This window comes from Pseudomonas sp. 09C 129, from assembly GCF_002843625.1.
GTDB classification, from domain to species: domain Bacteria; phylum Pseudomonadota; class Gammaproteobacteria; order Pseudomonadales; family Pseudomonadaceae; genus Aquipseudomonas; species Aquipseudomonas chlororaphis.
Genome location: NZ_CP025261.1, coordinates 6,609,857 through 6,725,199, shown reverse-complemented (window position 1 = coordinate 6,725,199; position 115,343 = coordinate 6,609,857). Strand labels below are relative to the sequence as shown.

The following is a 115,343-nucleotide window of genomic DNA, read 5'->3' as shown; positions in this document are numbered from 1 at the left end:
CCCGCAAGGGCCACAAGTAGTGGTCGACGGCCAGCCGTTGCTGGCGTTCTGCAACAACGATTACCTGGGCCTGGCCAATCACCCGCAAGTGATCGAAGCCTGGCGCGCCGGTGCGTCCCGCTGGGGCGTGGGCGGTGGCGCCTCGCACCTGGTGATTGGCCACAGCACGCCCCACCATCAATTGGAAGAAGCCCTGGCCGAGTTCACCGGCCGCCCGCGGGCATTGCTGTTCACCACCGGTTACATGGCCAATCTCGGCGCGGTCACCGCGCTGGTGGGGCAGGGCGACACGGTGCTGGAAGACCGCCTCAACCACGCGTCATTGCTGGATGCCGGCCTGCTGTCCGGTGCGCGCTTCAACCGTTACCTGCACAACGATGCCGAGAGCCTGGCCAAGCGCCTGGAGAAAGCCACCGGCAATACCCTGGTGGTCACCGATGGTGTGTTCAGCATGGACGGCGACCTGGCCGACCTGCCGGCGCTGGCTCGCGAAACCCGGGCCAAGGGCGCCTGGCTGATGGTCGACGACGCCCATGGCTTCGGGCCGCTGGGGGCCAACGGCGCAGGGATCGTCGAGCACTTCGGCTTGAGCCAGGAAGAGGTGCCGGTCTTGGTGGGCACCCTCGGCAAGGCGTTCGGCACCGCTGGCGCCTTTGTCGCGGGCAGCGAGGAACTGATCGAAAGCCTGATCCAGTTCGCCCGTCCCTACATCTATACCACCAGCCAGCCGCCGGCCCTGGCCTGCGCCACCCTGAAAAGCCTGGAGTTGCTGCGCAGCGAGCACTGGCGGCGTGAACACCTGAATACCCTGATCCGCCAGTTCCGCCAGGGCGCCGAGCATATCGGGCTGACCCTGATGGACAGCTTTACGCCGATCCAGCCGATCCTGATCGGCGACAGTGCGCGGGCGATTCGCCTGTCGCAGATGCTGCGCGAGCGCGGCCTGATGGTCACCGCGATTCGTCCGCCTACCGTGCCCACGGGGAGCGCCCGCTTGCGGGTGACCCTGTCCGCCGCCCATAGTGAGGCTCAGGTCCAGCTATTGTTGAATGCACTGGCGGATTGTTTTAGCGAACCGGGACCGGAGCCAAGCCATGCGTGATCGACTGATTCTGCTGCCTGGTTGGGGCCTTGGCGTATCGCCGCTGGAGCCCTTGGCGGCGGCTCTGCAGGGGCTGGACGAACACCTGCGGGTCGAGATCGAGCCGTTGCCGGAGCTGGAGTCCAGCGACCTGAATGAGTGGCTCGACGAACTGGACGCCAGTGTGCCGGACAACGCCTGGCTCGGTGGCTGGTCGCTGGGCGGCATGCTGGCTTCCGAGCTGGCGGCGCGTCGTGGCGAGCGCTGCTGCGGTCTGCTGACCCTGGCCAGCAACCCCAGTTTCGTGGCGCATGCCGAGTGGGCAAGCGCAATGCCGGGGGAGACCTTCGACGGGTTTCTGGCCGGCTGTAACGCCGACCCACGCACCACCCTCAAGCGCTTCAGCCTGTTGTGTGCCCAGGGCGCCGAAGATCCGCGCGGCCTGTCGCGCTTGCTGTCGGGCGGTGCGCCGCATACCTCGGGTGCGGTGTTGATGGCCGGCCTGGAGTTGCTGGCGCAGCTGGATACCCGCCATGCCTTGCAGGCGTTTCGTGGACCGCAGTTGCATCTGTTCGCCGGGCTCGACGGCCTGGTGCCGGCTGAAGCCGCGGGCGAGCTGCTGGCGTTGTTGCCCGATGTCGAAGTTGGTCTGATTGAGCAGGCCAGCCACGCGTTTCTTCTGGAGGATCCCCACGGTGTGGCGGGGGCGATCCAGGCTTTTTTGCATGAGTCCGGTGATGACTGATCTGTCCCTTCCCAAGCCCCCCGGCAGCTTGCCCGACAAGCGCCAGGTGGCGGCTTCCTTTTCCCGCGCGGCGTCCAGTTACGACAGCGTGGCGCAACTGCAGCGCGACGTCGGTAACGAGTTGCTGGGCCGTCTGCCGCAAGACCGCGAGCCTGGCCGCTGGCTGGACATGGGCTGTGGCACCGGTTATTTCAGCCGCCTGTTGGGCGAGCGTTTCCAGGCCAGCGAAGGGCTGGCGCTGGACATCGCCGAAGGCATGCTCGAGCACGCCCGGCCGCTGGGCGGGGCGCAGTATTTCATTGCTGGCGATGCCGAGCGTTTGCCGTTGCAGGGGCAGAGCTGCGAACTGATTTTCTCCAGCCTGGCGGTGCAGTGGTGCGCGGATTTCCGTTCGGTTCTCAGCGAGGCGCATCGGGTGCTGAAGCCGGGCGGCGTGCTGGCCTTTGCCAGCCTGTGCGTCGGTACGCTGTACGAATTGCGCAACAGTTGGCGTCAGGTCGACGGCATGGTGCATGTCAATCGCTTTCGTGAGTTCAGCACGTATCAACAGCTGTGTGCGGCGAGCGGCTTGCGGGTGCTGAGCCTGGAAACCCGTCCGCATGTGCTGCACTACCCGGATGTGCGCAGTCTGACCCATGAGTTGAAGGCCCTGGGGGCGCACAACCTCAACCCTGGACGGCCCGGCGGGCTGACAGGGCGGGCGCGGATCAAGGGCCTGATCGACGCCTACGAACAGTTCCGTCAAGCGCAGGGATTGCCCGCGACCTACCAGGTGGTCTACGCCGTATTGGAGAAGCCGCTATGAGCCGAGCCTATTTCGTTACCGGAACAGACACCGATGTTGGCAAGACCACCGTCGCCGCTGGCTTGCTGCATGCCGCGCGGCTCTCGGGACTGAGCACCGCGGCCGGGAAACCTGTAGCTTCGGGCTGCGAGCTGACCCCCGCGGGGTTGCGTAACGCCGATGCCTTGGCTCTGTTGGCTGAATGTTCATTGCCGCTGACCTACGACGAGGTCAATCCACTGGCTTTCGAACCAGCCATCGCTCCCCATCTGGCGGCCCGCGAGGCTGGCATGGCGCTGACTGTTCAGGCCTTGCTGGCGCCCATGCGCCAGGTGCTGGCCAAGGGCGCGGATTTCACCCTGATCGAAGGAGCCGGCGGCTGGCGTGTGCCGCTGGCCGATCAGGACAACCTGTCCGACCTGGCCATGGCCCTGGATCTGCCGGTGATCCTGGTGGTGGGCGTGCGCCTGGGCTGTATCAACCATGCGCTGCTGACGGCCGAGGCGATTGCCCAGGACGGATTACAGCTGGCCGGTTGGGTGGCCAATATCATCGAGCCGAAGACTTCGCGGCTCGAGGAGAACCTCGCCGCGCTGGCGGAGCGCCTGCCCGCACCTTGTCTGGGGCGGGTCCCAAGATTGAAGGCGATCAGCGCCGAAGCGGTGGCCGAGTATCTGCAACTGGACCTGCTTGACTAGATTTTGCCTATGGTGAGGCACTGTGCCATTAGTGTTTTTGACGGGTCTTTTTCTGACGCGTCTGGTTCAATAGCCGCTGTTCATTCCTTGCAGGGTCGAATTCTCCCATGGAAATTTCCGGGAATACCGCTTTCTACGCCGGCCTGAGTACCGTGCAGACCGGGCAGAATCGTGTCGATCAGGCGGCCAGCCAGATCGCCAATACGACCATCGAACGTTCTGTCGCCAGCCAATCCTCTGAGGTACAAGTCGAGCGCCTGCGATCTGTCGATCGCAGCCAGCAATCGGACCTGGCCAGCAACATGGTCGAGATGGCCATGGGCAAGGTTCAGGCGGAGCTGGGTGTGAAAGTCGCCAAGGCCGCCGATGAAGTGCTCGGTACGCTGATCGACACCTACGCTTGACCCTCCTTCGGTAGCCCTGCCCATTTTTGCGGGCAGGGTGACCCGCGCAAGAACTCTCTGCAAAGCCCCATCTTCCGTCTTGCTGGCCTGCCAGCTCCTACACTCTATTCAGCTTCCGAATATTTCACGGCATTCGCTGTGGGCCTTTGCGTGCAAGGCCTGCAGAGGATCGATGACGAACGGTGTTTGCGTGGCGCTTGACAAGGTTTGGGCGTAAACGTATGTTTCAAACAACTGTTTGACCGCCACAATAAATCAACGCGGTCGTTCATTCCCGGTTACATCAGCAGAGGTTTATCGCTATGCCTGACTACAAGGCCCCCTTGCGTGATATTCGCTTCGTTCGTGACGAGCTGCTCGGCTATGAAGCGCACTATCAGAGCCTGCCGGCTTGCCAGGACGCTACTCCAGACATGGTTGACGCCATCCTCGAGGAAGGTGCGAAGTTTTGTGAGCAGGTACTGGCCCCTCTGAACCGTGTGGGTGACCTGGAAGGCTGCACCTGGAGCGAGTCCGGCGTTAAGACCCCGACTGGCTTCAAAGAGGCCTACAAGCAATTCGTCGAAGGCGGCTGGCCAAGCCTGGCTCATGATGTCGAGCATGGCGGTCAAGGCCTGCCGGAGTCCCTGGGCCTGGCTGTCAGCGAAATGGTCGGCGAAGCCAACTGGTCGTGGGGCATGTACCCAGGCCTGTCCCATGGCGCGATGAACACCATTTCCGAACACGGCACGCCTGAGCAGCAAGAGGCTTACCTGACCAAGCTGGTATCCGGCGAGTGGACCGGCACCATGTGCCTGACCGAACCGCACTGCGGCACCGACCTGGGCATGCTGCGCACCAAGGCCGAACCTCAGGCCGACGGCTCCTACAAAGTCACCGGCACCAAGATCTTCATCTCGGCCGGTGAACACGACATGGCCGACAACATCGTCCATATCGTTCTGGCCCGCCTGCCGGATGCACCGGCTGGCACCAAAGGCATCTCGCTGTTCATCGTGCCGAAGTTCCTGCCGAACGCCGATGGCACTGTTGGCCAGCGCAATGCCGTGAGCTGCGGTTCCCTGGAACACAAGATGGGGATCCACGGTAACGCCACTTGCGTGATGAACTTCGACGCGGCCACCGGTTTCCTGATCGGCCCGGCGAACAAAGGCCTGAACTGCATGTTCACCTTCATGAACACCGCTCGCCTGGGTACCGCGCTGCAAGGCCTGGCCCACGCCGAGATCGGTTTCCAGGGCGGCCTGAAATACGCTCGCGATCGTCTGCAAATGCGTTCCCTGACTGGCCCGAAAGCGCCGGACAAGGCCGCCGACCCGATCATCGTGCACCCTGACGTACGTCGCATGCTGTTGACCATGAAGGCTTTCGCCGAAGGCAACCGGGCCATGGTCTACTTCACTGCCAAGCAGGTCGACATCGTCAAGTACGGCGTGGACGAAGAGGAGAAGAAGAAAGCCGACGCACTGCTGGCCTTCATGACTCCGATCGCCAAGGCCTTCATGACCGAAGTCGGTTTCGAATCCGCCAACCACGGCGTGCAGATCTACGGTGGCCACGGTTTCATCGCCGAGTGGGGCATGGAGCAGAACGTTCGCGACAGCCGCATTTCCATGCTGTACGAAGGCACCACCGGCATCCAGGCGCTGGACTTGCTGGGCCGTAAAGTGCTGATGACTCAAGGCGAGGCTCTGAAAGGTTTCACCAAGATCGTCCACAAGTTCTGCCAGAGCAACGAAGGCAACGAGTCGGTCAAAGAGTTCGTCGCACCGCTGGCTGCACTGAACAAGGAATGGGGTGAGCTGACCATGAAGGTCGGTATGGCGGCCATGAAAGACCGTGAAGAAGTCGGTGCTGCGTCCGTGGATTACCTGATGTATTCCGGTTATGCCTGCCTGGCTTACTTCTGGGCCGACATGGCACGCCTGGCTGCCGAGAAGCTGGCTGCCGGCACCACCGAAGAGGCGTTCTACACCGCCAAGCTGCAGACCGCGCGCTTCTACTTCCAGCGCATCCTGCCGCGCACCCGCACTCACGTGGCGGCCATGCTGTCGGGCGCCAACAACCTGATGGACATGAAAGAGGAAGATTTCGGCCTGGCTTACTAAGCCCTACCGGCATCTCTTCAGAGGCCGCTTCTCCTTCGGGAGAAGCGGCTTTTTTGTGCGCGGGATGAATCTGAAAATAATCCGACTAAAACGTTAAGAAGAAGCCGATCCCTGCCGTTACAGAAGTGGCAATGTGACATGCATCACATTTGTGCTGTTTAACCATACCAGGTGAAGGCATAGTGCCATCTACTGTTTAACCGCGTCGGAGCTTTACCTTGCCGCGTTCTTCTGCTGTACGTTTCAGCCATTTTCTACCGTCATTGTTACTCTTGCTTGCGGGGCTCGCGGCTGCCTACGTCAAGGATCTCAACGTTTTCTTCACCTCGCTGTTCAATGTCTTGCCGACCCTGGTGCTGCTGCTCGGCGGCGCTTATTGCGCGGTGTACCGGCGCCAGCGTGAACTGTTCCTGATGGTCACGGTGTACATCGCCTATTTCCTGCTCGATACCCAGACCGACTATTACCGCGACAACGGCAAGGTGCGCGAAGATGCGGCCGTGGTGTTCCACTTGGTCTGCTTGCTGCTGCCGCTGCTGTTCGGCCTGTTTGCGGCCTGGCAGGAGCGTACCCACCTGTTCCAGGACATGGTGGCGCGGTTTGCCGTATTGCTCGCCTTTGGCAGCGTGGCGCTGGGCCTGGAGCAGAGCTATCCCCAGGCGCTGCTGGCCTGGCTGGCGGAAATCCGTTGGCCGGCCCTGCACGGCGCCTGGATGAGCCTGATCCAGTTGTCGTACCCGGTGTTTATCGCCGCCTTCCTGTTGCTGGCGATCCAGTACTGGCGCAATCCACGCCCGCTGCATGCGGCGCAGCTGGTGGGGCTGCTGGGGCTGTTCTGGATGCTGCCCAAGACCTTCATCCTGCCGTTCACCCTGAACATCATGTGCAGCCAGGTGATGCTGATGATCGCCGCGGCCGTTGCCCATGAGGCGTACCAGATGGCTTTCCGCGACGAGCTGACCGGCTTGCCGGGGCGCCGCGCCTTGAACGAGCGCATGCAGCGCCTGGGGCGCAACTATGTGCTGGCGATGAGTGACGTCGACCACTTCAAGAAATTCAACGACACCCACGGCCACGATGTGGGCGACCAGGTGCTGCGCCTGGTGGCCAGCAAACTGTCGAAAGTCAGTGGCGGCGGTCGTGCCTACCGTTATGGCGGCGAGGAGTTTGCGGTGGTGTTCGCCGGCAAGACCCTCGAGGAATGCATGCCGCACCTGGAGGTCATTCGCGAGACCATCGCCAACTACAACATCCAGTTGCGCAATCAGGAGAACCGCCCCCAGGACGACCAGCAGGGTCGCCAGCGCCGGGGTGCGGCCGCGGCATCCAGCGTATCGGTGACCGTCAGTATTGGCGTCGCCGAGCGGCAGATGGAGCACCGTTCGCCCGAGGAGGTGCTCAAGTCTGCCGACCAGGCGCTGTACAGCGCCAAGGGCGCGGGGCGTAACTGCGTCATGGCCTTCGGTCAGAACCGCCGTGGCGCGGTGCGCATGGACACCGCTGCGGGTTGAGTGATAGCGGCGCATTCAGCGTCTGGACTGTGATTGGCAGGTCGGATGAGCGGCAGTAGGTTGGATCGATCTGCTGCCGGAGAAACGACCATGCCCGAGTACAAAGCTCCCCTGCGCGACATGCGCTTTTTGATCGATCACGTCTTCGACTTTCACACCAGCTATGCCGCCCTGGGGGCCATCGATGCCAGCCCGGACATGGTGGCCGCGATCCTAGAAGAAGGGGCGAAATTCTGTGAAAACGTGCTGGCGCCGTTGAACCGCCCGGGCGATGAAGAGGGCTGCCATTTCGACAATGGCGTGGTTACTACGCCAAAAGGCTTCAAGCAGGCTTTCGCCCAGTATGTAGAAGGCGGCTGGCACGGCCTGGCGGCGGATCCGAACTACGGAGGCCAGGGCCTGCCGCATTCGCTGGGGCTGGTGATCAGCGAAATGGTTGGCTCCAGCAACACTTCCTGGGGCATGTACCCGGGCCTGACCCACGGCGGCATGTCGGCGATTCACGCCCACGGCAGCGAAGAGCAGAAACAGACCTACCTGAGCAAGCTCACCGCCGGCCAATGGACTGGCACCATGTGCCTGACCGAAGCCCATTGCGGCACCGACCTGGGCATCATCAAGACCCGCGCCGTGCCCCAGGCCGACGGCAGCTATGCGGTCTCCGGCAGCAAGATTTTCATCTCGGCCGGCGAGCACGACATGAGTGAAAACATCATCCACCTGGTGCTGGCCAAGCTGCCGGATGCGCCGGCCGGTACCAAGGGCATTTCGCTGTTTATCGTGCCCAAGTTTTTGCCCAACGCCGATGGCGAGGCGGGTGAGCGCAATGGTGTGAGCTGCGGTTCCATCGAACACAAGATGGGCATCAAGGCTTCGGCCACCTGCGTGCTCAACTTCGATGGCGCCAAGGGATTCCTGATCGGTGAGGCCAACAAGGGTCTGAACTGCATGTTCACCATGATGAACCACGCGCGCCTCGGTACCGGGATGCAGGGGCTGTGCCTGGGCGAGGCAAGCTTCCAGGGCGCAATCAAGTACGCCAACGACCGTCTGCAGATGCGCTCCCTGACCGGGCCGAAGGCGCCGGACAAGGCCGCCGACCCGATCATTGTCCACCCCGATGTGCGGCGCATGCTGCTGACCATGAAGGCCTTCAACGAAGGTAATCGCGCCCTGGCCTATTTCACCGCGCAGTTGCTGGATGTGGCGCACCTGGCCGCCGACGAGACCCAGCGCCAGGATGCCGAGAACCTGTTGGCTTTCCTGACGCCGATCTGCAAGGCCTTCATGACTGAAACCGGGCTGGAGGTGACCAACCACGGTATGCAGGTGTTTGGCGGGCATGGCTTCATTCGCGAATGGGGCATGGAGCAACTGGTGCGCGACTGCCGCATCGCCCCGATCTATGAGGGCACCAACGGCATCCAGGCCCTGGACCTGCTGGGACGCAAGGTGCTCGGCAGTCAGGGCAAGTTGCTGATGGGCTTCACCAAGATCGTCCACAAATTCTGCGCGGCCAATGCCGAGCATCCACAACTCAAGGGTTATGTGACGCAACTCGACGGGCTCAACCGGCAGTGGGGCGCGCTGACCACCAAGGTCGGGATGGCGGCGATGAAGAACCCCGACGAAGTCGGCGCCGCGGCGCTGGATTACCTGATGTACAGCGGTTACATCATTCTCGCCTACCTGTGGCTGCGCATGGCGCTGGTGGCCCAGGCCCGGCTCGACGCCGGTGAAGAGGATGCCGATTATTGCCAGGCCAAGCTGGCGACCTGCGAGTTCTACTTCAAGCGCTTGCTGCCGCGTACCGCGGCCCATCTGGCGGCGATCGAGGCGGGCAGTGACTGCCTGATGACGTTGCCGGCGGAGCTGTTTGCGCTCTAGGTTTTCATGTAATCGTCCATTGCGGGCAAGCCTGCTCCTGCAGATATTTGCAGGAGTGAGTTTGCTCGCGATCTTTGGTGACTAAAAATTACATTAAAGTCATGAGTTGACCCTATGTGTCGCAAAAGTTGTTCGGGTACACTCGAGCTTTCGTAACTGGGGCCGTTCGGGTCCACTTGTTTAGATCTTGCGAGGTTTGCCATGGCTGACTACAAAGCGCCCCTGCGCGATATGCGCTTCGTCCTCAATGAAGTTTTCGAGGTCGCCAAACTCTGGGCCGAACTGCCTGCTCTGGCCGACACCGTCGACGCTGAAACCGTCGAAGCGATTCTTGAGGAAGCCGGCAAAGTCACCGGCAAAAGTATCGCCCCGCTGAGCCGCGGCGCCGATGAAGAGGGCTGTCATTGGAGCGACGGCGCGGTGACTACGCCAGCAGGTTTTCCACAGGCCTATCAGACTTACGCCGAAGGCGGCTGGGTCGGCGTCGGCGGCGATCCAGCCTACGGCGGCATGGGCATGCCCAAGGCGGTATCGGCCCAGGTCGAGGAAATGGTCAACTCGGCCAGCCTGTCGTTTGGTCTGTACCCGATGCTGACCGCAGGCGCCTGCCTGTCGATCAATGCCCACGCCAGCGAAGAATTGAAGGCGGCCTACCTGCCGAACATGTATGCAGGCGTCTGGGCCGGCTCCATGTGCCTCACCGAGCCGCATGCCGGTACCGACCTGGGCATCATTCGCACCAAGGCCGAGCCGCAGGCCGACGGCTCCTACAAGGTCAGCGGCACCAAGATCTTCATTACCGGCGGTGAGCACGACCTGACCGAGAACATCATCCACCTGGTGCTGGCCAAGCTGCCGGACGCACCGGCGGGGCCGAAGGGCATTTCGTTGTTCCTGGTGCCGAAGTTCCTGGTCAACGCCGACGGCAGCCTGGGGGCGCGCAACCCGGCCAACTGCGGTTCGATCGAACACAAGATGGGCATCCAGGCCTCGGCGACCTGCGTGATGAACTTCGACGAAGCCGTCGGTTACATCGTCGGCGAGCCGAACAAGGGCCTGGCGGCAATGTTCACCATGATGAACTACGAGCGTCTGGGCGTCGGTATCCAAGGCCTGGCCTCGGGCGAGCGTTCCTATCAGAACGCCGTGGAATACGCCCGCGATCGCCTGCAAAGCCGTTCGCCGACTGGCCCGCAAGCCAAGGACAAGGTCGCTGACCCGATCATCGTGCACCCGGATGTGCGTCGCATGCTGTTGACCATGAAAGCCGCGAACGAAGGCGGCCGCGCGTTCTCCACCTATGTGGCGATGCAACTGGATACCGCGAAGTTCAGCGAAGATGCGCTGGTGCGTAAGCGCGCGGAAGATCTGGTGGCCCTGCTGACGCCGGTGGCCAAGGCCTTCCTCACCGACCTGGGGTTGGAAACCACGATTCACGGCCAGCAGGTTTTCGGCGGCCACGGCTACATCCGTGAATGGGGCCAGGAGCAGCTGGTGCGCGATGTGCGCATTACGCAGATTTATGAAGGCACCAATGGCATCCAGGCGCTGGACCTGGTCGGGCGTAAGATCGTCGGCAGCGGCGGGGCGTTCTACAAGCTGTTCGCTGACGAGATTCGCCATTTCACCGCGACCGCCAGCGCCGATCTGGCCGAGTTCACCAAGCCGTTGAACGACGCACTGGATAACCTGGACGAACTGACTGCCTGGCTGCTGGACCGGGCCAAGACCAATCCGAACGAAATCGGCGCGGCCTCGGTCGAATACCTGCAAGCATTCGGATACACGGCGTACGCCTACATGTGGGCGTTGATGGCAAAAGCGGCCCAGGGCAAGGAGTCGCAAGACGATTTCTACGCCAGCAAGCTGGGTACCGCGCGCTTCTACTTCGCCCGTCTGCTGCCGCGTATCCACTCGCTGAGCGCATCGGTGAAGGCAGGTAGCGAATCACTGTTCCTGCTGGATGCGGCGCAGTTCTGAGCATGGGCATGTCATGTAAGCATTCTCTTACATGACGTGCTGCTAATCACCCATATCGGCAGATTGGATCCAGAGCTAATCTATTTCACATGGACGTCGCGCAGGAAGCGCAAAGCAATAACACGGACACGTAGGATTCCGCCAGGATGGTGGAGTGAAAAGGATGTCAGGGAAACAGTCTGCAAAGCCCCGCTTCGGCGGGGTTTTCTTTTGCCCGCGTTTTTTATCTGCGCTGCTTCAACCCAGCCCTTCCAGCGTCACCGGGCCTGTCATCCGTCCTTCCGGACCGCTCATCTCTTCTTCCAGCAAGGTTCGCAGCAATTCCAGGGTTGCCTGCTGACGCTGCACATCACGACATACCAGCCCCACTTTCAACGGCACCCTCGGTTCGCTCAGCGGTTTCCATAACAGGTCCGTATGGCTGTGGGTCTGCCGCGAGCGCCCCGGCAGGACCGTCGCCAGGCGGGTGTTGGGCAAGCTGTCGAGAATCCCCGCCATATTGTTCAGCTCCGCCTGTACCTGCGGCCGGCGTCCGAGGTTGGCCAGTTGCGCCTGCCAGATCTGGCGTATCTGGAACTCCTCGCCCAACAACAGCATGGGCAGCTCCGCGGCCTGGCTCATGGAGACCTTCTTGAATTCGCGCAGGGGATGTTCGGCAGGAATCACCAGGGTCAACTCGTCTTCGTAGAGCTGTACGCCATGCAACCCTGGCTGGCGCGGCGGCAGATAACTGATGCCGATATCCAATGAGCCATTGAGCAGGCGCCGTTCGATTTCCAGGCCGGTCAGTTCGTAGATCTGCACCACCAGATGCGGCTGGGCCTTGCGCACCCGCTCAAGCATTTGCGGCACCAGGCTGCTGTGCACGGTTTGCAGTACGCCGATCGCCAGCGTGCGCAGGGCGTGGCCCTTGAAGTTGCCCAGGGCTTCACGAGCCCGTTGCATGCCGTCGAGCAAGGGCAGGGCATGGTTGTACAGGGTATGGGCCGCCAGCGTCGGCAACAGGCGCTTGCTGCTGCGCTCGAACAGGCTGACATCGAGGTTCTGTTCCAGCTGACGGATCTGTTGCGAGAGCGCGGGTTGGGAGATCGACAGGCGTTCGGCGGCTCGTCCCACGTGACCTTCTTCATACACCGCGACGAAATAACGCAGTTGTTTAAAATCCATAAGTTCTGCTTATCGAAAAAGCTGGAAAATCGAAATGGCCCGATAGGCCGCAGAAGCCTAGTCTAACCCCTATTCACAGGGCTTACAGGGCCAGAAGGCGAGATGAATACCGTTTACGTGGATGGTGTTTACATAGGCAAGGCAAAAAACCTCGGACAGGGTTTGATCAGTGATACGGACAAACGTCCGGTTGCAAACCGACTCTGGTTATGGCCGCAGGGCCTGGGCAGCGACGAACACGGCGACCCGCGCTTTCATACCGGCCCGGAGCGGGCGCTGCACCATTACCCCGCCGAACACTACAGCTACTGGCGCAAGCGTTATCCACAGATCGACTGGTGTGCCCCGGCCTTTGGCGAAAACCTGTCTACCCACGGCCTGACCGAGGAACAGGTCTGCCTCGGCGATATGTTCCGCTGGGGCGGCGCGCTGCTGCAGGTCAGCCAGCCGCGTTCGCCCTGTTATCGCCTGAGCCACCGCTGGGGCATCCCCGACCTGCCGCAACAGGCGCAAAGCAATGGTCGCTGCGGCTGGTTCTACCGGGTGCTCAAACCCGGTTTCGTCAGTGCCGATCAGCCCTTCGAGCTGATCCAGCGCAGTTACCCGGGGTTGACCGTGGCCTGGGCCCTGCGTTGTTTTTATCGAGAACCTCTGGAGCATGCGGGCTTGAAGAAACTGGTGGACTGTCCGGCACTGGCGTCGCGTTGGCGCGACATCGCGATCAAGCGCATGCGCACCGGCCTGATCGAGGATTGGTCCGCGCGCCTGCTGGGCCTGCCGCTGGAGGGGTTGAGCGCATGAACCTGTTCAGCCTGCGCCGCCCTCAGCCGAGCCTTGATGATCTGGCGGTCGAGCCCTGCCTGTCGCCGATGAGCCACAACCTTTCCAGTGAGTGCCTGATGCCCAGCGTCCAGCGACCCCACCCAGTGTTTGTACGTGGCCAGGGCTCATGGCTGTGGGACAGCGATGACCGCGCCTACCTCGACTTCGTCCAGGGCAACGCCGCCAACAGCCTTGGCCATAGTCCCTCGGCGCTGGTCAAGGCACTGACGGCCCAAGCCCAGTCACTGATCAACCCCGGCTCGGGCTTTTACAACCGCGGCATGCTCAACCTCAGCGAGCGCTTGTGCCGCAGCACCGGCAGCGACCAGGCCTATCTGCTGAGCAGTGGCAGCGAAGCCTGCGAAGCGGCGATCAAGCTGGCCCGCAAATGGGGCCAGCTGCACCGCGGTGGGGCCGCGAAGATCATCACTGCCAGCGGCAGCTGTCATGGTCGCAGCTTCGCGGCAATGTCGGCGTCGGCAAGCACCCATATCGCCAATCGCTTCGAGCCACAGCTGTCGGGTTTCAGTCATGTTCCCTTCAATGACCTGCCAGCCTTGCATGCCGCGGTGGATGCGCAGACCGTGGCGATCATGCTCGAGCCGATCCAGGGCGAGGCCGGGGTGATTCCGGCGACCGAGCATTACCTCAAGGGGGTCGAACGCCTGTGCCGCGAGCTGGGCATCCTGCTGATCCTGGATGAAGTGCAAACCGGCATCGGCCGCTGCGGCACCTTGCTGGCCGAACAAGTCTATGGCGTGCGCGCCGACATCGTGGCCCTGGGCAAAGGCCTCGGTGGTGGCGTGCCCTTGGCGGCCTTGCTGGCGCGTGGCAAGGCCTGTTGCTTCGAGGTGGGTGAGCTGAACGGCACCCATCACGGTAATGCGCTGATGACCGCCGCGGGCCTGACGGTGCTCGATAGCGTACTGGACAACAGCTTTCTCGAGCATGTGCGGGACAACGGTCAGTACTTGCGCGAAGGGCTGGCCCGCCTGGCGAATCGTTATGCCCAGGGAGAACTGCGTGGGCAGGGATTGTTCTGGGGGCTGAGCCTGGCCGACGACTCGGCCGAGGCCGTGGTCAAGGCGGCCCGTTACGAAGGTCTGTTGCTGGCCGCAACCCAACCGGACTGCCTGCGCTTTACCCCGGCGTTGACGGTGAGCAAGGCCAACATCGACGAAATGCTGCTGCGCCTGGCGCGGGCCTTTTCGCGAGTACGCACCGCGCAGCTGCAATGCCGCAAGGGGCTGGTGGTTTGAGGCCTGGCTTGGTCCCGCCACACCCGATCTTGCACTGACAGAAATTCCCGAACCGTCTCGCGGTATAACGCATCGCCCCGTGTCCGATCTTTCGCACGGGGCGTTTTTTTGTCTCGGGCTTTTGCAAAACCGCCATCAGGCCTTGAAGGCCATCATCCAGGCAAGGTTCCTTAGGCTCATCCACCAGGACGGTGGGGCTGCTGGGGCGCAAGACCACCGGGCAGCTTGGGTTGAATACATATACCACTGGGTGGTATGTTTTTGGGAAGGGAAGCCATGACAATCAGGTTGTTCAAAACCAAAGGTTTTGCTGTTGCGGCTAAAAAAGCCTTGATCCATGACGACCAGTTGCTGGCCGCATTCAGTGAGTTATACAAAGGCCAGGCTGATGACTTGGGTGGCGGGGTCTGGAAAAAACGCCTGAACGCCAACCGCCATCGTTCGATCGTCCTGGCCAGGGGCCGGCGTTACTGGGTGTTCCAGTTCCTGTTCGCCAAGCAGGACCAGAGCAATATCAGCCACCAGGAACTGCAGGCATTCCGCGCGCTGGCCAAGGCCTACGAAGGGCTGGATGGCTGGCAGGTCCAACAGCTACTCGAGATGAAAGCGTTTGTGGAGATCAGACATGAGCAAGCCATTCAAGACTGAAGCCCTTGAATCGATACACGAGTCGGCCAGTGCCCTGCACGCCATCGGTGCCATTGGCAAAACCACCATGCGCCAGTTCGATGAGGCGTGTATCGCGCCAGTACCGGCGAATATTCCCGCGGAGCAGATCAAGCTGCTGCGCGAGCGTAGTAACGTCAGCCAGCCGGTCTTTGCCCGCTACCTGAACACCAGCGCGTCCACGGTGAAGCAGTGGGAATCTGGCGAGAAGCACCCGAGCGGCATGGCGTTGAAACTGCTGAGCATCGTGCAGAAGCACGGCCTTGAAATACTGGCGTGAGCCGGCACTGAAACACCGCCCGGCCTGGGGATAAAAACTGGCCCTTGGCCAGAATCGATTGAACCCTGCCGAACGCCATGGGTCGATTAGCGGTGAGGCTCGTACGAGTCGATTACTATCTGGAGCTGCCCCATGGACTTTATCCGCATCATCATCGCCATTCTGTTGCCGCCATTGGGCGTGTTCCTGCAAGTGGGGTTCGGCGGCGCGTTCTGGCTGAATATCCTGCTGACCCTGTGCGGCTACATCCCGGGCATCGTGCATGCGGTGTACATCATCGCCAAGCGCTGAGCCTGGCGCCCGCTCCGCAGAGGAGCGGGCTGGTTCCCCTTGGACGGCGATTATTCCGGTGCGTCCGTCTGTTCCATTACCTGCCGATAAAACAGCCATTCCTGTTCCAGGGCGTGAGCCTGATTGGCGGCCTTGCGAAAACCGTGGCGCTCGTCCGGGTAATAGTGCGCTTCGGCCGCAATGCCGTTGTCTTGTAACGCCTTGAGCATGTCCCGGGTCTGCTGGGGCACTACCACGGCATCGAGTTCACCCTGGAAGAAAACCACCGGCACGCGGATATTGCCGGCATGCAACAGCGGGGTGCGGGCCTTATAGCGTTCGGCATCCTGTTCGGGGTCGCCGATCAGCCAGTCCAGGTAGTCGCCTTCGAACTTGTGGGTGTCTCGCGCCAGGGCCACGGGGTCACTGACGCCATACAGGCTGGCGCCGGCACGGAACACATCGGCGAAGGCCAGGGCGCAAAGGGTGGTGTAGCCGCCGGCGCTGCCACCGCGGATGAACGCCCGGCCGCCATCGATCAGGCCTTGTCGGGCCAGATACACGACCACCGCACAGGCGTCCTCCACATCCACTTCGCCCCAGCCCAGGTGCAGGGCTTGCCGGTACTCGCGACCATAGCCGGTGCTGCCGCGATAGTTCAGGTCGGCCACGGCGAACCCCCGTTGCGCCCAGTACTGGATACGCGGGTCGAGTATCGGATAACAGGCCGACGTGGGGCCGCCGTGGATGAACACCACCAGCGGAGGCCGGTCGTCATCGCTCATGGCCGGGTAGAAAAAGCCGTGGGCCTCGCCCTGGCCGCTGGGGTAACGCAGGGTTTGCGGACGGCTGATCTGCTCGGGCAGCAAGGGCGCCACGCCGCCAGCCAGGACCTTGACCTGCTGCGATTGGCGGTCAATGGCGATCACCGCGGACGGACTCACAGGTGACGCCGTGATGCAGTAGATAAACCGTTCATCCAGCGCCAGGTTGCGGAAGCGGCTGTAGTCGCCGCTGAAGTCCTGTTGCTCACCCTCGGCCAGGCGCAGCCCCAAACGGCCAAAACCGGCTTGCGTCCAGGTACCCAGCCAGCTGTCGCCGCCCAGCGGCAGCCAGGTGCAGCAGCCCAATTGCCAGGGCGCCGGGGCGTGATCGGCGGCGGCGCAGGGCAGCGCCTGCAGGCCGTTAGGGGTTTCACCCCAGGGTTGCCAGAAGCCGGCGCGGTCGGTCAGGCAATACAGGCGGCCGCTGTCATCGAAGCGCGGCTGTTGCAGTGACTCTTCCGCGCGATCACCAGCCAGGCACCGAGGGTCATCCCAGCGGCCGTTGGCCAGGCGCTCGGCGACCATCAGGCGGGTCGAGGTCCAGGGCTGATGCGGTCGATCCCATTCGATCCATGCCAGGCGCTGGCCGTCCGGGCTCAAGGTGGGAGCCGCGTAGAAGTCCGCCCCTTCGGCCAGCAGCTGGCGTTTTCCGCTACCGGAGTCGATGGTCACCAGGCAATGCCGGTTGTTGTGCTCTTCCACTGCCAGCACCTGGCCGGCGGCGAACTGCAGGTCGCCATAACGGCACTCGCCGCAGGTCAGGGCTACCGGCGCTTCGCCTTGCAGGGATTGTCGGTAGAGCTGCTGGTCCGCCTCGTTGACGAACACCAGCCCGTCATCGCTCAGGCAAAAGGCGCCACCGCCGTATTCATAGACCCGGCTGCGCACGCTGAAGCCTTGTGGCGTCAGGCAGCGGGCCTGGTTGTCGCGCCAGTGCCAGATCCGGCAGGCGGCGTCTTCGGGACGGTATTCGTTCCAGAACAGGCCGTTGGCGCCGAGCCGCAGCTCGGCGAAATCGATGCCGGCGGCGACGGCTTGGGCGGCGCTGAAGGATTCAGCCTTTGGCGATGAGGCGTGAGTTTCGTTCATTACGGAAGGCCAGTTGTTCGATGGTCTGAGTGGCGTGCTCGGCTTCTTTGCGGGCCTTGAGGATCACGCCGTGATGGGGCGACTTGCTGCACACCGGGTCGGCATTGCTGGCATCGCCCGTGAGCATGAAGGCCTGGCAGCGGCAGCCACCGAAGTCCTTTTCCTTTTCATCGCAGGAGCGGCAGGGCTCGGGCATCCAGTCATAACCACGGAAGCGGTTGAAGCCGAAGGAGTCATACCAGATGTGCTGCATGCTGTGGTCGCACACATTGGGGAATTGCACGGGCAGTTGCCGGGCGCCGTGGCAGGGCAGGGCGGTGCCGTCCGGCGTGACCGTGAGGAAGATGCTGCCCCAGCCGTTCATACAGGCTTTCGGGCGTTCCTCGTAGTAGTCCGGGGTGACGAAAATCAGTTTGCACGGATGCCCTTCGGCTTCCAGCCTGGCGCGGTATTCGTTGGTGATGCGTTCGGCGCGCACCAGTTGTTCCTTGGTCGGCAGCAGGCCGACGCGGTTGAGCTGGGCCCAGCCGTAGAACTGGCAGGTGGCGAGCTCGACGAAGTCGGCTTCCAGGGCGATGCACAGTTCGATGATGCGGTCGATTCGATCGATGTTGTGCCGATGGGTGACGAAGTTCAGCACCATCGGGTAGCCGTGGGCTTTCACCGCCCGGGCCATTTCCAGCTTCTGGGCGAAGGCTTTTTTCGAGCCGGCCAGGAGGTTGTTCACCTGCTCGTCGCTGGCCTGGAAACTGATCTGGATATGGTCGAGCCCGGCCTTCTTGAAGTCGCTGATCTTCTGCTCGGTCAGGCCGATGCCGGAGGTGATCAGGTTGGTGTAGAAACCCAGCTTGCGCGCCTCGCCGATCAGCTCGGCAAGGTCTTGGCGCACCAGCGGTTCGCCACCGGAAAAGCCCAGCTGCGCGGCGCCCATCTCCCGGGCTTCGCGAAATACCTTGAGCCACTGCTCGGTGCTCAGCTCCTTGCCCTGCTCGGCGAAATCCAGCGGGTTGGAGCAGTACGGGCATTGCAGCGGGCAGCGGTAGGTCAGCTCGGCCAGCAGCCACAGCGGCAGGCCGACTTCCGGCTTGGGCGGTATCGGCGCTGGCGAATCAGCCAAGTTCGATCCAGTGCTGTGCACGGGCGACCTCCATGAATTGCTCGATGTCGTCACCGAGTTCGGGCACGTCGGGGAACTGGACTTGCAGCGTCTGGATGATCGCCGCGACATCCCGTTCGCCGTCGATCAACCCGCCGATCAGCGCGGCGCTCTCGTTGAGCTTGATCATGCCTTCAGGGTAGAGCAGTACATGGCCCTTCTGCGCCGGTTCGTACTGGAAGCGGTAGCCGGGACGCCAGGTCGGGGTCTTGCTGCGATCGAAGCTCATAGGGTGATTCCTTTATGCCAGACCCGTTCTGTGGTGACGCTGTGATACGGCGGACGATTGAGTTCATAGGCCATGCTCATGGCGTCGAGCATGCTCCAAAGGATGTCCAGTTTGAACTGGAGAATTTCCAGCATGCGCTCCTGGCCGGCGCGGGTAGTGTAGTGCTGCAGAGTGATTGCCAGCCCGTGCTCGACATCGCGCCGCGCCTGGCCCAGGCGGGTGCGGAAGTATTCATAGCCGGCCGGGTCGATCCACGGGTAATGCTGGGGCCAGCTGTCGAGACGCGACTGGTGGATCTGCGGTGCGAACAGCTCGGTCAGCGAGCTGCTGGCGGCCTCCTGCCAGCTGGCGCGGCGGGCAAAGTTGACGTAGGCATCGACGGCGAAACGCACGCCCGGCAGCACCAGCTCTTGCGAGCGCAGCTGGTCCGGGTCGAGACCGACCGCTTGCCCCAGGCGCAACCAGGCCTCGATGCCACCGTCTTCGCCGGGGGCGCCGTCGTGGTCCAGCAGGCGCTGAATCCACTCGCGACGAATTTCCCGATCCGGGCAGTTGGCGAGAATCGCCGCGTCCTTGAGCGGGATGTTCACCTGGTAGTAGAAGCGGTTGGCGACCCAGCCCTGGATCTGCTCGCGGGTCGCCCGGCCCTGGTACATCGCCACATGATATGGGTGGTGGATGTGGTAATAGGCGCCCTTGGCCCGCAGGGCTTGCTCGAATTCGGCGGGGGACATTGCTGTGTCAGTCATTGCGGTTCTCCGGGGAACAACCGTGGATAGTGTTGCCTCATCGGGCCTCATCGCGGGCAAGCCTCGCTCCTACAGGTAGCGCTGTCCGTAGGGGCGAGGCTTGCCCGCGATAGCTCCTGTGGTTACAGCTCGATACTCATGCCGTCGTAAGCCACTTCAACGTTACGCCGCGCCAGCTCCGCGCGTTCGGCGGAATCCTCGTCGAGGATCGGGTTGGTGTTGTTGATGTGGATAAGAATCTTGCGCTGCTCTGGCAACTGTTCCAGCACTTCCAGCATGCCGCCGGGGCCGTTCTGCGCCAGGTGGCCCATTTCCCGCCCGGTCCGGGTGCCGACGCCGCGACGCTGCATCTCGTCGTCTTCCCACAGGGTGCCATCCACCAGCAGGCAGTCGCTGCCGCTCATGATTTCCAGCAGCGCCGCGTCGACCTTGCCCAGTCCAGGGGCGTAGAACAGCTTGCCGCCGGTGCGCAGGTCTTCGACGATCAGGCCGATGTTATCGCCCGGGTGCGGATCGAAGCGATGGGGCGAATAGGGCGGCGCGGCGCTGCGCAGCGGCAGCGGGCTGAAGCGCAGGTTCGGGCAGGCCGGGATGGTGAAGCTCCGGTCGAGTTCGATGCGGTTCCAGTCCAGCCCACCGTTCCAGTGGGTGAGCATGGTGAACAGCGGGAAACCGCTGCTGAGGTCTTCATGGACCATGTCGGTGCACCAGACCTGATGCGGGCAGCCTTCGCGCAGGCTGAGCAGGCCGGTGGTGTGGTCGATCTGGCTGTCCATCAGGATGATTGCGCTGATCCCGGTGTCGCGCAGGGCGCGGCCCGGTTGCATCGGGGCGAAGCCCTGGAGCTGGGCGCGGATGTCCGGCGAGGCGTTGCACAGGACCCAGTTCACGCCGTCATCGGAAATGGCGATCGACGATTGGGTGCGAGCCTTTGCCCGCAGGCTGCCGTCGCGAAAGCCCGCGCAGTTCGCGCAGTTGCAGTTCCACTGCGGAAAACCGCCACCGGCGGCGGAACCTAGAATCTGGACAAACATGGCCGCTCCATCAGGTTAAGGCTGAAAATAAAAACGCCCCGGCGAGCCGAGGCGTTGCACTGCGCGAGCAATCAACGGCTGGCGAAGTACATGGTGACTTCAAAGCCGATACGCAGGTCGGTGTAAGTTGGTTTGGACCAGGACATAGAGGTGCTCCTTCAGGTGGGTGGGACGGTTGAGATCTATACATATAGTCCACCTCCAACCGGAGATGTTCAGATGCTTAGGGGGCTATCTTACTAAATTCCCCCCGGGGAATGACTGCAATTGTTGAAGAAAGCTCGTTGCAGCCAGGGTAACGATCATTTTCCCGCTTGCCAGGGTTCGCCCGGGCAGGCACCGCTGGCCAGGCAGCGCCAGCCGCCTTGCGCCTGCTGCAACTGTTCGGCCGCGAGCAACAGCTGTGACCGGGGCGCCGCCATGATTTCCTGTTGCAATTGCTCCAGGTAATCCGACGGATGGCCGGCCAGTCGGCCCTGCCAGAGCAGCTCGGCCAGTTGTGCCACGGGCAATGCACGGGCATCGAACTGGGCGGCCAGGTTAGCTTTCAAGTCGTCCAGGGAGGCGTCATCCAGTGCCGCGATCAACTCGGGCAACTGCGCCAGAAACGCCCGGATATGCTCGAGGATCTCGCTCAGTGGGGCACTGGGCGACTGCACGCCGAACAGCAGGCCGGTCTGGCCATTGATCTGTCGCACACCGCTGAACACCGCATAGCCCAGTTGCAACTCGACCCGCAGGCGCTGATAGAACGGCATCTGGCCAAGCTGCCCCAGCAGCCGCCAGCTGGCTTCCTGCTGAAGGGTGGTGTCCGCTGCCGGGCAAAACAGCAGCAGGGCCTGCTCGCCGGAGCCGGTTGCGAGCTCATGCCAGTGCTGCTGCGCGGCTATCGAGGGTGGCGCAGAAAGCTGGCTGTCGGCGGTGCCTGGGGCTTTGCTCAATGCTGCGCCGATTGCGCTTTGGGCATGGGCCAGGCCGATGGCCAGGCCATCCCAGTGGGCGCCTTCCCACAGCGTTTGCCAGCCTTGTTCATCCAGTGGATGCGGTTCCTCGCAGGCGGGTATGTCCAGGCAGCGCTCGGGCAGTTCCTGGAGCAATTGGCGGATCGGCAACAGCGGCGTGGGAGTCGCCGGGGGCATCTGCCAGAATGCCGCGCCGGGTTCGCTCAGTTCCAGCAGAGCCTGCTGGAGCATGGCCGGAATCGGTTCGGGAAGACCCTTCAGCGTCAGCAAACACTGGTTACCCGAGACACCGAGGGACAGCTCGACGCCCGCCTGAAGTCCGTCGTCCCGCAGGTTGCGCAGGTGGTTTTGCAAGCGGCTGCGCAGTTCCTGCGGCAACACGCTTTGCAGACGCCAGCGCAAGTACAGAGCCGCCTCGCCAGCGTCGTCGGCGATGGCTTGGCTGAAGGTCACCGCCGAGGATTCGCGACGCTGCCGCAAGCGGTCTTGGGCGAAGGTGCGCAAGCCGCGGTGGGCGCTGGTTTGCCCGCGAATCAGGCCGGCCCGGGCGGTTGGCGCCGAGCTGCGCAGGAACGGATTGGGCGCAGGCAGTTGCCAGCCGATGCCGCTGGCTGCCGACGGGGCTTGAAGTTGCGACAGCAGGGCCTTGAGGGCCGTGGCGCCGCGGTCGGACAGCTGCGGTTCCAACTGCTCGTTATTCAGTCTTGCCAACGCCAGTGCGCTGGCGACCTGGCGTTGGCGCTGTTGCAGCAGGGCGTATTCATCACGCAATGCCGGCCAATCGTCCTGGCTGCTGAAAAACGCCAGCCAATCGAAGAACAACTCACTCACTTGCTCCGGCTGTTGGGCGCCTTGCTCGGTCAAGTCGAACTGGATATGCAGCAGCGCCTGGCCGGCAAACTGATACAGCGGCGCGGCCTTCAACCCTTCGACCAGCTTGCGCTCCTTGAGCATGGCCAGCAGCCCGCCGGATTTGCCGCAGGCCAGCCAGGTGCAGAGAAAATCCAGCGCTTCACGGGCGGCCGTGGGCAGTTGCTCGCAGGCGAACAGCAGGTTCAGGTGGCGCCCGTCGAGCTGCTGATAATGCTGCTGTGCAGATGTCAGCAAGGGCACCGGGGCTGCTTGCGGTTGCGCTTTACCGACGGCGAGGACGGCGCCAAAACCCTGGGCCAGGGCTTTCAGTTCTTCCAGGGATTGGGGGCCGGCCAGGCTCAGGGACATTTGTCCGCTGTGGTAGTGAGCCTGATAGAAGGCCTGCAACGCCTGTTGAAACGCCGGGCGCGGCACGTTGAGGCTGTAGCGATTGCCGGCGTGGAACGCCCGCAGGGGATGCTCCGCGGACAGGCCGTCGAGCAAGGCCAATTGCCGTTGCGCCGCGGCATCCCGCGACCAGGCGATGAACTCCGCGTGCAGCACCTCGCGCTCGCGCAACTGGTCTTCCTGGCTCATGCGCGGGTGGGTGAGCATGTCGGCCAGGCGCTCCAGCCCGCCGACGAAATCCGCGGGGGGCAGTTCGAAGAAGAAGTCGGTGTGGCGTTCGCCGGTGCTGGCGTTCACCTGGCCGCCGTGGCGTTGCACATAGGCCATCAGGCCCTGTTGCGCGGGAAAACGCTCGGTGCCGAGAAACAGCAGGTGTTCGAGAAAGTGCGCCAGCCCGGGCCAGGCCAGCGGTACGTCGTGACTGCCGGCCGAGACCCGCAGGGTCGCCGCGCAGCGTTTCAATCGAGGGACGTGGTGCAGTGAAACCCGCAGGCCGTTGGCCAGGGTTTCCCGATGAGGCAGAGGGTGGTTCAGCGCGGGCATGAGCACTTCCAGAACAGTGAAGCGCCCATGCTAGCGGATAACCCCGGATCAGCGCTTGTTCAGGTCGTCGTAAAGCTCCGGGCGACGGTCATGGAAGTAGCGGTTGGCGGCGCGGGAATCGAGCATCAACTGACGGTCCAGCGTGCCGGTTATCAGGGCTTCGTCCAGCCCGGCGAGGGCAATCCGCTGGCCGTCGGGGGCGGCGATGCTGCTCTGGCCACAGTAGTGGATCTCGTCTTCGTAGCCGCAGTAGTTGGCGTAGGCCACATAACATTGGTTTTCGAAGGCGCGCGAACGCACGGTGACATCGGCGATGAAGTCGTAAGGCAGCATGTTGGCGGTGGGCACCAGAATCAGCTCGGCCCCGGCCAGCGCCAGGCGCCTGGCGTTCTCCGGGAACTCGATGTCGTAGCAGATCAGGAAACCGAGCTTCCAGCCGTTGAGTTCCACCAGGGGGAAATCGTCTGGACCTGCGCTGAACATCGAGCGGTCGAGATCGCCGAACAGGTGGGTCTTGCGGTAATTGCACAGGCGTTGGCCGTTGCGGTCGATCAGTTGCACGGCGTTGTAGATCTGGCCATCGTCGGCGCGCTCCGGGTAGCCATACAGAATCGCGATGCCCGCCGACTGGGCGACATTGGCGATGTATTGCGCCGACGGACCATCCTGGGCCTCGGCCAGGGCGCCCACCGCCTCGACACCGATGTTGTAGCCGCTCAAGAACATCTCCGGCAGCACCAGCAGGTCGGCGCCGGAAGCTTCCACGGCGACTTTCTGCAGGCGTTGCAGGTTGCCGGCGACATCCAGCGGTTGTGGGGCACATTGATAAAGCGCTACACGCATGGCGATGACTCCTCTGTGCGCTGGACTGTCACTGTAGCCGTTGCCGCGGGCTGCTCAAAGACCACGAGCGTTGCGCTCGATCGCAGCCTGCGGCAGCGGCTACAGGTTCAGTCGGCCAGGGCGATGGGGCCGATTTCGTGGAACACGTCGCCCGGTCCCGGGTTCTCGGCGTGGGTCTGCCCGCCGAAGTGCTTCATGATGCCCCAGACCGCGTTGAGCGAGGTCTGTACCGCGCCCTCGACCCAGGCCGGAGTCCAGGACACATCGTCGCCGGCAATGAAGATCCCGCGCTGCTCGGCGGGCAGGTCGTCCTGCATGAAGTGCGCGTACATGCGCTGGTTATAGCGGTAGTGGCCGGGCAGCGCGCCCTTGAACGCGCCGAGGAAGTGTGGATCGGCCTCCCAGGACACAGTGATCGGATCGCCGATGATGCGCCCGGCGATATCGACTTTCGGGTAGATCTTCTTCAGGGCGTCGAGGGCCAGCTTGACCCGTTTTTCCACCGGGTGCGGCAGCATCTTCAGGGCGTCGCTCATCCACGAATAGGACAGGCAGATGACCCCCGGCTTGTCGTCGCCGTTATCGAACAGGTAGGTGCCGCGAGTCAGGCGATCGGTGAGGGTCATGCTCATCAGGTCGCGACCGGTTTCCGGATCCTTGTCCTTCCAGAACGGCCGGTCGACCATGACGAAGGTCTTCGACGATTGCATGTAGCGGGTGCGGTCCAGGGCCATCCACATCTTCTGCGAGAACAGCGATTCTTCGCATTCGATCTGGGTGGTCAGCAGCCAGCTCTGGCAGGTGGTCAGCACTGCTGCGTATTCGCGGGTATCGCCCCAGTTGTCGGTGACGCTGAAGCGGCCATCGGCGGCCCGGGCGATACGTTTCACCCCGGGACGCGGCGCGCCATGGTGCAGCGAGCTGAGGCTGGTGCCTTGCGGCCAGTGGGCGCAGCGCTCCGGCACATGGCGCCAGATGCCCAGCGGCACCTGCTCGACACCGCCGACCACCAGGTGCTGGTGATCGTCGCAGTTGGTCATCACCACACGGAAGATTTCCAGCATCGAATTGGGGAAGTCCGAATCCCAGCCGCCGGTGCCGAAACCGACCTGGCCGAACACTTCGCGGTGATGGAACGACAGCTTGGCGAAGGCCTTCGAGGTGGCGACGAAGTCATAGAAGGTGCGGTCGTCCCACAGCGGCACCAGGGTGTTCCACAGTTCCTTGAGGCGCGGCACATCGCGGTCGCGAATGGCCTGCTGGATTTCGCCGAAGCGCGAACCGTCTTCCAGGGCATCGGCCCAGGCGTCGGCCACTTCCTGGAACAGCGCCGGCAGGTCGGCGAGCTTCTGCGCGTAGTGAGTCTGGCCTTCGAGGTCGATCACCGTGCTGCCGGAAGCCGGGGTCAGCGGGTTGGGAAAGGGCTTGGTCTCCAGACCCAGCTTGTCGACGTAGTGATAGAAGGCCGTGGAGGACACCGGAAAGCGCATGCCACCCAGTTCGGCAATGATCCCTTCGGCGCCTTCGAATGCCTGGGAGCGCAGCCGGCCGCCCATTTTCGAGGCTTCGTACACCACGGGCTTGAGGCCCAGCTTCATCAGCTCGTAGGCCGCCACCAGCCCGGCGATACCGGCACCGACAATCGCCACTTCGGCGCCATGGTTGGCTTCGGGAATGCTGCCCAGGCCGGCGGGGTGCTCGATCCAGTCGTCGAAGGCGAACGGGAAGTCCGGGCCGAAAATGGTGATGGGTTTCTTACCGTCTGCAGGATGGCGATTGTTCTTGTTCATGGCTGACCTTGCTGGCGACTCGAGCAGAGCGCTGAGTATAGGAAAAGATGGCAGCCATTCTAGGGAGCGTTGCGCACGTTAATAAGACGCAAAGTGTCGTCGTTTTGGATGATCTTATTTCAATCTGACGATATTTTTTAACTAACTGACGAAAGATTCTCTGTAGCCGCTGCCGAAGGCTGCAATCGAGCGCGAAGCGCTCGCAAAACAGTGGGTTACCGTGCCTGGAAAAACCTTCAGACGGGCTGCCCACGGTCGATCTTGCTGCTGAGAATGATCGAGGTGGTGGTCTTTTCCACACCGTCGACGCTGCCGATCTGGTCGAGCAACTGGTCCAGCTGTTCCGGCGAATCGGTGCGCAGCCAGGCGACATAGTCGAATTCCCCACTGACCGCGCAGAGCTGCTGGACCTGGGCCATGGCGCTCAGGCGCCGCAGGACCTCCTTGCCGGAGCGCGGCTGCACCTTGATCCCGACGTAGGCCTGCAAGCCGCCATCGATGACCCGCTGACCCAGGCGCACGCCATAACCGGTAATCACCCGCGCCTTTTCCAGCCGCGCCAGGCGCGAGGTCACGGTGGTACGGGCGATCCCCAGTTGCCTGGCGAGCATGGCCACGCTTTCGCGGGCATTGATCTGCAGGGCCGCGATCAGTTGGCGGTCGATTTCGTCGAGGACGGGAGGGCGGCTGTCAGACAAGGTGAACTCCGGCGCGGGCAACGGTGGCCGAGCATGTTACAGGCTCGCTCCAGGCGATGCTTGCGGCATGGCGTCAGTTGTATTGGCTGCCGGCCCTGTTGTGACGGCCAGGCTCAACAGCGCGGGTGACATTTTTTGCCACGAATTGCCTGCGACAAGTTGTCATAAGTAACTGGTTAGTACATTCTTGCGCCACGTAAAGAATGGGAGAAATTTCCGACATGAATAATTCTGGGGCTGCCACCGGCAGCAAATGGCTGCTGGGGGCGCTGGGTTTGCTGATCGCATTGATCGGCCTGGGGCTGGCCGGCGGGGGCGGGTACCTGGTCAGTCTGGGCGGCAGCTGGTTCTTCCTGCTGATGGGCCTGGCGATGATCGTTTCCGGGCTGCTGATCGCCCGGCGTAACCCGCGTGGTGCCTGGCTGTATGGGGTGGCGCTGGTGCTGACGGCGATCTGGGCGGTCTGGGATGCCGGGCTGGAGTACTGGCCGCTGGTTTCGCGGGTGCTGACCTTCGCCGTTATCGGCCTGGTGGTGGCGCTGATCTACCCGACCCTGGTGCGGGCTTCGGGCGCGACCGCCGGGCGTGGCGCTTATGGCCTGGCCGGCGTGCTGGGCATTGGTGTCGTGGCGACCCTGGCCTACATGTTTGTGCCGACCCACGTGGTCAAGGCCAGCAGCGAGCCGGCGATCAAGCCTGTGGCTCCAGGTACCGAGCAGAAAGACTGGGCCCATTGGGGCAACACCACCGCCGGCAATCGTTTTGCCGCGCTGGACCAGATCAACAAGGGCAACATCGACCAGTTGCAGGTGGCCTGGACTTTCCGCACTGGCGACATTCCGCAAAGCACCGGCGCGGGCGCCGAAGACCAGAACACACCGCTGCAGATCGGTGACACGGTCTATACCTGCACCGCCTACGGCAAGGTGTTCGCCCTGGACGCCGACACCGGCGCCGAACGCTGGAAGTTCGATCCGCAAGGCTCGGCGCCTAACTGGCAGCGGTGCCGCGGCCTGGGTTACTTCGATGCTTCCGCCGAGCCTGGCGCCGAGGCAGCGGCCGCTCCGGCCGCCTGCACCAAGCGTTTGTTCCTGCCGACCGGCGATGCGCGCCTGATCGCGATCAACGCGCAAACCGGCAAGCCGTGCGAAGACTTCGGCGACAAAGGCACGGTCGACCTGAAAACCGACATGGGCGAAGTGAAGCCTGGCTACTACCAGCAGACCTCGACCCCGCTGGTGGCCGGCAATGTGGTCATAGTCGGCGGCCGGGTGGCGGACAACTATTCCATCGGCGAGCCGCCGGGCGTGGTCCGCGCCTTCGACGTGCGCAGCGGCGAACTGGTCTGGGCCTGGGATCCGGGCAACCCGAACACCACCAAGCGTCCACCGGCGGGCGAGACCTACACCCGCGGTACGCCGAACGTCTGGTCGGCCATGTCCTATGACGCCAAGCTCGGCCTGGTCTACCTGCCGACCGGCAACGCCACGCCAGACTTCTTCGCTGGCCAGCGCACGGAGTTCGACGACAAGTGGAGTTCGTCCATCGTCGCCCTGGATGTGAAGACCGGTCAGGTACGCTGGCACTTCCAGACCACTCACCACGACCTGTGGGACTTCGACCTGCCGGCGCAGCCGCTGCTGTACGACGTGCCGGACGACAAGGGCGGGGTGCAGCCGGCGCTGGCGCAGGTCACCAAGCAGGGTGAGATCTTCCTGCTCAACCGCGAAACCGGCGTGCCTATCGCCCGGGTGGAAGAGCGTCCGGTGCCACAGGGCAATATGCCGGGCGAACGCTACTCGCCAACCCAGCCGTTCTCGGTGGAGATGCCGTCGATCGGCAACCAGACCCTGACCGAGTCGGACATGTGGGGCGCCACGCCATTTGACCAGTTGATGTGCCGTATCCAGTTCAAGGGCATGCGCCATGAAGGTGTCTACACCCCGCCGGGCCTGGATCATGCCTTGCAGTTCCCGGGCTCCCTGGGCGGCATGAACTGGGGCAGCGTGTCGGTGGACCCGAACAGCAACTATATGTTCGTCAACGACATGCGCCTGGGCCTGGCCAACTACATGATCCCGCGGGCGCAGATCGCGGCCGGGGCCAGCGGTATCGAAATGGGCGTAGTACCCCAGGACGGCACGCCGTTTGGGGCGATGCGCCAGCGTTACCTCTCGCCTGCCGGTATTCCGTGCCAGAAGCCACCGTTCGGCACCCTGTCGGCCATCGACCTGAAAACCAGGAAGCTGGTGTGGCAGGTGCCGGTCGGTACCGTGCAGGACACCGGTCCCCTGGGTATTCGCATGCACATGCCAATCCCGATCGGCATGCCGACCCTGGGGGCGTCCCTGGCAACCCAGTCCGGCCTGTTGTTCTTCGCTGGCACCCAGGATTTCTACCTGCGCGCCTTCGATACCGGCAACGGCAACGAAATCTGGAAAGCCCGCCTGCCGGTGGGCAGCCAGTCGGGGCCGATGACCTACGTTTCGCCCAAGACCGGCCGGCAGTACATCCTGCTGACCGCAGGCGGCGCGCGTCAGTCGCCGGACCGTGGGGACTATGTGATCGCTTATGCATTGCCCGAATAACGGCTGATCCTGGCCTTACAGAAAAACCGCGCAAGGCGCGGTTTTTTTGTGGGCGAACACAATCCGTCCGAGCATGGAGTGCTCAGCGATTAACCAGCTTGTCGAGTTCGTCGAGACTGATTTTGGGAATGATCGAAGTAGGGATGCTCGACGTGGGGGACAGGTTGTAGACCGAAAAATCCTTGCCCATGACCTTGTCCGACATCAGCTTCAAGGATGGCAGGATCCGCGATTGCAGGTGCTGGTCCAAGCCGCAGGGTGACTTGAAGGTATCTGGCGTTTCATAAAAACGCCCCTGGGCAGGATTCAGGTCGACGCCCACCAGGATCGCCGTATTGAAGCCGGCGTGATAGGCGAGTTGCAGCGCCAGATAAGCCACCGTGCGGGCGTCGAAGAAACCCAGTTCAAGGTTCTTGCTGAAACCGATGGTCCGGCTCCTGTTGCCCCAGAGCAGGGGAGGGCGAACCAGGTCGCGGTTGCTCCTGAGCAATCGCTGCGTCCAGGTCTGTCGTGGCGCCTTCTTCAGCAGAAACAGCTCGCCGCGAGGCTGGATCGGAATCGTGCGGGCATGTTCTTCCCAGAGCGCCACACGCTGACTGACAGCCATTGCCTGGGTGAAGAGCTCGGGTTGCTGGAGGGAGAAGCTGGTGTCGGTGCAGGCATAAAAAAAGGGCTGTATGCCGGTGCCGCGGAACATCGAGATGGCCCCGTTCATGGTGATCATCGGGATGTTCGAGAAGGCTTCGATAGGGAAGTCCTTTGCCGAACTACCGGATGCAATGATGAAAACAGGGCCTTGCTGAATATTTCGGCAACGTGCAAAACCCGTTGCCCGGCCAGGCGAAGGCGCCGTAGATACTACTTCCATGTGTTGTGTCCGAATCATCAGGCCACTCTGATTATTATGGGGTGGCTTAAGTGGTGCATCACGCCGGGGAAAGGACAGGCTCTCCCCCATTGATAGAAGTGCAGTCTAGGACCAAACAAAGGCCATGCACGACTTCCGAACGGTTATGACCGTCGCGGTTTTTAATAGTTGTGCGGTAGGGCTGATTTCTTGGAAAAAACGATCGGGCGTTTTGCCGGCCTGGCGGCCGAATGGAGGGATTTGCAGCGCGTTGAATACGCGAAAGCCGCGCAATGCGCGGCTTTCAAAGATGGTGGGCCCACACGGACTCGAACCGTGGACCAAAGGATTATGAGTCCTCTGCTCTAACCGACTGAGCTATAGGCCCTCAGTAGGCCGCGGATTATAGCGACGGTTTCTCGGCTGTGCTATCCGAAAAATCCGAAACGGGAAGGCGTAGAAAGGTCGCAGCGAATTCGTCGGCGCTCAGCGGCAGGCTGATGACGTAGCCCTGGATCTGTTCGCAGCCTTCGTTTCCGAGGAATACCTGCTGGTCATGGGTTTCCACGCCTTCGGCGATCACGGTGAATTGCATGCTGCGGCCCAGGGCGATGATGGCCCGCACGATCGCCACATCGTGGGGGTCGTCGGGCAGGCCGCGGACGAAAGATTGATCGATTTTCAGGAAATCCAGCGGCAGGCGCTTGAGGTAGCTCAGGGACGAGTAGCCGGTACCGAAATCGTCGATGGCCAGCTGGACGCCCAGGCGCTTGAGCTGGTGCAGGACCGCCAGGGCTTCCTCGGCCTGGCTCATGATGAAGTTCTCGGTAATTTCCAGTTGCAGGAAGCCGGGTTTGAGGCGGTTGTCTTTCAGCAGTTGTTCAATCCGCCCCAGCAGGTTCGGCTGGCGCAACTGGGCGCCGGCGAGGTTGACCGAGAGCGGGCCGAAGCTGTCGTAGCGCTCGTTCCACTTGCGCAGCTGTTGGCAGGCGTGTTCCAGCACCCAGTCGCCGATCTGCAGGATCATGCCGTTCTCTTCGGCCAGGGGGATGAAGTGTTCGGGCGGGACATCGCCGAAGGTCGGGTGATGCCAGCGAATCAGGGCTTCGGCGCCCACCAGCTCCTGGTCGCCCAGCCTGATCTTGGGTTGGTAGTAGAGATACAGCTCGTTGCGTTCGATGGCCCGCCGCAATTCATGTTCCAGGGCCACGCGCTCGCTGGCCTGGGCGGTCAGGTCGCGGGTATAGCTTTCGACCCGGTTGCGGCCCTTGGCCTTGGAGCGGTACATGGCGGCGTCGGCATTCTTGACCAGGGTGGCCACGTCGCAACCGTCCTTGGGGTAGAGGCTGGTACCGATGCTGGCACTGATGAAAAACTCGTGCTCGCCGGCCTGGAACGGCGCGGTGAAGCAGTTCAGCAGCTTGTTGGCGATGTGGTCGGCATCGCTGGGCTGCTGCAGCCCAGGTAGCAGGATGATGAACTCGTCGCCACCCAGGCGGGCCACGGTGTCGATATCCCGCAGTTGTTCTTTCAGGCGCACGGCAATGCCCCTGAGCAGCAGGTCGCCGACCGGGTGACCGAGGCTGTCGTTGATGTGCTTGAAGCGATCCAGGTCGAGAAACAGCACGGCGCCCTGGCCACCATTCTCCTGCTGGTTGTTGAGGGCAGTCAGCAGGCGGCTTTCGAACAGGGTACGGTTCGGCAGGCCGGTCAGCGGATCATGGTGCGCCTGGTAATCGAGCTTGGCCTGGGCGTGCTTGAGGCTGGAGATATCGGCGAATACCGCGACGAAGTGGGTGATGAACCGGTCTTTGTTACGCACCGCGCTGATGGTCAGCCAGCTGGGGTACAGCTCGCCATTTTTGCGCCGATTGCAGATTTCCCCTTGCCAATGACCTTCGGCGGTCAGTTGGTGCCACATGGCGGCGTAAAAGGCGCTGTCATGCAGGCCGGAAGCCAGCAGGCGCGGAGTGTGGCCCAGGGCCTCGGTTTCGCTGTAGCCGGTGATTTCGGTGAATGCCCGATTGACCGCGCTGATGTGCTGCTGGGTATCGGTGATCAGTACGCCTTCAGCGGTGCTCTCGAACACGGTGGCGGCCTGTTGCAGCTTCTCCTGCATCAGGTGGCGCTCGGTGATGTCGCGGGCGATGGTCAGCATGCAGTCTTCGTCGCCGATCGGCAGCGGCCGGCTCGAGAGCTCGCAGAGGCGGATCTGACCGTCATTGCGGCGAATATGGCAGCTGAAATCGCGCACGAAGCCATCCCGCTGCATCAGGTCGAGCATCTGCCGGCGCTCGTTGAGGTTGACCCAGATGCCCAGCTCCAGCGTGGAACGGTCGACGGACATGGCGCTATTGAAGCCGGTGATACGACTGAAACCTTCGTTGACCTCTATCAGCAAGCCGTCGCGCTGGCGGCTTAGCAGCAGGCCGTCCGGCGAGGCGTGAAAAGCCTTGGCGAACTTCTCTTCTGAGGTTTGCAGCTGCTGTTGGGTTTCCTTCAACTGGCTGATGTCGCGAACCACCACGACCAGGGCGGGCGTAGTGTCGAGGTCGAAGGGTTCGGCGGAGATCAGCCCGGTGAACAGCTGGCCGTTGCTGCGCCGAAAGGGCATTTCCAGGTTACGGATACTGCCGGCCTGCAAGCGTTGCAGCAGCCCCGGGCCGACGCCCTGAATACCCCAGATATTCAGCTCGGTGGCCGTCTGGCCCACGACTTGCGAGGCACTCAGGCCGATCTGTTCTTCGAACGCCTCGTTGACCTCCAGCAGGCAGCCATCCGACAGGCGGGCAATGACCAGGATGTCCGGGCACTGTTGGAAGACCGAGGCGAATTTCTGTTCCGAGAGCTGCAGGGCCTCTTCGGTGCGTTTTGTCTCGCTGATGTCGATCATCAGGCCGCGCATGATCGGTTCATGCCCATGCTCGATCAGGCTGACGATGTCGCGAACCCACAGGCAGCGGCCATCGGCGGTGATCACTCGGTAATCCAGGCTGTGATCGCGCCCGGCCAGGACTTCGTGATCGCAGAAGTGCTGGGCGCGCGTCAGGTCGGCGGGGTGGATGATGTTTCTCCAGAACCCGGGAATCAGCCAGTGCGAAAGGGGATAGCCCAGCAATTGTTCGGCATGGGGCGACACGTAGCTGTAGGTGAAGTCGCTGATGCGCGCTTCCCAGGCGATTGCCGACAGGCTTTCGACCAGGCCGCGGTAATGGTATTCGCTGCTGCGCAGCTCCTGTTCCAGGGCCACGCGCCTTGCGATCTCGGAGCTCAGCCGGCGATTGATGCGGATCACTGCCGCCAGAATGGCAAACAGCAGGAGCAGCCCTGGCAGGCCATAAAACAGCAGGTCCGACCAGAACGAACGGTGGTCGAGCACATTGCCCACCCAGCGCTGCTGGATCTCGTTGACCTCCGCCGGGCTTATGTCAGCCAGCACCTTGTCGAGAATGCCTACCAGTATCTTGCTGTCGCGGGGGACGCCCATGGCCAGCTGATAGCGGTAGGGCGTCTCGCCGCTGACATAGAGCCCGTCGAGCTTCAACTGCCGCAGGCTCCAGACACTGGAAGCCAGGTCGCCGACCACGGCATCGACCTGATTGAGGGCCAGCGCCTGCAAGGCCGAACTCACATTGGGCAGGGCGACCAGGTTCAGGTCGGGATGGTGGGTGCGCAGCAGTTCATGGGGGGCGTAATTCTCCACGACGGCGATCTTCAGGCCGTACAGGTCCTGGAGCTTGCGAGGTTGCGCGCCGCCTTTATGGGCCAGGATCACGATGGGGAAATCGAGGTACGGGCGGGTGAAAGCCAGATAGTTTTGCCGTTCCGGGGTCGACATGATGCCCGGCAGCAGGTCCAGCTTGCCCTTTTTCGCGGCTTCGAGCACTTCGCTCCAGCTGGCGGGTTCTATCGGCTTGAGCGTGATCGCCAGGCGATCCTGGATCAGATGGATATAGTCCGCCGCAAGGCCCTGGTAGCGCCCTTCCTCATCGCGATATTCGAAGGGCGGCCACGAAGCGTCGACGCCCAGGCGCAATTCCGGATGGGCGGAAAGCCAGCCACGTTCTTCATCGGTGAGCGTCAGTGCGCCAGCCGTTGCGGTCCAGGCGAGCAGCGACAGCACCAGCACGGTCGGCAGTCTGGGCATAACGGTCTCGTTATGACACGGGGAATGTTTCGAGTGTAGACGGGCAATCCGGAGGGAGTGAGGCGCGGGGAGTTTTAAACTGCACAAAACAAGACCCCCAGCAGGGCTGGGGGTCTTGGTATTACTCGTCGAGGAAGGAGCGCAGGTGCTCGCTTCTCGTCGGGTGGCGCAGCTTGCGTAGCGCCTTGGCTTCGATCTGGCGAATCCGCTCACGGGTAACGTCGAACTGCTTACCGACTTCCTCGAGGGTGTGGTCGGTATTCATGTCGATGCCGAAGCGCATGCGCAGTACCTTGGCTTCACGGGCAGTGAGGCCGGAGAGTACTTCGCGAGTCGCTTCCTTGAGGCTCTCAACGGTGGCGACATCGATTGGCGACTGCATGGTCGAGTCTTCGATGAAGTCACCCAGATGGGAGTCTTCGTCATCACCGATCGGGGTTTCCATGGAGATCGGCTCTTTAGCGATCTTCAATACCTTGCGGATCTTGTCCTCAGGCATTTCCATGCGTTCGCCCAGCTCTTCCGGGGTCGGTTCGCGACCCATTTCCTGCAGCATCTGCCGGGAAATACGGTTGAGCTTGTTGATCGTCTCGATCATGTGCACCGGAATACGGATGGTGCGGGCCTGGTCGGCGATCGAGCGAGTGATCGCCTGACGGATCCACCAGGTGGCATAAGTCGAGAACTTGTAGCCGCGACGGTATTCGAACTTGTCTACCGCTTTCATCAAGCCGATGTTGCCTTCCTGGATCAGGTCGAGGAACTGCAGGCCACGGTTGGTGTACTTCTTGGCGATGGAGATCACCAGACGCAAGTTGGCTTCGACCATCTCTTTCTTCGCGCGACGGGCCTTGGCCTCGCCGATCGACATGCGACGGTTGATGTCCTTGATCTCGGCGATCGTCAGGCCGGTCTCGGTCTCGAGCGCGGTCAGCTTCTGCTGGCAACGGATGATGTCCGGTTGCAGGCGACCGATGGCTTCGGCGTACTTGGCCTTGCCTTTGGCCAGTGCGTCGGACCAGCTTTCGTCCACTTCATTGCCAGGGAACTGGCGCAGGAAGTCGGCGCGTGGCATGCGAGCATCACGAACACAGAGTTGCATGATCGCGCGCTCTTGCTGACGCAGGCGATCCAGGGCGCTACGAACGCGTTCAACCAGGCCTTCGAATTGCTTCGGAACCAGTTTGATCGGCATGAACAGTTCAGCCAGGGCCAGCATTTCAGCCAGGGCTTGCTTGTGTTCACGACCGTGCTTTTTCAGCGCCTTGCGGGTGATTTCCATCTGGTCGGCAACGGCGCCAAAGCGCTGGGCTGCGATGACCGGATCCGGACCGCTTTCGGCTTCTTCTTCGTCGTCACTGGCTTCGGTGTCATCGTCGTCGGTGTCGTCGTCCGCTTTCGCGGCCTTGGCATCGACAGGCGGTGGTACTTCGGCGGCAGGCGGCGCGATGCCGTCGTCCGGGTCGATGTAACCGCTCAGGACGTCGGACAGGCGACCACCTTCGGTGGTGACGCGAGTGTATTCGGAGAGGATGTGCTCAACCGTGCCAGGGAAGTGCGCGATCGCGCCCATCACTTCACGGATGCCCTCTTCGATACGCTTGGCGATTTCGATTTCGCCTTCACGTGTGAGCAGCTCTACCGTACCCATTTCGCGCATGTACATACGCACTGGGTCGGTAGTGCGACCAATGTCGGTTTCCACTGCCGCCAACGCTGCGGCGGCTTCTTCAGCTGCTGCTTCGTCGGTATCGGCTTCGGCCAACAAAAGGGCATCCGCATCCGGAGCACTCTCGAATACGTTGATCCCCATGTCGTTGATCATGCGGATGATGTCTTCCACCTGTTCCGGATCTGAAATATCCTCCGGCAGGTGGTCGTTGACCTCCGCGTAAGTCAGGTAACCCTGCTCACGACCACGGCTGATCAACTCTTTGAGGCGAGACTGCTGTTGCGCTTTTCCGGACATAACACCCTATCCACTGAAGGTCTTGGCGGGCAAAAAACAAGCCGAGGATTATACCCGAGCTATGACCTCACGCGCCAGTTGAGGTCGGGTTTGATGCGGGAACATTGCGTTTTAAAAGCTCAAGTAGCTGAATTTTTTCTTCGCCACTCAATTCGCTTTGACGCGATTTCCTGAGAAGTTGTTCCAAAGCACGCTCACTTTGGCGAGCGGACAAGCTTTTAATGGTGTCGAAAAACTGTTGTTCAAGGTTATCGCCCTCAATCAACCATTCCTTTTCTGCCAGCGCCTTGATCAGGCGGCCCTGTTCGGTGCCGTGCCAACGCGCCATCAGTTGATGAATAGAGCGTAGCTTAGGATTTTTCTGCACGGCTTCGATCAGGGCGACCAGCAACTGGGTATTGGTGTTGTCGTCGGCGGCGAAATGCCCGGCGTCTTCAACTTTCTCGGCCAGTTGCGGGTGATGCAGCAATGTTCGAAGAGCTGACAGTGTAGGAGGTTCGACGGCGGCCGGAACGCGCGGGGCACGTGGTTGATCGCGATCGCCATTGCGCTTGCCCTTTTTGTCCCACGGCTTGTTCTCCCACTTCTTGCCGCCGGCACCGCTTTTCTTCGGCGTCCATTCCTGCTGCGGCACATAGGCTTCTTGCGGCTCGTGGTAGTCGGCATAGTCCGGCATGGCGTCGTAATCGATGCCGGCGTCGTACGCCGGCGGCGCTTCTTGTGGGGCGCTGTGCACCAACTGGTTGACGGTCTCGTTGTTGAGCCCGGTAATTTCACTGAGGCGCTGGCGCATCAGGGTCCGCAGGTTGGCTCCTGGGACCTTGTCGATCAACGGTGCAGCCAGAGTGGCCAGGTGGGCCTTGCCCTCGAGCGAACGTGGATCGGCTTCGTCCGTCAGTTGCTGGAAGAAGTAATCGGCCAGCGGTTGAGCGTGTTGATTGATGCGTGCGCGAAAGGCGTCGGTGCCTTCGGAGCGGACCAGGGTATCCGGATCTTCCCCTTCGGGAAGAAACAGAAAACGCGCCCGGCGACCGTCCTGCAGGCTGGACAGGGTTGCCTCCAGCGCGCGCCAGGCGGCCTTGCGCCCGGCCTGGTCGCCGTCGAAACAGAACAGGACGCTGGGCACGATGCGGAACAGGCGCTTGAGGTGTTCTTCGCTGGTGGCGGTACCCAGGGTCGCAACGGCGTTACGCAGGCCTTGTTGGGCGAGGGCAATCACGTCCATGTAGCCTTCGACGACGATGATTTCGTCGAGGTTGCGGTTGTTCTTGCGGGCTTCAAACAGGCCGTAAAGCTCCTGTCCCTTGTGAAAAACCGGCGTTTCCGGCGAGTTCAGGTACTTCGGTTTGTCGTCGCCCAGTACCCGGCCACCAAAGGCGATGATCCGGCCGCGGCTGTCGCGGATCGGAAACATCACCCGGTCGCGAAAGCGATCGTAGCGTTTGCCGGTTTCGGCATTTTCGATCAGCAGGCCGGCGTCGATCATGGCTTTCTGCTGCAGGGTGTCGCTGCTCAGGTGCTTGAACAGGTTGTCCCAGCCGGGCGGTGCAAAGCCGAGGCCGAAGTCGCGGGCGATTTCGCCGGTCAGGCCGCGCCCCTTGAGGTAGTCGACCGCGGCCTTGCGGGCCGGATGGCTTTTCAGGGCTTGGCGATAGTAATCGGCGGCGGCGGTCAGCAGCGGATAGAGCGGCGAGTCGGTTGGCTGCCGGGGCTTGTGCGGGCGGCCGCTTTCCTCGCGCGGGATCTCCATGCCGGCGGCTTTGGCCAGTTCCTCGACTGCCTGGGGGAAGTCCAGGTTGTCGTGGTCCATGATGAAGCCGAGGGCGTTGCCGCCCGCGCCACAGCCGAAGCAGTAGTAGAACTGCTTGTCAGGGCTGACGCTGAAGGAGGGGGTCTTTTCCTTGTGGAACGGGCAGCAGGCGGTGTAGTTCTTGCCGGCCTTTTTCATCTGCAGGCGCGAGCTGACAACATCGACGATGTCGGTGCGGTTCAGAAGGTCGTCAATAAAGCTCTGGGGAATCAGCCCGGCCATGGCGTTCTCGTCATCACTGCGCGAAAGAATTGGACCAATGCGAAGGCTTCGAAAGTGGGCTGCTCGAGACGCAACGGCTGCGCGTTCGACCATCTGTCGTCGGCTTGATCGCTATCGGGAAGTGTATCTGCCGAAAGTCCACTGACGTTAGTTTCAATCAGTCTTCGACTATTTGAAGATATTGCTCTGAGTCCGACAGGTCTCGGATGGCTCATAAGCGGGCGCTGGAGAAGGGCGCCTTGGGCTGAGTCTGTTGAGGAATCAGAATAAAAATGTGCTCGTCAGTAGCCTTGGAAGGCTCGTCAGAAGAGACGTGCACCGCTGGCAGGAAGCCAGGTCTGACGTGGTGAAGCGGATTGTCTCGGTCGCATGCGCGGCGTTGACGGTGAAGCATCAAGCGTTGTCCGCAAATGCCATTAGCCCGGCTGAGGGCCGGGCTTGGCAGAAGCTTGCAGCGAACGTCTGTGTATTAGTACAGACGTACGGCGCGGCGCTGTTCGCGCTGAACTTTCTTGGCGTGACGCTTAACAGCAGCAGCTGCTTTGCGCTTACGCTCGGAAGTCGGCTTCTCGTAAAATTCGCGGCTACGAACTTCAGCCAGAACACCGGCTTTTTCGCAGGAGCGCTTGAAACGACGCAGAGCTACGTCGAAGGGTTCGTTCTCTTTAACTTTGACGGCTGGCATCCAGAGCTACCTTCATTCATTACCGGGGTCAACGTTCTCGTCGCAAAAATCGCGGCTGAGGTCGTCGGTTTTTAAGGGTTGCGGATGTTAACCCCTCATCGCTCGGAATGCAAAGCCTCTGATCGAAAACCGCTGGTCGGCTGAGGGAGTGGCGACTATTATGCGCGCCTTCGAATTTAGCCTCTACAAGGCGCAAACCCATGCTAGTACTGGGATTAGAAACTTCCTGCGACGAAACCGGCGTCGCGCTTTACGACAGCGAGCGGGGCCTGCTGGCCGATGCGCTGTTCAGTCAGATCGACCTGCATCGGGCCTATGGTGGCGTGGTGCCGGAGCTGGCCTCTCGCGACCATGTCAAGCGCATGCTGCCGCTGATTCGCCAAGTTCTGGCCGAGGCGGACTGTGTGCCGACCGAAATCGACGCCATTGCCTATACCGCTGGCCCGGGCCTGGTCGGAGCCCTTCTGGTGGGCGCTTCCTGTGCCCAGGCGCTGGCCTTCGCCTGGGGTATCCCGGCGCTGGGTGTGCACCATATGGAAGGCCACCTGCTGGCCCCGATGCTGGAAGAACAACCGCCGGAATTTCCGTTCGTCGCTTTGTTGGTTTCCGGTGGTCATACGCAGCTGGTGCGGGTCGATGGCATCGGCCAATACGAACTGATGGGCGAAACCCTGGATGATGCTGCCGGTGAAGCCTTCGACAAGACGGCGAAGATGATCGGCCTGAATTATCCGGGCGGTCCGGAAATCGCTCGCCTGGCCGCCCAAGGCGTGGCCGGGCGCTTTGTTTTCCCGCGGCCGATGACCGATCGTCCAGGGCTGGATTTCAGTTTCAGTGGCTTGAAAACCTTCGCCCTGAATACCTGGCAGCAATGTGTCAGCGCTGGGGACGACGGCGAACAAACCCGTTGCGACATCTCGCTCGCCTTCCAGCAGGCGGTGGTGGAAACTCTGACCATCAAATGCAAGCGAGCCTTGAAGCAGGCCGGACTCAAGCGTCTGGTAATTGCTGGTGGCGTGAGCGCCAACAAGGCGCTGCGCGCGTCGCTGGAAAAAATGCTCGGCGAGATGAAGGGGAATGTGTTTTACGCCCGTCCTGAGTTCTGCACCGATAACGGCGCGATGATCGCGTTTGCCGGTTGCCAGCGTTTGCAGGCCGGTCAGCAGGAGAGCCTGGCGATCAGTGTGCAGGCGCGTTGGCCAATGGAGCAGTTGTCGCCGTTGTGAGTCGGTAATTTCCCGACCTGAGCCCGGTTCATCTTCAGGATTCAGAAATGCCGTTCGCGCCCGGCAAACAGGTCGCGTAGATTGCCGCGGTGGCGCCAGACGATGAGCAGTGTGAGGACGCTCATCGGCAGTAGCGCCGCCGGCGCCTGCCAGGCCAGCAATGGCAGGGTCAGGGGCGTGGCGATCAAGGCCGCCAGCGAGCTGGTGCGGGTCAGGTAGAAGGTCAGGAGCCAGGCGGCAATGGCCAGGAGCGCCGCTGGCGGATAAAGCCCCAGCAGCATCCCGGCGGCGGTGGCGACACCCTTGCCGCCGCGAAAGCGAAAGTACACGGGGAACAGATGGCCCAGTACGGCGTAGAGCCCGATCCAGGCCTGTTGTTGGAGCGAAAGGCCTGCGAGACTGGCGATCAGCACAGGCAACAGCCCTTTGAGCAGATCGCCGAGCAAGGTCAGTACCGCAAGTTTCTTGCCGGCCAGGCGCAACATGTTGGTGGCGCCGGCATTGCCCGAGCCACTCATTCGCGGATCGGGTTTACCGGTCAGGCGGCTGAGCAAGATGGCGAAGGACAGCGAGCCGAGCAGGTAGGCGAAGATCGCCAGTAACCAAAACATGCTAACTATTCCGGGCGAGGACGCCCTGATTCTAACGGCGCATTGCGCCCTTGTCGTGCTGCGGAGAAGAGTGCTTGGACAGAGTGTTTATCGAGGGTCTGGAAGTCGACACGGTGATCGGTGCCTACGACTGGGAGCGAGGCATCCGACAGTGCCTGCGCCTTGACCTGAGCTTCGCCTGGGACAACCGCCCGGCCGCGGCTGGTGACGACCTGACCCTGGCGCTCGACTACGCCAGCGTGTCTTCGCGGATCCAGGCGTTTGCCGAGCAAGCACAATTCCAGTTGGTGGAAACCTTTGCCGAGCGTCTGGCTGAAGTCCTGATGAGTGAGTTTCATATTCCCTGGTTGCACCTCAAGCTGACCAAACCCGGTGCTGTTGCGGCCGCCAAAGGTGTGGGCGTGGAGATCGAGCGCGGATGTCGCTAACTCAGGTATTTCTTGGGCTCGGCAGCAATATCGAGCGCGAAACCCATCTGCTGGCCGGGCTCGATGCCCTGGCGGGCTTCCTGCAGGACATGCGCTGCTCGGCAGTGTTCGAAAGCCAGCCGGTCGGGATCAAGAGCGGGCCTTTCTTCAATCTGGTGGTTTCGGCCTTTACCGATCTGCCGCTGATGGAACTGGACCGCCGGTTGAAGTTCATCGAAGCGGATAACGGTCGTTATGCCCCGGACCGCAAGGGCCTGCCGCTGGATATCGATGTGCTGCTGTTCGGCGATCTGGTGGGCAATTTCGACGGCTTGATCCTGCCGCGCGCCGAGATTCTGAAGAATGCCTTTGTGCTCTGGCCCTTGTCGCTGATGGCACCGGAAAGGGTTCATCCGCTGGCCGGACAGGACTTCGCCACCCTCTGGCGCGAAGCCCAAATCGACCAGGTGCTGGCGCCCGTGGCCTTTGAGTGGCGGGGCAGGCAGCTGACGCCACCGGAGCTGGGATAGCTTTGGCTGATTGCTATCGGCTTGCGAGCAAGCTAGCTCGTGATGTTTCTTACTGCGGGTGCTGTTCCTTGTAGGCCTTCAGCGCCTTCAGTCGCTCCCGTTTCAGCGCCTCTCCCAACTCCGGCCCCTTGAATCCCTGCTCCAGCAGCGGCTGTACCGCTACCGTTCGTGCTGCGGTGGCCGCGCCGCGCAAATAGTCCGCCTGGGGATAGGCGCGCTCTTCCAGTCCGAGACGACCGCGAGCATCCATTTCACAGGCGGCGATAAACTCCTCGAACCGCTGCGGCCGACGGTACACGTCAAAGCTTTGCAGCAGCTGCGCCAGTGTCGAAGGTTTCAGTTCGAGGGCGCGATGGCCATGGGTGTGGTACTGACCCACCAGCAGCGCCAGTTCCTGGCAGTCGCGCGGCGCCTTGAAGCGTTCGTTGACGCACTTGATCAGCTTCAGGCCCTTGTGCTCGTGTGCGATGTGCTGTGGCCATTCACTTTGCGGTGTCAGGCCCTTGCCCAGGTCGTGCAACAGGCACGCCCAGCGCACGCTCAATGGCTGCTTGTACAGTGCCGCCTGCTCGAGAACGCTCAGTGTGTGCACACCGCTGTCGATTTCCGGGTGATGGGCGGTGGGTTGCGGAACGCCAAACAGCGCCTCCACTTCGGGCAGCAGGACCTTGAGCGCTCCACAGTCACGCAGCACCTGGATGAACACCTGGGGGTGATCTTCCATCAGTGCGCGGGAGATTTCCTTCCAGCTGCGCTCCGGCGTCAGGGCTTCTAGTTCGCCTGATTCGCTGAGCTGGCGCATCAATTCGAGGGTGTCAGGCGCTACCCGGAAACCGAGCCCAGCGTAGCGAGCAGCAAAGCGGGCAACGCGCAGGACACGCAGCGGATCTTCGGCGAATGCGGGGGAAACGTGGCGAAGCAGGCGGTTTTCCAGGTCCTGCTGGCCGTGATATGGATCCGTCAGCACGCCATGGTCGTCTTCCGCCATGGCGTTGATTGTCAGGTCGCGGCGGATCAGGTCTTCTTCGAGGGTGACCTCGGGGCTGGCGTGAAAGGTGAAGCCGCCATAACCACGACCGCTTTTGCGTTCGGTGCGGGCCAGGGCGTATTCCTCGCCGCTCTTGGGGTGAAGAAAGACCGGAAAGTCCGAGCCTACCGGCCGAAAGCCATTGGCGAGCATTTCTTCGGCTGTGGCACCGACTACCACCCAGTCGATGTCGGTTACCGGTTTGCCCAGCAGGCGATCGCGTACCGCACCGCCGACCTTGTAAATCTGCATAAAAAACCTCCGTTAGCCCGACAGAATAACCCTTGCGCCGCGCTTTCGGAGGTTTGTCATGCGTTCAGAGGTGGATGACAGCCAGGTCCAGGCGGCCGTAGTCCCCTTCGTTGTGATCGCTTCTTGGCGGTACGTGATGGGTTTTCATCACCTGGTCGCCCTGCAGGGTTTCCAGGTGGATGTCGAACCCCCATAGCCGGTGCAGGTGCTTGAGGACTTCGTCGGTGGAGTCACCCAATGGTTTGCGGTCGTGCTGTTGGTGGCGCAGGGTCAGCGAGCGGTCGCCCCGTCTATCGATGCTCCAGATCTGCACGTTGGGCTCGCGGTTACCCAGGTTGTACTGGGCCGCAAGGGTTTCGCGGATGACTCGATAGCCGCTTTCGTCATGAATGGCCGGTACCAGCAAGTCGTCTTTCTGGTCGTCGTCCAGGATGCTGAACAGCTTGAGATCGCGGATCACCTTGGGCGACAGGTACTGCAGGATGAAACTCTCGTCCTTGAAGCTGCTCATGGCGAACTTGATGCTGGAAAGCCAGTCGGTCCCGGCCAGTTCCGGGAACCAGCGACGGTCTTCCTCGGTCGGCTCTTCGCAGATGCGCCGGATATCGCGGTACATGGCGAAACCCAGGGTGTAGGGGTTGATGCCGTTGTAGTAAGGGCTGTCGAAGCCAGGCTGGAAGACCACGCTGGTGTGGGAGGCGAGGAATTCCATCATGAAACCGTCGGTCACCAGGCCTTCGTCATACAGGTCGTTCATCAGGGTGTAGTGCCAGAATGTTGCCCAGCCTTCGTTCATCACCTGGGTCTGGCGTTGCGGGTAGAAATACTGGGCGATCTTGCGCACGATCCGCACGATTTCCCGCTGCCACGGTTCCAGCAGCGGCGCGTGTTTCTCGATGAAGTACAGGATGTTTTCCTGCGGCTCGGCGGGGAAGCGCGCGTTGTCCTTGTCGCTGAACTTGTCCGTGCCTTTGGGAATGGTGCGCCACAGGTCGTTGATCTGTTTCTGCAGGTGTTCTTCCCGGTCCTTTTGCCGACGTCGCTCTTCTTCCGCGGAAATCGGATAAGGACGTTTGTAGCGGTCCACCCCGTAGTTCATTAGGGCATGGCAGGAGTCCAGCAGGTCCTCCACGGCATCGATGCCGTGGCGCTCTTCGCACTGCATGATGTACTGCTTGGCGAATACCAGGTAATCGATGATCGAACTGGCATCCGTCCAGGTGCGGAACAGATAGTTGCCCTTGAAGAAGCTGTTATGGCCATAGCAGGCATGGGCCACCACCAGTGCCTGCATGCAGATGGTGTTTTCTTCCATCAGGTAGGCAATGCACGGGTCCGAGTTGATCACGATCTCGTAGGCCAGCCCCATCTGGCCACGGCTGTAGGACTTTTCGGTGCTAAGGAAGTGCTTGCCATAGGACCAATGGTGATAACCCAGGGGCATACCGACAGAGGCGTAGGCGTCCATCATCTGTTCGGCGGTGATCACTTCGATCTGGTTGGGATAGGTATCCAGGGCGTAACGCGCCGCGATACGGCTGATTTCGCGGTCGTAGGCCTGGATCAGCTCGAACGTCCATTCCGAACCGGTGGAAATAGGCTGGCGTTTCTGCTCTCTGGCGGTCATGTCACTAACCTGCGCTGGAAGAGTTCACGGAAGACCGGATAGATATCTCCGGCCGAGACCAGTTGCTGCTGGGCGAAAGTATCGGAAAAGGCTTCGGCGATGCGCTCGTATTCGAACCACAGGGCCTGATGTTCGCGCGGGGTAATCTCCACGTAAGTGTAGTACTGCACGAAGGGCATGATCTGGTTGATCAGGATGTCGCGGCAGATCGGCGAGTCGTCGTTCCAGTTGTCGCCGTCGGAAGCCTGGGCGGCGTAGATGTTCCACTCGTTGCTCGGATAACGCTCGGCCATGATCTCCTGCATCAGTTTCAAGGCGCTGGAGACGATGGTGCCGCCGGTTTCCCGGGAGTAGAAGAACTCTTCCTCATCCACTTCACGCGCACTGGTGTGGTGGCGAATGAACACTACGTCGATCTTGTCGTAGTTACGCTTGAGAAACAGGTACAGAAGGATGAAGAAGCGCTTGGCGATGTCCTTGGTGGCCTGGGTCATGGAGCCGGAAACGTCCATCAGGCAAAACATCACGGCCTTGGAGCTGGGGTTGGGCTGTTTGACCAGCAGGTTGTACTTGAGGTCGAAGGTGTCGAGGAACGGCACCCGATGGATACGGGCGCTGAGACGCTCGATTTCCGCTTCCATTTCCTGAATATCGCCGAAGTTGTCCGGTTCTTCGCGTTTCAGGCGTTCAAGTTCCTCTTTGACTTCGCGCAGTTTTGCCCGGCTGCTGCCGGACAGGGCGATGCGCCGGGCATGGGCCGAGCGCAGGGTCCGAATGATGTTGATGCGCGAGGGATTGCCTTCGTTGCTGATCCCGGCCCGGACGGTCTTGAAGGTGTCGGTCCCGCTCAGGTTGCGTTTGACCAGGTTCGGCAACTCCAGGTCTTCGAACATGAACTCGAGGAATTCTTCCTGGGTAATCTGGAAAACGAACTCGTCCATGCCTTCGCCGGAATTGCCGGCCTTGCCCCGGCCACCTCCGCCACCACCGCCTTGAGGGCGTGCGATGTGCTCGCCGGCCGTGAACTCCTTGTTTCCCGGGTGCACCACGGTCTGTTTGCCGCCGCGCCCATGATGGAGCACCGGTTCATCGATATCCCGGCCTGGAATGCTGATTTGTTCGCCATGCTCCATGTCAGTGATGGAACGGCGGCTGACCGCCTCTTCGACGGCCTTCTTGATGTGGTCACGATAACGCCGCAGAAACCGCTGACGGTTTACCGTGCTTTTGTTCTTGCCATTGAGACGTCGGTCGATCACATAACTCATGACTGCTCCTTAGAAGCGGTCTTGAAGCTCGCAAGCGGCCCGGGCGGGGGGAGGGGGCGACAAGGTGTCCTGCCGCCGGTCCTCTGCCCGAGCCTCGCTGCGAACGTTCAAACGCGCTTCCTGAAGCCTGTGTAGCAGAAATCGCTAAGACAGGCTCCTGGCTAACGACAACCGGTGCAACCGGCGGGTTACTGCGATTTTCTGACCCGCAGATACCACTCGGACAGCAGTCGTACCTGTTTGTCGGTGTAGCCGCGCTCGACCATTCGGGTAACAAAGTCGTTGTGTTTCTGTTGATCCTCTTTGCTGGCCTTGGCATTGAAGCTGATGACCGGGAGCAGGTCCTCTGTGTTGGAGAACATTTTCTTCTCGATGACCACCCGCAGTTTTTCGTAGCTGAGCCAGGTCGGGTTCTTGCCGTTGTTGTTGGCTCGGGCCCGCAATACGAAATTGACGATTTCGTTGCGGAAGTCCTTCGGATTGCTGATGCCGGCCGGTTTCTCGATTTTCTCCAGCTCTTCGTTGAGCGCGACCCGATTGAGGATCTCGCCGGTTTCCGGATCGCGGTATTCCTGATCCTGAATCCAGAAGTCCGCATACAGCACATAGCGGTCGAAGATGTTCTGACCGTATTCGCTGTAGGACTCCAGGTACGCCGTCTGGATTTCCTTGCCAATGAACTCGATGTACCGCGGAGCCAGGTATTCCTTCAGGAAGCGCAGGTAGCGTTCGCGGGTTTCCGCCTGGAATTGCTCCTGTTCGATCTGTTGTTCGAGCACATAAAGCAGGTGCACCGGGTTCGCCGCGATCTCGTGGGGATCGAAGTTGAAGACTTTCGACAGGATCTTGAAGGCGAAGCGGGTCGACAGACCGTTCATGCCTTCATCCACGCCGGCGGCGTCGCGGTATTCCTGGATCGACTTGGCTTTCGGATCGGTGTCCTTGAGGTTCTCGCCGTCGTAGACGCGCATTTTCGAGTAGATGTTCGAGTTCTCCGGCTCCTTGAGGCGCGAGAGAACGGTGAACTGAGCGAGCATTTTCAGGGTGTCGGGAGCGCAATGCGCCTTGGACAGGGAGCTGTTGAACAGCAGCTTGTCGTAGATTTTGACTTCGTCGCTGACCCGCAGGCAGTACGGGACTTTGACGATATAGATCCGGTCGATGAAGGCTTCGTTGTTCTTGTTGTTACGGAAGGTGTGCCATTCCGATTCGTTGGAGTGAGCCAGCAGGATGCCGGTGAAGGGGATCGCGCCCAGACCCTCGGTACTGTTGTAGTTGCCTTCCTGGGTGGCCGTCAGCAATGGGTGCAGCACCTTGATCGGTGCCTTGAACATTTCGACGAACTCCATCAGGCCCTGGTTGGCCCGGCACAGTGCGCCCGAATAGCTATAGGCATCGGCGTCGTTCTGCGGGAACTCTTCCAGCTTGCGAATATCGACCTTGCCCACCAGTGCGGAAATGTCCTGGTTGTTCTCGTCTCCAGGTTCAGTCTTGGCGACGGCGATCTGATTGAGGATCGAAGGATAGAGCTTGACCACCCGGAACTGGCTGATGTCGCCACCGAACTCGGACAGGCGCTTGGTGGCCCAGGGCGACATGATGGTGTTCAGGTAGCGCCGTGGGATACCGAAGTCTTCTTCGAGGATCGCGCCATCTTCCGTGGCGTTGAACAACCCAAGAGGCGACTCGAATACCGGAGAGCCCTTGATGGCGTAGAAGGGCACCTTCTCGATCAGTTGTTTGAGTTTCTCGGCCAGGGATGATTTGCCGCCACCGACGGGGCCGAGGAGGTAGAGGATCTGTTTCTTCTCTTCCAGGCCCTGAGCGGCATGGCGGAAGTAGGAGACGATCTGGTCGATGCATTCTTCCATTCCATGGAAGTCTTCAAAGGCCGGATAGCGACGGATCACTTTGTTGGAGAAGATCCGTGACAGTCTCGAATTGGTCGACGTGTCCAGCAGCTCCGGTTCGCCGATAGCCAGAAGCAGGCGTTCAGCGGCCGATGCGTAGGCGCTACGGTCCTTTTTGCAGAGCTCCAGGTACTCCTGTAGCGAGAACTCTTCCTGGCGTGTGGATTCGAAGCGTTGTTGGAAGTGGCTAAAAATACTCATGACGTCACCTCGCTCGATACGTGGAGCCGACGCCGGATCAGTCAGTCAAGTGCTGGCATGCAGCCGGGAATCCGGCTGATGTTTACCCCCCAGAACACTTTCAAAGCTATCGACCTTGAAAGCTAGTACCGATGACCCGCACGCCGGTGTACCGGCTCTCCCCTGATTGGATGGCCTGAGGCTAAGGATAGTTCGGAATCGGGGAGATAAAGGTGGAATACGTAATTTGTTCAAATGACCGTTCGTCGGTCGCGGCGCCAGCCCGCGAATGACGCGGGCTGGAGCACAGAAAAAATTATTCGGCGTTGCCTTGGGCAATTTCCGCAGGGTAGGTGGTCCGCCACAGTTCGAAACCACCGTCCAGGCTGTAGACGTCGGAGAAGCCCTGGCTGATCAGGTAGGCCGCCGCGCTTTGGCTGGAGTTGCCGTGATAGCAGACGACCACCAGTGGGGCGTCGAGATCGGCGTTGCGGATGAAGTCGGAGATGGAGTGGTTATCCAGGTGCAGGGAGCCGCTGATGTGGTTCAGGGCAAAGGTCTGCGGGTCGCGGATATCGACCACCACGGCGCCTTGCTCGCGCAGTGCCTGGGCCTGTTCTGGGGGGATGCGTTTGAATTCGCTCATGGCGGGCTCCTGGGCCTGGTGGCAAGCGCCGTCTAGCGCTTGGCGGTGATTGGTGTGGGTTCAGGGGAGGGTTGATTGGCCTGGGGCTTGATGTGACCGTGGGCGTCGCACTCACACTTGAGGCGTTGGCCGGTGTCGACGTTCAGCAAGGTCAGGGCGCCGCCCCAGACGCAGCCAGTGTCCAGGGCGACGACGCCGGGCTGGTTGCAGTTGCCTTCGAGGGCGGCCCAGTGACCGAAGATGATTTTCACGTCCCGGGTCTTGCGTTCCTTGTGCTCGAACCATGGGGCGTACCCCGGTGGGGCGGTGTCTGGCCCTTCCTTACCCTTGAGGTCGAGCTTGCCATCGCTGGTGCAGAAACGCATGCGAGTGAAATAGTTGGTGATCACCCGCAGACGGGTCACGCCTTTGAGTTCGCTGTCCCATTTTGTCGGGTCGTTGCCGTACATACCGTCCAGATAGGGCTCGAAGCGGTTGTCGTCCCGCAGTGCTTCTTCGACTTCGGTGGCGCACTTGAGGGCTTTTTTCAGCGACCACTGTGGCGGTATCCCCGCGTGCACCAGGGCGACGTTGCGCTGTTCGTCATAGTGCATCAGTTTTTGCTGGCGCAGCCACTGGAGCAACTCCTCGCAATCCGGCGCGTTGAGGATCTCGCGCAGGGTGTCGGCTTTCTTCAGGCGCTCGATATTGCGCCAGACGGCCAGCAGGTGCAGGTCGTGATTGCCCAGCACGCACACTAGGGAGTCGCGCATGGCATAAAGAAAGCGCAGGGTTTCCAGCGACTGCGGGCCGCGGTTGACCAGGTCGCCGACCAGCCACAGGCGATCCTTGGTCGGGTCGAAAGCGACCTTTTCAAGCAGGCGCTGCAAAGGTCCCAGGCAGCCTTGCAGGTCACCGACGGCGTAAGTCGTCATCAGTGCAGGGCTCCGGGCACGGCCAGACGGAAGGGGGCGATGATGGCGTCGAAGTGTTTGCCGTCTTCGGCGAGCATCTGATAGCTGCCCTGCATATTGCCGACCCGTGTGGTCATGACCGTGCCGCTGCTGTAGGTGTGGCTTTTGCCCACGGCGATCAGCGGCTGCTGGCCGACGACGCCGGCACCGCGAACTTCCTCGACGTGCCCGTCGCCATCGGTGATCACCCAGTGCCGGGAGAGCAGTTTGGCGGGCAGCAGACCATTGTTCTGTACGGTGATGGTGTAGGCGAAGGCAAAGCGGTTCTGCTCGGGTTGTGACTGTTCTGCGAGAAAGCGGGTGACGACGCTGACGTCGATCTGATAACGGGGATCGGACATGCAAGGGGCCTTAAAACGAAGCGGGACGCGGGACAAAGCTGATGGAGGTCAGTCTAGGCCAAGTATCGGGTAGTAAACCAGACATGGAGCCTGGCGTCTTACCCGATAACGCTGGTGGCGTGTCAGCTGGCGCTGGCGGTGTCCGCGGCTTGTTCGCTGAGCTTGTCGGCCAGGCGAACGAAGGCTGCCAGGTCCAGTTGCTCCGGACGCAGGCTGCCATCGACACCGGCGGCTTCGATCTCGGCGCTGGAAAGCAGGGCTTTGAGGGTATTGCGCAGGGTCTTGCGACGTTGGTTAAAGGCTTCGCGGACGATGCGCTCCAACAGGCGATGATCCTTGGCCGGATGCGGCAGCACGGCGTGTGGCACCAGGCGGACGATTGCCGAGTCGACTTTCGGTGGCGGATTGAATGCGCCAGGGCCAACGTTGAACAGATGCTCCACGCGGCAGTGGTACTGGACCATGATCGACAGACGGCCCCAGTCACCACCGCCCGGGCCTGCGGCGAGGCGCTCGACCACTTCTTTCTGCAACATGAAGTGCATGTCGCGGATCAGGCTGGCGTTTTGCAGCAGGTGAAAGATCAGCGGGGTGGAGATGTTGTAGGGCAGGTTGCCAACCACCCGCAGGCTGCCGGGCGCGGCATTCAGGCTGTTGAAGTCGAACTTCAGGGCATCGCCCTGGTGCAGGCTGAAATTGTCCCGGCCAGCAAACTGCTGGTTGAGGATCGGCACCAGGTCCTTGTCCAGCTCGACCACATCCAGCTGGGCGCCGCTGTTGAGCAGGCCCTCGGTCAGGGCGCCCTGGCCCGGGCCGATTTCCAGCATGCGGTCGCCGGATTTGGCATTGATGGAGCGCAGGATGCGGTCGATCACGCCGGCGTCATGCAGGAAGTTCTGGCCGAAGCGCTTGCGCGCCCGGTGTTGGTATTGCTCGGTCATAAACGGGTCTCGGCCATCTGGTAGGCGGTTTCCAGGGCGACTTTCAGGCTGCCGGTATCGATCTTGCCGCTGCCGGCCAGATCCAGGGCGGTGCCGTGGTCGACCGAGGTGCGGATGATCGGCAAGCCCAGCGTCACGTTGACCGCGGCGCCGAAGCCTTTGTACTTCAGCACGGGCAGCCCCTGGTCATGGTACATCGCCAGCACTGCGTCGCAGTGCTCCAGATATTTGGGGGTAAACAGAGTGTCGGCGGGCAGGGGGCCGCGCAGGTCCATGCCTTCGTTGCGCAGACGCTCCAGGGTGGGTTCGATGATATCGATTTCTTCATGGCCCAGATGTCCGCCTTCGCCGGCATGCGGGTTGAGCCCGCAGACCAGGATGCGTGGCTGGGCGATGCCGAATTTGTTGCGCAGGTCCGCATGCAGAATGCGCGTAACCCGCTCCAGGCGCTCCGGGGTAATGGCGTCGGCGATGTCCCGCAGGGGCAGGTGAGTGGTCACCAGTGCCACGCGCAGGCCATGGGTGGCCAGCATCATCACCACTTGTTCGGTGTGCGTCAGGTCGGCGAGAAACTCGGTATGGCCGGAAAAGGCGATGCCGGATTCGTTGATCACACCCTTGTGCACCGGGGCGGTAATCATTCCGTCGAAATGCCCGTCCAGGCAGCCTTGGCCGGCCCGGGTCAGGGTTTCCAGAACGAACGCGGCGTTGGCCTTGTCCAGCTGACCAGTAACGACCTTGGCCGACAGCGGGGTATCCCAGACATAGAGGCTACCAGCGGCGGCCGGCTGGCTTGGCCAATTGTCGGGGCCGACCGCAATCAGGCTGACGGCCACACCCAACTGCGCGGCCCGCTCGATAAGCAGGTCGCGGCTGGTGATGGCAATCAGGGGATGTGGCTGTTGTTGCGAGGCGAGCAGCAGGCACAGGTCGGGACCTATGCCGGCTGGCTCGCCGGGGGTGAGCGCGAAACGCTTGGGTTTCACTGTGCCGCCTGGTCAGCGCCAGGAAGTTTGATCTCGACGTAGGCTTCGTCGCGAATCTGGCGCAGCCAGGTTTGCAGCTCTTCGTCGTATTTACGGTTGCGCAGCACGGTCATCGCTTGCTGTTCGCGGGCCTGGCTGGTGCTGTCAGTGGCGCGGCGGCCAAGGACTTCCAGTACGTGCCAGCCATATGGGCTCTGGAACGGCTTGGACAGCTGGCCTTGCGGGGTCTTGGCCATCACCTCGCGGAACTCGGGAACCAGGGCGTTCGGGTCGATCCAGCTGAGGTCGCCACCGTTGAGGGCGGAACCCGGATCTTCCGAGTAGCTTTTCGCCAGTTCGGCAAAGTCTTCGCCGGCTTCGATGCGCTCGTAGAGCTTCTGGGCCAGGCGTTTGGTTTCTTCTTCGCTGCGAATTTCACTTGGCTTGATCAGGATGTGACGGACATGCACTTCGTCACGCATCTGATTGCCGCCGCCGCGTTTTTCCAACAGCTTCAGGATGATAAAGCCGCCTGGAGTACGAGCTGGCTGGGTGATATCGCCCACTGCCATGGCGCTCAGTTCGCGGTCGAACGGAGGGGGCAGTTGAGCGGCTTTACGCCAGCCCATGTCACCACCTTCCAGGGCGTTGTCGCTGCCTGAGCGGGCGATGGCCAGCTGAGCGAAGTCGGCGCCTTGCTTGAGTTGCTGGTAGATGTCCATGGCCTGGCGCGCGGCGCTCTGAATCGCTTCGGAGTTGGCGCTTTCCGGGGTTGGAATCAGGATATTGGCCAGGTGCAGCTCTTCGGACAGTTGCATCTTGCCCAGGTCGGAGGCGAGGAAGTTCTTCACTTCCTGCTCGGAGACCTGAATGCGTTCGGCAACACGGCGCTGACGCACGCGACTGATGACCATCTCGCGGCGAATCTGCTCACGGGCGTCCTGATAGGACAGGCCATCACGAGCCAGGGCGGCGCGGAATTGATCAGGCGTCATGTTGTTGCGCTGGGCGATGGTGCCGACGGCCTGGTTCAGCTCTTCATCGGTGATGCGGATGCCGGAGCGCTCGCCGATCTGCAGTTGCAGGTTTTCGACGATCAGGCGTTCCAGTACCTGCTGGTTGAGGACCTCGGCGGGTGGCATGCCGCTGCCGCGCTTGGCGATGGTTTGCTGAACTTCGTGAACCCGTTGGTCCAGCTGGCTCTGCATGACCACGTCGTTATCGACGATGGCCACCACTTTGTCGATGGGTTGTACCGCGGCGCTCGCCGCGGTACCCAGGAACAGCGCGCCCAGCATCAGCGGGCGCAGACAATCAGAAAGCTTGGTCTTCACGTTCACGGTAACCTTGAATGCCTTTGTCGAGGAAGCTCTCTACCTTGGCGCCGGTCAGGCCGCCGAGTCCTTTCAGGACGATTTGAAGGAAGATGCCATGGTCGCCTTTCTCGTTCTGCGGAGCGTCTTGACTGAACTCGTCATACTTGACCCAGTAACGGTTGATCAGGCGCAGTTTCCAGCAGCAGTTGTCGTATTCGAAACCACCGAAGGCATCGAGGGTACGGTTGCGGTTGTAGTCGTACTGCCAGCGGCTGATCAGGTTCCATTGCGGCACGATCGGCCAGATCACCGAGAAGTCATGCTGCTGGATCTTGTAGTAGTCCTTCACGTAGTTCGCGCTGCCAGGAGTGCCATAGTCACCGCCGAATTGCCACTTACCAGTGTTCTGGTTGTAGATCACCTGATCGTTGCGATAGCGATAACCAGCGTTGATGACCTTGTTCGGGTTGTCTTCCGGCTGATAGTGGAACATCGCACTGCCTGAGCGTGGGCTGCGGCTGTCCGGATCCCAGTTGTAGTCGGCAGTGGTGCGCCAGTCACGGTTCCAACGGTACTCGTATTCCAGCGCATAAGGAGAAACGTTGGAGTGTGCGTCGTCGCGGGTTTTCGCATCGATACCTGGCAACTGGACTTCGCGGTCCTTGAAGTACAAGGCCTGGCCGACGCTGATGCGTTGGCGTTCGAAGCCGTTTTCTTCGATCCAGCGGTTGGTGATGCCCAGAGACAGTTTGTTCTCGTCGCCTACACGGTCGGAGCCGGAAAAGCGGTTGTCACGGAACAGCGACGAGTAGTTGAAAGTGCTTTCGCCGGTGTCGAATACCGGAATGTCGCTCTGGTCTTTCTCCGGTACATAGAGATAGTAGAGGCGTGGTTCCAGGGTCTGGCGATAGTTTTTGCCGAACCATTGAGTGTTGCGGTCGAAGTACAGGCCGCTGTCGATACTGGCGATTGGCACGCCGCGGTTCTGATTGCTGCTGTAAGTGCCGTTCAGACGATCGCCTTCTGGGCCCTGTCCTGCGATATCACGTTTACCTTGGCCATCAAGGTCCAGGTCGTACTGAGTGTACTGGTACTTGAGAGAAGGTTTCAGGAAACCATAGGTCCAGTTGAGCGGGAGACTTACAGATGGCGCGAGGTTGAGACGGTTACCATTGGCTCGTGCCAAACCAAAAATATTGGTATCTAGGCGAGGAGTACCTATTGAGCCATCTGCGTTCAATGGGCCGCCATTTTCATCAACGAAGTTACCGGTTTTAAGGTCTCGATCAAACCTGACAATCTCGGTTTCATATTTAAAGTCCAAACCGCCCGGATGCTGCGGCAAGAAGCCATTCAGGGTGATTTGCGGCAAACGATTGTATGGCGTGACGTTGGAAACCGTGGCCAGCTCATAAGCCTGGGCATTGAGCCGCGCGGCATAGGTGTCGCCGCGGTAGGTCACAGCACCCTGCTGGTTGATGTAATCACGGCTTTCCACACCGATCTGGTCAGTCTGCAGATCCTGGAAGTAGTACGGATCGCTGATCTTGGTGTAGTCGACCTCGGTCATTACCCGCGAATCGAGCCCGCCCTTGTGCTGCCAGTTGTACATGTAGCGGGTTTTTTCGTAGTCCGACTGCAGCTTGCGGTCGTCGTTGTCGTCGTTGAGGTACGCCGCACCGAACTGACCTTCGCTGGACTTGGTCAGGTAACGGAATTCGCCTTCCATCAACAGGCCGCGCTTGCTCATGTAGCGCGGGTACAACGTGGCGTCGTAGTTCGGCGCCAGGTTGAAGTAGTACGGGGTGACCAGCATGAAGCCGGTATCGCTGCCGCTGCCGATGGTCGGCGGCAGGAAGCCGGACTGGCGACGGTCGTCGATCGGGAAATAGATGTATGGCGTGTACAGGACCGGAATGTCCTTGACGCGCAAGGTCACGTTGGTCGCTGTGCCGAAGCCGGTCGCCGGGTTCAGGGTGATGTTGTTGCCCTTGAGCTGCCAGGCGTTGCTGCTCGGTTCGCACGTAGTGTACGTACCGTCCTTGAGGCGGATGATCGCGTTCTCGGCACGCTTGGCGTACAGCGCGTTACCGCGGATGCGCGACTTGTGCATCACGTATTCGGCGTTGTCGACCTTGGCTTCGCCGGTATCCAGCTGCACGTCGGCGTGATCGCCGACCATCAGGGTGCCGTTGTCGCGCAGGCGGACGTTGCCGCTCAGCTCGCCACGGTTCTCGGCCTGGTACAGGTTGGCCTCGTCGGCCTCGACCTGCATGCTGCCCTGGCGCATGACCACATCACCGGCCAGGGTAGCGATCTGCTGCTCCTGCTGGTAACGCGAAGCCTTGGCGCCAATAAAGGTCGGGGCGTCACTTTTATTCGTCTTGTCATTCATGCCAGGACGAATCGGTTCGATATAAGCACCAGCACAGTAAGGACCGGTCTCGGCCAACTGGGCGGCGGTGAGCTTCTCGCGCGGAACCCAGTCGAGGTGACTGTAGTCTTCGCTGCGGGACTTCAGGCCGCGGCCCTTGGACTCGGTAACCAGCATCGGCTTGGCGCCGGTGTCTTCGCTGGTTTCGCCGCCTTCGGCCGATGCAGCGGTGCTCGAGCTGACCGCACTCGCGTCATGCACGGGGCGCGGAGGCAGTTGAGCGGCGCTGGTTTTCGGCGCGCAGTCCCAGCCACCCGAAGCAGAGACTGAGCAGTCATACTGTTCTGCGGCGACCACGAACGAAGTGGCCAGGGGTTGCAGGGCCAGCAGACTGCCAGTAACCAACAACGGAAATTTTTTACGAAACGCGGGGGATTTCAATGCCATCTTATTAGTCCGGGCTTCCTGCGTGCCATCTGCCCGCGGTGTGGGCCGCACGCCTCTCGATGGTCTGAAAAAGATGCTGGATAATAAAGCATGACCCGCTTGACGGCTAGCGCCGTCGGAGACCCTTGCAATGCCTGACCAAGATGTACGCTTGCAACACCTGAAAGTTTGGCTCGATGAGCAGTTGTCGATTGTTTATGCCTCCAACGGATGGGGCCTCGTGCCCCCGGCCACATTGACCGCGGCCAGCAGCGACGCGAGTTTCCGGCGGTATTTCCGCTGGGAAGGCGAAGGCCGCAGCTTTGTCGTGATGGATGCTCCGCCGCCCCAGGAAAACTGCAAACCCTTCGTGGATATCGCCCATCTGTTGGCAAAATCCGCAACCAATGTGCCGAAAATTTATGCAGAAGATTTGCCGCGCGGCTTTCTTTTGCTCAATGACCTGGGCAACAAGACCTATCTGGACGTGATCGACGGCGAAAATGCCGACGCCCTGTTCAAGGATGCGCTGCAAACCTTGCTGGCTTTCCAGCAGTTGCCGATGGATGCGCCGTTGCCCAGTTATGACGTCGCTTTGCTGCGCCGTGAGCTGGAACTGTTCCCCGAGTGGTACGTGGGGCGCGAGCTGGGCGTCGAGCTGAATGAGCGCCAGCGCGGCCAATGGCAGCGGGTCAGCGAGCTGCTGATCGAAAGCGCCCTGGCCCAGCCCAAGGTGCTGGTGCATCGTGACTATATGCCGCGCAACCTGATGCTCAGCGAACCCAATCCGGGCGTGCTGGATTTCCAGGACGCGGTCTACGGCCCGGTAACCTATGACGTCACCTGCCTGTTCAAGGATGCTTTTCTCAGCTGGCCCGAAGCGCGGGTGCGCGGCTGGCTGGAGGACTACTGGCAGCAAGCGTCCCGGCTCGGTATCGCGGTACAACCCGATTTCGAGGATTTCCTGCGTGCCAGCGACCTGATGGGCGTGCAACGCCATCTCAAGGTGATCGGGATCTTCGCGCGGATCTGCCACCGCGACGGCAAGCCCCGTTACCTGGGCGACGTGCCGCGTTTCTTCGCTTATATAGAGGCCGTCCTGGCTCGTCGGCCGGAGCTGGCGGAGTTGGGTGAACTGTTGGCCAGCCTGCGTCAACCGGTCGGAGCCTGTGTATGAAGGCAATGATTCTGGCCGCGGGCAAGGGCGAACGGATGCGCCCCTTGACCCTGACCACGCCCAAGCCATTGATCCGCGCCGCCGGTGTGCCGCTGATCGAGTACCACCTGCGGGCACTGGCCCGGGCGGGCTTTACCGAAATCGTCATCAACCACGCCTGGCTGGGGCAGCAGATCGAAGATCATCTGGGCGATGGCGCGCGCTTTGGCTTGAGCATCCGCTATTCGCCGGAGGGCGAGCCGCTGGAAACCGGCGGCGGTATTTTCCGCGCCTTGCCATTGCTGGGCGACGAACCCTTTGTGGTGGTCAATGGCGATGTCTGGACCGATTATGATTTCCGCTCGTTGAACCGTCCGCTGGATGCGTTGGCGCACCTGGTGCTGGTGGATAACCCGGCTCACCACACCGCCGGGGATTTCATCCTCAGCGATGCCCGGGTGCGGGACGCCGAGCCGGGCGCGCAGACCCTGACCTACAGCGGCATCGCGGTGTTGCACCCGGACCTGTTCCAGGGCTGCACACCGGGCGCGTTCAAGCTGGCGCCCCTGCTACGCAAGGCCATGGCCGATGGACAGGTCAGTGGCGAGCGTTTGCAGGGACACTGGGTCGATGTTGGCACCCATGAGCGTCTGGCGGAAGTCGAAACCTTGTTAGAAGCGAGTCGTTGATATGTTGTGGCCAGGGACTCTGATCGGAGCCGGGGCTGGCTTTGCCATAGCCAGTATCCCGGGGGCCATGCTGGGAGCGTTGCTGGGACAGGCGCTGGACCGGCGTTTGCAATTGCATAGCTGGGCCCAGGTGCGTGAGCGGCTGGGCGGTCGACCGGCGTTGCGCAACGATGAACTGCTGTTCGTGCTCTTGGGGCGGCTGGCGAAAAGCGATGGCCGGGTGGTCGATGGGCATATCCAGCAGGCGCGTCTGGAAATGCGTTCGCTGGACATGAACGAAGCCGCGCAGCGTCGCGCGATTGCCGCGTTCAATCGGGGCAAATCGGGTAACGATCGGCTACGGGGCTACCTGCGACGCCTGGCGACGCAGCCTCATGCTGCCGAGGGTGTGTTGCGCGCTTGCTGGCGGATGGTCTGGGCCGATGGCCGGGCCGGCCCCTCCGAGCGCGAGCTGATCCAGCTCTGGGGCAAGTGGCTGGGCTGGACTGTGCAGCAGGTGCAGGCGTTGGCGGCGGACTACGAGCCGAGCAAAAAGCCGTTGGCCAACAGCAGTGGCACTTATCAGGACGCGTTGCGCCTGCTGGGTGTCTCGGCGACCAGCGAGCCTTCGCAGATCAAGCGCGCCTACCGGCGCCTGCTCAGTCGCCATCACCCGGACAAGATTGCCGGCAGCGGCGCAAGCCCCTTGCAGGTGCGGGAAGCCACGGAGAAAACCCGCGAGCTGCACAGCGCTTACGCACTGATCCGCGAGCGTCGGGATTTTCGTTAGAGAGGCTCGTTAGAGGGATGCGTTAGAGATATTCGCTAGAGGGAAATGCCCCACGCCCGGCCCCGCACCTTGCCAAAAACAGGAGCGGGACCGGGCACGGCGGGATTCAGTCTTGCGCGGGTTGCGGGCTCAGCCAGCCGCGTACGCGTCTGAACAGTTGCTCGTTTTCAGCCGTGCTGTTGCCCGGCAGGGCGTTGAGCGAGACCTGGGTGAAGTTGGCGTTCTTCTGACGCTTGCTCGCCTGCAGGCGTTCCAGGGCGTTCTTGCGAGCCTGCGCGTTGTCCTTGTAGAAAAAATCGGCGGTCGCCAGCTTCAGGGTCGGCGTCAGTTCCGCCAGTCCGGGTTTGCCGATGGACGGGGTCTGGGCAGCCACCAGCACCAGCTTTTGAATCTCCGGCGGCTGTTTTTCGCTCAGGTAGCGCGTGGCCCAGTAGGCGCCGCTGCCATGACCCAGCAACACAATGCTGCGGGCGTTCTGCTGCTGGGCGTAGGTCACCGCGGCGTCGATACGGGCAAAAATCCGTTCGGCGTCGGCCTTGGCCTGTTCTTCGCTACTCTCCACCACCGCGCGATCGGCTATCTCGGCTTCGCCACCGGCGGCCTGTTCGATTGGCTTGGGCGCTGCCGTGGCGGCATCTTTGCTGCTAGTGTCGGCGGTCGCGGGCGCAGGTTCGGCCTCGACGATGCGCGGTTGCGCCGCATCGCTCTGCAGGTCGGGCAAGGTCAGGCTCAGGCTGCTCCAGTCGGCATCCGGCAATCTGTTGCGCAAAGGGCCGATTGCCTGAGGCCAGTCGGCGGTTTCGCCAGCGCCCGGGATGATAATCACCGCGCCTTTGGGATCGCTGGTGTTGGCGGGTTTCCACAGGGCCAGAAAGCTCTCGCTGCCGGCTTGCAGTGACTGTTGCTCACTGGATGGCATGACTCGTTCGAGGGCCGCGGCATCTTCCTGGCTACGCTCAAGGAGCGGCTGGCGTTCGGCCGGTTTTTCCGCGGCAGGCTGTTCTGCCGGGGCGGCTTGCGGATCGGCGGCCTCGACCGAAAAGGCACAAGGAAGGATCAGCGACAGGCACAATGCGGGCAGTGCCGTGCGGTGGACAAGGGACATCGGTTATTCCAGGCCAGAAGTAATCCCGGCAGCCTAATGGGTTGGTCAGTATTTGTCAGTGTGTGAGACTTCAGATGATGCGTTTTCGCTGCCTGTTGGTTATCGGCTGTATCTGCCTTCCCTTGATGGCCCGGGCGGTGCCTGCGCCACATATCGCCCAGGCGCAGTGGAGCCCCGCACAACAGCAGTGGCTGGAGCAGCACCGGGAATTGCGGGTCGGCGTGGTGCTCCAGGCTCCCTATGCCCAGTACGACCGACGGCTGCAACGCTTGTCCGGCGCCAATATCGAACTGATGCAGTGGCTGGCCCAGGCGATGAAGGTCGAGCTGAGCTGGCGCAACTTTGCCGATCAGGCGCAACTGGAGGCGGCGGTGCGTGCCGGTGAAGTGGATATGGCCCCGGGCCTGAGCCAGACCCCGGCCGGCCTGCGGCTCTGGCAGTTTTCCGATCCCTATATGCGCGTGCCGCAACTGGTGGTCGGCGAGCAGAAGGGTGCCGGCGCGGTGGAGCTGGAAAAGCTCGACAGCCAGACCCGCGTGGCGGTGCGCATGCCCAGTGCGGTGGCGGACTACCTGCGGGCGACCTATTCCAACCTCAATCTGCAGGGCGTGCCCCTGGAGCGCCAGGCCCTGCAATTACTGCTCAGCCAGCAGGCGCGTTATGCGGTGATCGATGAAGCGCAGCTCAGTCGTTTGTCGGCGGAGCCGGAGTTCGCCGGCCTGGCGGTGGTGGGCGATATCGGCCTGCCGCAACTGTTGCGGGTGGCGACCCGGCGCGATTGGCCCGAGCTGGCGGACATCGTGCAGCGCGCCTTGCACGGTATCGCCGCCAAGGACCTGGAGCAGTTGCATAATCGCTGGCTGCAGCCCAAGTATCCGCGGTTGAGCGAGTCCCGCGGTTTCTGGCAGAACCTTAGCCTGCTGCTGGCCGTGCTGCTGTTGGCGAGCATGGCCATCGTTATCTGGCAGCGCCGCCAGCAACAGACGCTCGAGCAGCGGCTGCTGACCACCCGCGAGGACCTGGCCCGGCGCGAGGCCAGTGAAGAAGCCTTGCGCCTGACCCAGTTCTCCATCGACCAGAGCACGGTGGGCATTCTGTGGGTCAACTGGGACAGCCATGTGCGCTACGCCAACCGCGCGGCCGAAAGCATGCTGGGCTATGCGCCGGGGGCGGTGGTCGACCGGCCGTTGAGCGATTTCGAACCCAACCTGCACATGGACCGTTGGCTTGGTCTGTGGAAGCGCGCCCGGGCCAGCGAGGATGCGCCGCCCAGCTTCGAGACCCAGTGTGTCCGCGCCGACGGCAGTATCCTGCCGGCCGATGTGTCGCTGAGTTTTCTGCGTTTTCGCGATGGCGAGTACCTGGTGGTTTACCTCACTGACGTCACCGAGCGTCGTCGCGCCCTGGCCGCCCTGCAGGAAAGCGAAGCGCGGTTGCAGGGGATCGCCGCCAATGTGCCGGGGCTGGTGTTCCGCCTGGAACGGGCGCCGGTGACCGGGCAGATCGATTTCGCCTATATCAGCGAAGGCAGCGAGAGCCTGGTGGGTTACTCCCCGGCGACCCTCAGCCATCGTGACATAGGGCTGCGCAGCCTGGTGCACCCTGGGGACCGGGCCAGTTATCACCAGACCCAGGACCATGCCCTGGACACCGACAGCGACTGGTCCTGGCAGGGGCGGATCCTGACCCGGCAGGGCGAACAGCGCTGGGCGGAAATCAAGGCCATCACTCGCCAGCTCGAGGACGGCGCCTATGTCTGGGACGGCATCGTCTGGGACATCAGCGAAAGCAAGCGCATCGAACTGGAGCTGGCCAGTTCGCGCGAACAACTGCGCGAGCTGTCGGCGCACCTGGAAAGCGTGCGCGAAGAGGAAAAGGCCCGCATCGCCCGGGAGGTGCACGACGAGTTGGGGCAGATGCTCACGGTGCTCAAGCTGGAGACCTCGATGTGCGAGCTGGCCTACGCGCAGCTCGATCCGGGGCTGCACGAACGTCTGAACAGCATGAAGCGCCTGATCGCCCAGTTGTTCCAGTTGGTGCGCGATGTGGCCACGGCCTTGCGCCCGCCGATTCTCGATGCCGGGATCGCGTCGGCCATCGAGTGGCAGGCGCGGCGTTTCGAGGCGCGCACGCAGATTCCTTGCCTGGTGCAGGTGCCCGATAATCTGCCGGTGCTCAGCGACGCCAAGGCCATCGGTCTGTTCCGCATCCTCCAGGAGGCGCTGACCAACGTGATGCGCCATGCACAGGCGCATACTGTCGAACTGACCCTGAGCCTCGAGCAGAACCAACTGTGCATGACCATCAGCGACGACGGCCAGGGTTTCGTGGTCGAGACCGGGCGGCCGACGTCCTTCGGCCTGGTAGGCATGCGCGAGCGGGTGCTGATCATGGGCGGTAGCCTGACCCTGGACAGTCAGCTGGGCGAGGGCACCACCCTGAGCGTGACTGTGCCGCTGGACCTGTAGGCGCGAGCAGATTCACTGCTGCAGAGATCATTACCAATAAGAAGAGGTACGAGCTGTGATCCGTGTACTGGTAGCCGAAGACCACACCATCGTTCGCGAAGGCATCAAGCAGTTGATCGGCCTGGCCAAGGACCTGACGGTGGTGGGGGAGGCGAGCAATGGCGAGCAGCTATTGGAAACCCTGCGCCATGTGCCTTGTGAGGTGGTGCTGTTGGATATTTCCATGCCTGGCGTCAACGGCCTGGAGGCGATCCCGCGGATCCGCGCGCTGAACAATCCGCCGGCGATCCTGGTGCTGTCGATGCACGACGAAGCGCAGATGGCGGCCCGGGCGCTGAAGGTGGGGGCGGCCGGTTATGCCACCAAGGACAGCGACCCGGCGCTGCTGCTGACGGCGATCCGCAAGGTGGCGGCGGGCGGGCGTTATATCGACCCGGAGCTGGCCGACCGGATGGTCTTCGAAGTCGGCCTGACGGACACCCGGCCCCTGCATTCCTTGCTGTCGGAGCGCGAGTTTTCCGTGTTCGAACGGCTGGCCCAGGGTGCCAACGTCAACGATATCGCCCAACAGCTGGCCTTGAGCAGCAAGACCATCAGTACCCACAAGGCGCGGCTGATGCAGAAGCTCAACATCACCTCCCTGGCCGAGCTGGTGAAGTACGCGATGGAGCACAAGCTGCTCTGAATGGATCTGTAGCCGCTGCCGCAGGCTGCGATCGACAGCGCAGCTGTCGCTAAACCTGGCCCTGAGCATTTTCAGCTCAATCGCGCTGCCTGGATCACGAGTGCTTCGCCCTCGATCGCAGCCTGCGGCAGCGGCTACACGTACCTATTTGCGACACGAAAACCGGCTTATGGCCATGATCCTCGCCGGGCTTGTGCCGGGACTTGTCCAATCGCGCCATCCTTGTAGGGGGATTCCTACAAGGAACCTTCCATCCGGCTGAGGCCAATCTCTCATACCCCCCGATTTGCGCGGCTTGTGGCCTCCACTAGGCTTAGTCCACAGCCGTCAAAAAACAAAAGGTGTGGGTATGAGCGAGGTCGATTCAAGCGCTGGGACGAGTGATGTACTGGTCAGTTTCCGTGGTGTGCAAAAGAGCTACGACGGCGAAAACCTGATCGTCAAAGACCTCAACCTGGACATTCGCAAAGGCGAGTTCCTTACCCTGCTCGGGCCATCCGGCTCCGGCAAGACCACCAGCCTGATGATGCTGGCTGGCTTCGAGACCCCGACCGCCGGGGAGATCCAGCTGGCCGGGCGGGCGATCAACAACGTGCCGCCGCACAAGCGCGATATCGGCATGGTGTTCCAGAACTATGCGTTGTTCCCGCACATGACCGTGGCCGAGAACCTGGCGTTCCCGCTGTCGGTGCGCGGCCTGAGCAAGACCGATATCAGCGAGCGGGTCAAACGCGTGCTGAGCATGGTCCAGCTTGAATCCTTCGCCCAGCGTTATCCGGCGCAGCTGTCCGGTGGCCAGCAGCAGCGGGTGGCCCTGGCCCGGGCGCTGGTGTTCGAGCCGCAGCTGGTGCTGATGGACGAACCTCTCGGCGCGCTGGACAAACAGCTGCGCGAACACATGCAGATGGAAATCAAGCACCTGCACCAACGCCTCGGCGTGACCGTGGTCTACGTGACCCACGACCAGGGCGAAGCCCTGACCATGTCCGACCGGGTCGCGGTGTTCCACCAGGGCGAGATCCAGCAGATCGCCCCGCCTCGGACCCTTTACGAAGAGCCGAAGAACACCTTTGTCGCCAACTTCATCGGCGAGAACAACCGCCTCAACGGCCGCCTGCACAGCCACAGCGGTGACCGCTGCGTGGTCGAGCTGGGACGCGGCGAGAAGGTCGAGGCGCTGGCGGTCAATGTCGGCAAGACCGGCGAGCCGGTGACCCTGTCGATTCGTCCGGAGCGTGTGAGCCTCAATGGCTCCAGCGAAAGTTGTGTCAACCGCTTCTCAGGGAGGGTGGCGGAATTCATCTATCTGGGCGACCACGTCCGGGTTCGCCTGGAAGTCTGTGGCAAGACCGACTTCTTCGTGAAACAGCCGATTGCCGAGCTCGATCCGGAGCTGGCGGTAGGCGATGTGGTTCCGCTTGGCTGGCAGGTCGAGCACGTTCGCGCGCTCGACCCACTTCTAGAGGCGCATTGATCGCCCCCTTGCTTCACCAACCCTGCACGTGGAGAGAACAATAAATGTTGAGATCCCTGAAATTCACCGCTTTGACATTGGGCCTGATGGGCGCATCGCACGCGATGGCGGCGGGTCCGGACCTGACCGTGGTGTCCTTTGGCGGGGCGAACAAGGCGGCTCAGGTCAAGGCCTTCTATGCCCCGTGGGAAGCCGCGGGCAACGGCAAGATCGTCGCTGGCGAATACAACGGCGAGATGGCCAAGGTCAAAGCCATGGTCGATACCAAGAGCGTGTCCTGGGACCTGGTGGAAGTCGAGTCGCCGGAGCTGTCCCGCGGTTGCGACGAAGACATGTTCGAGCAGCTCGACCCCGAGCTGTTCGGCAAGCCCGAGGATTACGTCAAGGGCGCGATCCAGCCTTGTGGCGTGGGGTTCTTCGTCTGGTCGACCGTCCTGGCCTATAACGCCGACAAGCTGAAGACCGCGCCGACCAGCTGGGCGGATTTCTGGGACACCCAGAAATTCCCGGGCAAGCGCGGCCTGCGCAAGGGCGCCAAGTACACCCTGGAATTCGCCCTGATGGCCGACGGCGTCGCGCCCAAGGATGTGTACAAGGTGCTGGCCGGCAAGGACGGCCAGGATCGTGCCTTCAAGAAGCTCGATGAACTCAAGCCGAGCATCCAGTGGTGGGAAGCCGGCGCCCAGCCGCCGCAGTACCTGGCTTCCGGTGACGTGGTCATGAGTTCGGCCTACAACGGCCGGATCGCCGCGGTACAGAAGGAAAGCAACCTGAAAGTCGTGTGGAATGGCGGTATCTACGACTTCGACGCCTGGGCCATTCCGAAGGGTCTGGACAAGACCCGCGCCGAAGCGGCGAAGAAATTCATCGCCTTCTCGGTGCAGCCGCAGCAGCAGAAGACCTACTCGGAAAACATCGCCTACGGTCCGGCCAACACCCAGGCAGTCCCGCTGCTGGCCAAGGACATCCTGAAAGACATGCCGACCACCCCGGAAAACATCGCCAACCAGGTGCAGATCGACGTCAGCTTCTGGGCTGACAACGGCGAGCAGCTGGAGCAGCGCTTCAACTCGTGGGCGGCCAAGTAAGGCGTCATGCATGGGCGGCGTCACCCGCGGGTGACGCCGTTACCGTTTAAAGATTTGCGGAGTTCGTCATGGCCATTAGCGTTCCCCTGAACGAGGTCACCAGCCCCAGCCTCAAGCAGCGCCTGGCGCGTGCCGAGCGGGTCAACCGCTGGAAAGCGCAAGCGTTGATCGCGCCGCTGGTGCTGTTCCTGCTGCTGGTGTTTCTCGTGCCTATCGCCGCGCTGCTGTACAAGAGCGTCGGTAACCCGGAAGTGGTCGAAGGCATGCCGCGCACTGTGGTCGCCGTGGCCGGTTGGGACGGACGCGGCCTGCCGGCCGAGCCGGTGTACAAGGCGCTGAGTGAAGACCTGGCCGAAGCGCGCAAGCAGCAAACCTTGGGCGATCTGTCCAAGCGACTGAACATGGAGTTGGCCGGCTATCGCAGCCTGCTGACCAAAACCGCCCGGGCCCTGCCGTTCAAGGAGGAACCGGCTTCCTATAAAGAAGCGCTGGAGGCCATCGACGAGCGTTGGGGCGACCCGGCCTACTGGCAGGCGGTACGCCGCAACACCAGCAACCTGACGCCGTTCTACCTGTTGGCCGCCGTCGACCATCGGATCGACGACCTGGGGGAGATCGCCCCGGCGACCCCTGACCAGGCCATCTACCTGGATATCTTCGCCCGGACTTTCTGGATGGGCCTGGTGATTACCGGTATCTGCCTGGTGCTGGCCTATCCCCTGGCTTACCTGCTGGCCAACCTGCCGGCGCGCCAGAGTAACCTGCTGATGATTCTGGTACTGCTGCCGTTCTGGACTTCGATCCTGGTGCGCGTGGCGGCGTGGATCGTGCTGCTGCAATCGGGCGGCCTGATCAACAGCGCGCTGATGGCCATGGGCGTGATCGACAAGCCGCTGGAACTGGTGTTCAACCGCACCGGGGTCTACATCTCCATGGTGCACATCCTGCTGCCGTTCATGATCCTGCCGATCTACAGCGTGATGAAAGGCATCTCGCCGACCTATATGCGTGCGGCGATTTCCCTCGGCTGCCACCCGTTCGCCAGCTTCTGGCGGGTGTATTTCCCGCAGACCTATGCCGGCGTCGGCGCCGGTTGCCTGCTGGTGTTCATCCTCGCCATCGGCTACTACATCACCCCGGCGTTGCTGGGCAGCCCGAACGACCAGATGGTCAGCTACTTCGTCGCCTTCTACACCAACACCAGCATCAACTGGGGCATGGCGACCGCGCTGGGCGGCCTGCTGCTGTTGGCGACCATCGTGCTGTATCTGATTTACAGCTGGCTGGTGGGCGCCAGTCGCCTGCGCCTGAGCTAAGGAGAGAATCGAAATGCTGAGCCCTTACATGTCGCCCGTCGAGCGGGTCTGGTTCTACAGCTTGCGGATTCTCTGCGGCGTGATCCTGTTGTTCCTGATCCTGCCGGTGCTGGTGATCATTCCGCTGTCGTTCAACTCGGGCAGCTTCCTGGTGTACCCGCTGCAAGGCTTCTCGCTGCAGTGGTATCACGACTTCTTCGGCTCGGCGGAATGGATGCGCGCCCTGAAGAACAGCATCATCGTCGCCCCAGCGGCCACGGTGCTGGCGATGGTTTTCGGCACGCTGGCGGCCATCGGCCTGACCCGCGGCGACTTCCCCGGCAAGGCGTTGGTGATGGCGCTGGTGATTTCGCCGATGGTGGTGCCGGTGGTGATCATCGGCGTGGCCAGCTACCTGTTCTTCGCGCCCCTGGGCATGGGCAACAGCTTCTTCTCGCTGATCATCGTCCACGCGGTACTAGGCGTGCCGTTCGTGATCATCACGGTCTCGGCCACCTTGCAGGGCTTCAACCAGAACCTGGTGCGGGCCGCGGCCAGCCTTGGCGCTTCGCCGCTGACGGCGTTCCGCCGGGTGACCCTGCCGTTGATCGCGCCGGGGGTGATCAGCGGCGCGCTGTTCGCCTTTGCCACCTCGTTCGATGAAGTGGTGGTCACGCTGTTTCTCGCCGGTCCCGAGCAAGCCACCTTGCCCCGGCAGATGTTCAGCGGTATCCGCGAAAACCTCAGCCCGACCATCGCTGCCGCGGCGACACTACTGATCGCATTCTCGGTGATTCTGCTGCTGACCCTGGAATGGCTGCGTGGCCGCAGCGAAAAACTGCGTACCGCTCCGGTCTGATCGCCACTGACAGATCGCTCCCGCGCCGGCCGTGGGGGCGATCTGCTCCGGCATTCATCGCTGAAATAGCAGACAACCCTCAATCCCCAGCTACTCTTGTGCCAGCTCCCACCTATATAAGAGGCCGCGCACATGAGTCTTTCCTCTTTCAAAATCGCCCACAAACTGCTCACCGGTTCTGCCGCGATCGAGCAACTGTCCACCGAACTGAGCCGCCTGGATGTCGATAACCCGCTGATTGTCACTGATGCCGCGCTGGTCAAGTCCGGTACCGTGGAGCTGGCACTGGCGCAACTGGGGGGGCGGGACTACGAGATTTTCGACCGGGTGCTGCCCGACCCGGAAATCGCCATCGTCGAAGACTGCATGCAGGTTTACTGCGAGGGTGGGCACGACGGGCTGATCGGCCTGGGCGGCGGCAGCGCCATCGATATCGCCAAAAGCGTCGCGGCCTACGCCGGTTATCACGGGGCACTGGAGGATCTGTTCGGGATCGAGCAGGTGCCGCGCAAGGGGCCGCCGCTGATTGCCATTCCCACCACGGCGGGCACCGGCTCCGAGGTGACTAATGTGGCAATTCTTTCGGACAAGGTCGCACAGCTGAAAAAGGGCATTGTCAGCGATTACCTGTTGCCGGATGTGGCGCTGGTCAGCCCGCAGATGACCCTGACCTGCCCGCGCAGTGTGACTGCCGCCAGCGGTGTCGATGCCCTGGTGCATGCCATCGAGTCGTATCTGTCGCTCAACGCCTCGCCCATCACCGACTCCCTGGCCCTTGGCGCCATCAAGCTGATCACCCAGGCGCTGCCCAAGGCATACGCCAATCCCGCCCACCTGCAGGCCCGCGAAGACATGGCCACCGCCAGCCTGATGGCCGGCATGGCCTTCGGCAACGCCGGGGTCGGCGCGGTGCATGCGCTGGCCTATCCGTTGGGCGGGCGCTTCAACATCGCCCATGGCGTCAGCAATGCCTTGCTGCTGCCGTACGTCATGACCTGGAACAAGATGGCCTGTGTCGAGCGCATGCAGGATATCGCCGAGGCCATGGGGGTGAAGACCGCTCATCTGAGCGCGGCCGAGGCTGCCGACAAGGCGGTCGAGGCCATGACCCAGCTCTGCGCCGCGGTGGAGATTCCCTCGGGGCTGCGCAGCTTCGGGGTGCCGGAGGAGGCCATTCCGTCCATGGCGGTGGAGGCCGCGGGGATCGAGCGCCTGATGCGCAACAACCCGCGCAAACTGAGCCCGGGCGATATAGAGAAGATCTATCGCGCGGCTTACTGATCATCGCGGTCACGGTGCGCGCGCCAAAGCATGAGGTATACAATGCGCGCCACCGTGATTCTGCTCAAAAAGGTGCGTCATGCAGCCCTTCGCAATTGCTCCGTCGATCCTCTCCGCCGATTTCGCCCGCCTGGGTGAGGAAGTGGACAATGTTCTCGCCGCTGGCGCCGATATCGTGCACTTCGATGTCATGGACAACCATTACGTACCCAACCTGACCATCGGTCCGATGGTCTGCGCTGCCCTGCGTAAGTACGGCATCACCGCGCCGATCGACGCCCACCTGATGGTGAGCCCGGTGGATCGCATCATCGGCGACTTCATCGAGGCCGGTGCGACTTACATCACCTTCCACCCGGAAGCCACGCTGCACGTCGACCGTTCCCTGCAGATGATTCGCGAAGGCGGCTGCAAGGCTGGCCTGGTGTTCAACCCGGCCACCCCGCTGGACGTGCTCAAGTACGTCATGGACAAGGTCGACATGGTCCTGCTGATGAGCGTCAACCCGGGTTTCGGTGGCCAGAAGTTCATTCCGGGTACCCTCGACAAGCTGCGTGAGGCCCGTGCCCTGATCGACGCTTCCGGTCGCGATATCCGCCTGGAAATCGACGGCGGGGTGAATGTGCACAACATTCGTGAAATCGCTGCCGCGGGTGCCGATACCTTCGTCGCGGGCTCGGCGATCTTCAATGCGCCGAACTACCGGGACGTGATCGAGAAGATGCGCGCCGAACTGGCGCTGGCCCGTCCATGAGCGGTTTCGAGCAGCTGTTCCCGGGGCGTCTGCCGCGGCTGGTGATGTTCGACCTGGATGGCACCCTGGTCGATTCGGTTCCCGACCTCGCGGCGGCCGTGGACGACATGCTGCTCAAACTGGGGCGCCCGCCCGCCGGTATCGAGGCGGTGCGCGAGTGGGTCGGCAACGGCGTGCAGATGCTGGTGCGCCGGGCCCTGGCCAACGACATCACGGCGCAGGGTGTCGACGATGTCGAGGCTGAGCGCGGGCTGGAGCTGTTCAACAATGCCTATGAGGATGGCCACGAACTGACCGTGGTCTACCCTGGCGTGCGCGACACCCTCAAATGGCTGCACAAGCAGGGTGTGGAAATGGCGCTGATCACCAACAAGCCGGAGCGTTTCGTCGCGCCCTTGCTGGATCAGATGAAGATCGGCCGTTATTTCCGCTGGATCATCGGTGGCGATACCCTGCCGCAGAAGAAACCCGACCCGGCAGCGCTGTTCTTCGTCATGAAAATGGCCAGTATCCCGGCCTCGCAATCGTTGTTCGTCGGTGACTCGCGCAGCGACGTGCAGGCGGCGAAAGCCGCGGGTGTGAAGTGCGTGGCATTGAGCTATGGCTACAACCACGGACGGCCGATTGCCGAGGAAATGCCGGCCCTGGTGATCGACGATCTGCGCCAGCTAATTCCCGGTTGCCTGGATCCGGCCGCTGAGATAACGTTGCCCGACGCTGTTCAATCCCCTCCTGGAAACGCCATCGTGGTGGTCACTCGCAAACTCTGGATGAAAGTCATCAAGGCCCTGGCCCGCTGGCGTTGGCGCGCCTGACTTGTTCCTGGCCGGTCTTCCGGCGCGTTTGCATACCTGACTGTCAGAACCTCAAGCCACGAGGCACCTCATGATCCGCGAAGAATTCCTGCGTTTGGCCGCTGCCGGCTACAACCGCATCCCGCTTGCCTGCGAAACCCTGGCCGACTTCGACACGCCGCTGTCGATCTACCTGAAACTGGCCGACCAGCCCAACTCCTACCTGCTGGAGTCGGTGCAGGGCGGCGAGAAGTGGGGCCGTTATTCGATCATCGGCTTGCCCTGCCGCACCGTGCTGCGGGTGCATGACCATCACGTCAGCATTACCGTCGATGGCGTCGAGACCGAAAGCCATGACGTGGCCGATCCGCTGGCGTTCGTCGAAGAGTTCAAGGCGCGCTACCAGGTGCCGACCATCGTGGGCCTGCCGCGCTTCAATGGTGGCCTGGTCGGCTACTTCGGTTACGACTGTGTGCGTTATGTGGAGAAGCGCCTGGGCAAATGTCCGAACCCGGATCCGATCGGTGTGCCGGATATCCTGCTGATGGTCTCCGACGCCGTGGTGGTGTTCGATAACCTCGCCGGCAAGATGCACGCCATCGTCCTCGCTGACCCGTCCCGGGACGATGCCTTCGAGCAAGGCCAGGCACGCCTGCAAGCGTTGCTGGAGAAGCTGCGCCAGCCCATCACCCCGCGTCCTGGCCTGGACTTCAGCAAGCAGCAGGCGGCCGACCCGGTGTTCCGCTCCAGTTTCACCCAGGGTGACTACGAGCGCGCCGTCGATACCATCAAGGAGTACATCCTGGCGGGCGACTGCATGCAGGTGGTGCCGTCGCAGCGCATGTCCATCGATTTCAAGGCGGCGCCGATCGACTTGTATCGCGCCCTGCGTTGCTTCAATCCGACGCCTTACATGTACTTCTTCAACTTCGGCGACTTCCATGTGGTCGGCAGTTCGCCGGAAGTGCTGGTGCGGGTCGAAGACAACCTGATCACCGTTCGCCCGATCGCCGGCACCCGTCCACGCGGCGCCAGCGAAGAGGCGGATCTGGCACTGGAGAAGGACCTGTTGTGCGATGACAAGGAAATCGCCGAACACCTGATGCTGATCGACCTGGGGCGCAACGACACCGGGCGGGTTTCCGAGATCGGTTCGGTGAAGCTCACCGAGAAGATGGTGATCGAGCGTTATTCCAACGTGATGCACATCGTTTCCAACGTCACTGGCCAGTTGAAGGCCGGACTGACCGCGATGGACGCGCTGCGGGCGATTCTGCCAGCGGGCACCTTGTCCGGCGCGCCGAAGATCCGCGCGATGGAAATCATCGACGAGCTGGAGCCGGTCAAGCGTGGTGTGTATGGCGGGGCGGTGGGGTATTTCGCCTGGAACGGCAACATGGACACCGCCATCGCCATTCGTACGGCGGTGATCAAGGACGGCGAGCTGCATGTGCAGGCCGGTGGCGGTATCGTCGCCGACTCGGTGCCTGCGCTGGAATGGGAAGAAACCCTGAACAAGCGTCGCGCGATGTTCCGCGCGGTGGCCTTGGCTGAGCAGGCGCCCGATAGCTGAGTCGGACAACGAGCCATAAAAAACGCTGCCTCCTCACGGGGGGCAGCGTTTTTTATTGCCTGCTCTCTACTAGAAGTCGAGGCTGACCCCGACGTTGATGCCTTGCTGGGTGAAGTCATCGTCCTTGCGGATGTTGTAGCTGGCGCGCAAGGCCAGGTCCTGGGTGAGCTTGTGGCTGACTCCGAGGTTCAGGCGGTTGAGGTTGGTCTGCGGGGTATAGCCTTCGAGGGTGTAGCGGTTATCCGGCAGGCTGTTGAGGGCCATGGTCAGCTTCTGGGTATCGTCCTCGTATTCCTTTTCGTGGGCGATTTCGCCGAACACCTGGGTTTGCCGGGTGATCTGGTACTTACCCTGCAGGCCGATGCCCAGGCGCCGCGACGTGCGTTTCTGGTCATCGAAGGTCAGCGCGGTGGAGTCGTTGCCGTCCTCGGAGTAGCCGTCGACCTTGACCCGCGCATAGTCGGCGCTGATGAACGGCGACAGGTGCCACGGGCTGCTGGCCTGCTGCGCGATGTCGTAGCCCAGGCGAGCGCTGAAGGCCAGGACATCGCCGCTGGTGTCGCCTTTTTCCCCGCGCTCGTTGGGCCCCAGGTCGAATTTGCGCTTGAGGTTGTCGTAGTCCAGGTGCCCGGCGGTGGCTGCCGCGTCGGCCCACCAGCGGTTTTGCTGGTACTGGACGAAGGCGGTGCCCAGGTAGGTGTTGAGTTTGTAGTCCGAGTCGTTGCTGCCCGCTTCGAGCTTCTGCCGATAGGCGCCGGCCAGCACGCCGACTCGCCAGGCCTCGTCGAGCCGGTAGCTGCCGCCGATGTTCAGGTTGAGGCCGTTGCCGTCGGCGCTGGCGCCGCTGCGCTGGCTGTCGAAGTCCTGGTGCTGGCCGCCCGCGGCGACAATCGCCCGCCATTGACCCACGCCCTGCCAGTTTTCCCAGTCGGCCTGCCACTGGTTGCGCAGCTCATCCTGATGCGCGCGCAGGGTGCCCTGGGCCATTTCCGGGAGCAGGGTTATTTCCCAGGGTGCCGCCAGCAGGGAGTAAGCGTAATCGGCGATCAGCCGCTGGCCGGCTTCGGTGGGGTGGACCCCGTCGTTGTAGATCAGCTTGCTCGGGTCCGGCGTGGCGCTGTGGATGCCATAACGGGCGTTTTCCGTGCAGCCATCGCCGCTGAAACAGGTGGCGGTGAGGTTCTGGTCGGTGGCCAGGCCAAACTGTGCCGGGTTGGCGAAGCTTTCTTTCAAGAGCGCGGGAATATTGAGAGGAATGACTTGCGCATCGACCGTCTGCAGCTGCCGGACCAGCTCGGTGTTGAATTGGGCGCTGAGCTGGGAAGTGAATTCCTGCAGTGGGCCGCCGTTGATCTTCGGGGTCAGGCCGATATCCGGCAGCAGCCAGACCATGATGTAGCGGGCGCCGGCCTGTTGCAGGGCTTGCAGGCTGTCGACCAGACGACCGGCCGCGGCGTTGGCCTGGTTGAAACTGGTGATGTAGCCTTGGAGGAAGTCATTGCCGCCGCCCGTCAGGTAATACAAGGCGTTTGGATCGGCGCGGAAATTGTTGGTCGGCAGATAGCCGGGACGGCTACGGTCGCCGGTGGCCGAGGTGGTGGTAATCGAATTGAGAATCTGGTCGGTGCGATGACCGCCGACCGCCCAGTTATTGCCGTCAGGCAGGCCTTCGCTGGCGCGGGTGGATGAGGTCGAGGCGGCGAGCTGGTCGTCGGAGAAGCCCAGCTTGGCACCGAGCAATTGCGTCGAGTTGGCGGAACGAACTTCCCCGCTGCCATCCAGATAGACCGGGCCTGTGCGGTTGGTGAAACGTTGGGTGGCTCCCGCGGGGCCGCCGGGATCGACGAACTGCCCGGCATCGCTGAGGCTGTCGCCGAACACGATAAAGCTGGAATAGGGGACGGGGGCTGCGATCGCTTGAGCGCAGGCCAAAGACAAAAGACTGCTGGTGAGTGGTGCGAACAACGTCTTTCTGATCATGAGCAAGTCCGTTTTATTTATTGTTGTAGAGAACGAAACGACAGTACCAAAAACTTTTGCGTTTCAGCTATGGCGATAAGCCATATCGCTTGTTTATCCGGGCTCGGGCCCCGCCATATTGCACCCTCTGCTCAGCTAAGTTACTGTGCCTGAACGTATGAATGAGACCTTCCCCGTGTTGATCGTCAGCAAACTCTTGATGCGAGTTGTTAAGGCACACGCCCGTTGGCGTTGGCGCGCCTAACTTTTCTCTGCCGGCCCGGCCGGACCTGTACCGTTTTGCCTTCTTTACCCCTGTTCGACTCCGCTTGTGCTGGTTGAGTGATTGCAACCTCCGGCGGGCCTGCCAGCGGGCAATCCACTGAAGGCTGTATTAAAAGTCAGTGAATTCAAGAGGTTGTAATCCCCATGTTGCTGATGATCGATAACTACGACTCCTTTACCTATAACGTTGTGCAATACCTTGGCGAGCTGGGTGCCGAGGTCAAGGTGGTGCGCAACGACGAACTGACCGTGGCTGAAATCGAAGCGCTCAACCCTGAGCGGATCGTCGTGTCGCCCGGTCCTTGCACGCCGACCGAAGCCGGTGTGTCCATCGAAGCGATCAAGCATTTCGCCGGCAAACTGCCGATCCTGGGTGTCTGTCTGGGCCACCAGTCCATTGGCCAGGCCTTTGGCGGCGATGTGGTGCGCGCGCGGCAGGTGATGCACGGTAAGACTAGCCCGGTATTTCACCAGGACAAGGGCGTATTCGCCGGTCTGAACCATCCGTTGACCGTGACCCGTTACCATTCCCTGGTGGTCAAGCACGATACGTTGCCGGATTGCCTCGAACTGACCGCCTGGACCCAACTGGAAGACGGTTCCGTCGACGAGATCATGGGGCTGCGCCACAAGACGCTGAACATCGAGGGTGTGCAGTTTCACCCCGAGTCTATTCTCACCGAGCAGGGCCACGAGCTGTTCGCCAACTTCCTCAAACAGAGCGGCGGCACGCGCTAAGGACTTTCCATGGATATCAAGACTGCCCTGAGCCGTATCGTCGGCCACCTCGATCTGAGCACCGATGAAATGCGCCAGGTCATGCGTGAAATCATGACCGGCCAGTGCACCGATGCACAGATTGGCGCCTTCATGATGGCCATGCGTATGAAAAGCGAAAGCATCGACGAAATCGTTGGCGCTGTTTCGGTCATGCGCGAGCTGGCGGACAAGGTCGAGCTGAAAACCCTCGACGGTGTGGTCGATGTGGTCGGCACCGGCGGTGATGGTGCGAACATCTTCAACGTGTCCACAGCTTCTTCCTTTGTAGTCGCCGCAGCCGGTTGCACGGTGGCCAAGCACGGCAACCGCGCGGTGTCCGGGAAAAGCGGCAGTGCCGACCTGCTCGAATCCGCCGGTATCTACCTGAACCTGACGCCGGTACAGGTCGCCCGCTGTATCGACAACGTCGGTATCGGTTTCATGTTCGCCCAGTCCCATCACGGTGCCATGAAGTACGCCGCTGGCCCGCGTCGCGATCTCGGCCTGCGCACCCTGTTCAACATGCTTGGCCCGCTTACGAATCCGGCCGGCGTGAAACATCAGGTGGTGGGTGTGTTCACTCAGGCGTTGTGCCGGCCGTTGGCCGAGGTTTTGCAACGCCTGGGCAGCAAGCATGTGCTGGTTGTGCACTCTCAGGATGGCCTGGATGAATTCAGCCTCGCCGCGCCGACCTTCGTTGCTGAGCTGAAGGACGACCAGATCACTGAGTATTGGGTGCAGCCCGAAGACCTCGGCATGAAGAGCCAGAGCCTGTTCGGCCTGGTGGTCGAAAGCCCGGCGGCATCGCTCGAGCTGATTCGCGATGCCTTGGGGCGGCGCAAGACCGAGCATGGGCAGAAGGCAGCGGAAATGATCGTGCTCAATGCCGGTGCCGCGCTCTATGCCGCGGACCATGCCAGCAGCCTGAAAGAGGGTGTGGCCCTGGCCCATGATGCTTTGCACACTGGGCTGGCTCGCGAGAAGCTTGAGGAGTTGGGCGCCTTTACCGCGGTATTCAAGCAGGAGAATGAAGGATGAGTGTGCCGACGGTTCTGGAAAAAATCCTCGCCCGCAAGGTCGAGGAAGTGGCTGAGCGTAGCGCACGAGTAAGCCTGGCCGAACTCGAAGGCCTGGCCCGTGCCGCGGATGCGCCGCGCGGCTTTGCCAAGGCGCTGCTCGACCAGGCCAGGCTCAAGCAGCCGGCGGTGATCGCCGAAATCAAGAAAGCCTCGCCGAGCAAAGGCGTGATCCGTGAGCATTTCGTGCCGGCAGAGATCGCCAAGAGCTATGAGAAGGGCGGCGCGACCTGCCTGTCGGTACTCACTGATATCGATTACTTCCAGGGCGCCGACGCCTATCTGCAACAGGCGCGTGCCGCCTGTTCGCTGCCGGTGATTCGCAAGGACTTCATGATCGATCCGTACCAGATCGTCGAAGCCCGCGCCTTGGGGGCCGACTGCGTGCTGTTGATCGTGGCTGCGCTGGATGATGCCAGGATGGCCGAACTGGCCGCCGTGGCCAAAGGCGTGGGTCTCGATGTGCTGGTCGAAGTGCATGATGGCAACGAGCTGGAGCGTGCCCTGAAAACCCTCGACACGCCGCTGGTGGGCATCAACAACCGTAACCTGCACACCTTCGAGGTCAATCTGGAGACCACCCTCGATCTGTTGCCGCAGATTCCGCGCGATCGTCTGGTGATCACCGAGAGCGGCATCCTCAACCGGGCCGATGTCGAGTTGATGGAAATCAGCGACGTCTACTCCTTCCTGGTGGGCGAGGCCTTTATGCGGGCCGAGAGCCCAGGCCTGGAACTGCAACGCCTGTTCTTCCCGGAACGTGGCGTGCCGGTGAGCGGTTCGACCCTGGACTGAACCTGAGTTGATGAAGAAGCCGGCGCTGCCGGCTTTTTTATACCTATCGCAAAGGACCTTTACTGCCATGACCCAGCCCCTTTCCCTGACCGTCGAAGCCGGCCTGCAGGCCGAACAGGATCTGCTCGCCCAGGTATGCAGCGGTGACCAGGAGTACGGCCTGTTGTTCTGGCAACCGAGCGACAGAGCACTGGTGATGCCGCGACGCTTGAGCCGTTTGCCGGGGTTCGAGCAGGCCTGCGACGCGCTGGCCGCCAGTGGCTGGCCGGTGTTGCTGCGAGAAACCGGCGGGGAGCCGGTGCCGCAATCGGCAGCGACGGTCAATATCGCGCTGGTTTATGCGCCGCCTCGCAGCGAGGGTGATCAGAATCGGATCGAAACCGGCTATCGCCGTTTGTGCCAGCCGATCTGCGACCTGCTTTCCGAGCTGGGAGGCGAGCCCTCCCTGGGTGAAGTCGAGGGCGCTTTCTGCGATGGCCGGTTCAACGTCAATCTCAACGGGCGCAAGATGGTCGGCACCGCCCAGCGTTGGCGCCAGAGCAAGGGTGGGACGCGTCCGGTTGGATTGGTGCATGGCGCGCTGTTGCTGGATGACGAGCGGGAAACCATGGTGGCGGCGGTCAATCGTTTCAATCAGGCCTGTGGCCTGGAGCAGCGTTGCCACGCCGAGAGCCATATCGCCTTGCATGAGGCATTTACAGCGCCGAATGTCATCGAGCGCCTGGATACCTTGTACCGGCAGATGCTGGCGCAGTTCCTGCCGCTCTAACGGGTGCCGAACACCACCATGGTCTTGCCTTTGACATGGACCAGGTTGCGTTCTTCGAGGTCCTTGAGCACCCGGCCGACCATCTCCCTTGAGCAGCCGACGATCCGCCCGATTTCCTGGCGAGTCACCTTGATCTGCATGCCGTCCGGATGGGTCATGGCATCTGGCTGCTTGCACAGTTCGAGCAGGCAGCGGGCCACTCGCCCGGTGACATCGAAGAACGCCAGGTCGCCGACCTTGCGGGTAGTGTTGCGCAGGCGTTGGGCGATCTGGCCGCTGAGCACGTACAGAATGTCCGGGTCCTGTTGAGACAGCTCACGGAATTTTGCATAGCTGATCTCCGCGACTTCACATTCGACCTTGGCCCGTACCCAGGCGCTGCGTTGCTGCTCATGCCCGGCTTGTTCGAACAGGCCCAGCTCGCCGAAAAAATCCCCGGCATTGAGGTAGGCGATGATCATTTCCCGACCGTCGTCATCTTCGATCAGGATGGTGACCGAGCCTTTGACGATGAAGAACAGCGTGTCCGACTGGTCGCCGGCGCAGATGATGTTGCTCTTGGCCTGATAACGGCGGCGCTGGCAGTGCATCAACAGCTTGTCGAGGTTCTTGATCTTGGGTGTAGGGGCAAGAGCAACCATGGTTGTATCCCGAAAAGACAGCACGGTGTGATTTGGTTTTTTTATGGGGCGGTCAAGCTGGATCGCCAATAGCTGGCAATGCGCCAGTGATTTGGCGCCAGCTTAACAGACGCTTCCTTTGGGTAATTAAGAATTTTCCTATCAGAACTGAGTGTGGCACCGGAACAGGCAAAGCGCTGCCATCCCGGGCCCCTGTGCTAAGCTGGCGACCCTTTTTTAACAGTGGAGTCTTGGCGATGAAGGCACGCATCCAATGGGCTGGCGAAGCCATGTTCCTCGGGGAATCGGGCAGCGGTCATGTGGTGGTAATGGATGGCCCGCCGGAAGCCGGTGGTCGTAACCTGGGCGTGCGCCCGATGGAAATGCTCCTGCTCGGCGTAGGCGGTTGCAGCAACTTCGACGTGGTCAGCATCCTGAAGAAATCCCGCCAGGCTGTCGAAAGTTGCGAAGCCTTCCTCGACGCCGAGCGTGCGACAGAGGATCCCAAGGTCTTCACCAAGATCCACATGCACTTCGTGGTCAAGGGCCGCGGGTTGAAAGAAGCCCAGGTCAAGCGCGCCATCGAGCTGTCGGCGGAAAAATACTGCTCGGCATCGATCATGCTCGGTACGGCCGGGGTTGCCATCACTCACGATTACGAAATCGTCGAGCTCGGTTGAGTCGCCATTCAACCCTTCTGAATTCGCGGCAAAAGAAAGGGCGCTGAAAAAGCGCCCTTTTTTTGCCTGCGATTTGTATCGCTCAGATCCGGTAAGTGCTTTTGGTCATGACCTTGGCCAGTAGGCTCATGCCGAATTTTACCGGCGCCGGGAAGCGGAATCCGCCCGCGTCCAGGGCGCTTTCGGCGTGTTGTTCTTCGTCGATGCGCATCTGCTCGAGAATCGCCCGGGATTTTTCGTCCTCGGCCGGCAATTGCTCAAGGTGTTCGTTGAGGTGTTTGCACACCTGATCTTCAGTGGCGGCCACGAAACCCAGGCTGACCTTGTCGCTGATCAGCCCGGCCACTGCGCCGATGCCGAACGACATGCCATAAAACAGTGGGTTGAGCACGCTGGTGTGGCTACCCAGTTGGTGAATGCGTTGCTCGCACCAGACCAGGTGATCGATTTCTTCTTCCGCGGCATGCTCCATGGCTGCGCGCACTTGCGGCAGCTTGGCGGTCAGTGCCTGGCCCTGGTACAGCGCCTGGGCGCAGACTTCGCCGGTATGGTTGATGCGCATCAGGCCGGCGACATGCTTGGTGTCCTCTTCGCTCATCTGCACGTCCGGCTGCACGATGGCAGGGGAAGGGCGATAAGGCTGGCCGCTGAAGGGCAGCAAGGTACGCATTGCCGCATCTGCCTGCAGCAGTAGACGGTCAATCGGCGAGTAGTGACGTTGGGTAGTCATGCTTACCTCCGGGAAGAATCACGGCGGCCAGTTTACCCCAATCGATGGGCTGAGGCCTGCGCTGGATCAGCACACTCTCGGCAAAAGCGGGCGAGAAGTGTGCTGTCGCGCATTCTGGATGGGGATCAGCCTGGCGGCCAGTGCATCTGGCGCTGACCCAGAACGTGCATGTGAATGTGATACACGGTCTGGCCGCCGAGCTCATTGCAGTTCATGACGACCCGGAAGCCTTCTTCGCAGCCCAGCTCCCTGGCCAGACGCTGGGCGGTGAACAGGATATGTCCGGCCAGCAGCTTGTCGTCTTCGGTCAGGTCATTGAGGGTGCGTACCGGCTTTTTCGGAACTACCAGGAAATGCACGGGGGCCTGTGGGGCGATATCGTGGAAGGCCAGAACCTGGTCGTCCTCATAGATGATCTTCGCCGGTATTTCCCGGTTGATGATCTTGGTGAACAGAGTATCCACAGCTGTTTCTCCGTTGTGTTGGTCCGGGCTGAGTGTACTCAGGCAAGCCGAGTGCGCCCAGCCTTAGATGGTTGCCAGGTCAGCGCGGGCAATAGGCTTTGTTGACGGCGCCGGAAATCTTGCGGGTCAGCCAGCGCGAACCCAGGCGCGGGCTGAACGCAAACCAGCGGTTGCGGCGGCCGGGGATGATAATGGCGCGATTCTTGTCCAGGGCGCGCACGGTGTACAGCGCGACTTCCTCCGGGCTCATCAGCAGTTTGCTGTCGTTAAGCTTGCTGGTGTTCAGCTGGGCGGTATCAAAGAAACCGGTACGGGTCGGGCCGGGGCAGAGCACGGAAACCTTTACTGCATTGTTTTTCAGCTCTTCGCGCAGGCCTTCGGAGAAGTGCAGTACATAGGCCTTGCTGGCGTAGTAGGTGCTCATCCAGGGGCCGGGATAGAAGCCGGCGATCGAGGCGACGTTGAGAATCTGCCCGCCGCCCTGCAAGGCCATGCTGTTGCCCAGGGCATGGCACAGCCGGGTAAGGGCCAGAATATTCACTTCGATCAGGTCCTGCTCGGTCATCCAGTCCTGGGCGAGGAAGGGGCCGCAGGTGCCGATGCCGGCGCAGTTCACCAATAGATCGATCTGCCGGTCGCCTTCCTCCAGCTCCAGCAGGAAACCCGAAAGCCGCAAAGGCTCGGACAGGTCGCAGGCTCGGAACAGCACCTCCACACCAAAGCGTTGGGTCAACTCGATGGCGATGCTTTCCAGCTGATCACGCTGACGGGCCACCAGGATCAGACTGCGGCCGCGCCGGGCCAGCGCTTCGGCCAGGGCCAGGCCTATGCCGCTGGAGGCGCCGGTGATCAGAGCGTAACGGGTCATGCGGTTCTCCATTGCAACGGCCGGTTGCCTGTGGGGAAAAGTCCCAGGCAGCGGCGCGTTAATTCAATCCGATAGTCTACAGGTGGCCGGGGCGGGCTTGCTGCTTTCACTGCTCCTGTTCTCGGCGCCCTAGACCGAGCTGAGACCACCGATGAAGGACAGCAGCAAAACGATTATCCACAGCGCGGCAAGTCCCTTGACCACTCCGCTGTTTGGCGGAGGCGGCGCGCCGTAACGATTGGCGCCGGTGTTGCCCGGCAGGATCGCCAGTAGCAGCGGAAACACTGCGTACACAAAAGGCAGCAAATTCAGCAGCCAGAGCCAACCCGACCAGCCCAGGTCATGCAGGCGCTGAACGGAAATGGTGATGTTCAGATAGGCGAAGGCCAGCGCTACGACGCCGAGGAAGATCATTCCCGTCACTTGCAGGCTGTTGCCGACCAGAGCCGCGGTCAGGAAGCCGCCGGCCAGGGTAGTCAGCAGGATCAGCACCAGGGTCCAGGCGAGATAGCGCAGGCGGCCGATGCGTCCTTCGACGGTGTAGAACTTCAGCTCGCCGAACTCGGGAAGGGGGTCGCCCACTGTGGCTTGAGGCGGGGTGTAGGGCGAAGTACCCGCGCCGGCCATGGGGTCTGGCGTCGGCGTAGGGGCCGGGCGTTGCCAGTCATTCGTCATGCTGGGTTCTGCCTGGGGTGAGGCTACAGAAGGCGAAGGGGCGGGGGCTGGTGCTGGGGGAGCAGGCTGAGGTGCAGGTTGGCTGGCGCCTGGGGCAAGATCCGGTTCGATGCGTGGGGCGATCCCGGCCTGGTTCAGCGCGGCGAGATAAATGTCCGCGTCCTGTTGGGAGAGGTCGCGCTTGAGGGTGATGTTTTGTCCCTTGAACAGAGGCTCGATCGCGGCGATATCGCTTTTGAACAGCTTGGCGATTTTCTGCTTGGCATGTTCGATGTCGACACCCGGAAGCAGAGCCCCGTCAAATACGATCTTGAAACGGTCTTGGCTCATGCAGGGCGTCCTTGTCGGCTATATAGAGAGGGCTTTCGCAGGGCGATAGTTTAAGGCCAGCCGTCCGTTGCTGGCCAAAAAACATCAGCGATTCAGCGCGGCCAGCGTTGCGGTAGCCGGGCGGCCAGTTCCTGCGCGGCACGGTATTCGGCGTCCAGACGGGCGACCAGTTGATCGACGCTCGGTAAGTCATCGATTTCACCGACGCCTTGTCCGGCGGACCACACGGTTTTCCAGGCTTTGGCTTCGTCGCTGAGCGGCTTGAGTTTCGAGCCGAAGTTGACTTCGCCTTTGCCCTGCAGGGCGGCAAGGTCGAAGCCTGCGTTTTCCAGGCTCTGGCGCATGAAGCTTGCCGGAACCCCGGAGACTGCCGCGGTGTGCACAATGTCGGCGGCCTTGGCGCTCAGCAGCATCTCCTTGTAGGCCTCCGGTGCATGGCTTTCCGTGGTGCCGATAAAACGCGTGCCGAAGTAGGCGAGGTCGGCGCCGAGCAACTGTGCGGCGAGGATCTCGTGGCCGTGGTTCAGGCAGCCAGCCAGCAGCAGCGTCTTGTCGAAGAACTGGCGGATTTCGGCGATCAGGGAGAACGGGCTCCAGGTCCCGGCGTGGCCACCGGCGCCGGCGGCTACGGCGATCAGGCCGTCGACCCCGGCCTCGGCGGCTTTTTCCGCGTGGCGCCGGGTGGTGACGTCATGGAAGACCAGGCCTCCATAGGCATGCACTGCATCGACCAGTTCCTTCACCGCCCCCAGGCTGGTGATGACGATAGGCACCTTGTGTTCGATGCAGATCGCCAGGTCGGCATTCAAGCGTGGATTGCTGTGATGCACGATCAAATTGACGGCATAGGGCGCAGGGTTTTCCAGGGTCGCAAGGCCAGCTTCGATTTCTTCCAGCCAGGCCTTGAAGCCACTGCTTTCACGCTGGTTGAGGGCAGGGAAGCTGCCGACCACACCGTTGCGGCAGCACGCCAGAACCAGTTGTGGGTTGGAAATCAGGAACATCGGCGCCGCCACGACAGGCAAGCGCAAGCGTTGTTCGAGCAGAGCGGGCAGCGACATTGGAAGTACCCCGAATAATGAACGGCTAGTAGGAATTAGAACGGCCGGACAACGACCAGAATTACGATAGCCAGCAATACCAGAACTGGCACTTCATTGAACCAGCGGTAAAAGACATGGCTGCGGGTGTTTTCTCCACGGGCAAAACGTTTCACCTGGGCGCCGCACATATGGTGGTAGCCAATCAGGATGACCACCAGGGTCAGCTTGGCATGCATCCAGCCGCCCTGGCCGAAGTAGGCGCTGGGGTTCAGGCTCAGCAGCCAGATACCGAAAATCAGCGTGGCAATCATCGCCGGGCCCATGATTCCGCGGTACAGCTTGCGCTCCATGATGCTGAAGCGTTCCTTGCTGATCGTGTCTTCGCTTTGAGCGTGATAAACGAACAGGCGTGGCAGGTAGAACAGACCGGCAAACCAGCAGACCAGACTGACGATGTGAAAGGCTTTGAGCCACAGATAGAGCATTTCGGTTATTCCCAGGTTCACGGTAGCGAAGATAGTAGTGGCAGGAGCGTCCGCACGTCACCTTGACGGTTGTCGCAGGGTCTTTCGGCCCCTATCATCGACGGCTTTCCAGTGGGTTCGTTGAGGGCAGGTTTATGGTCAAGGTCGGTATCGTCGGCGGCACGGGTTACACCGGTGTCGAACTGCTGCGTCTGTTGGCACAGCATCCGCAGGCTGAAGTGGTGGTCATCACTTCCCGATCCGAGGCAGGCCTTGCCGTCGCCGATATGTACCCGAACCTGCGAGGCCACTATGACGGCCTGGCATTCAGCGTTCCGGACATCAAGACCCTCGGTGCCTGCGATGTGGTGTTCTTCGCGACTCCGCACGGTGTTGCCCATGCCCTGGCGGGTGAGCTGCTGGCTGCCGGTACCAAGGTCATCGACCTGTCGGCGGACTTCCGTCTGCAGGACGCCGATGAGTGGGCCAAGTGGTACGGCCAGCCCCATGGGGCCCCTGAGTTGCTCGATGAAGCCGTCTATGGCCTGCCGGAAGTCAATCGCGAGCAGATCAAGAAGGCCCGCCTGATCGCTGTTCCGGGGTGCTACCCGACTGCTACCCAGCTCGGCTTCCTGCCACTGCTGGAGGCGGGGCTGGCCGACACTTCGCGGCTGATCGCCGACTGCAAGTCGGGTGTCAGCGGGGCGGGGCGGGGCGCTAGTGTCGGCTCCCTGTACTCCGAGACTTCGGAAAGCATAAAGGCCTATGCGGTCAAAGGTCATCGTCACCTGCCGGAGATTCGCCAGGGCCTGCGCCGTGCGGCGGGCAAGGATGTCGGCCTGACGTTCGTGCCGCACCTGACGCCGATGATCCGTGGCATTCACTCGACGCTCTATGCCACTGTCGTGGACAAGTCGGTGGACCTGCAGGCGCTGTTCGAGAAACGTTATGCCAACGAGCCGTTCGTGGATGTGATGCCGGCGGGCAGCCATCCGGAAACCCGCAGCGTGCGGGGCGCCAACGTATGCCGGATTGCCGTGCACCGTCCGCAGGATGGCGATCTGGTGGTCGTGTTGTCGGTGATCGACAACCTGGTCAAAGGCGCGTCGGGCCAGGCCGTACAGAACCTGAACATCCTGTTCGGTCTAGACGAGCGTCTGGGCCTGTCCCACGCCGGCATGCTGCCTTAAGGCGTCTGCCTGCTTCAGCAAAAGGCCCGTTACGGGCCTTTTTGCATTTCTGCGGTAAGCCCTGGGCTTATTGATATACCGTAACAATAGTTGACCGCTTTTCTGGGAGAAGCGGATAATGCGCGTCATCACGCATTATGGCGGCGTAACGCCGGGAGATAGTCAGCATGAGCGTCGAATCCTTCACCCCCACGGCTTTGCAATTCACCCACGGTGCCGCGCACAAGGTGAAGAGCCTGGTCGATGAAGAGGGTAATGATCGCTTGAAGCTGCGCGTATTCGTTACGGGCGGCGGTTGTTCAGGGTTTCAGTACGGCTTCACTTTCGATGAAGAAGTCGCGGATGACGACACCATCGTCGAGCGCGAAGGCGTCAGCCTGGTGGTCGATCCGATGAGCTTCCAGTATCTGGCAGGTGCCGAGGTGGATTATCAGGAAGGTCTGGAAGGTTCGCGTTTCGTGATCAAGAACCCGAATGCCACGACCACCTGCGGTTGCGGTTCTTCGTTCTCGATCTGATCGCTGAATAAGGTTTTACCAAGCGCCGCAGGGTTTTCGGGCTCTGCGGCGTTTTGCTGTCTGGCGATCAGGCGGGGTAGATCGCGCCCAGGATACGTAAGCCGCGGGCGCCAGTGACACTTGGGCGGTTGGCGGCTATGCCTTCCAAACAGCAGTGGGCCAGCCAGGCGAATGCCATGGCTTCAACCCAGTCCGGATCGACGCCGTGGGTGGCGGTACTGCTGACCTTGGTGTTAGGTAGCAGGCTGGACAGGCGATTCATCAAGGCCGAGTTGTGAGCGCCGCCGCCGCAGACCAGCAGCTCCTGGGTATCGGTCTGCGCCACCTGCAGCGACTCGACGATGGTCAGCGCGGTCAGCTCCAGGAGCGTTGCCTGTACGTTTTCGGGGGGCAAGGCTGGCAGGCGAGCCAGATGCTCCTGTAGCCACTCCAAGTTGAATACCTCGCGACCCGTACTCTTCGGGCCTTGAGTGGCAAAGAATGGGTCGCTGAGCAGAGCGTTCAGCAGCAGCGGCTCAACCTGACCGCTGGCAGCCCATTGGCCGTCGCGATCGTAGTTTTCTCCGCGCTGGGCATTGATCCAGGCATCCAGCAGGACGTTACCCGGGCCGCAGTCGAAGCCGGCAACCGGCTTGTCGCTCTCGATCAGGCTCAGGTTGCTGAAGCCGCCGACATTGAGGACCGCGCGCTTGCCGCAGCTTTGATCAAAGAGCGCTTCATGAAAGGCCGGTACCAGTGGAGCGCCCTGGCCGCCGGCGGCGACGTCGCGGCTGCGGAAGTCGCTGACCACCGTGATTCCGGTCAGCTCTGTCAGTAATGCCGGGTTGCCGATCTGGACCGTGAAGCCGCGGGCGGGCTCATGGCGGATGGTCTGGCCATGACTGCCAATGGCGCGGATGTCCGCGGGTTTCAGTTTCTGTTGGGCAAGTAGGCTATGAATACCCTGGGCGGCCAGTTTTACCCAGTTTTGCTGGGCGATGGCGGAGCGGGCGATTTCATCGGGACCGCTGGCGCACAAGCCAAGCAGCTCGGCGCGCAGGGATTCAGGCATGGGAATGTAATGCGTGGCGATCAGCCTGATCGCCGGTGTTTGCTCGATGAGTGCGATATCCAGGCCATCAAGACTGGTCCCGGACATCACACCTATATAGAGCGCCATGCTTAACGCTTGTTCGAAGCGAGCAGGGTGGCTTTTTCCTGATCCATCCGCGCCATCAGTGGCTGGCTTTGTTGCAGGAAGCGTGCGCGCTCCGCTTTGGCGATCGGATCGGCCATTGGCAGCTTCTGGCCCAGTGGATCGACGTGAACGCCGTTGACCTGGAACTCGTAATGCAAATGCGGGCCCGTGGAAAGCCCGGTGGTGCCGATGTAGCCGATCACCTGGCCCTGCTTGACGGTTCCGCCGGTCTTGACGCCTTTGGCGAAGCCTTGCATATGGCCGTACAGCGTGCGGTAAGCATTGCCGTGCTGGATGATCACGGTGTTGCCGTATCCGCCACGACGCCCGGCCAGGAGCACCTTGCCATCGCCGGCTGCCTTGATTGGCGTACCGCGAGGGGCTGCGTAGTCGACGCCTTTGTGAGCGCGGATCTTGTTCAGGATCGGGTGTTTGCGGCCCATGGAGAAGCGCGAACTGATACGTGCGAAGTCCACCGGCGTACGGATAAAGGCCTTGCGCATGCTATTGCCATCAGCGGTGTAATAACTGCTCATGCCTTGTTTGTTGGTGTAGCGCACCGCGGTGTAGGTCTTGCCACGGTTGGTGAAGCGGGCGGAGAGAATGTTGCGGGTACCCACGGCTTTACCATTGACGACGGTCTGTTCGTAGATCACGTCGAACTCGTCACCGGGGCGAATATCCTGGGCGAAGTCGATGTCGTAGCCAAAGACGTTGGCCATGTCCATCGTCAGACTGTGAGACAGGCCGGCACGTGCTGCGGATTGCGACAGCGAGCTGTTGATCACGCCATGAACGTAGGCCGTGCGCACCATGGGCTTGGCGGTGATACGGCTGAAGGCGAAGCCTTTTGGCCCTTTGGTCAGGGTGATGCTTTCCAGGTCATTGACCTTGCTGTGCAGATTGTTCAACTGGCCGTCCGGACCCAGTTCGAACTCAAGTTTCTGGCCGCGCTTCAACTGGGTGAACTGCTTGGCTTGCTTGTCGCTGGCCAACACGTCATGCACCGAAGTGGCAGGTAGGCCGACCTTCTCGAATAGCGTGGAAAGGGTGTCGCCCTTGGCAACAATGACTTCCCTGTGATTCGCTGCCTTCTTTTCTTCCGCCACGGCCGGAGCAGGCTGCTCTTGAGCGGTTTCAGTGGTTTTCGCAGTGTCTTCGGGGCTGTTTTCGATTTGTGCGAACGGGGACGCTACGGCTTCATTTGTGGCTTGTGCGGCGTCTGCGGCGTCTTGATCTTGTGTCAGTTGCTCGGCCGGGCTTTCCAGGTCGAGGCTCAGAGTTGTTCTTTTGGCTTCTACATCGCTGGAAGGGAATACCAGGAGCGCCAGGCTGAGGAGGGCGGCGATGCCACTTGCGGCGAGCAGGTGGGTCTTCGGATAAAGCGGCGGGGCTTTAGGCGGTTCTGTGGTCATAAGTAATTTTGACTTTGAAAAAGATGAATTGGAAAAGATGAATGACATGATGAAGATGAAATAACTGTATAAAATATAACCAAATCATCTGTTAAGCAAGCCTGTGGACGTCCTGTTCGCGGAAAGCCATCCGTACGCCGGGCAAAACTTGTAATTGGGCGCTGATCTTGTATGGTTGGTTCCCTTTGAATCTGAGCCTTGCGGGTCTGTTATGAAGTCGGTTGAAGAGCAGCTAGCGCTGATCAAACGTGGTGCAGAAGAGTTGTTGGTCGAGTCCGAGCTGATCGAAAAGCTCAAGCGCGGCCAACCGCTGCGTATTAAGGCTGGCTTCGACCCAACGGCGCCGGATTTGCACCTGGGTCATACCGTGCTTATTAATAAGCTGCGCCAGTTCCAGGATCTGGGTCATCAGGTGATCTTCCTGATCGGCGACTTCACTGGGATGATCGGTGATCCGAGTGGCAAGAGCGCAACTCGTCCGCCACTGACTCGCGAGCAGGTCCTCGAAAATGCCGAGACCTACAAGAGCCAGGTGTTCAAGATTCTCGACCCGGCGAAAACCGAGGTGGCCTTCAACTCCACCTGGATGGACAAGATGGGGCCTGCGGACTTCATTCGCCTGACTTCCCAGTACACCGTTGCTCGCATGCTCGAGCGTGACGACTTCGACAAGCGCTATTCCACCAATCAACCCATTGCCATTCACGAGTTCCTCTATCCGCTGGTTCAGGGTTATGACTCGGTGGCGCTGCGTGCCGATGTGGAGTTGGGCGGTACCGATCAGAAGTTCAATCTGTTGATGGGGCGTGAGCTGCAGCGCGGTTATGGTCAGGAAGCTCAGTGCATTCTGACGATGCCGTTGCTCGAGGGGTTGGACGGCGTCAAGAAGATGTCCAAGTCGCTGGGTAACTATGTAGGTATCCAGGAAGCGCCGGGTGTTATGTATAGCAAGCTGGTCTCCATTCCGGATGCGTTGATGTGGCGTTACTTCGAGCTGCTGAGCTTCCGCTCCATGGATGAGATTCTTTCCTTTAAGGCAGATGTCGAGGCGGGTGCGAATCCGCGGGATATCAAGATCAAGCTGGCTGAAGAAATCGTTGCGCGTTTCCATGGTGAGGAAGCTGCAGCGAATGCTCACCGTGCTGCGGGCAACCGCATGAAGGATGGTGAGCTGCCGGATGATCTGCCTGAGATCGAGCTGGCTGCTGCTGAAGATATGCCGATCGCGGCTGTCCTTAATAAGGCGGGCTTGGTAAAGAACTCGGCAATGGCGCGTGACCTGCTCGGTTCGGGTGGTGTGCGTATAGATGGTGAGGTTGTTGAGCGTTCCTTTATATGGGCTGTCGGCTCGACTCATGTTTGTCAGGCCGGAAAGAAGGCTTTTGCACGTATTACGCTTAAATCCGAATAAAACTGAAAATAGGTGTTGACGGCGAATTATATCTCTCTATAATTCGCCCCACTTCCGGCGCAGTCGAAACGGAAAACTCCTTGAGATTCAACGAGTTACGCGGTTTTCGGCAGTGGTTGCGCTTCAGTTCATCGAAGCCCGAAGGAGTTGATTCGGCAGTAAGTTTTCGCCGAGTTAACGATTCGATCTTCTCGGTCGAAAGCGGAGAAAAAGAGGTGTTGACAGCAGCGTGTAACGCTGTAGAATTCGCCTCCCGCTGACGAGAGATCGGAAGCGCAAGTGGTTGAAGTTGCAAAGGAAACTTTGAAAACTTCTTAAAATAACCGCTTGACAGATGCAGAGGCTGCTGTAGAATGCGCGCCTCGGTTGAGACGAAAGACTTAACCAACCGCTCTTTAACAACTGAATCAAGCAATTCGTGTGGGTGCTTGTGGAGTCAGACTGATAGTCAGAAAGATTATCAGCATCACAAGTTACTCCGCGAGAAATCAAAGATGTAACCAACGATTGCTGAGCCAAGTTTAGGGTTTTCTCAAAACCCAAAGATGTTTGAACTGAAGAGTTTGATCATGGCTCAGATTGAACGCTGGCGGCAGGCCTAACACATGCAAGTCGAGCGGTAGAGAGGTGCTTGCACCTCTTGAGAGCGGCGGACGGGTGAGTAATGCCTAGGAATCTGCCTGGTAGTGGGGGATAACGTTCGGAAACGGACGCTAATACCGCATACGTCCTACGGGAGAAAGCAGGGGACCTTCGGGCCTTGCGCTATCAGATGAGCCTAGGTCGGATTAGCTAGTTGGTGAGGTAATGGCTCACCAAGGCGACGATCCGTAACTGGTCTGAGAGGATGATCAGTCACACTGGAACTGAGACACGGTCCAGACTCCTACGGGAGGCAGCAGTGGGGAATATTGGACAATGGGCGAAAGCCTGATCCAGCCATGCCGCGTGTGTGAAGAAGGTCTTCGGATTGTAAAGCACTTTAAGTTGGGAGGAAGGGTACTTACCTAATACGTGAGTATTTTGACGTTACCGACAGAATAAGCACCGGCTAACTCTGTGCCAGCAGCCGCGGTAATACAGAGGGTGCAAGCGTTAATCGGAATTACTGGGCGTAAAGCGCGCGTAGGTGGTTCGTTAAGTTGGATGTGAAATCCCCGGGCTCAACCTGGGAACTGCATCCAAAACTGGCGAGCTAGAGTATGGTAGAGGGTGGTGGAATTTCCTGTGTAGCGGTGAAATGCGTAGATATAGGAAGGAACACCAGTGGCGAAGGCGACCACCTGGACTGATACTGACACTGAGGTGCGAAAGCGTGGGGAGCAAACAGGATTAGATACCCTGGTAGTCCACGCCGTAAACGATGTCAACTAGCCGTTGGGAGCCTTGAGCTCTTAGTGGCGCAGCTAACGCATTAAGTTGACCGCCTGGGGAGTACGGCCGCAAGGTTAAAACTCAAATGAATTGACGGGGGCCCGCACAAGCGGTGGAGCATGTGGTTTAATTCGAAGCAACGCGAAGAACCTTACCAGGCCTTGACATCCAATGAACTTTCCAGAGATGGATTGGTGCCTTCGGGAACATTGAGACAGGTGCTGCATGGCTGTCGTCAGCTCGTGTCGTGAGATGTTGGGTTAAGTCCCGTAACGAGCGCAACCCTTGTCCTTAGTTACCAGCACGTTATGGTGGGCACTCTAAGGAGACTGCCGGTGACAAACCGGAGGAAGGTGGGGATGACGTCAAGTCATCATGGCCCTTACGGCCTGGGCTACACACGTGCTACAATGGTCGGTACAGAGGGTTGCCAAGCCGCGAGGTGGAGCTAATCCCACAAAACCGATCGTAGTCCGGATCGCAGTCTGCAACTCGACTGCGTGAAGTCGGAATCGCTAGTAATCGCGAATCAGAATGTCGCGGTGAATACGTTCCCGGGCCTTGTACACACCGCCCGTCACACCATGGGAGTGGGTTGCACCAGAAGTAGCTAGTCTAACCTTCGGGAGGACGGTTACCACGGTGTGATTCATGACTGGGGTGAAGTCGTAACAAGGTAGCCGTAGGGGAACCTGCGGCTGGATCACCTCCTTAATCGACGACATCAGCTGCTTCATAAGCTCCCACACGAATTGCTTGATTCATTGAAGAAGACGATTGGGTCTGTAGCTCAGTTGGTTAGAGCGCACCCCTGATAAGGGTGAGGTCGGCAGTTCGAATCTGCCCAGACCCACCAATTACTGGTGCACCCTGTAGCGATACGGGGCCATAGCTCAGCTGGGAGAGCGCCTGCCTTGCACGCAGGAGGTCAGCGGTTCGATCCCGCTTGGCTCCACCATTACAGATTGGTGTCCATCGTTTAAAGCTTAGAAATGAGCATTCCATCAAGTTGATGGTGAATGTTGATTTCTGATCTTTATCAGAATCGTTCTTTAAAAATTTGGGTATGTGATAGAAAGATAGACTGGATAGCACTTTCACTGGTGTTGTTCAGGCTAAGGTAAAATTTGTGAGTTTAATCGCGAATTTTCGGCGAATGTCGTCTTCACAGTATAACCAGATTGCTTGGGGTTATATGGTCAAGTGAAGAAGCGCATACGGTGGATGCCTTGGCAGTCAGAGGCGATGAAAGACGTGGTAGCCTGCGAAAAGCTTCGGGGAGTCGGCAAACAGACTTTGATCCGGAGATGTCTGAATGGGGGAACCCAGCCATCATAAGATGGTTATCTTGTACTGAATACATAGGTGCAAGAGGCGAACCAGGGGAACTGAAACATCTAAGTACCCTGAGGAAAAGAAATCAACCGAGATTCCCTTAGTAGTGGCGAGCGAACGGGGACTAGCCCTTAAGTGGCTTTGAGATTAGCGGAACGCTCTGGAAAGTGCGGCCATAGTGGGTGATAGCCCTGTACGCGAAAATCTCTTAGTCATGAAATCGAGTAGGACGGAGCACGAGAAACTTTGTCTGAATATGGGGGGACCATCCTCCAAGGCTAAATACTACTGACTGACCGATAGTGAACTAGTACCGTGAGGGAAAGGCGAAAAGAACCCCGGAGAGGGGAGTGAAATAGATCCTGAAACCGTATGCGTACAAGCAGTGGGAGCAGACTTTGTTCTGTGACTGCGTACCTTTTGTATAATGGGTCAGCGACTTATATTCAGTGGCGAGCTTAACCGAATAGGGGAGGCGTAGCGAAAGCGAGTCTTAATAGGGCGTTTAGTCGCTGGGTATAGACCCGAAACCGGGCGATCTATCCATGGGCAGGTTGAAGGTTAGGTAACACTGACTGGAGGACCGAACCGACTACCGTTGAAAAGTTAGCGGATGACCTGTGGATCGGAGTGAAAGGCTAATCAAGCTCGGAGATAGCTGGTTCTCCTCGAAAGCTATTTAGGTAGCGCCTCATGTATCACTGTAGGGGGTAGAGCACTGTTTCGGCTAGGGGGTCATCCCGACTTACCAAACCGATGCAAACTCCGAATACCTACAAGTGCCGAGCATGGGAGACACACGGCGGGTGCTAACGTCCGTCGTGAAAAGGGAAACAACCCAGACCGTCAGCTAAGGTCCCAAAGTTATGGTTAAGTGGGAAACGATGTGGGAAGGCTTAGACAGCTAGGAGGTTGGCTTAGAAGCAGCCACCCTTTAAAGAAAGCGTAATAGCTCACTAGTCGAGTCGGCCTGCGCGGAAGATGTAACGGGGCTCAAACCATACACCGAAGCTACGGGTATCACGTAAGTGATGCGGTAGAGGAGCGTTCTGTAAGCCTGTGAAGGTGAGTTGAGAAGCTTGCTGGAGGTATCAGAAGTGCGAATGCTGACATGAGTAACGACAATGGGTGTGAAAAACACCCACGCCGAAAGACCAAGGTTTCCTGCGCAACGTTAATCGACGCAGGGTTAGTCGGTCCCTAAGGCGAGGCTGAAAAGCGTAGTCGATGGAAAACAGGTTAATATTCCTGTACTTCTAGTTATTGCGATGGAGGGACGGAGAAGGCTAGGCCAGCTTGGCGTTGGTTGTCCAAGTTTAAGGTGGTAGGCTGGAATCTTAGGTAAATCCGGGATTCTAAGGCCGAGAGCTGATGACGAGTTACCTTTTAGGTGACGAAGTGGTTGATGCCATGCTTCCAAGAAAAGCTTCTAAGCTTCAGATAACTAGGAACCGTACCCCAAACCGACACAGGTGGTTGGGTAGAGAATACCAAGGCGCTTGAGAGAACTCGGGTGAAGGAACTAGGCAAAATGGCACCGTAACTTCGGGAGAAGGTGCGCCGGTGAGGGTGAAGGACTTGCTCCGTAAGCCCATGCCGGTCGAAGATACCAGGCCGCTGCGACTGTTTATTAAAAACACAGCACTCTGCAAACACGAAAGTGGACGTATAGGGTGTGACGCCTGCCCGGTGCCGGAAGGTTAATTGATGGGGTTAGCTAACGCGAAGCTCTTGATCGAAGCCCCGGTAAACGGCGGCCGTAACTATAACGGTCCTAAGGTAGCGAAATTCCTTGTCGGGTAAGTTCCGACCTGCACGAATGGCGTAACGATGGCGGCGCTGTCTCCACCCGAGACTCAGTGAAATTGAAATCGCTGTGAAGATGCAGTGTATCCGCGGCTAGACGGAAAGACCCCGTGAACCTTTACTATAGCTTTGCACTGGACTTTGAATTTGCTTGTGTAGGATAGGTGGGAGGCTTTGAAGCGTGGACGCCAGTTCGCGTGGAGCCATCCTTGAAATACCACCCTGGCAACTTTGAGGTTCTAACTCAGGTCCGTTATCCGGATCGAGGACAGTGTATGGTGGGTAGTTTGACTGGGGCGGTCTCCTCCTAAAGAGTAACGGAGGAGTACGAAGGTGCGCTCAGACCGGTCGGAAATCGGTCGTAGAGTATAAAGGCAAAAGCGCGCTTGACTGCGAGACAGACACGTCGAGCAGGTACGAAAGTAGGTCTTAGTGATCCGGTGGTTCTGTATGGAAGGGCCATCGCTCAACGGATAAAAGGTACTCCGGGGATAACAGGCTGATACCGCCCAAGAGTTCATATCGACGGCGGTGTTTGGCACCTCGATGTCGGCTCATCACATCCTGGGGCTGAAGCCGGTCCCAAGGGTATGGCTGTTCGCCATTTAAAGTGGTACGCGAGCTGGGTTTAGAACGTCGTGAGACAGTTCGGTCCCTATCTGCCGTGGACGTTTGAGATTTGAGAGGGGCTGCTCCTAGTACGAGAGGACCGGAGTGGACGAACCTCTGGTGTTCCGGTTGTCACGCCAGTGGCATTGCCGGGTAGCTATGTTCGGAAAAGATAACCGCTGAAAGCATCTAAGCGGGAAACTTGCCTCAAGATGAGATCTCACTGGAACCTTGAGTTCCCTGAAGGGCCGTCGAAGACTACGACGTTGATAGGTTGGGTGTGTAAGCGCTGTGAGGCGTTGAGCTAACCAATACTAATTGCCCGTGAGGCTTGACCATATAACACCCAAGCAATTTGCGCTTAACAGCCAGATTGCGGTGTGTGAAGACGAAACGAACCGAAAGTTCGAGAAAACACACAAACTATCGCATACCCAATTTGCTGAAGCGTCGAAAGACGACTCGGCACACCGAATTTCTTGACGACCATAGAGCATTGGAACCACCTGATCCCATCCCGAACTCAGCAGTGAAACGATGCATCGCCGATGGTAGTGTGGGGTTTCCCCATGTGAGAGTAGGTCATCGTCAAGATTAAATTCCAAAACCCCAATTGCGAAAGCAATTGGGGTTTTGTTTTTGCGCGCGGAAAAACCTTTCAAATTGCAGCTGCTAGCTGCTTGATTGTGCCTGGTCACGCTTTCTATGCAACAGCCTTAGGCATGGCTATCATGCCTGCCTCATTGTGAGGCGAGATCTGCATGCTGACATTGTTGGAGCTTCTGAAGGATGGGCGGTTTCACTCGGGCCAGGCCCTTGGTGCCGCCTTGGGCGTTAGTCGCAGTGCCGTGTGGAAGCAGTTGCAGCAGTTGGAGGCTGAGCTGGGGCTCTCTATCCATAAAGTTCGCGGCCGCGGTTATCAGTTGGCGGCCCCGCTGACGCTTCTGAATCCGGCTGATATTTACGAGCAATCAAAGGATTGCCCTTGGGCTGTGCTGGTTTTCGATTCTATTGACTCTACAAACGCCGAAGCTCTGAGGGCTGTCGAGCGTGGCGTGCCTGCGCCGTTCCTGGTGCTCGCTGAGCGTCAGACGGCGGGGCGTGGTCGGAGAGGGCGAAAATGGGCTAGCCCTTTTGCAGAAAATGTTTATTACAGCCTCGTACTGCGTATCGATGGTGGAATGCGTCAGCTTGAAGGGCTCAGCTTGGTAGTCGGGCTGGCGGTCATGCAAACCTTGCGCGAGTTTGGAATTGCTGGTGCGGGCCTGAAGTGGCCAAACGATGTTTTAGTTGGACGCAAAAAAATCGCCGGAATCCTGTTGGAGTTGGTTGGGGATCCTGCTGATGTTTGTCATGTAGTTCTGGGTGTAGGTATCAACGTCAGCATGCAGAAAACCGACGAGATTGATCAGCAGTGGACGTCTGTACGGCTTGAGTCCGGCAAGCAGGTTGATCGTAACCAGTTGGTTGCTCGGTTGAGCATGATGCTGAAGGCTTACCTGGAGCGCCACCAGGCCCAGGGCTTTTCCTCTATTCAAGAGGAGTGGGAGCAGAATCATTTGTGGCAAGGTAGTGCGGTGTCTCTGATTGCTGGGATCAATAAAATAGACGGTGTTGTTATGGGCATCGATCAGCAGGGCGCATTGCGATTGAGGGTGGATGGGGTTGAGAAGGTCTACAGCGGTGGCGAGCTCAGCTTGAGGTTACGCAATGATTCTTGAGCTTGATTGCGGAAACAGCTTCATTAAATGGCGCGTTCTGGATAATGCTGCGCTTGGGGTATTTGCTGAGGGTGTGGTTGATTCCGATGATGCTTTGGTCGGGCATCTGCGTACGCTAAACGGCTTGGTTTTGACCCGCTGCCGCTTGGTCAGCGTGCGCACGGCCGAGGAGACGAGCAAGCTTACTTCCATGTTGGTTCAGGCTTTTGGCGTGGCGGTGATCTGTGCTGCGCCTGCGAAAGAAATGGCCGGCGTACGAAATGGTTATGAGGAGTTTGAGCGACTTGGCCTGGATCGCTGGCTTGCCATGCTGGGAGGCTTTCGCCTTGCGGCTGGTGCCTGCCTAGTACTCGATTTCGGGACGGCGGTTACTGCGGATTTCATTGCTGCGGATGGCGAGCACCTGGGGGGGTTTATCTGCCCAGGGATGCCATTGATGCGTAATCAGCTGAGAACTCACACTCGTCGAATTCGGTACGATGATTTGTCTGCCGAGCGCGCGCTGGTGAGCCTGTTGCCGGGGCGTACGACGGTTGAGGCGGTAGAGCGTGGCTGCTCATTGATGTTGAGGGGGTTCGTTCTAACTCAGTTGGAGTTGGCGCGTGGTTACTGGGGGGATGATTTCGTAGTATTTCTCACTGGTGGTGATGCTGATCTGGTTTCTGGGGTTGTCCCGCAAGGGCGAGTGGTTCCGGATCTGGTTTTTGTCGGATTGGCTATGGCATGCCCATTGTCCTGAGGTTTTTATGCGCTGGTTGTTCCTGCTGCTTCTGGTTCTCAATGTGTTCTATTACGTCTGGCATCAGCAGGAAGTGCCTTTACGTGCCAAGGAGGTAACACCTCTGACGCTTTATAAAGGGTCCCAGCAGGATATCCGCTTGTTGAGTGAGTCGTCTGACGCTCTCTCTAGGCGTGACAAGGGTGGGGCTCAAGCCGATTGCCTCTATATAGGTGGTTTTGCTCGTCGTGATCAGGCTCAAATGCTCGAGCAGCGTCTGTCGGCATTGGGGGTGGAGGTCCGATTGAAGTCCTTGGGGTTGCCTGATGCTTCTGGTTACTGGTTGCGGGTGGCTCCTGAAAGCAAGCATTTGCTGGATGATTCGCTGCTGCAGAATCTTGCTAAAGAATTCAATGAGTTAAAACATAAAATAATGTCATGCGAAGGCATTGCAACTGCCGAATAGTTTGCATAGAATGGCGCCCGCTCCGCAGTGAAGACCTCTAGAGGTAGACGCAGCGAAGCGAGGTCAACGCAGCTAACCTCAGGTTTTTAATGAGAAAATGCTTGACAGAAGGGTGGCATGATGTAGAATGCTGCCTCGCTTAGGAGGGGTTCCCGAGCGGCCAAAGGGATCAGACTGTAAATCTGACGTCTACGACTTCGAAGGTTCGAATCCTTCCCCCTCCACCAGATTTAGCGTGAGCTGCAGGCTCCGCGGGTATAGTTTAGTGGTAGAACCTCAGCCTTCCAAGCTGATGATGCGGGTTCGATTCCCGCTACCCGCTCCAAGTTTGCAGGTTGTGCAAAGTGTTTCGCTCTTGTAGCTCAGTTGGTAGAGCACACCCTTGGTAAGGGTGAGGTCAGCGGTTCAAATCCGCTCAAGAGCTCCATATAACAAGGCAGATATGAAAATATCTGCCTTTGTTTTAATGGCTTGTGTGACTTGCTCAATTCTTCTCCTAGGGGTGATTTCGATGGCTAAGGAAAAGTTCGAACGTAATAAGCCGCACGTCAACGTTGGTACCATTGGTCACGTTGACCACGGTAAAACCACTCTGACTGCTGCTCTGACTCGCGTCTGCTCCGAGGTTTTCGGTTCGGCTCGTGTTGACTTCGACAAGATCGACAGCGCCCCGGAAGAAAAGGCTCGTGGTATCACCATCAATACTGCGCACGTAGAGTACGATTCGAATATTCGTCACTACGCGCACGTTGACTGCCCAGGTCACGCCGACTACGTCAAAAACATGATCACTGGTGCTGCCCAGATGGACGGCGCGATCCTGGTTTGCTCGGCTGCCGATGGTCCGATGCCACAAACTCGCGAGCACATCCTGCTGTCCCGTCAGGTAGGCGTTCCGTACATCGTTGTCTTCCTGAACAAGGCTGACATGGTAGACGACGCTGAGCTGCTGGAACTGGTTGAGATGGAAGTGCGCGACCTGCTGAGCACTTACGACTTCCCAGGTGATGACACTCCAATCATCATCGGTTCGGCTCTGATGGCTCTGAACGGCCAAGACGACAACGAAATGGGCACTACCGCTGTTAAGAAGCTGGTAGAAACTCTGGATACCTACATCCCAGAGCCAGAGCGTGCTATCGATAAGCCGTTCCTGATGCCAATCGAAGACGTGTTCTCGATCTCCGGCCGCGGTACCGTGGTAACTGGTCGTGTTGAGCGTGGTATCGTTCGCATCCAGGAAGAAGTTGAGATCGTTGGTCTGCGCGACACTCAAAAAACCACCTGCACCGGTGTTGAGATGTTCCGCAAGCTGCTGGACGAAGGTCGTGCTGGTGAGAACTGCGGCGTTCTGCTGCGTGGCACCAAGCGTGACGACGTTGAGCGTGGCCAGGTTCTGGTTAAGCCAGGTACCGTTAAGCCGCACACCAAGTTCACTGCTGAAGTGTACGTTCTGAGCAAGGAAGAAGGCGGCCGTCATACTCCGTTCTTCAAAGGCTACCGTCCACAGTTCTACTTCCGTACTACTGACGTGACTGGTAACTGCGAGCTGCCAGAGGGCGTTGAAATGGTAATGCCGGGTGACAACATCCAGATGACTGTCACTCTGATCAAAACCATCGCGATGGAAGATGGTCTGCGTTTCGCTATCCGTGAAGGCGGTCGTACCGTCGGCGCTGGCGTCGTAGCCAAAGTCATCGAGTAAGTTCTTGATATATCTCCATCGGGCCGGCATAATGGTCGGCCTGATTTTGTTTTTAGGTCAGTAGCTCAATTGGCAGAGCGACGGTCTCCAAAACCGTAGGTTGGGGGTTCGATTCCCTCCTGACCTGCCAGATTCACTCGGTGTGTCTGGCTTTCTTTTCACAGGATCTTCATAGATGACTCCTAAAGCTGAAGCTCAAGGCTCTCGCTTCGATCTGCTCAAGTGGCTTGTAGTAGTTGCTTTGGTGGTCGTTGGCGTTGTCGGTAATCAGTATTACTCCGCTTCGCCGATCCTGTACCGCGTACTCGCTTTGCTTGCTATCGCTGCTGTAGCTGCCTTTGTAGGTCTGCAGACTGCCAAGGGCAAGTCTTTCTTTGTACTGGTTAAGGAAGCTCGCACCGAGATTCGTAAAGTCGTATGGCCAACTCGCCAAGAAACCATGCAGACCACGTTGATCGTAGTGGCTGTTGTTCTGGTTATGGCGTTGCTGTTGTGGGGGCTTGATTCCCTGCTCGGCTGGCTCGTTTCCTTGATTGTTGGCTAAGGGTGTCCCGTGGCTAAGCGTTGGTACGTTGTGCATGCTTACTCGGGTTACGAGAAGCATGTAATGCGTTCGTTGATCGAGCGCGTAAAGCTGGCTGGCATGGAAGATGGCTTTGGTGAAATTCTGGTTCCCACTGAAGAAGTGGTTGAGATGCGTAATGGCCAGAAACGCAAAAGCGAGCGCAAGTTCTTCCCTGGTTATGTGCTGGTTCAGATGGATATGAATGAGGGTACTTGGCACTTGGTCAAGGATACTCCTCGGGTGATGGGTTTTATCGGTGGTACTGCCGACAAGCCTGCGCCAATCACGGACAAAGAGGCAGAAGCCATTCTGCGTCGTGTTGCTGATGGTAGTGACAAGCCTAAGCCTAAGACTCTGTTCGAGCCGGGTGAGGTTGTTCGTGTTACCGATGGTCCGTTCGCTGACTTTAACGGCACCGTCGAAGAAGTTAACTACGAAAAGAGCCGGATCCAAGTGGCTGTGCTCATTTTCGGTCGCTCTACTCCGGTAGAGCTAGAGTTCAGCCAGGTCGAAAAGGCATAGCTGAACGAGAATCCCATACCCCGCAGCCCAAGGCTGTGGGGTTTTGTCGTCACTGGGATAAACGCGCAAGTAACCGGGGAGCCTTTCCAGGCGTTTGAACCCGTAATTGGAGTGCCTCATGGCTAAGAAGATTACTGCTTACATCAAGCTGCAAGTGAAGGCCGCACAGGCCAACCCAAGTCCACCCGTCGGTCCAGCACTGGGTCAGCACGGCGTGAACATCATGGAATTCTGCAAGGCCTTCAACGCCCGTACCCAGGGTCTTGAGCCAGGTCTGCCGACTCCTGTGATTATCACTGTTTACAGTGACCGCAGCTTCACTTTCGAAACTAAGAGCACCCCTGCTTCGGTTCTGCTGAAGAAAGCTGCTGGCCTAACCAGCGGTTCCGCTCGTCCGAACACCGTTAAGGTTGGCACCGTTACCCGTGCTCAGCTGGAAGAAATCGCGAAAACCAAAAACGCGGATCTGACTGCAGCTGATATGGATGCAGCCGTGCGTACTATCGCCGGTTCTGCTCGTAGCATGGGCCTTAACGTGGAGGGTGTGTAATGGCTAAGCTGACCAAGCGCCAAAAGGCTATCGCCGGCAAGATTGAAGCGGGCAAGGCCTACAGCTTCGTAGACGCAGCTGCTCTCCTGACCGAGCTGTCGACCGTCAAGTTCAGCGAGTCTGTTGACGTCGCTGTAAACTTGGGTGTTGACCCACGTAAATCCGACCAGGTTGTTCGCAGCGCTACCGTGCTGCCACACGGCACTGGCAAGACTGTACGTGTAGCTGTGTTCACCCAAGGCCCAGCCGCTGAAGCTGCCCTGGCTGCCGGCGCTGATCGCGTAGGTATGGACGACCTGGCTGCCGAAATGAAAGGCGGCGACCTGAACTATGACGTAGTTATTGCTTCCCCGGATGCAATGCGCGTTGTAGGTCAGCTGGGCCAGATCCTCGGTCCACGCGGTCTGATGCCTAACCCTAAGGTTGGTACCGTAACTCCAGACGTAGCTGGCGCTGTTAAAAACGCCAAGGCCGGTCAGGTTCGTTATCGCACCGACAAAAACGGCATTATCCACACTTCCGTTGGCAAGGTCGGCTTCGACGCCGTCAAGCTGAAGGAAAACGTTGAAGCCCTGATCGCTGATCTGAAGCGTATCAAGCCAGCTTCCTCGAAAGGTATCTACGTCAAGCGCGTTACCCTGAGTACCACTATGGGCCCAGGTCTGGTCATCGACCAAGGTTCGCTGGACGTATAAGACACAGGTTGACGTAAGAGATTGCGTCAATTGAAAGATTGGGGTCCCTGCCTGGCGGGGGCTATCCAAGACCGTAGGCGACGCAAGTCTTAAACCACAAGCCTACGCAGATGGTGCTCCCGGTTCCTTACCGAATCAGACACCAAAACGACATCCGGCCTCGGTTGGATGAAACGGTAACAAGCAGGAGTTAAACCCGTGGCAATTAAACTCGAAGACAAGAAGGCCATCGTCGCTGAAGTCAACGAGGCTGCCAAAGGCGCTCTGTCCGCTGTCGTGGCTGATGCCCGTGGTGTGACAGTAGGCGCTATGACCGGACTCCGTAAAGAGGCCCGCGAAGCTGGCGTGTATGTACGTGTCGTACGTAACACCCTGCTCAAGCGCGCTGTTGAAGGCACTCAATATGACGTGCTCAACGACGCGTTCGTCGGCCCGACCCTGATTGCATTCTCCAAGGAACATCCGGGCGCTGCTGCTCGTATTTTCAAAGAGTTCGCAAAGGGTCAGGAAAAGTTCGAGATCAAGGCAGCTGCGTTCGAGGGCAAGTACCTCGCAGCAAACGAGATCGACGTGTTGGCTTCGCTGCCAACTCGCGACGAAGCTATTGCGAAGCTGATGAGCGTGATCCAAGGCGCTACCAGCAAGCTGGCTCGTACTCTGGCGGCCATTCGCGACCAGAAAGAAGCTGCTGCTGCCTAAGGCACTGCAAGCCCTTTCAAAATCATATGTTTAATTTGATGGCTGCGTAGGCTGTCACCCCAATACAGGAATTTATAGTCATGTCTCTGACTAACGAGCAAATCATCGAAGCAATCGGCCAGAAAACCGTTCTGGAAGTTGTTGAGCTGATCAAAGCAATGGAAGAAACCTTCGGCGTTACCGCTGCTGTTGCCGCTGCTGGTCCAGCTGCTGCTGCCGCTGTTGTTGAAGAGCAAACTGAATTCAACGTCATGCTGACCGAAGCTGGCGAGAAGAAAGTTAACGTGATCAAGGCTGTACGTGAACTGACCGGTCTGGGCCTGAAAGAAGCCAAGGCTGTAGTTGACGGTGCTCCTGCCATGGTTCTGGAAGGCGTTGCTAAAGAAGCCGCTGACAAAGCCAAAGCAGCTCTGGAAGAAGCAGGCGCTAAAGTCGAGCTGAAGTAAGCATCGACTTTGTGTCTCCAGCCCAAGCGTTAAGCTGAGGCTGATGGCTGGTGGCTCTTGCCACCGGCCTTTTTCCGTTATTGGCAGCCGACTGGGTCGGTGTCTCTAACGTGCTGTAACCACCCTGTGCGGTGGAGCAAACCAAAGGGTTTGCACGATTTTCTGGCTGCTCCCGTCGGGAGGGGCCAAATAAGCAGGTGACCAAGCTGGGGAACGCTGATGGCTTACTCATATACTGAGAAAAAACGTATCCGCAAGGACTTTAGCAAGTTGCCGGACGTCATGGATGTGCCGTACCTCCTGGCCATCCAGCTGGATTCGTATCGTGAATTCTTGCAAGCGGGAGCGACTAAAGATCAGTTCCGCGACGTGGGCCTGCATGCGGCCTTCAAATCCGTTTTCCCGATCATCAGCTACTCCGGCAATGCTGCGTTGGAGTATGTCGGTTATCGCTTGGGCGAACCGGCATTTGATGTCAAAGAATGCGTGCTGCGCGGTGTAACTTACGCCGTACCTTTGCGGGTAAAAGTTCGTCTGATCATTTTCGACAAAGAATCGTCGAACAAAGCGATCAAGGACATCAAAGAGCAAGAAGTCTACATGGGTGAAATCCCCCTGATGACTGAGAACGGTACCTTCGTAATCAACGGTACCGAGCGTGTAATCGTTTCCCAGCTGCACCGTTCCCCTGGCGTATTCTTCGACCACGACCGTGGCAAGACGCACAGCTCCGGTAAGCTGCTGTACTCCGCACGTATCATTCCTTACCGCGGCTCCTGGTTGGACTTCGAGTTCGACCCGAAAGACTGCGTGTTCGTGCGTATCGACCGTCGTCGCAAGCTGCCTGCATCGGTATTGCTGCGCGCGCTGGGCTACACCACTGAAGAAGTGCTGGACGCTTTCTACACCACCAACGTATTCCATGTGCGCGGCGAAAGCCTGAGCCTGGAGCTGGTGCCTCAGCGCCTGCGCGGTGAAATTGCAGTCCTCGATATTCAGGATGACAAAGGCAAGGTTATTGTCGAGCAGGGTCGTCGTATTACCGCTCGTCACATCAACCAGCTGGAAAAAGCCGGGATCAAAGAGCTGGAAGTGCCTCTGGACTACGTCCTGGGTCGTACTACCGCCAAGGTCATCGTGCATCCGGCCACCGGCGAAATCCTGGCAGAGTGCAATACCGAGCTGAACACCGAGATCCTGGCGAAGATCGCCAAGGCTCAGGTCGTGCGTATCGAAACGTTGTACACCAACGATATCGATTGCGGTCCGTTCGTTTCCGACACTCTGAAGATCGACTCCACCACCAACCAGCTGGAAGCGTTGGTCGAGATCTATCGTATGATGCGTCCTGGCGAGCCTCCAACCAAGGATGCGGCCGAGACCCTGTTCAACAACCTGTTCTTCAGCCCTGAGCGCTATGACCTGTCTGCGGTCGGCCGGATGAAGTTCAACCGTCGTATCGGTCGTACCGAGATCGAAGGTTCGGGCGTGTTGTGCAAGGAAGACATCGTTGCTGTTCTGAAGACTCTGGTCGACATCCGTAACGGCAAAGGCATCGTCGATGACATCGACCACCTGGGTAACCGTCGTGTTCGCTGCGTAGGCGAAATGGCCGAGAACCAGTTCCGCGTTGGCCTGGTACGTGTTGAGCGTGCGGTCAAAGAGCGTCTGTCGATGGCTGAAAGCGAAGGCCTGATGCCGCAAGACCTGATCAATGCCAAGCCTGTGGCTGCGGCGGTGAAAGAGTTCTTCGGTTCCAGCCAGCTGTCCCAGTTCATGGACCAGAACAACCCGCTGTCTGAGATCACCCACAAGCGTCGTGTCTCCGCACTCGGCCCGGGCGGTCTGACCCGTGAGCGCGCAGGCTTCGAAGTTCGTGACGTACACCCGACTCACTATGGTCGTGTATGCCCGATTGAAACGCCGGAAGGTCCGAACATCGGTCTGATCAACTCCTTGGCTGCCTATGCTCGCACCAACCAGTACGGCTTCCTCGAGAGCCCGTACCGCGTGGTGAAAGAAGGTCTGGTGACCGACGAGATCGTGTTCCTGTCCGCTATTGAAGAGGCCGATCACGTGATCGCCCAGGCTTCGGCGACCATGAACGACAAAGGTCAGCTGATCGATGAGCTGGTAGCTGTTCGTCACTTGAACGAATTCACCGTCAAGGCGCCAGAAGACGTCACCTTGATGGACGTTTCGCCGAAGCAGGTAGTTTCGGTTGCAGCGTCGCTGATTCCGTTCCTCGAGCACGACGACGCCAACCGTGCGTTGATGGGGTCGAACATGCAGCGTCAGGCTGTACCAACCCTGCGTGCCGACAAGCCGCTGGTAGGTACCGGCATGGAGCGTAACGTTGCCCGTGACTCCGGCGTTTGCGTCGTGGCTCGTCGTGGCGGCGTGATCGACTCGGTTGACGCCAGCCGTATCGTGGTTCGTGTTGCGGATGACGAAGTTGAACCAGGCGAAGCCGGTGTTGACATCTACAACCTGACCAAATACACCCGCTCCAACCAGAACACCTGCATCAACCAGCGTCCGCTGGTGAGCAAGGGCGATCGGGTTCAGCGTAGCGACATCATGGCCGACGGTCCGTCCACCGACATGGGTGAGCTGGCTCTGGGTCAGAACATGCGCATCGCGTTCATGGCATGGAACGGCTTCAACTTCGAAGACTCCATCTGTCTGTCCGAGCGTGTGGTTCAGGAAGACCGCTTCACCACGATCCACATCCAGGAACTGACCTGTGTGGCCCGTGACACCAAGCTTGGCCCAGAGGAAATCACTGCAGACATCCCGAACGTGGGCGAGGCTGCACTGAACAAGCTGGACGAAGCCGGTATCGTTTATGTGGGTGCTGAAGTTGGCGCAGGCGACATCCTGGTCGGTAAGGTCACTCCGAAAGGCGAGACCCAGCTGACTCCGGAAGAGAAACTGCTGCGTGCAATCTTCGGTGAAAAAGCCAGCGACGTTAAAGACACTTCCCTGCGTGTACCTACCGGTACCAAGGGTACTGTCATCGACGTACAGGTCTTCACTCGCGACGGCGTGGAGCGTGATGCTCGTGCCTTGTCGATCGAGAAGAGCCAGCTCGACGAGATCCGTAAGGATCTGAACGAAGAGTTCCGTATCGTTGAAGGCGCCACTTTCGAACGTCTGCGTTCCGCTCTGGTCGGCCACAAAGCCGAAGGCGGCGCCGGTCTGAAGAAAGGTCAGGAAATCACCGACGAAGTACTCGACGGTCTTGAGCATGGTCAGTGGTTCAAGCTGCGCATGGCTGAAGATGCTCTGAACGAGCAGCTCGAGAAGGCCCAGGCCTACATCGTTGATCGTCGCCGTCTGCTGGACGACAAGTTCGAAGACAAGAAGCGCAAACTGCAGCAGGGCGATGACCTGGCTCCAGGCGTGCTGAAAATCGTCAAGGTTTACCTGGCAATCCGCCGCCGCATCCAGCCGGGCGACAAGATGGCCGGTCGTCACGGTAACAAGGGTGTGGTCTCCGTGATCATGCCGGTTGAAGACATGCCGCACGATGCCAACGGCACCCCGGTCGACGTCGTCCTCAACCCGTTGGGCGTACCTTCGCGTATGAACGTTGGTCAGATTCTCGAAACCCACCTGGGCCTCGCGGCCAAAGGTCTGGGCGAGAAGATCAACCGCATGGTCGAAGAGCAGCGCAAGGTCGCGGAACTGCGTAAGTTCCTGGACGAGATCTACAACCAGATCGGCGGTCGTAACGAAGATCTGGATAGCTTCTCCGATCAGGAAATCCTGGATCTGGCGAAGAACCTGCGCGGCGGCGTGCCGATGGCCACTCCGGTGTTCGACGGTGCCAAGGAAAGCGAAATCAAGGCCATGCTGAAACTGGCGGACCTGCCAGAAAGCGGCCAGATGCAGCTGACCGACGGCCGTACCGGCAACAAGTTCGAGCGCCCGGTTACTGTTGGCTACATGTACATGCTGAAGCTGAACCACTTGGTAGACGACAAGATGCACGCTCGTTCTACCGGTTCGTACAGCCTGGTTACCCAGCAGCCGCTGGGTGGTAAGGCGCAGTTCGGTGGTCAGCGTTTCGGGGAGATGGAGGTCTGGGCACTGGAAGCATACGGTGCCGCATACACTCTGCAAGAAATGCTCACAGTGAAGTCGGACGATGTGAACGGTCGGACCAAGATGTACAAAAACATCGTGGACGGCGATCACCGTATGGAGCCGGGCATGCCCGAGTCCTTCAACGTGTTGATCAAAGAAATTCGTTCCCTCGGCATCGATATCGATCTGGAAACCGAATAACACGTGACGCGAATCGAGAGCGGGGCAGGATTGCCCGCTCTCTGCTCCGCCAGGAGGAAAGGCCTTGAAAGACCTACTGAATTTGCTGAAAAACCAGGGTCAAGTCGAAGAGTTCGACGCCATCCGTATCGGATTGGCCTCGCCTGAGATGATCCGTTCGTGGTCGTTCGGTGAAGTTAAAAAGCCGGAAACCATCAACTACCGTACGTTCAAGCCTGAGCGTGACGGCCTGTTCTGCGCCAAGATCTTTGGCCCGGTAAAGGATTACGAGTGCCTGTGCGGTAAGTACAAGCGCTTGAAGCATCGTGGCGTGATCTGCGAGAAGTGCGGCGTTGAAGTTGCACTGGCCAAGGTTCGTCGTGAGCGCATGGCGCACATCGAACTGGCTTCGCCGGTTGCCCACATCTGGTTCCTGAAATCGCTGCCGTCCCGTATCGGCCTGCTGATGGACATGACCCTGCGTGATATCGAGCGCGTTCTCTACTTCGAGAGCTACGTCGTTATCGACCCGGGCATGACCACTCTGGAAAAAGGTCAGCTGCTGAACGACGAGCAGTATTTCGAAGCGCTGGAAGAGTTCGGTGACGACTTCGACGCCCGCATGGGTGCCGAGGCTGTCCGCGAGCTGCTGCACGCTATCGACCTGGAACACGAGATTGGCCGTCTGCGCGAAGAGATTCCGCAAACCAACTCGGAAACCAAGATCAAGAAGCTGTCCAAGCGTCTGAAGTTGATGGAAGCCTTCCAGGGTTCCGGCAACCTGCCAGAGTGGATGGTGCTGACCGTTCTGCCGGTTCTGCCGCCAGATCTGCGTCCACTGGTCCCGCTGGATGGCGGTCGTTTTGCGACTTCCGACCTCAACGATCTGTATCGTCGAGTGATCAACCGTAACAACCGTTTGAAGCGCCTTCTGGATCTGTCCGCTCCGGACATCATCGTGCGCAACGAAAAGCGTATGTTGCAGGAAGCCGTCGACGCACTGCTCGACAACGGTCGTCGTGGTCGCGCTATCACCGGTTCCAACAAGCGTCCTTTGAAATCCCTGGCCGACATGATCAAGGGTAAGCAAGGTCGTTTCCGTCAGAACTTGCTCGGTAAGCGTGTTGACTACTCCGGTCGTTCGGTAATTACCGTAGGTCCGACCCTGCGTCTGCACCAGTGCGGTCTGCCTAAGAAAATGGCTCTCGAGCTGTTCAAACCGTTCATTTTCGGCAAGTTGGAAATGCGTGGCCTGGCCACCACCATCAAAGCCGCGAAGAAAATGGTCGAACGCGAGCTGCCAGAGGTCTGGGACGTTCTCGCCGAAGTGATTCGCGAACACCCGGTGCTCCTCAACCGTGCACCGACCCTTCACCGTCTGGGTATCCAGGCGTTTGAGCCAGTACTGATCGAAGGTAAGGCTATCCAGCTGCACCCTCTGGTCTGTGCTGCGTACAACGCCGACTTCGACGGCGACCAAATGGCCGTGCACGTACCGCTGACACTGGAAGCCCAGCTGGAAGCGCGTGCGTTGATGATGTCGACCAACAACATCCTGTCACCAGCCAACGGTGAGCCGATCATCGTTCCGTCGCAGGACGTTGTATTGGGTCTGTACTACATGACTCGTGAAGCGATCAACGCCAAGGGCGAAGGTCGTGTGTTCGCGGATCTGCAGGAAGTTGACCGTGTATTCCGTGCCGGCGAAGCCGCACTGCATGCCAAGGTCAAGGTGCGGATCACCGAAACCGTCAATGACCGTGATGGCGGCAGCGTGACCAACACTCGTATCGTCGATACCACTGTCGGCCGTGCGCTGTTGTTCCAGGTTGTGCCAAAAGGGCTGTCGTACGACGTCGTCAACCTGCCGATGAAGAAAAAGGCGATCTCCAAGCTGATCAACCAGTGCTACCGCGTGGTTGGTCTGAAAGAGACTGTGATCTTCGCTGACCAGTTGATGTACACCGGTTTTGCCTACTCGACCATTTCCGGCGTTTCCATCGGTGTTAACGACTTCGTTATCCCGGATGAAAAAGCCCGCATCATCGGTGCTGCCACCGACGAAGTGAAAGAGATCGAGAGCCAGTACGCCTCCGGCCTGGTAACCCAGGGCGAGAAGTACAACAAAGTGATCGACCTTTGGTCGAAAGCGAACGACGAAGTCTCCAAGGCGATGATGGCCAACCTCTCGAAAGAGAAAGTCATCGACCGTCACGGCGACGAAGTCGAGCAAGAATCCTTCAACTCGATGTACATGATGGCCGACTCGGGTGCGCGGGGTTCCGCAGCACAGATTCGTCAGCTGGCCGGTATGCGTGGTCTGATGGCCAAGCCGGACGGTTCCATCATCGAAACGCCGATTACTGCGAACTTCCGTGAAGGTCTGAGCGTACTTCAGTACTTCATCTCGACTCACGGTGCTCGTAAAGGTCTGGCGGATACCGCGTTGAAAACTGCGAACTCCGGTTACCTGACTCGTCGTCTGGTAGACGTGGCGCAGGATCTGGTTGTAACCGAGATCGACTGTGGCACCGAGCATGGCCTGGTAATGACTCCGCACATTGAAGGCGGTGACGTTGTAGAGCCGTTGGGTGAACGCGTGTTGGGCCGTGTTATCGCCCGTGACGTATTCAAGCCGGGTACCGAGGACGTCATCGTTCCTGCCGGCACTCTGGTCGACGAGAAGTGGGTCGAGTTCATCGAGCTGAACAGCATCGACGAAGTGATCGTGCGTTCGCCGATCAGCTGCGAAACCCGCTACGGCATTTGCGCCAAGTGCTACGGCCGCGACTTGGCTCGTGGTCACCAGGTGAACATCGGTGAAGCTGTCGGCGTTATCGCTGCTCAGTCCATCGGTGAGCCGGGTACCCAGCTGACGATGCGTACGTTCCACATCGGTGGTGCGGCAAGCCGGACCTCCGCGGCTGACAGTGTTCAGGTGAAGAACGGCGGTACCGTCCGTCTGCACAACTTGAAGCACGTTGAGCGAGTGGATGGTCACCTGGTTGCTGTGTCCCGTTCCGGCGAGCTGGCGATCGCTGATGACTTCGGTCGTGAGCGTGAGCGTTACAAGCTGCCGTACGGTGCTGTGATTTCGGTTAAAGAGGGTGACAAGGTCGACGCTGGCTCTATTGTGGCCAAGTGGGATCCGCACACTCACCCGATCGTTACCGAAATGAAAGGTACCGTGACCTACGTGGGCATGGAAGAAGGCATCACGATCAAGCGTCAGACTGACGAATTGACCGGTATGACCAACATTGAAGTACTTGACGCGAAAGATCGTCCAGCTGCCGGTAAAGACATCCGTCCTGCCGTGAAGATGGTCGACGACAACGGCAAGGATCTGTTGCTGCCAGGCACTGACGTAATTGCTCAGTACTTCCTGCCAGCCAACGCCCTGGTCGGTGTGGCGGACGGCGCGAAGATCGCGATCGGTGATGTTATCGCTCGTATCCCGCAAGAAACTTCGAAGACCCGTGACATCACCGGTGGTCTGCCGCGTGTTGCCGACCTGTTCGAAGCTCGTCGTCCGAAAGAAGCCTCGATCCTGGCTGAAGTCAGCGGCACCATCGCGTTCGGTAAAGAGACCAAGGGCAAGCGCCGTCTGGTCATTACCCCGAACGACGGTAGCGATCCGTACGAAGAGCTGATTCCGAAGTGGCGTCACCTGAACGTCTTCGAAGGCGAACAGGTAAACCGCGGCGAAGTTATCTCCGACGGTCCAAGCGATCCACACGACATCCTGCGTCTGCTGGGTGTGAGTGCGCTGGCCAAGTACATCGTGAACGAGATCCAGGACGTTTACCGCCTGCAGGGCGTGAAGATCAACGACAAGCACATCGAGACCATTCTGCGTCAGATGCTGCGTAAGGTTGAGATCGCTGAATCCGGCGATTCCAGCTTCATCAAGGGCGACCAGATGGAACTGACTCACGTACTGGTAGAGAACGAGCGTCTGAACACCGAAGACAAGTTTGTCGCCAAGTTCACCCGCGTTCTGCTGGGTATCACCAAGGCGTCGCTGTCGACCGAATCGTTCATCTCGGCGGCCTCTTTCCAAGAGACCACTCGCGTACTGACCGAAGCGGCGGTAACCGGCAAGCGCGATTACCTGCGCGGCCTGAAAGAAAACGTGGTCGTGGGTCGCCTGATCCCGGCTGGTACTGGCCTGGCCTATCACAGTGAGCGTAAGCGTCGCCGTGATGCAGACAAGCCTCTGCGCGTAAGCGCAAGTGAAGTTGAAGCTGCACTGACCGAAGCGCTGAACTCCAGCGGTAACTGAGGTCTGCAGTAGATTGAGATAGGGCCCTGGCTTTTCCGCTCACGAATCAAGACGATTTTGTCGGGGTTCGCTGATAGGGGAGGCCGGGGCCTTGCCTTGACTGGGGACAAGATCCTCTTTAGACTCTTGTACCCCTAAATTTGGTGGGGCTTGCGCCCTGCCATTTTGTTTATGTCGAAAGACAACAGTGGAGCTAGTAGATGGCAACTATCAACCAGCTGGTACGTCAGCCGCGTAAGCGTATCGTCGAGAAATCCGACGTGCCTGCGCTGCAGAACTGCCCGCAACGTCGTGGCGTGTGCACTCGCGTGTATACCACTACGCCGAAAAAACCTAACTCGGCACTGCGTAAAGTATGCCGTGTGCGTCTGACCAACGGTTTCGAGGTTTCCTCGTACATCGGTGGTGAAGGCCACAACCTGCAAGAGCACAGCGTGGTACTGATCCGCGGCGGTCGTGTAAAAGACTTGCCAGGTGTTCGTTACCACACCGTTCGCGGCTCCCTGGATACCTCCGGCGTTAAAGGTCGTAACCAAGGTCGTTCGAAGTACGGTACCAAGCGTCCGAAGTAATCGGCCGTTTTGCAGTTAATTATTTTATTGAGTCGATAAGAGTAAGGTCGGGCACGAGTCCTTTGGATCAACTGTCCCGAGCTAACCTGAAGACCGTTTGAGGGCTTATCATGCCAAGACGTCGCGTAGCAGCCAAACGTGAGATTCTGGACGATCCGAAATACGGAAGCCAGATCCTCGCCAAGTTCATGAACCACGTAATGGAAAGCGGCAAGAAAGCCGTTGCCGAGCGTATCGTTTATGGCGCGCTGGAAAAAGTTAAAGAACGCAAGAACAGCGATCCCCTGGAAATCTTCGAGAAAGCTCTCGACGCCATCGCTCCGCTGGTCGAAGTGAAGTCGCGCCGTGTTGGCGGTGCTACTTACCAGGTTCCGGTCGAAGTTCGTCCGTCCCGTCGTAACGCTCTGGCAATGCGCTGGTTGGTAGACTTCGCCCGTAAGCGCGGCGAGAAGTCTATGGCTCTGCGCTTGGCTGGCGAACTGCTGGATGCTGCCGAAGGCAAGGGTGCTGCAGTTAAGAAGCGTGAAGACGTACACCGTATGGCTGAAGCCAACAAGGCTTTCTCGCACTACCGCTTCTAATATCGGCATCATTCATTTTGCGAGGGCTTTATGGCTCGTACTACAGCAATCAACCGCTACCGTAACATCGGTATCTGTGCCCACGTTGACGCGGGCAAGACTACCACTACCGAGCGGATCCTGTTCTATACAGGTCTCAGCCACAAGATGGGTGAGGTGCATGACGGCGCTGCTACCACCGACTGGATGGTGCAGGAGCAGGAGCGTGGTATCACCATTACCTCTGCTGCTGTAACTACCTTCTGGAAAGGTTCGCGCGGCCAATATGATAACTATCGTGTAAACGTTATCGATACCCCGGGCCACGTAGACTTCACCATTGAAGTGGAGCGTTCGCTGCGCGTACTCGACGGCGCGGTCGTTGTGTTCTGCGGTACTTCCGGTGTTGAGCCTCAGTCCGAAACCGTATGGCGTCAAGCCAACAAATACGGCGTTCCACGTGTTGTTTACGTGAACAAGATGGACCGTGCCGGTGCCAACTTCCTGCGTGTTGTTGCTCAGATCAAAAACCGTCTGGGTCACACTCCGGTTCCAGTTCAGCTGGCTATCGGTGCAGAAGATAACTTCGAAGGTCAGATCGATCTGATCAAGATGAAGGCTATCTACTGGAACGACGACGACAAGGGTACTACCTATCGCGAGGAAGAAATTCCTGCCGATATGCTGGACCTGGCTAACGAGTGGCGCTCCAACATGGTTGAAGCTGCTGCCGAAGCCAACGAAGAGCTGATGAACAAGTACCTTGAAGAAGGTGAGCTGACTGTCGAAGAGATCAAGGCAGGCCTGCGCGCGCGCACCCTGGCCAGCGAGATCGTTCCGGCTGTCTGCGGTTCCTCGTTCAAGAACAAGGGCGTTCCGCTGGTTCTCGATGCTGTCATCGACTACCTGCCTGCTCCGACCGAGATCCCTGCAATCCAGGGTATCCATCCGGACAACATCGACGACGAAAACGCTCCGAAAATCGAGCGTCACGCCGACGACAGCGAACCGTTCTCGGCTCTGGCGTTCAAGATTGCTACTGACCCGTTCGTGGGCACCCTGACTTTCGTGCGCGTTTACTCGGGCATGCTGCAGTCTGGCGACTCCGTGATCAACTCGGTCAAGGGCAAGAAAGAGCGCGTTGGTCGTATGGTGCAGATGCACGCTAACCAGCGTGAAGAAATCAAGGAAGTGCTCGCGGGCGACATCGCTGCGCTGATCGGCATGAAGGACGTCACCACCGGTGACACCCTGTGTGATGCCGCTAGCCCGGTTATCCTCGAGCGTATGGACTTCCCTGAGCCGGTGATTTCGGTGGCCGTTGAGCCGAAAACCAAGCAAGACCAGGAGAAGATGGGTATTGCACTGGGCAAGCTGGCTCAGGAAGACCCGTCGTTCCGCGTCAAGACTGACGAAGAAACTGGTCAGACCATCATCTCGGGTATGGGTGAGCTTCACCTGGACATCCTCGTTGACCGCATGAAGCGCGAGTTCAACGTCGAAGCCAACATCGGTAAGCCGCAGGTTTCCTACCGCGAGAAGATCACCGTCGGCTGTGAAGTTGAAGGTAAGTTCGTTCGTCAATCCGGCGGTCGTGGCCAGTTCGGTCATTGCTGGATCCGTTTTGCTCCGGCAGACGTCGACGAAAAAGGCAATATCACTGAAGGTCTGGTGTTTGCCAACGAGGTCGTTGGTGGTGTGGTTCCGAAGGAATACATCCCGGCAATCCAGAAGGGTATCGAAGAGCAGATGAAGAACGGCGTTGTCGCCGGCTATCCGCTGATCGGCCTGAAGGCTACCGTGTTTGATGGTTCTTACCACGACGTCGACTCTAACGAGATGGCGTTTAAGGTAGCGGCCTCCATGGCGACCAAGCAGCTGCGTGAGAAGGGCAAGGGCGTAGTTCTTGAGCCGATCATGAAGGTTGAAGTAGTAACCCCTGAGGACTACATGGGTGACGTGATGGGTGACCTGAACCGTCGTCGTGGTCTGATCCAGGGTATGGAAGACTCGGTCTCTGGCAAGGTTATCCGTGCTGAAGTGCCGCTGGGTGAAATGTTCGGTTATGCGACCGACGTTCGTTCCATGTCCCAGGGTCGCGCGAGCTACTCCATGGAGTTCTCCAAGTACGCCGAAGCTCCGTCGAATATCGTCGAAGCACTCGTTAAAAAACAAGGCTAATCCAGCCCTTTAGGCAAGAGGTTCACTGTCGTGGCTAAAGAAAAATTTGAACGTAACAAACCGCACGTCAACGTTGGCACCATCGGTCACGTTGACCACGGTAAAACCACTCTGACCGCTGCACTGACTCGTGTTTGCTCCGAGGTTTTCGGTTCGGCTCGCGTTGACTTCGACAAGATCGACAGCGCCCCGGAAGAAAAGGCTCGTGGTATCACCATCAACACCGCGCACGTAGAGTACGACTCGAACATTCGTCACTACGCGCACGTTGACTGCCCAGGTCACGCCGACTACGTCAAAAACATGATCACTGGTGCTGCCCAGATGGACGGCGCGATCCTGGTTTGCTCGGCTGCCGATGGTCCGATGCCTCAAACTCGCGAGCACATCCTGCTGTCCCGTCAGGTAGGCGTTCCGTACATCGTTGTCTTCCTGAACAAGGCTGACATGGTAGACGACGCTGAGCTGCTGGAACTGGTTGAGATGGAAGTGCGCGACCTGCTGAGCACTTACGACTTCCCAGGTGATGACACTCCAATCATCATCGGTTCGGCTCTGATGGCTCTGAACGGCCAAGACGACAACGAAATGGGCACTACCGCTGTTAAGAAGCTGGTAGAAACTCTGGATACCTACATCCCAGAGCCAGAGCGTGCTATCGATAAGCCGTTCCTGATGCCAATCGAAGACGTGTTCTCGATCTCCGGCCGCGGTACCGTGGTAACTGGTCGTGTTGAGCGTGGTATCGTTCGCATCCAGGAAGAAGTTGAGATCGTTGGTCTGCGCGACACTCAAAAAACCACCTGCACCGGTGTTGAGATGTTCCGCAAGCTGCTGGACGAAGGTCGTGCTGGTGAGAACTGCGGCGTTCTGCTGCGTGGCACCAAGCGTGACGACGTTGAGCGTGGCCAGGTTCTGGTTAAGCCAGGTACCGTTA

At 60.0% G+C, this 115,343-nt stretch carries 94 protein-coding genes, 7 tRNA genes and 3 rRNA genes (2 of these 104 running past the window's edge); 64 read left to right on the top strand and 40 right to left on the bottom strand.

The features are described from left to right. The 9 genes from bioF to CXQ81_RS30105 all read left to right on the top strand — a co-directional run. On the top strand, positions 1–1,102 hold the 3' portion of the coding sequence (bioF, locus tag CXQ81_RS30145) for an 8-amino-7-oxononanoate synthase (protein WP_101339298.1). 77 nt of this gene lie to the left of the window's left edge; only the last 1,102 of its 1,179 coding nucleotides appear in the window; its start codon lies beyond the left edge, outside the window; it ends in the stop codon at positions 1,100–1,102. Next, positions 1,095–1,826, top strand: a complete 732-nt coding sequence (locus CXQ81_RS30140; RefSeq protein ID WP_009051196.1) for an alpha/beta fold hydrolase — start codon at positions 1,095–1,097, stop codon at positions 1,824–1,826. Before bioF ends, CXQ81_RS30140 begins: the two co-directional genes overlap by 8 nt. Further along, positions 1,819–2,631 (top strand): malonyl-ACP O-methyltransferase BioC, encoded by an 813-nt coding sequence (gene bioC / locus CXQ81_RS30135; protein ID WP_101339297.1) that lies wholly within the window; start codon positions 1,819–1,821, stop codon positions 2,629–2,631. The genes CXQ81_RS30140 and bioC overlap by 8 nt, the downstream gene beginning before the upstream one ends. After that, on the top strand, positions 2,628–3,308 hold the full coding sequence (gene bioD / locus CXQ81_RS30130; protein ID WP_101339296.1) for a dethiobiotin synthase: 681 nt from the start codon (positions 2,628–2,630) through the stop codon (positions 3,306–3,308). The genes bioC and bioD overlap by 4 nt, the downstream gene beginning before the upstream one ends. Positions 3,309–3,415: 107 nt before the next feature. Beyond that, on the top strand, positions 3,416–3,712 hold the full coding sequence (locus tag CXQ81_RS30125) for a hypothetical protein (RefSeq protein WP_007926068.1): 297 nt from the start codon (positions 3,416–3,418) through the stop codon (positions 3,710–3,712). A gap of 302 nt (positions 3,713–4,014) precedes the next feature. Continuing rightward, on the top strand, positions 4,015–5,820 hold the full coding sequence (locus CXQ81_RS30120; RefSeq protein WP_007926069.1) for a phenylacyl-CoA dehydrogenase: 1,806 nt from the start codon (positions 4,015–4,017) through the stop codon (positions 5,818–5,820). A 218-nt stretch (positions 5,821–6,038) separates the two neighbouring features. Next, positions 6,039–7,331 (top strand): diguanylate cyclase, encoded by a 1,293-nt coding sequence (locus CXQ81_RS30115; RefSeq protein WP_009045908.1) that lies wholly within the window; start codon positions 6,039–6,041, stop codon positions 7,329–7,331. A gap of 90 nt (positions 7,332–7,421) precedes the next feature. Continuing rightward, on the top strand, positions 7,422–9,218 hold the full coding sequence (locus tag CXQ81_RS30110) for an acyl-CoA dehydrogenase C-terminal domain-containing protein (protein WP_101339295.1): 1,797 nt from the start codon (positions 7,422–7,424) through the stop codon (positions 9,216–9,218). A 201-nt stretch (positions 9,219–9,419) separates the two neighbouring features. Beyond that, positions 9,420–11,198: an acyl-CoA dehydrogenase C-terminal domain-containing protein gene (locus CXQ81_RS30105; RefSeq protein ID WP_007926073.1), complete on the top strand. Its 1,779-nt coding sequence runs from the start codon at positions 9,420–9,422 to the stop codon at positions 11,196–11,198. Between the two features lie 237 nt (positions 11,199–11,435). Here CXQ81_RS30105 and CXQ81_RS30100 read toward each other — a convergent pair whose 3' ends face one another. Then, complete coding sequence (locus CXQ81_RS30100; RefSeq protein ID WP_101339294.1) at positions 11,436–12,365, bottom strand: LysR family transcriptional regulator; 930 nt, start codon at positions 12,363–12,365, stop codon at positions 11,436–11,438. Between the two features lie 102 nt (positions 12,366–12,467). Here CXQ81_RS30100 and CXQ81_RS30095 point away from each other — a divergent pair, with 102 nt between their 5' ends. From CXQ81_RS30095 to CXQ81_RS30075, 5 genes are all read left to right on the top strand, one after another. Beyond that, entirely contained in the window at positions 12,468–13,166 is a 699-nt protein-coding gene (locus CXQ81_RS30095; protein ID WP_101339293.1) for an MOSC domain-containing protein, read from the top strand. Further along, positions 13,163–14,446, top strand: coding sequence for an aspartate aminotransferase family protein (locus tag CXQ81_RS30090; RefSeq protein WP_101339292.1), 1,284 nt, complete (start codon positions 13,163–13,165; stop codon positions 14,444–14,446). The genes CXQ81_RS30095 and CXQ81_RS30090 overlap by 4 nt, the downstream gene beginning before the upstream one ends. A gap of 276 nt (positions 14,447–14,722) precedes the next feature. Continuing rightward, on the top strand, positions 14,723–15,094 hold the full coding sequence (locus CXQ81_RS30085; protein WP_101339291.1) for a type II toxin-antitoxin system RelE/ParE family toxin: 372 nt from the start codon (positions 14,723–14,725) through the stop codon (positions 15,092–15,094). After that, a complete protein-coding gene (locus tag CXQ81_RS30080; protein ID WP_007926083.1) occupies positions 15,072–15,392 on the top strand; it encodes a DNA-binding transcriptional regulator in 321 nt (106 codons plus the stop codon). Before CXQ81_RS30085 ends, CXQ81_RS30080 begins: the two co-directional genes overlap by 23 nt. Before the next feature lie 132 nt (positions 15,393–15,524). Further along, positions 15,525–15,683 carry a YqaE/Pmp3 family membrane protein gene (locus CXQ81_RS30075; protein ID WP_003228885.1) on the top strand — a complete coding sequence of 53 codons (159 nt, stop codon included), beginning with the start codon at positions 15,525–15,527 and terminating at the stop codon, positions 15,681–15,683. Between the two features lie 50 nt (positions 15,684–15,733). Here the strand turns inward: CXQ81_RS30075 and CXQ81_RS30070 are convergent, their stop codons facing one another. The 10 genes from CXQ81_RS30070 to CXQ81_RS30025 all read right to left on the bottom strand — a co-directional run bounded on the left by CXQ81_RS30070 (position 15,734) and on the right by CXQ81_RS30025 (position 26,839). Beyond that, positions 15,734–17,575 (bottom strand): S9 family peptidase, encoded by a 1,842-nt coding sequence (locus tag CXQ81_RS30070; protein ID WP_101339290.1) that lies wholly within the window; start codon positions 17,573–17,575, stop codon positions 15,734–15,736. Next, a complete protein-coding gene (pqqE, locus tag CXQ81_RS30065) occupies positions 17,541–18,713 on the bottom strand; it encodes a pyrroloquinoline quinone biosynthesis protein PqqE (protein WP_101339289.1) in 1,173 nt (390 codons plus the stop codon). Before pqqE ends, CXQ81_RS30070 begins: the two co-directional genes overlap by 35 nt. Then, complete coding sequence (gene pqqD / locus CXQ81_RS30060; RefSeq protein ID WP_007926090.1) at positions 18,685–18,960, bottom strand: pyrroloquinoline quinone biosynthesis peptide chaperone PqqD; 276 nt, start codon at positions 18,958–18,960, stop codon at positions 18,685–18,687. Before pqqD ends, pqqE begins: the two co-directional genes overlap by 29 nt. Beyond that, on the bottom strand, positions 18,957–19,709 hold the full coding sequence (pqqC, locus tag CXQ81_RS30055; protein ID WP_007926092.1) for a pyrroloquinoline-quinone synthase PqqC: 753 nt from the start codon (positions 19,707–19,709) through the stop codon (positions 18,957–18,959). The genes pqqD and pqqC overlap by 4 nt, the downstream gene beginning before the upstream one ends. A gap of 122 nt (positions 19,710–19,831) precedes the next feature. Next, positions 19,832–20,743: a pyrroloquinoline quinone biosynthesis protein PqqB gene (gene pqqB / locus CXQ81_RS30050; protein WP_053262888.1), complete on the bottom strand. Its 912-nt coding sequence runs from the start codon at positions 20,741–20,743 to the stop codon at positions 19,832–19,834. Between the two features lie 71 nt (positions 20,744–20,814). Then, a complete protein-coding gene (gene pqqA / locus CXQ81_RS30045; protein ID WP_101339494.1) occupies positions 20,815–20,889 on the bottom strand; it encodes a pyrroloquinoline quinone precursor peptide PqqA in 75 nt (24 codons plus the stop codon). A 156-nt stretch (positions 20,890–21,045) separates the two neighbouring features. Then, positions 21,046–23,508, bottom strand: coding sequence for a pyrroloquinoline quinone biosynthesis protein PqqF (gene pqqF, locus CXQ81_RS30040; protein WP_101339288.1), 2,463 nt, complete (start codon positions 23,506–23,508; stop codon positions 21,046–21,048). Between the two features lie 48 nt (positions 23,509–23,556). Continuing rightward, positions 23,557–24,351: a carbon-nitrogen hydrolase family protein gene (locus CXQ81_RS30035; protein WP_101339287.1), complete on the bottom strand. Its 795-nt coding sequence runs from the start codon at positions 24,349–24,351 to the stop codon at positions 23,557–23,559. A 107-nt stretch (positions 24,352–24,458) separates the two neighbouring features. Continuing rightward, a complete protein-coding gene (locus tag CXQ81_RS30030; protein ID WP_063433212.1) occupies positions 24,459–26,141 on the bottom strand; it encodes an NAD(P)/FAD-dependent oxidoreductase in 1,683 nt (560 codons plus the stop codon). 236 nt (positions 26,142–26,377) lie between these two features. Further along, complete coding sequence (locus tag CXQ81_RS30025; RefSeq protein ID WP_007926099.1) at positions 26,378–26,839, bottom strand: Lrp/AsnC family transcriptional regulator; 462 nt, start codon at positions 26,837–26,839, stop codon at positions 26,378–26,380. 221 nt (positions 26,840–27,060) lie between these two features. Between CXQ81_RS30025 and CXQ81_RS30020 the strand changes: the two genes are divergently transcribed. Continuing rightward, positions 27,061–29,427 (top strand): glucose/quinate/shikimate family membrane-bound PQQ-dependent dehydrogenase, encoded by a 2,367-nt coding sequence (locus CXQ81_RS30020; RefSeq protein ID WP_101339286.1) that lies wholly within the window; start codon positions 27,061–27,063, stop codon positions 29,425–29,427. Positions 29,428–29,509: 82 nt separating this feature from the next. Here CXQ81_RS30020 and CXQ81_RS30015 read toward each other — a convergent pair whose 3' ends face one another. From CXQ81_RS30015 to rpsU, 6 genes are all read right to left on the bottom strand, one after another. Next, positions 29,510–30,295, bottom strand: a complete 786-nt coding sequence (locus CXQ81_RS30015; RefSeq protein ID WP_256593444.1) for a lipopolysaccharide biosynthesis protein — start codon at positions 30,293–30,295, stop codon at positions 29,510–29,512. 290 nt (positions 30,296–30,585) lie between these two features. Continuing rightward, positions 30,586–30,662 (bottom strand) — tRNA-Ile (locus CXQ81_RS30010). 15 nt (positions 30,663–30,677) lie between these two features. Then, the gene (locus CXQ81_RS30005) at positions 30,678–34,421 is read right to left on the bottom strand and encodes a bifunctional diguanylate cyclase/phosphodiesterase (protein ID WP_101339284.1); all 3,744 of its coding nucleotides are present in this window, start codon (positions 34,419–34,421) and stop codon (positions 30,678–30,680) included. 121 nt (positions 34,422–34,542) lie between these two features. Continuing rightward, positions 34,543–36,390 carry an RNA polymerase sigma factor RpoD gene (gene rpoD / locus CXQ81_RS30000; protein WP_101339283.1) on the bottom strand — a complete coding sequence of 616 codons (1,848 nt, stop codon included), beginning with the start codon at positions 36,388–36,390 and terminating at the stop codon, positions 34,543–34,545. A gap of 67 nt (positions 36,391–36,457) precedes the next feature. Further along, a complete protein-coding gene (dnaG, locus tag CXQ81_RS29995) occupies positions 36,458–38,422 on the bottom strand; it encodes a DNA primase (RefSeq protein ID WP_062824425.1) in 1,965 nt (654 codons plus the stop codon). A gap of 469 nt (positions 38,423–38,891) precedes the next feature. Continuing rightward, positions 38,892–39,107 carry a 30S ribosomal protein S21 gene (rpsU, locus tag CXQ81_RS29990; protein ID WP_002551877.1) on the bottom strand — a complete coding sequence of 72 codons (216 nt, stop codon included), beginning with the start codon at positions 39,105–39,107 and terminating at the stop codon, positions 38,892–38,894. Between the two features lie 200 nt (positions 39,108–39,307). Between rpsU and tsaD the strand changes: the two genes are divergently transcribed. Beyond that, positions 39,308–40,333 carry a tRNA (adenosine(37)-N6)-threonylcarbamoyltransferase complex transferase subunit TsaD gene (tsaD, locus tag CXQ81_RS29985; RefSeq protein WP_009045890.1) on the top strand — a complete coding sequence of 342 codons (1,026 nt, stop codon included), beginning with the start codon at positions 39,308–39,310 and terminating at the stop codon, positions 40,331–40,333. Between the two features lie 41 nt (positions 40,334–40,374). On the opposite strand, the gene plsY is transcribed toward tsaD, so the two are convergent. Further along, complete coding sequence (plsY, locus tag CXQ81_RS29980; protein ID WP_007926112.1) at positions 40,375–40,944, bottom strand: glycerol-3-phosphate 1-O-acyltransferase PlsY; 570 nt, start codon at positions 40,942–40,944, stop codon at positions 40,375–40,377. Between the two features lie 74 nt (positions 40,945–41,018). On the opposite strand from plsY, the gene folB reads away from it, so the two are divergent. Both folB and folK read left to right on the top strand, forming a co-directional pair. After that, entirely contained in the window at positions 41,019–41,372 is a 354-nt protein-coding gene (folB, locus tag CXQ81_RS29975) for a dihydroneopterin aldolase (protein ID WP_007926118.1), read from the top strand. Further along, on the top strand, positions 41,363–41,881 hold the full coding sequence (gene folK, locus CXQ81_RS29970) for a 2-amino-4-hydroxy-6-hydroxymethyldihydropteridine diphosphokinase (protein ID WP_101339282.1): 519 nt from the start codon (positions 41,363–41,365) through the stop codon (positions 41,879–41,881). Before folB ends, folK begins: the two co-directional genes overlap by 10 nt. Positions 41,882–41,930: 49 nt before the next feature. Here the strand turns inward: folK and CXQ81_RS29965 are convergent, their stop codons facing one another. From CXQ81_RS29965 to CXQ81_RS29915, 11 genes are all read right to left on the bottom strand, one after another. Further along, on the bottom strand, positions 41,931–43,160 hold the full coding sequence (locus tag CXQ81_RS29965; RefSeq protein WP_101339281.1) for a multifunctional CCA addition/repair protein: 1,230 nt from the start codon (positions 43,158–43,160) through the stop codon (positions 41,931–41,933). A gap of 64 nt (positions 43,161–43,224) precedes the next feature. Then, entirely contained in the window at positions 43,225–44,787 is a 1,563-nt protein-coding gene (locus CXQ81_RS29960; RefSeq protein WP_007926122.1) for a SpoVR family protein, read from the bottom strand. Next, positions 44,784–46,055 (bottom strand): YeaH/YhbH family protein, encoded by a 1,272-nt coding sequence (locus CXQ81_RS29955; protein WP_007926123.1) that lies wholly within the window; start codon positions 46,053–46,055, stop codon positions 44,784–44,786. The genes CXQ81_RS29960 and CXQ81_RS29955 overlap by 4 nt, the downstream gene beginning before the upstream one ends. Before the next feature lie 188 nt (positions 46,056–46,243). Further along, positions 46,244–48,166, bottom strand: coding sequence for a PrkA family serine protein kinase (locus CXQ81_RS29950; protein WP_007926124.1), 1,923 nt, complete (start codon positions 48,164–48,166; stop codon positions 46,244–46,246). 295 nt (positions 48,167–48,461) lie between these two features. After that, on the bottom strand, positions 48,462–48,791 hold the full coding sequence (gene glpE, locus CXQ81_RS29945) for a thiosulfate sulfurtransferase GlpE (RefSeq protein ID WP_009051163.1): 330 nt from the start codon (positions 48,789–48,791) through the stop codon (positions 48,462–48,464). A 32-nt stretch (positions 48,792–48,823) separates the two neighbouring features. Further along, positions 48,824–49,705, bottom strand: coding sequence for a symmetrical bis(5'-nucleosyl)-tetraphosphatase (locus tag CXQ81_RS29940; RefSeq protein WP_101339280.1), 882 nt, complete (start codon positions 49,703–49,705; stop codon positions 48,824–48,826). Further along, a complete protein-coding gene (gene apaG, locus CXQ81_RS29935; protein WP_007926128.1) occupies positions 49,705–50,085 on the bottom strand; it encodes a Co2+/Mg2+ efflux protein ApaG in 381 nt (126 codons plus the stop codon). The genes CXQ81_RS29940 and apaG overlap by 1 nt, the downstream gene beginning before the upstream one ends. Positions 50,086–50,207: 122 nt before the next feature. Further along, positions 50,208–51,026, bottom strand: a complete 819-nt coding sequence (gene rsmA / locus CXQ81_RS29930; protein WP_101339279.1) for a 16S rRNA (adenine(1518)-N(6)/adenine(1519)-N(6))-dimethyltransferase RsmA — start codon at positions 51,024–51,026, stop codon at positions 50,208–50,210. Further along, positions 51,023–52,012, bottom strand: a complete 990-nt coding sequence (gene pdxA / locus CXQ81_RS29925) for a 4-hydroxythreonine-4-phosphate dehydrogenase PdxA (RefSeq protein ID WP_101339278.1) — start codon at positions 52,010–52,012, stop codon at positions 51,023–51,025. The genes rsmA and pdxA overlap by 4 nt, the downstream gene beginning before the upstream one ends. Continuing rightward, entirely contained in the window at positions 52,009–53,325 is a 1,317-nt protein-coding gene (gene surA, locus CXQ81_RS29920) for a peptidylprolyl isomerase SurA (RefSeq protein ID WP_157832275.1), read from the bottom strand. Before surA ends, pdxA begins: the two co-directional genes overlap by 4 nt. Continuing rightward, a complete protein-coding gene (locus CXQ81_RS29915) occupies positions 53,306–56,128 on the bottom strand; it encodes an LPS-assembly protein LptD (RefSeq protein ID WP_101339276.1) in 2,823 nt (940 codons plus the stop codon). Before CXQ81_RS29915 ends, surA begins: the two co-directional genes overlap by 20 nt. 130 nt (positions 56,129–56,258) lie before the next feature. Here CXQ81_RS29915 and CXQ81_RS29910 point away from each other — a divergent pair, with 130 nt between their 5' ends. The 3 genes from CXQ81_RS29910 to CXQ81_RS29900 are packed head-to-tail and all read left to right on the top strand — an operon-like array spanning position 56,259 to position 58,721. Then, positions 56,259–57,284 (top strand): aminoglycoside phosphotransferase family protein, encoded by a 1,026-nt coding sequence (locus tag CXQ81_RS29910; RefSeq protein ID WP_101339275.1) that lies wholly within the window; start codon positions 56,259–56,261, stop codon positions 57,282–57,284. Continuing rightward, positions 57,281–57,952: an N-acetylmuramate alpha-1-phosphate uridylyltransferase MurU gene (gene murU / locus CXQ81_RS29905; protein ID WP_101339274.1), complete on the top strand. Its 672-nt coding sequence runs from the start codon at positions 57,281–57,283 to the stop codon at positions 57,950–57,952. The genes CXQ81_RS29910 and murU overlap by 4 nt, the downstream gene beginning before the upstream one ends. 1 nt (position 57,953) lies before the next feature. Then, positions 57,954–58,721 carry a TerB family tellurite resistance protein gene (locus CXQ81_RS29900; RefSeq protein WP_101339273.1) on the top strand — a complete coding sequence of 256 codons (768 nt, stop codon included), beginning with the start codon at positions 57,954–57,956 and terminating at the stop codon, positions 58,719–58,721. Positions 58,722–58,827: 106 nt separating this feature from the next. On the opposite strand, the gene CXQ81_RS29895 is transcribed toward CXQ81_RS29900, so the two are convergent. Next, positions 58,828–59,826, bottom strand: coding sequence for an alpha/beta hydrolase family protein (locus CXQ81_RS29895; protein WP_101339272.1), 999 nt, complete (start codon positions 59,824–59,826; stop codon positions 58,828–58,830). 74 nt (positions 59,827–59,900) lie between these two features. On the opposite strand from CXQ81_RS29895, the gene CXQ81_RS29890 reads away from it, so the two are divergent. From CXQ81_RS29890 to trpE, 10 genes are all read left to right on the top strand, one after another. Further along, positions 59,901–62,294, top strand: coding sequence for a PAS domain S-box protein (locus tag CXQ81_RS29890; protein WP_101339271.1), 2,394 nt, complete (start codon positions 59,901–59,903; stop codon positions 62,292–62,294). Positions 62,295–62,349: 55 nt separating this feature from the next. After that, positions 62,350–62,979, top strand: a complete 630-nt coding sequence (locus CXQ81_RS29885; protein ID WP_007926150.1) for a response regulator transcription factor — start codon at positions 62,350–62,352, stop codon at positions 62,977–62,979. 349 nt (positions 62,980–63,328) lie between these two features. Next, positions 63,329–64,453: an ABC transporter ATP-binding protein gene (locus tag CXQ81_RS29880; protein ID WP_007926151.1), complete on the top strand. Its 1,125-nt coding sequence runs from the start codon at positions 63,329–63,331 to the stop codon at positions 64,451–64,453. A gap of 44 nt (positions 64,454–64,497) precedes the next feature. Next, the gene (locus tag CXQ81_RS29875; protein ID WP_007926152.1) at positions 64,498–65,541 is read left to right on the top strand and encodes an ABC transporter substrate-binding protein; all 1,044 of its coding nucleotides are present in this window, start codon (positions 64,498–64,500) and stop codon (positions 65,539–65,541) included. Positions 65,542–65,609: 68 nt separating this feature from the next. After that, entirely contained in the window at positions 65,610–66,857 is a 1,248-nt protein-coding gene (locus CXQ81_RS29870) for an ABC transporter permease (protein WP_007926153.1), read from the top strand. Between the two features lie 13 nt (positions 66,858–66,870). Then, positions 66,871–67,695 carry an ABC transporter permease gene (locus CXQ81_RS29865; RefSeq protein ID WP_007926154.1) on the top strand — a complete coding sequence of 275 codons (825 nt, stop codon included), beginning with the start codon at positions 66,871–66,873 and terminating at the stop codon, positions 67,693–67,695. Positions 67,696–67,827: 132 nt separating this feature from the next. Next, entirely contained in the window at positions 67,828–68,976 is a 1,149-nt protein-coding gene (locus CXQ81_RS29860) for an iron-containing alcohol dehydrogenase (protein ID WP_101339270.1), read from the top strand. A 79-nt stretch (positions 68,977–69,055) separates the two neighbouring features. Beyond that, positions 69,056–69,730, top strand: a complete 675-nt coding sequence (gene rpe, locus CXQ81_RS29855) for a ribulose-phosphate 3-epimerase (protein WP_007926156.1) — start codon at positions 69,056–69,058, stop codon at positions 69,728–69,730. Further along, on the top strand, positions 69,727–70,545 hold the full coding sequence (locus CXQ81_RS29850; protein WP_101339269.1) for a phosphoglycolate phosphatase: 819 nt from the start codon (positions 69,727–69,729) through the stop codon (positions 70,543–70,545). Before rpe ends, CXQ81_RS29850 begins: the two co-directional genes overlap by 4 nt. Positions 70,546–70,615: 70 nt before the next feature. Then, positions 70,616–72,097: an anthranilate synthase component I gene (trpE, locus tag CXQ81_RS29845; RefSeq protein WP_101339268.1), complete on the top strand. Its 1,482-nt coding sequence runs from the start codon at positions 70,616–70,618 to the stop codon at positions 72,095–72,097. Between the two features lie 69 nt (positions 72,098–72,166). Here the strand turns inward: trpE and estP are convergent, their stop codons facing one another. Next, positions 72,167–74,077, bottom strand: coding sequence for an esterase EstP (estP, locus tag CXQ81_RS29840; protein ID WP_101339267.1), 1,911 nt, complete (start codon positions 74,075–74,077; stop codon positions 72,167–72,169). 408 nt (positions 74,078–74,485) lie between these two features. Here estP and CXQ81_RS29835 point away from each other — a divergent pair, with 408 nt between their 5' ends. The 4 genes from CXQ81_RS29835 to CXQ81_RS29820 all read left to right on the top strand — a co-directional run bounded on the left by CXQ81_RS29835 (position 74,486) and on the right by CXQ81_RS29820 (position 77,740). After that, positions 74,486–75,079 carry an aminodeoxychorismate/anthranilate synthase component II gene (locus CXQ81_RS29835; protein ID WP_007930170.1) on the top strand — a complete coding sequence of 198 codons (594 nt, stop codon included), beginning with the start codon at positions 74,486–74,488 and terminating at the stop codon, positions 75,077–75,079. A gap of 9 nt (positions 75,080–75,088) precedes the next feature. Then, positions 75,089–76,138 (top strand): anthranilate phosphoribosyltransferase, encoded by a 1,050-nt coding sequence (gene trpD, locus CXQ81_RS29830; RefSeq protein WP_007930171.1) that lies wholly within the window; start codon positions 75,089–75,091, stop codon positions 76,136–76,138. Beyond that, positions 76,135–76,971: an indole-3-glycerol phosphate synthase TrpC gene (gene trpC / locus CXQ81_RS29825; protein WP_101339266.1), complete on the top strand. Its 837-nt coding sequence runs from the start codon at positions 76,135–76,137 to the stop codon at positions 76,969–76,971. The genes trpD and trpC overlap by 4 nt, the downstream gene beginning before the upstream one ends. Before the next feature lie 67 nt (positions 76,972–77,038). Beyond that, complete coding sequence (locus CXQ81_RS29820; RefSeq protein ID WP_101339265.1) at positions 77,039–77,740, top strand: lipoate--protein ligase family protein; 702 nt, start codon at positions 77,039–77,041, stop codon at positions 77,738–77,740. Here the strand turns inward: CXQ81_RS29820 and crp are convergent. Beyond that, positions 77,737–78,381, bottom strand: coding sequence for a cAMP-activated global transcriptional regulator CRP (gene crp, locus CXQ81_RS29815; RefSeq protein ID WP_007930174.1), 645 nt, complete (start codon positions 78,379–78,381; stop codon positions 77,737–77,739). The two genes, CXQ81_RS29820 and crp, sit on opposite strands and share 4 nt — an antisense overlap. 236 nt (positions 78,382–78,617) lie before the next feature. On the opposite strand from crp, the gene CXQ81_RS29810 reads away from it, so the two are divergent. Further along, on the top strand, positions 78,618–79,040 hold the full coding sequence (locus CXQ81_RS29810; RefSeq protein WP_007930176.1) for an OsmC family protein: 423 nt from the start codon (positions 78,618–78,620) through the stop codon (positions 79,038–79,040). Positions 79,041–79,122: 82 nt separating this feature from the next. Here the strand turns inward: CXQ81_RS29810 and coq7 are convergent, their stop codons facing one another. The 6 genes from coq7 to hemJ all read right to left on the bottom strand — a co-directional run bounded on the left by coq7 (position 79,123) and on the right by hemJ (position 83,635). Next, positions 79,123–79,770 carry a 2-polyprenyl-3-methyl-6-methoxy-1,4-benzoquinone monooxygenase gene (gene coq7 / locus CXQ81_RS29805; protein WP_007930179.1) on the bottom strand — a complete coding sequence of 216 codons (648 nt, stop codon included), beginning with the start codon at positions 79,768–79,770 and terminating at the stop codon, positions 79,123–79,125. Between the two features lie 125 nt (positions 79,771–79,895). Further along, positions 79,896–80,234, bottom strand: coding sequence for a histidine triad nucleotide-binding protein (locus CXQ81_RS29800; RefSeq protein ID WP_007930180.1), 339 nt, complete (start codon positions 80,232–80,234; stop codon positions 79,896–79,898). 79 nt (positions 80,235–80,313) lie between these two features. Then, the gene (locus tag CXQ81_RS29795) at positions 80,314–81,102 is read right to left on the bottom strand and encodes an SDR family oxidoreductase (protein ID WP_007930181.1); all 789 of its coding nucleotides are present in this window, start codon (positions 81,100–81,102) and stop codon (positions 80,314–80,316) included. Positions 81,103–81,231: 129 nt separating this feature from the next. Further along, positions 81,232–82,107 carry a DUF805 domain-containing protein gene (locus CXQ81_RS29790; protein ID WP_101339264.1) on the bottom strand — a complete coding sequence of 292 codons (876 nt, stop codon included), beginning with the start codon at positions 82,105–82,107 and terminating at the stop codon, positions 81,232–81,234. Positions 82,108–82,199: 92 nt separating this feature from the next. After that, a complete protein-coding gene (locus CXQ81_RS29785) occupies positions 82,200–83,168 on the bottom strand; it encodes a nitronate monooxygenase family protein (protein ID WP_009051135.1) in 969 nt (322 codons plus the stop codon). A gap of 35 nt (positions 83,169–83,203) precedes the next feature. Next, positions 83,204–83,635 carry a protoporphyrinogen oxidase HemJ gene (hemJ, locus tag CXQ81_RS29780; protein WP_007930191.1) on the bottom strand — a complete coding sequence of 144 codons (432 nt, stop codon included), beginning with the start codon at positions 83,633–83,635 and terminating at the stop codon, positions 83,204–83,206. A gap of 134 nt (positions 83,636–83,769) precedes the next feature. Here hemJ and argC point away from each other — a divergent pair, with 134 nt between their 5' ends. Both argC and erpA read left to right on the top strand, forming a co-directional pair. Next, positions 83,770–84,804 (top strand): N-acetyl-gamma-glutamyl-phosphate reductase, encoded by a 1,035-nt coding sequence (gene argC / locus CXQ81_RS29775; RefSeq protein ID WP_101339263.1) that lies wholly within the window; start codon positions 83,770–83,772, stop codon positions 84,802–84,804. A gap of 167 nt (positions 84,805–84,971) precedes the next feature. After that, complete coding sequence (gene erpA / locus CXQ81_RS29770) at positions 84,972–85,322, top strand: iron-sulfur cluster insertion protein ErpA (protein WP_007906865.1); 351 nt, start codon at positions 84,972–84,974, stop codon at positions 85,320–85,322. Positions 85,323–85,389: 67 nt separating this feature from the next. On the opposite strand, the gene CXQ81_RS29765 is transcribed toward erpA, so the two are convergent. Next, a complete protein-coding gene (locus CXQ81_RS29765) occupies positions 85,390–86,481 on the bottom strand; it encodes an anhydro-N-acetylmuramic acid kinase (RefSeq protein WP_101339262.1) in 1,092 nt (363 codons plus the stop codon). A gap of 2 nt (positions 86,482–86,483) precedes the next feature. After that, positions 86,484–87,914: a peptidoglycan DD-metalloendopeptidase family protein gene (locus CXQ81_RS29760; RefSeq protein ID WP_007930198.1), complete on the bottom strand. Its 1,431-nt coding sequence runs from the start codon at positions 87,912–87,914 to the stop codon at positions 86,484–86,486. A gap of 211 nt (positions 87,915–88,125) precedes the next feature. Here CXQ81_RS29760 and tyrS point away from each other — a divergent pair, with 211 nt between their 5' ends. The 26 genes from tyrS to tuf (CXQ81_RS29625) all read left to right on the top strand — a co-directional run. Beyond that, entirely contained in the window at positions 88,126–89,325 is a 1,200-nt protein-coding gene (tyrS, locus tag CXQ81_RS29755; protein ID WP_009045857.1) for a tyrosine--tRNA ligase, read from the top strand. A gap of 551 nt (positions 89,326–89,876) precedes the next feature. Continuing rightward, positions 89,877–91,413 (top strand): 16S ribosomal RNA (locus CXQ81_RS29745). Between the two features lie 65 nt (positions 91,414–91,478). Beyond that, positions 91,479–91,555, top strand: a tRNA-Ile gene (locus tag CXQ81_RS29740). A 26-nt stretch (positions 91,556–91,581) separates the two neighbouring features. After that, positions 91,582–91,657: transfer RNA gene (locus CXQ81_RS29735), tRNA-Ala, on the top strand. Between the two features lie 239 nt (positions 91,658–91,896). Continuing rightward, positions 91,897–94,788 (top strand): 23S ribosomal RNA (locus tag CXQ81_RS29730). A gap of 139 nt (positions 94,789–94,927) precedes the next feature. Further along, positions 94,928–95,043: ribosomal RNA gene (rrf, locus tag CXQ81_RS29725) — 5S ribosomal RNA — on the top strand. The 16S, 23S and 5S rRNA genes sit together here with 2 tRNA genes alongside, the layout of an rRNA operon. A 167-nt stretch (positions 95,044–95,210) precedes the next feature. Then, positions 95,211–96,170: a bifunctional biotin--[acetyl-CoA-carboxylase] ligase/biotin operon repressor BirA gene (birA, locus tag CXQ81_RS29720; protein WP_101339261.1), complete on the top strand. Its 960-nt coding sequence runs from the start codon at positions 95,211–95,213 to the stop codon at positions 96,168–96,170. Beyond that, positions 96,160–96,909: a pantothenate kinase gene (locus CXQ81_RS29715; RefSeq protein WP_007924212.1), complete on the top strand. Its 750-nt coding sequence runs from the start codon at positions 96,160–96,162 to the stop codon at positions 96,907–96,909. Before birA ends, CXQ81_RS29715 begins: the two co-directional genes overlap by 11 nt. 7 nt (positions 96,910–96,916) lie before the next feature. Continuing rightward, positions 96,917–97,354, top strand: coding sequence for a hypothetical protein (locus CXQ81_RS29710; protein ID WP_101339260.1), 438 nt, complete (start codon positions 96,917–96,919; stop codon positions 97,352–97,354). A gap of 142 nt (positions 97,355–97,496) precedes the next feature. Continuing rightward, a tRNA-Tyr gene (locus CXQ81_RS29705) sits at positions 97,497–97,581 on the top strand. Positions 97,582–97,605: 24 nt separating this feature from the next. Further along, positions 97,606–97,679: transfer RNA gene (locus CXQ81_RS29700), tRNA-Gly, on the top strand. 26 nt (positions 97,680–97,705) lie between these two features. Further along, positions 97,706–97,781, top strand: a tRNA-Thr gene (locus CXQ81_RS29695). Positions 97,782–97,865: 84 nt separating this feature from the next. Beyond that, complete coding sequence (gene tuf, locus CXQ81_RS29690) at positions 97,866–99,059, top strand: elongation factor Tu (protein WP_007924207.1); 1,194 nt, start codon at positions 97,866–97,868, stop codon at positions 99,057–99,059. Between the two features lie 54 nt (positions 99,060–99,113). Beyond that, positions 99,114–99,189: transfer RNA gene (locus tag CXQ81_RS29685), tRNA-Trp, on the top strand. Between the two features lie 45 nt (positions 99,190–99,234). Continuing rightward, positions 99,235–99,603: a preprotein translocase subunit SecE gene (gene secE / locus CXQ81_RS29680; protein ID WP_101339259.1), complete on the top strand. Its 369-nt coding sequence runs from the start codon at positions 99,235–99,237 to the stop codon at positions 99,601–99,603. Between the two features lie 9 nt (positions 99,604–99,612). After that, positions 99,613–100,146, top strand: a complete 534-nt coding sequence (nusG, locus tag CXQ81_RS29675) for a transcription termination/antitermination protein NusG (RefSeq protein ID WP_002555501.1) — start codon at positions 99,613–99,615, stop codon at positions 100,144–100,146. A gap of 118 nt (positions 100,147–100,264) precedes the next feature. Continuing rightward, the gene (gene rplK, locus CXQ81_RS29670) at positions 100,265–100,696 is read left to right on the top strand and encodes a 50S ribosomal protein L11 (protein ID WP_003176435.1); all 432 of its coding nucleotides are present in this window, start codon (positions 100,265–100,267) and stop codon (positions 100,694–100,696) included. After that, positions 100,696–101,391 carry a 50S ribosomal protein L1 gene (gene rplA, locus CXQ81_RS29665; protein ID WP_007925952.1) on the top strand — a complete coding sequence of 232 codons (696 nt, stop codon included), beginning with the start codon at positions 100,696–100,698 and terminating at the stop codon, positions 101,389–101,391. The genes rplK and rplA overlap by 1 nt, the downstream gene beginning before the upstream one ends. 198 nt (positions 101,392–101,589) lie before the next feature. Beyond that, positions 101,590–102,090 carry a 50S ribosomal protein L10 gene (rplJ, locus tag CXQ81_RS29660; RefSeq protein WP_007925954.1) on the top strand — a complete coding sequence of 167 codons (501 nt, stop codon included), beginning with the start codon at positions 101,590–101,592 and terminating at the stop codon, positions 102,088–102,090. An 80-nt stretch (positions 102,091–102,170) separates the two neighbouring features. Then, positions 102,171–102,536 (top strand): 50S ribosomal protein L7/L12, encoded by a 366-nt coding sequence (gene rplL, locus CXQ81_RS29655; protein WP_007925956.1) that lies wholly within the window; start codon positions 102,171–102,173, stop codon positions 102,534–102,536. Positions 102,537–102,755: 219 nt separating this feature from the next. Then, positions 102,756–106,829, top strand: a complete 4,074-nt coding sequence (gene rpoB / locus CXQ81_RS29650) for a DNA-directed RNA polymerase subunit beta (RefSeq protein WP_007925957.1) — start codon at positions 102,756–102,758, stop codon at positions 106,827–106,829. Between the two features lie 64 nt (positions 106,830–106,893). After that, positions 106,894–111,093 (top strand): DNA-directed RNA polymerase subunit beta', encoded by a 4,200-nt coding sequence (gene rpoC / locus CXQ81_RS29645; protein ID WP_007925958.1) that lies wholly within the window; start codon positions 106,894–106,896, stop codon positions 111,091–111,093. A 200-nt stretch (positions 111,094–111,293) separates the two neighbouring features. Beyond that, on the top strand, positions 111,294–111,665 hold the full coding sequence (rpsL, locus tag CXQ81_RS29640) for a 30S ribosomal protein S12 (RefSeq protein ID WP_003186084.1): 372 nt from the start codon (positions 111,294–111,296) through the stop codon (positions 111,663–111,665). A gap of 110 nt (positions 111,666–111,775) precedes the next feature. Continuing rightward, on the top strand, positions 111,776–112,246 hold the full coding sequence (rpsG, locus tag CXQ81_RS29635) for a 30S ribosomal protein S7 (protein ID WP_007925959.1): 471 nt from the start codon (positions 111,776–111,778) through the stop codon (positions 112,244–112,246). Between the two features lie 30 nt (positions 112,247–112,276). Beyond that, positions 112,277–114,406: an elongation factor G gene (gene fusA, locus CXQ81_RS29630; protein ID WP_007925960.1), complete on the top strand. Its 2,130-nt coding sequence runs from the start codon at positions 112,277–112,279 to the stop codon at positions 114,404–114,406. A gap of 30 nt (positions 114,407–114,436) precedes the next feature. Further along, positions 114,437–115,343: the 5' portion of an elongation factor Tu gene (tuf, locus tag CXQ81_RS29625; protein WP_007924207.1), read on the top strand. It continues 287 nt past the right edge of the window; only the first 907 of its 1,194 coding nucleotides appear in the window; the start codon lies at positions 114,437–114,439; its stop codon lies off the right edge, out of view.

Coding starts and splice junctions, on each gene's coding strand:
- CXQ81_RS30140 (WP_009051196.1), top strand. CDS start 1,095: ATGCGTGATCGACTGATTCTGCTGCCTGGTTGGGGCCTTGGCGTATCG.
- bioC (WP_101339297.1), top strand. CDS start 1,819: ATGACTGATCTGTCCCTTCCCAAGCCCCCCGGCAGCTTGCCCGACAAG.
- bioD (WP_101339296.1), top strand. CDS start 2,628: ATGAGCCGAGCCTATTTCGTTACCGGAACAGACACCGATGTTGGCAAG.
- CXQ81_RS30125 (WP_007926068.1), top strand. CDS start 3,416: ATGGAAATTTCCGGGAATACCGCTTTCTACGCCGGCCTGAGTACCGTG.
- CXQ81_RS30120 (WP_007926069.1), top strand. CDS start 4,015: ATGCCTGACTACAAGGCCCCCTTGCGTGATATTCGCTTCGTTCGTGAC.
- CXQ81_RS30110 (WP_101339295.1), top strand. CDS start 7,422: ATGCCCGAGTACAAAGCTCCCCTGCGCGACATGCGCTTTTTGATCGAT.
- CXQ81_RS30105 (WP_007926073.1), top strand. CDS start 9,420: ATGGCTGACTACAAAGCGCCCCTGCGCGATATGCGCTTCGTCCTCAAT.
- CXQ81_RS30100 (WP_101339294.1), bottom strand. CDS start 12,365: ATGGATTTTAAACAACTGCGTTATTTCGTCGCGGTGTATGAAGAAGGT.
- CXQ81_RS30095 (WP_101339293.1), top strand. CDS start 12,468: ATGAATACCGTTTACGTGGATGGTGTTTACATAGGCAAGGCAAAAAAC.
- CXQ81_RS30090 (WP_101339292.1), top strand. CDS start 13,163: ATGAACCTGTTCAGCCTGCGCCGCCCTCAGCCGAGCCTTGATGATCTG.
- CXQ81_RS30085 (WP_101339291.1), top strand. CDS start 14,723: ATGACAATCAGGTTGTTCAAAACCAAAGGTTTTGCTGTTGCGGCTAAA.
- CXQ81_RS30080 (WP_007926083.1), top strand. CDS start 15,072: ATGAGCAAGCCATTCAAGACTGAAGCCCTTGAATCGATACACGAGTCG.
- CXQ81_RS30075 (WP_003228885.1), top strand. CDS start 15,525: ATGGACTTTATCCGCATCATCATCGCCATTCTGTTGCCGCCATTGGGC.
- CXQ81_RS30070 (WP_101339290.1), bottom strand. CDS start 17,575: ATGAACGAAACTCACGCCTCATCGCCAAAGGCTGAATCCTTCAGCGCC.
- pqqD (WP_007926090.1), bottom strand. CDS start 18,960: ATGAGCTTCGATCGCAGCAAGACCCCGACCTGGCGTCCCGGCTACCGC.
- pqqC (WP_007926092.1), bottom strand. CDS start 19,709: ATGACTGACACAGCAATGTCCCCCGCCGAATTCGAGCAAGCCCTGCGG.
- pqqB (WP_053262888.1), bottom strand. CDS start 20,743: ATGTTTGTCCAGATTCTAGGTTCCGCCGCCGGTGGCGGTTTTCCGCAG.
- pqqF (WP_101339288.1), bottom strand. CDS start 23,508: ATGCCCGCGCTGAACCACCCTCTGCCTCATCGGGAAACCCTGGCCAAC.
- CXQ81_RS30035 (WP_101339287.1), bottom strand. CDS start 24,351: ATGCGTGTAGCGCTTTATCAATGTGCCCCACAACCGCTGGATGTCGCC.
- CXQ81_RS30030 (WP_063433212.1), bottom strand. CDS start 26,141: ATGAACAAGAACAATCGCCATCCTGCAGACGGTAAGAAACCCATCACC.
- CXQ81_RS30020 (WP_101339286.1), top strand. CDS start 27,061: ATGAATAATTCTGGGGCTGCCACCGGCAGCAAATGGCTGCTGGGGGCG.
- CXQ81_RS30015 (WP_256593444.1), bottom strand. CDS start 30,295: ATGGAAGTAGTATCTACGGCGCCTTCGCCTGGCCGGGCAACGGGTTTT.
- CXQ81_RS30005 (WP_101339284.1), bottom strand. CDS start 34,421: ATGCCCAGACTGCCGACCGTGCTGGTGCTGTCGCTGCTCGCCTGGACC.
- rpoD (WP_101339283.1), bottom strand. CDS start 36,390: ATGTCCGGAAAAGCGCAACAGCAGTCTCGCCTCAAAGAGTTGATCAGC.
- dnaG (WP_062824425.1), bottom strand. CDS start 38,422: ATGGCCGGGCTGATTCCCCAGAGCTTTATTGACGACCTTCTGAACCGC.
- rpsU (WP_002551877.1), bottom strand. CDS start 39,107: ATGCCAGCCGTCAAAGTTAAAGAGAACGAACCCTTCGACGTAGCTCTG.
- tsaD (WP_009045890.1), top strand. CDS start 39,308: ATGCTAGTACTGGGATTAGAAACTTCCTGCGACGAAACCGGCGTCGCG.
- plsY (WP_007926112.1), bottom strand. CDS start 40,944: ATGTTTTGGTTACTGGCGATCTTCGCCTACCTGCTCGGCTCGCTGTCC.
- folK (WP_101339282.1), top strand. CDS start 41,363: ATGTCGCTAACTCAGGTATTTCTTGGGCTCGGCAGCAATATCGAGCGC.
- CXQ81_RS29965 (WP_101339281.1), bottom strand. CDS start 43,160: ATGCAGATTTACAAGGTCGGCGGTGCGGTACGCGATCGCCTGCTGGGC.
- CXQ81_RS29960 (WP_007926122.1), bottom strand. CDS start 44,787: ATGACCGCCAGAGAGCAGAAACGCCAGCCTATTTCCACCGGTTCGGAA.
- CXQ81_RS29955 (WP_007926123.1), bottom strand. CDS start 46,055: ATGAGTTATGTGATCGACCGACGTCTCAATGGCAAGAACAAAAGCACG.
- CXQ81_RS29950 (WP_007926124.1), bottom strand. CDS start 48,166: ATGAGTATTTTTAGCCACTTCCAACAACGCTTCGAATCCACACGCCAG.
- glpE (WP_009051163.1), bottom strand. CDS start 48,791: ATGAGCGAATTCAAACGCATCCCCCCAGAACAGGCCCAGGCACTGCGC.
- CXQ81_RS29940 (WP_101339280.1), bottom strand. CDS start 49,705: ATGACGACTTACGCCGTCGGTGACCTGCAAGGCTGCCTGGGACCTTTG.
- apaG (WP_007926128.1), bottom strand. CDS start 50,085: ATGTCCGATCCCCGTTATCAGATCGACGTCAGCGTCGTCACCCGCTTT.
- rsmA (WP_101339279.1), bottom strand. CDS start 51,026: ATGACCGAGCAATACCAACACCGGGCGCGCAAGCGCTTCGGCCAGAAC.
- CXQ81_RS29915 (WP_101339276.1), bottom strand. CDS start 56,128: ATGGCATTGAAATCCCCCGCGTTTCGTAAAAAATTTCCGTTGTTGGTT.
- CXQ81_RS29910 (WP_101339275.1), top strand. CDS start 56,259: ATGCCTGACCAAGATGTACGCTTGCAACACCTGAAAGTTTGGCTCGAT.
- murU (WP_101339274.1), top strand. CDS start 57,281: ATGAAGGCAATGATTCTGGCCGCGGGCAAGGGCGAACGGATGCGCCCC.
- CXQ81_RS29900 (WP_101339273.1), top strand. CDS start 57,954: ATGTTGTGGCCAGGGACTCTGATCGGAGCCGGGGCTGGCTTTGCCATA.
- CXQ81_RS29895 (WP_101339272.1), bottom strand. CDS start 59,826: ATGTCCCTTGTCCACCGCACGGCACTGCCCGCATTGTGCCTGTCGCTG.
- CXQ81_RS29890 (WP_101339271.1), top strand. CDS start 59,901: ATGATGCGTTTTCGCTGCCTGTTGGTTATCGGCTGTATCTGCCTTCCC.
- CXQ81_RS29880 (WP_007926151.1), top strand. CDS start 63,329: ATGAGCGAGGTCGATTCAAGCGCTGGGACGAGTGATGTACTGGTCAGT.
- CXQ81_RS29875 (WP_007926152.1), top strand. CDS start 64,498: ATGTTGAGATCCCTGAAATTCACCGCTTTGACATTGGGCCTGATGGGC.
- CXQ81_RS29870 (WP_007926153.1), top strand. CDS start 65,610: ATGGCCATTAGCGTTCCCCTGAACGAGGTCACCAGCCCCAGCCTCAAG.
- CXQ81_RS29865 (WP_007926154.1), top strand. CDS start 66,871: ATGCTGAGCCCTTACATGTCGCCCGTCGAGCGGGTCTGGTTCTACAGC.
- CXQ81_RS29860 (WP_101339270.1), top strand. CDS start 67,828: ATGAGTCTTTCCTCTTTCAAAATCGCCCACAAACTGCTCACCGGTTCT.
- rpe (WP_007926156.1), top strand. CDS start 69,056: ATGCAGCCCTTCGCAATTGCTCCGTCGATCCTCTCCGCCGATTTCGCC.
- CXQ81_RS29850 (WP_101339269.1), top strand. CDS start 69,727: ATGAGCGGTTTCGAGCAGCTGTTCCCGGGGCGTCTGCCGCGGCTGGTG.
- trpE (WP_101339268.1), top strand. CDS start 70,616: ATGATCCGCGAAGAATTCCTGCGTTTGGCCGCTGCCGGCTACAACCGC.
- estP (WP_101339267.1), bottom strand. CDS start 74,077: ATGATCAGAAAGACGTTGTTCGCACCACTCACCAGCAGTCTTTTGTCT.
- CXQ81_RS29835 (WP_007930170.1), top strand. CDS start 74,486: ATGTTGCTGATGATCGATAACTACGACTCCTTTACCTATAACGTTGTG.
- trpD (WP_007930171.1), top strand. CDS start 75,089: ATGGATATCAAGACTGCCCTGAGCCGTATCGTCGGCCACCTCGATCTG.
- trpC (WP_101339266.1), top strand. CDS start 76,135: ATGAGTGTGCCGACGGTTCTGGAAAAAATCCTCGCCCGCAAGGTCGAG.
- CXQ81_RS29820 (WP_101339265.1), top strand. CDS start 77,039: ATGACCCAGCCCCTTTCCCTGACCGTCGAAGCCGGCCTGCAGGCCGAA.
- crp (WP_007930174.1), bottom strand. CDS start 78,381: ATGGTTGCTCTTGCCCCTACACCCAAGATCAAGAACCTCGACAAGCTG.
- CXQ81_RS29810 (WP_007930176.1), top strand. CDS start 78,618: ATGAAGGCACGCATCCAATGGGCTGGCGAAGCCATGTTCCTCGGGGAA.
- coq7 (WP_007930179.1), bottom strand. CDS start 79,770: ATGACTACCCAACGTCACTACTCGCCGATTGACCGTCTACTGCTGCAG.
- CXQ81_RS29795 (WP_007930181.1), bottom strand. CDS start 81,102: ATGACCCGTTACGCTCTGATCACCGGCGCCTCCAGCGGCATAGGCCTG.
- CXQ81_RS29790 (WP_101339264.1), bottom strand. CDS start 82,107: ATGAGCCAAGACCGTTTCAAGATCGTATTTGACGGGGCTCTGCTTCCG.
- CXQ81_RS29785 (WP_009051135.1), bottom strand. CDS start 83,168: ATGTCGCTGCCCGCTCTGCTCGAACAACGCTTGCGCTTGCCTGTCGTG.
- hemJ (WP_007930191.1), bottom strand. CDS start 83,635: ATGCTCTATCTGTGGCTCAAAGCCTTTCACATCGTCAGTCTGGTCTGC.
- argC (WP_101339263.1), top strand. CDS start 83,770: ATGGTCAAGGTCGGTATCGTCGGCGGCACGGGTTACACCGGTGTCGAA.
- erpA (WP_007906865.1), top strand. CDS start 84,972: ATGAGCGTCGAATCCTTCACCCCCACGGCTTTGCAATTCACCCACGGT.
- CXQ81_RS29765 (WP_101339262.1), bottom strand. CDS start 86,481: ATGGCGCTCTATATAGGTGTGATGTCCGGGACCAGTCTTGATGGCCTG.
- CXQ81_RS29760 (WP_007930198.1), bottom strand. CDS start 87,914: ATGACCACAGAACCGCCTAAAGCCCCGCCGCTTTATCCGAAGACCCAC.
- tyrS (WP_009045857.1), top strand. CDS start 88,126: ATGAAGTCGGTTGAAGAGCAGCTAGCGCTGATCAAACGTGGTGCAGAA.
- birA (WP_101339261.1), top strand. CDS start 95,211: ATGCTGACATTGTTGGAGCTTCTGAAGGATGGGCGGTTTCACTCGGGC.
- CXQ81_RS29715 (WP_007924212.1), top strand. CDS start 96,160: ATGATTCTTGAGCTTGATTGCGGAAACAGCTTCATTAAATGGCGCGTT.
- CXQ81_RS29710 (WP_101339260.1), top strand. CDS start 96,917: ATGCGCTGGTTGTTCCTGCTGCTTCTGGTTCTCAATGTGTTCTATTAC.
- tuf (WP_007924207.1), top strand. CDS start 97,866: ATGGCTAAGGAAAAGTTCGAACGTAATAAGCCGCACGTCAACGTTGGT.
- secE (WP_101339259.1), top strand. CDS start 99,235: ATGACTCCTAAAGCTGAAGCTCAAGGCTCTCGCTTCGATCTGCTCAAG.
- rplK (WP_003176435.1), top strand. CDS start 100,265: ATGGCTAAGAAGATTACTGCTTACATCAAGCTGCAAGTGAAGGCCGCA.
- rplA (WP_007925952.1), top strand. CDS start 100,696: ATGGCTAAGCTGACCAAGCGCCAAAAGGCTATCGCCGGCAAGATTGAA.
- rplL (WP_007925956.1), top strand. CDS start 102,171: ATGTCTCTGACTAACGAGCAAATCATCGAAGCAATCGGCCAGAAAACC.
- rpoB (WP_007925957.1), top strand. CDS start 102,756: ATGGCTTACTCATATACTGAGAAAAAACGTATCCGCAAGGACTTTAGC.
- rpsL (WP_003186084.1), top strand. CDS start 111,294: ATGGCAACTATCAACCAGCTGGTACGTCAGCCGCGTAAGCGTATCGTC.
- rpsG (WP_007925959.1), top strand. CDS start 111,776: ATGCCAAGACGTCGCGTAGCAGCCAAACGTGAGATTCTGGACGATCCG.
- fusA (WP_007925960.1), top strand. CDS start 112,277: ATGGCTCGTACTACAGCAATCAACCGCTACCGTAACATCGGTATCTGT.